Annotated in this window: 80 protein-coding genes and 1 pseudogene (1 of these 81 running past the window's edge); 55 read left to right on the forward strand and 26 right to left on the reverse strand. The window is 43.1% G+C overall.

All coding sequences use genetic code 11. The annotated features are described in order from the left end of the window. The 3 genes in view from ftsZ to PHI47_RS00645 are tightly spaced (at most 18 nt apart) and all read right to left on the reverse strand, a layout consistent with a single transcriptional unit that may run on beyond the window. Positions 1–861, reverse strand: partial view of a cell division protein FtsZ gene (gene ftsZ / locus PHI47_RS00635; protein WP_299932447.1) — the 5' portion only. It extends 270 nt beyond the left edge of the window; 861 of the gene's 1,131 nt are visible here — the first part of the coding sequence; its start codon is at positions 859–861; the stop codon falls past the left edge of the window. Between the two features lie 18 nt (positions 862–879). Further along, the gene (ftsA, locus tag PHI47_RS00640) at positions 880–2,289 is read right to left on the reverse strand and encodes a cell division protein FtsA (RefSeq protein ID WP_299932449.1); all 1,410 of its coding nucleotides are present in this window, start codon (positions 2,287–2,289) and stop codon (positions 880–882) included. Position 2,290: 1 nt separating this feature from the next. Then, on the reverse strand, positions 2,291–3,757 hold the full coding sequence (locus PHI47_RS00645; protein WP_299932451.1) for a peptidylprolyl isomerase: 1,467 nt from the start codon (positions 3,755–3,757) through the stop codon (positions 2,291–2,293). Between the two features lie 118 nt (positions 3,758–3,875). Here PHI47_RS00645 and PHI47_RS00650 point away from each other — a divergent pair, with 118 nt between their 5' ends. The 16 genes from PHI47_RS00650 to PHI47_RS00725 all read left to right on the forward strand — a co-directional run bounded on the left by PHI47_RS00650 (position 3,876) and on the right by PHI47_RS00725 (position 18,405). Next, entirely contained in the window at positions 3,876–5,186 is a 1,311-nt protein-coding gene (locus tag PHI47_RS00650; RefSeq protein ID WP_299932459.1) for an adenosylmethionine--8-amino-7-oxononanoate transaminase, read from the forward strand. A 10-nt stretch (positions 5,187–5,196) separates the two neighbouring features. Beyond that, positions 5,197–6,078 (forward strand): LysR substrate-binding domain-containing protein, encoded by an 882-nt coding sequence (locus PHI47_RS00655; protein ID WP_299932462.1) that lies wholly within the window; start codon positions 5,197–5,199, stop codon positions 6,076–6,078. Further along, positions 6,078–7,028, forward strand: coding sequence for a 16S rRNA (cytosine(1402)-N(4))-methyltransferase RsmH (gene rsmH, locus PHI47_RS00660; protein ID WP_299932465.1), 951 nt, complete (start codon positions 6,078–6,080; stop codon positions 7,026–7,028). Before PHI47_RS00655 ends, rsmH begins: the two co-directional genes overlap by 1 nt. 6 nt (positions 7,029–7,034) lie before the next feature. Beyond that, positions 7,035–7,313, forward strand: coding sequence for a hypothetical protein (locus PHI47_RS00665; RefSeq protein ID WP_299932468.1), 279 nt, complete (start codon positions 7,035–7,037; stop codon positions 7,311–7,313). Positions 7,314–7,469: 156 nt separating this feature from the next. Further along, positions 7,470–7,754 carry a DUF2018 family protein gene (locus PHI47_RS00670; RefSeq protein WP_299932471.1) on the forward strand — a complete coding sequence of 95 codons (285 nt, stop codon included), beginning with the start codon at positions 7,470–7,472 and terminating at the stop codon, positions 7,752–7,754. A gap of 7 nt (positions 7,755–7,761) precedes the next feature. Then, positions 7,762–8,172: a hypothetical protein gene (locus tag PHI47_RS00675; RefSeq protein WP_299932474.1), complete on the forward strand. Its 411-nt coding sequence runs from the start codon at positions 7,762–7,764 to the stop codon at positions 8,170–8,172. A 9-nt stretch (positions 8,173–8,181) separates the two neighbouring features. Next, entirely contained in the window at positions 8,182–9,072 is an 891-nt protein-coding gene (locus PHI47_RS00680; RefSeq protein WP_299932477.1) for a polyprenyl synthetase family protein, read from the forward strand. Then, on the forward strand, positions 9,073–10,365 hold the full coding sequence (gene hemA / locus PHI47_RS00685) for a glutamyl-tRNA reductase (RefSeq protein WP_299932479.1): 1,293 nt from the start codon (positions 9,073–9,075) through the stop codon (positions 10,363–10,365). Further along, positions 10,365–12,068, forward strand: a complete 1,704-nt coding sequence (locus tag PHI47_RS00690; protein ID WP_299932482.1) for a proline--tRNA ligase — start codon at positions 10,365–10,367, stop codon at positions 12,066–12,068. The genes hemA and PHI47_RS00690 overlap by 1 nt, the downstream gene beginning before the upstream one ends. Further along, positions 12,065–12,472 (forward strand): FxsA family protein, encoded by a 408-nt coding sequence (locus PHI47_RS00695; protein ID WP_299932485.1) that lies wholly within the window; start codon positions 12,065–12,067, stop codon positions 12,470–12,472. Before PHI47_RS00690 ends, PHI47_RS00695 begins: the two co-directional genes overlap by 4 nt. Beyond that, positions 12,435–13,262, forward strand: a complete 828-nt coding sequence (locus PHI47_RS00700; RefSeq protein ID WP_299932488.1) for a thioredoxin domain-containing protein — start codon at positions 12,435–12,437, stop codon at positions 13,260–13,262. The genes PHI47_RS00695 and PHI47_RS00700 overlap by 38 nt, the downstream gene beginning before the upstream one ends. Positions 13,263–13,265: 3 nt before the next feature. Further along, positions 13,266–14,207 (forward strand): hydroxymethylbilane synthase, encoded by a 942-nt coding sequence (gene hemC, locus PHI47_RS00705; RefSeq protein ID WP_299932491.1) that lies wholly within the window; start codon positions 13,266–13,268, stop codon positions 14,205–14,207. Positions 14,208–14,210: 3 nt separating this feature from the next. Then, complete coding sequence (locus tag PHI47_RS00710; RefSeq protein WP_299932494.1) at positions 14,211–16,031, forward strand: menaquinone biosynthesis decarboxylase; 1,821 nt, start codon at positions 14,211–14,213, stop codon at positions 16,029–16,031. Positions 16,032–16,137: 106 nt separating this feature from the next. Next, a complete protein-coding gene (locus PHI47_RS00715; protein ID WP_299932497.1) occupies positions 16,138–16,473 on the forward strand; it encodes a cytochrome C in 336 nt (111 codons plus the stop codon). A gap of 85 nt (positions 16,474–16,558) precedes the next feature. After that, entirely contained in the window at positions 16,559–17,944 is a 1,386-nt protein-coding gene (argH, locus tag PHI47_RS00720) for an argininosuccinate lyase (RefSeq protein WP_299932500.1), read from the forward strand. Further along, the gene (locus tag PHI47_RS00725) at positions 17,941–18,405 is read left to right on the forward strand and encodes an OsmC family protein (RefSeq protein WP_299932503.1); all 465 of its coding nucleotides are present in this window, start codon (positions 17,941–17,943) and stop codon (positions 18,403–18,405) included. Before argH ends, PHI47_RS00725 begins: the two co-directional genes overlap by 4 nt. A gap of 81 nt (positions 18,406–18,486) precedes the next feature. Here PHI47_RS00725 and PHI47_RS00730 read toward each other — a convergent pair whose 3' ends face one another. Further along, on the reverse strand, positions 18,487–18,843 hold the full coding sequence (locus PHI47_RS00730; protein WP_299932506.1) for a histidine triad nucleotide-binding protein: 357 nt from the start codon (positions 18,841–18,843) through the stop codon (positions 18,487–18,489). Between the two features lie 159 nt (positions 18,844–19,002). Here PHI47_RS00730 and pheS point away from each other — a divergent pair, with 159 nt between their 5' ends. The 16 genes from pheS (at position 19,003) to PHI47_RS00810 (ending at position 40,315) form a co-directional block, all read left to right on the forward strand. Beyond that, positions 19,003–19,995 carry a phenylalanine--tRNA ligase subunit alpha gene (gene pheS, locus PHI47_RS00735; protein WP_299932509.1) on the forward strand — a complete coding sequence of 331 codons (993 nt, stop codon included), beginning with the start codon at positions 19,003–19,005 and terminating at the stop codon, positions 19,993–19,995. Continuing rightward, positions 19,992–22,322 carry a phenylalanine--tRNA ligase subunit beta gene (pheT, locus tag PHI47_RS00740; RefSeq protein WP_299932512.1) on the forward strand — a complete coding sequence of 777 codons (2,331 nt, stop codon included), beginning with the start codon at positions 19,992–19,994 and terminating at the stop codon, positions 22,320–22,322. The genes pheS and pheT overlap by 4 nt, the downstream gene beginning before the upstream one ends. Continuing rightward, positions 22,319–23,596: a 3-phosphoshikimate 1-carboxyvinyltransferase gene (gene aroA, locus PHI47_RS00745; protein WP_299932514.1), complete on the forward strand. Its 1,278-nt coding sequence runs from the start codon at positions 22,319–22,321 to the stop codon at positions 23,594–23,596. The genes pheT and aroA overlap by 4 nt, the downstream gene beginning before the upstream one ends. After that, a complete protein-coding gene (locus PHI47_RS00750; protein ID WP_299932517.1) occupies positions 23,593–24,426 on the forward strand; it encodes a 4-hydroxy-3-methylbut-2-enyl diphosphate reductase in 834 nt (277 codons plus the stop codon). Before aroA ends, PHI47_RS00750 begins: the two co-directional genes overlap by 4 nt. Before the next feature lie 73 nt (positions 24,427–24,499). Continuing rightward, a complete protein-coding gene (locus PHI47_RS00755; RefSeq protein ID WP_299932520.1) occupies positions 24,500–26,155 on the forward strand; it encodes a 30S ribosomal protein S1 in 1,656 nt (551 codons plus the stop codon). A gap of 5 nt (positions 26,156–26,160) precedes the next feature. Continuing rightward, complete coding sequence (locus PHI47_RS00760; RefSeq protein ID WP_299932523.1) at positions 26,161–26,427, forward strand: hypothetical protein; 267 nt, start codon at positions 26,161–26,163, stop codon at positions 26,425–26,427. A gap of 84 nt (positions 26,428–26,511) precedes the next feature. Next, a complete protein-coding gene (serA, locus tag PHI47_RS00765; RefSeq protein ID WP_299932525.1) occupies positions 26,512–28,098 on the forward strand; it encodes a phosphoglycerate dehydrogenase in 1,587 nt (528 codons plus the stop codon). A gap of 227 nt (positions 28,099–28,325) precedes the next feature. Further along, on the forward strand, positions 28,326–30,023 hold the full coding sequence (gene kdpA, locus PHI47_RS00770) for a potassium-transporting ATPase subunit KdpA (RefSeq protein ID WP_299932528.1): 1,698 nt from the start codon (positions 28,326–28,328) through the stop codon (positions 30,021–30,023). A 9-nt stretch (positions 30,024–30,032) separates the two neighbouring features. Beyond that, positions 30,033–32,054 (forward strand): potassium-transporting ATPase subunit KdpB, encoded by a 2,022-nt coding sequence (gene kdpB, locus PHI47_RS00775; protein ID WP_299932531.1) that lies wholly within the window; start codon positions 30,033–30,035, stop codon positions 32,052–32,054. 10 nt (positions 32,055–32,064) lie between these two features. Next, positions 32,065–32,655 carry a potassium-transporting ATPase subunit KdpC gene (gene kdpC, locus PHI47_RS00780; protein WP_299932534.1) on the forward strand — a complete coding sequence of 197 codons (591 nt, stop codon included), beginning with the start codon at positions 32,065–32,067 and terminating at the stop codon, positions 32,653–32,655. Further along, complete coding sequence (locus tag PHI47_RS00785; RefSeq protein ID WP_299932537.1) at positions 32,636–35,317, forward strand: sensor histidine kinase KdpD; 2,682 nt, start codon at positions 32,636–32,638, stop codon at positions 35,315–35,317. Before kdpC ends, PHI47_RS00785 begins: the two co-directional genes overlap by 20 nt. 2 nt (positions 35,318–35,319) lie before the next feature. Further along, positions 35,320–36,012, forward strand: coding sequence for a response regulator transcription factor (locus tag PHI47_RS00790; protein WP_299932540.1), 693 nt, complete (start codon positions 35,320–35,322; stop codon positions 36,010–36,012). Positions 36,013–36,070: 58 nt separating this feature from the next. After that, positions 36,071–36,496: a hypothetical protein gene (locus tag PHI47_RS00795; RefSeq protein WP_299932543.1), complete on the forward strand. Its 426-nt coding sequence runs from the start codon at positions 36,071–36,073 to the stop codon at positions 36,494–36,496. Positions 36,497–36,585: 89 nt separating this feature from the next. After that, entirely contained in the window at positions 36,586–39,516 is a 2,931-nt protein-coding gene (locus PHI47_RS00800; RefSeq protein ID WP_299932546.1) for an HNH endonuclease, read from the forward strand. 32 nt (positions 39,517–39,548) lie between these two features. Further along, positions 39,549–40,025, forward strand: coding sequence for a hypothetical protein (locus PHI47_RS00805; RefSeq protein ID WP_299932549.1), 477 nt, complete (start codon positions 39,549–39,551; stop codon positions 40,023–40,025). Further along, complete coding sequence (locus tag PHI47_RS00810) at positions 40,022–40,315, forward strand: nucleotidyltransferase domain-containing protein (protein WP_299932552.1); 294 nt, start codon at positions 40,022–40,024, stop codon at positions 40,313–40,315. Before PHI47_RS00805 ends, PHI47_RS00810 begins: the two co-directional genes overlap by 4 nt. 10 nt (positions 40,316–40,325) lie before the next feature. Here the strand turns inward: PHI47_RS00810 and PHI47_RS00815 are convergent, their stop codons facing one another. From PHI47_RS00815 to PHI47_RS00840, 7 genes are all read right to left on the reverse strand, one after another. Further along, on the reverse strand, positions 40,326–42,905 hold the full coding sequence (locus PHI47_RS00815) for a chemotaxis protein CheW (protein WP_299932554.1): 2,580 nt from the start codon (positions 42,903–42,905) through the stop codon (positions 40,326–40,328). A 174-nt stretch (positions 42,906–43,079) separates the two neighbouring features. Further along, positions 43,080–44,516, reverse strand: coding sequence for a protein adenylyltransferase SelO (locus PHI47_RS00820; protein WP_299932556.1), 1,437 nt, complete (start codon positions 44,514–44,516; stop codon positions 43,080–43,082). Between the two features lie 61 nt (positions 44,517–44,577). After that, positions 44,578–46,383, reverse strand: a complete 1,806-nt coding sequence (locus PHI47_RS00825) for a flagellar assembly protein A (protein WP_299932558.1) — start codon at positions 46,381–46,383, stop codon at positions 44,578–44,580. A 6-nt stretch (positions 46,384–46,389) separates the two neighbouring features. Then, the gene (locus PHI47_RS14550; protein ID WP_366882344.1) at positions 46,390–48,099 is read right to left on the reverse strand and encodes an efflux RND transporter permease subunit; all 1,710 of its coding nucleotides are present in this window, start codon (positions 48,097–48,099) and stop codon (positions 46,390–46,392) included. Next, complete coding sequence (locus tag PHI47_RS14555) at positions 48,099–49,688, reverse strand: efflux RND transporter permease subunit (RefSeq protein WP_366882414.1); 1,590 nt, start codon at positions 49,686–49,688, stop codon at positions 48,099–48,101. Before PHI47_RS14555 ends, PHI47_RS14550 begins: the two co-directional genes overlap by 1 nt. 8 nt (positions 49,689–49,696) lie before the next feature. Then, the gene (locus PHI47_RS00835; RefSeq protein WP_299932560.1) at positions 49,697–50,482 is read right to left on the reverse strand and encodes an efflux RND transporter periplasmic adaptor subunit; all 786 of its coding nucleotides are present in this window, start codon (positions 50,480–50,482) and stop codon (positions 49,697–49,699) included. Further along, positions 50,482–51,837 (reverse strand): TolC family protein, encoded by a 1,356-nt coding sequence (locus PHI47_RS00840; protein ID WP_299932561.1) that lies wholly within the window; start codon positions 51,835–51,837, stop codon positions 50,482–50,484. The genes PHI47_RS00835 and PHI47_RS00840 overlap by 1 nt, the downstream gene beginning before the upstream one ends. Positions 51,838–52,039: 202 nt before the next feature. On the opposite strand from PHI47_RS00840, the gene efp reads away from it, so the two are divergent. The 3 genes from efp (at position 52,040) to PHI47_RS00855 (ending at position 54,032) form a co-directional block, all read left to right on the forward strand. Next, positions 52,040–52,606, forward strand: a complete 567-nt coding sequence (efp, locus tag PHI47_RS00845; RefSeq protein WP_294871369.1) for an elongation factor P — start codon at positions 52,040–52,042, stop codon at positions 52,604–52,606. Positions 52,607–52,735: 129 nt separating this feature from the next. Continuing rightward, a complete protein-coding gene (locus PHI47_RS00850) occupies positions 52,736–53,299 on the forward strand; it encodes a DJ-1 family glyoxalase III (RefSeq protein ID WP_299932564.1) in 564 nt (187 codons plus the stop codon). Next, the gene (locus tag PHI47_RS00855; protein WP_299932566.1) at positions 53,286–54,032 is read left to right on the forward strand and encodes a DUF1566 domain-containing protein; all 747 of its coding nucleotides are present in this window, start codon (positions 53,286–53,288) and stop codon (positions 54,030–54,032) included. Before PHI47_RS00850 ends, PHI47_RS00855 begins: the two co-directional genes overlap by 14 nt. A 12-nt stretch (positions 54,033–54,044) precedes the next feature. Here PHI47_RS00855 and PHI47_RS00860 read toward each other — a convergent pair whose 3' ends face one another. The 3 genes and pseudogenes from PHI47_RS00860 to PHI47_RS00870 form a co-directional block, all read right to left on the reverse strand. Then, positions 54,045–54,698 carry a methyl-accepting chemotaxis protein gene (locus PHI47_RS00860; RefSeq protein ID WP_366882416.1) on the reverse strand — a complete coding sequence of 218 codons (654 nt, stop codon included), beginning with the start codon at positions 54,696–54,698 and terminating at the stop codon, positions 54,045–54,047. Positions 54,699–54,860: 162 nt separating this feature from the next. Further along, a pseudogene (locus PHI47_RS00865) lies at positions 54,861–56,048 on the reverse strand (FIST N-terminal domain-containing protein); the annotation flags it as partial. Between the two features lie 22 nt (positions 56,049–56,070). Continuing rightward, on the reverse strand, positions 56,071–57,699 hold the full coding sequence (locus PHI47_RS00870; protein ID WP_299932568.1) for a methyl-accepting chemotaxis protein: 1,629 nt from the start codon (positions 57,697–57,699) through the stop codon (positions 56,071–56,073). A gap of 169 nt (positions 57,700–57,868) precedes the next feature. On the opposite strand from PHI47_RS00870, the gene PHI47_RS00875 reads away from it, so the two are divergent. The 9 genes from PHI47_RS00875 to PHI47_RS00915 all read left to right on the forward strand — a co-directional run bounded on the left by PHI47_RS00875 (position 57,869) and on the right by PHI47_RS00915 (position 68,601). Next, positions 57,869–59,134, forward strand: coding sequence for a malic enzyme-like NAD(P)-binding protein (locus PHI47_RS00875; RefSeq protein WP_299932570.1), 1,266 nt, complete (start codon positions 57,869–57,871; stop codon positions 59,132–59,134). A gap of 11 nt (positions 59,135–59,145) precedes the next feature. Beyond that, positions 59,146–59,787 carry a DUF2238 domain-containing protein gene (locus PHI47_RS00880; RefSeq protein ID WP_299932572.1) on the forward strand — a complete coding sequence of 214 codons (642 nt, stop codon included), beginning with the start codon at positions 59,146–59,148 and terminating at the stop codon, positions 59,785–59,787. Further along, the gene (locus tag PHI47_RS00885; RefSeq protein WP_299932574.1) at positions 59,771–60,217 is read left to right on the forward strand and encodes a DUF188 domain-containing protein; all 447 of its coding nucleotides are present in this window, start codon (positions 59,771–59,773) and stop codon (positions 60,215–60,217) included. Before PHI47_RS00880 ends, PHI47_RS00885 begins: the two co-directional genes overlap by 17 nt. A gap of 60 nt (positions 60,218–60,277) precedes the next feature. Further along, positions 60,278–63,817, forward strand: a complete 3,540-nt coding sequence (gene dnaE / locus PHI47_RS00890; protein WP_299932576.1) for a DNA polymerase III subunit alpha — start codon at positions 60,278–60,280, stop codon at positions 63,815–63,817. 51 nt (positions 63,818–63,868) lie between these two features. Continuing rightward, positions 63,869–64,402 carry a hypothetical protein gene (locus PHI47_RS00895; protein WP_299932578.1) on the forward strand — a complete coding sequence of 178 codons (534 nt, stop codon included), beginning with the start codon at positions 63,869–63,871 and terminating at the stop codon, positions 64,400–64,402. Continuing rightward, complete coding sequence (locus PHI47_RS00900) at positions 64,399–65,397, forward strand: virulence RhuM family protein (RefSeq protein ID WP_299932580.1); 999 nt, start codon at positions 64,399–64,401, stop codon at positions 65,395–65,397. The genes PHI47_RS00895 and PHI47_RS00900 overlap by 4 nt, the downstream gene beginning before the upstream one ends. Before the next feature lie 125 nt (positions 65,398–65,522). Further along, positions 65,523–66,377 carry a DNA damage-inducible protein D gene (gene dinD, locus PHI47_RS00905; RefSeq protein ID WP_299932583.1) on the forward strand — a complete coding sequence of 285 codons (855 nt, stop codon included), beginning with the start codon at positions 65,523–65,525 and terminating at the stop codon, positions 66,375–66,377. Further along, complete coding sequence (locus tag PHI47_RS00910) at positions 66,377–67,615, forward strand: M18 family aminopeptidase (RefSeq protein WP_299932586.1); 1,239 nt, start codon at positions 66,377–66,379, stop codon at positions 67,613–67,615. The genes dinD and PHI47_RS00910 overlap by 1 nt, the downstream gene beginning before the upstream one ends. Beyond that, positions 67,615–68,601 (forward strand): HAMP domain-containing sensor histidine kinase, encoded by a 987-nt coding sequence (locus PHI47_RS00915; protein WP_299932589.1) that lies wholly within the window; start codon positions 67,615–67,617, stop codon positions 68,599–68,601. The genes PHI47_RS00910 and PHI47_RS00915 overlap by 1 nt, the downstream gene beginning before the upstream one ends. On the opposite strand, the gene PHI47_RS00920 is transcribed toward PHI47_RS00915, so the two are convergent. The 12 genes from PHI47_RS00920 to murJ form a co-directional block, all read right to left on the reverse strand. Continuing rightward, on the reverse strand, positions 68,593–70,809 hold the full coding sequence (locus PHI47_RS00920; protein WP_299932591.1) for an EAL domain-containing protein: 2,217 nt from the start codon (positions 70,807–70,809) through the stop codon (positions 68,593–68,595). The two genes, PHI47_RS00915 and PHI47_RS00920, sit on opposite strands and share 9 nt — an antisense overlap. 90 nt (positions 70,810–70,899) lie before the next feature. Continuing rightward, positions 70,900–71,577 (reverse strand): YggS family pyridoxal phosphate-dependent enzyme, encoded by a 678-nt coding sequence (locus PHI47_RS00925; RefSeq protein ID WP_299932593.1) that lies wholly within the window; start codon positions 71,575–71,577, stop codon positions 70,900–70,902. Then, positions 71,574–72,626, reverse strand: a complete 1,053-nt coding sequence (gene rseP / locus PHI47_RS00930) for an RIP metalloprotease RseP (protein WP_299932595.1) — start codon at positions 72,624–72,626, stop codon at positions 71,574–71,576. The genes PHI47_RS00925 and rseP overlap by 4 nt, the downstream gene beginning before the upstream one ends. A 1-nt stretch (position 72,627) precedes the next feature. Further along, a complete protein-coding gene (gene pgsA / locus PHI47_RS00935) occupies positions 72,628–73,176 on the reverse strand; it encodes a CDP-diacylglycerol--glycerol-3-phosphate 3-phosphatidyltransferase (protein WP_299932597.1) in 549 nt (182 codons plus the stop codon). Between the two features lie 117 nt (positions 73,177–73,293). Further along, positions 73,294–74,070, reverse strand: a complete 777-nt coding sequence (locus tag PHI47_RS00940) for an enoyl-ACP reductase (protein ID WP_299932600.1) — start codon at positions 74,068–74,070, stop codon at positions 73,294–73,296. A 3-nt stretch (positions 74,071–74,073) separates the two neighbouring features. Next, a complete protein-coding gene (dapA, locus tag PHI47_RS00945; RefSeq protein WP_299932603.1) occupies positions 74,074–74,967 on the reverse strand; it encodes a 4-hydroxy-tetrahydrodipicolinate synthase in 894 nt (297 codons plus the stop codon). Next, a complete protein-coding gene (locus PHI47_RS00950; RefSeq protein ID WP_299932605.1) occupies positions 74,964–76,223 on the reverse strand; it encodes a pitrilysin family protein in 1,260 nt (419 codons plus the stop codon). Before PHI47_RS00950 ends, dapA begins: the two co-directional genes overlap by 4 nt. A 38-nt stretch (positions 76,224–76,261) precedes the next feature. Beyond that, positions 76,262–77,320, reverse strand: coding sequence for a quinone-dependent dihydroorotate dehydrogenase (locus PHI47_RS00955; RefSeq protein ID WP_299932609.1), 1,059 nt, complete (start codon positions 77,318–77,320; stop codon positions 76,262–76,264). A 62-nt stretch (positions 77,321–77,382) separates the two neighbouring features. Beyond that, positions 77,383–78,486 (reverse strand): glycosyltransferase family 9 protein, encoded by a 1,104-nt coding sequence (locus PHI47_RS00960; protein ID WP_299932611.1) that lies wholly within the window; start codon positions 78,484–78,486, stop codon positions 77,383–77,385. Positions 78,487–78,497: 11 nt separating this feature from the next. Then, entirely contained in the window at positions 78,498–80,210 is a 1,713-nt protein-coding gene (locus PHI47_RS00965) for an ABC transporter transmembrane domain-containing protein (RefSeq protein WP_299932613.1), read from the reverse strand. Beyond that, positions 80,207–81,604, reverse strand: a complete 1,398-nt coding sequence (cysS, locus tag PHI47_RS00970; RefSeq protein ID WP_299932615.1) for a cysteine--tRNA ligase — start codon at positions 81,602–81,604, stop codon at positions 80,207–80,209. The genes PHI47_RS00965 and cysS overlap by 4 nt, the downstream gene beginning before the upstream one ends. Positions 81,605–81,617: 13 nt before the next feature. Next, positions 81,618–83,021: a murein biosynthesis integral membrane protein MurJ gene (gene murJ / locus PHI47_RS00975; protein ID WP_299932618.1), complete on the reverse strand. Its 1,404-nt coding sequence runs from the start codon at positions 83,019–83,021 to the stop codon at positions 81,618–81,620. An 85-nt stretch (positions 83,022–83,106) separates the two neighbouring features. Here murJ and PHI47_RS00980 point away from each other — a divergent pair, with 85 nt between their 5' ends. The 11 genes from PHI47_RS00980 to PHI47_RS01030 all read left to right on the forward strand — a co-directional run. Continuing rightward, positions 83,107–85,005 (forward strand): flagellar assembly protein A, encoded by a 1,899-nt coding sequence (locus PHI47_RS00980; protein WP_299932621.1) that lies wholly within the window; start codon positions 83,107–83,109, stop codon positions 85,003–85,005. After that, on the forward strand, positions 85,005–85,568 hold the full coding sequence (ruvA, locus tag PHI47_RS00985; RefSeq protein ID WP_299932624.1) for a Holliday junction branch migration protein RuvA: 564 nt from the start codon (positions 85,005–85,007) through the stop codon (positions 85,566–85,568). Before PHI47_RS00980 ends, ruvA begins: the two co-directional genes overlap by 1 nt. A gap of 14 nt (positions 85,569–85,582) precedes the next feature. Beyond that, positions 85,583–86,623, forward strand: coding sequence for a D-alanine--D-alanine ligase (locus PHI47_RS00990; RefSeq protein WP_299932627.1), 1,041 nt, complete (start codon positions 85,583–85,585; stop codon positions 86,621–86,623). Between the two features lie 2 nt (positions 86,624–86,625). Further along, positions 86,626–87,360 carry an alpha/beta hydrolase gene (locus PHI47_RS00995; RefSeq protein ID WP_299932630.1) on the forward strand — a complete coding sequence of 245 codons (735 nt, stop codon included), beginning with the start codon at positions 86,626–86,628 and terminating at the stop codon, positions 87,358–87,360. 9 nt (positions 87,361–87,369) lie between these two features. Further along, a complete protein-coding gene (gene murF / locus PHI47_RS01000; protein WP_299932633.1) occupies positions 87,370–88,812 on the forward strand; it encodes a UDP-N-acetylmuramoyl-tripeptide--D-alanyl-D-alanine ligase in 1,443 nt (480 codons plus the stop codon). Then, positions 88,812–89,306, forward strand: a complete 495-nt coding sequence (locus PHI47_RS01005; protein WP_299932636.1) for an HIT domain-containing protein — start codon at positions 88,812–88,814, stop codon at positions 89,304–89,306. Before murF ends, PHI47_RS01005 begins: the two co-directional genes overlap by 1 nt. Positions 89,307–89,503: 197 nt before the next feature. Next, positions 89,504–90,922, forward strand: coding sequence for a TolC family outer membrane protein (locus tag PHI47_RS01010; RefSeq protein ID WP_299932639.1), 1,419 nt, complete (start codon positions 89,504–89,506; stop codon positions 90,920–90,922). 60 nt (positions 90,923–90,982) lie between these two features. Further along, positions 90,983–93,163, forward strand: a complete 2,181-nt coding sequence (locus tag PHI47_RS01015) for a type I secretion system permease/ATPase (RefSeq protein ID WP_299932642.1) — start codon at positions 90,983–90,985, stop codon at positions 93,161–93,163. Continuing rightward, complete coding sequence (locus PHI47_RS01020; RefSeq protein WP_299932645.1) at positions 93,160–94,497, forward strand: HlyD family type I secretion periplasmic adaptor subunit; 1,338 nt, start codon at positions 93,160–93,162, stop codon at positions 94,495–94,497. Before PHI47_RS01015 ends, PHI47_RS01020 begins: the two co-directional genes overlap by 4 nt. Next, a complete protein-coding gene (locus PHI47_RS01025) occupies positions 94,498–95,088 on the forward strand; it encodes a LuxR C-terminal-related transcriptional regulator (protein ID WP_299932648.1) in 591 nt (196 codons plus the stop codon). Between the two features lie 83 nt (positions 95,089–95,171). Beyond that, the coding region (locus tag PHI47_RS01030) for an Ig-like domain-containing protein (RefSeq protein ID WP_299932651.1) at positions 95,172–97,252 on the forward strand (2,081 nt) is incomplete at its 3' end.

The raw sequence follows: 97,252 nt of genomic DNA on the forward strand, positions 1-97,252 counted from the left end.
GACATTCATCGCTTCACTAAGCTCCATAAACGGGAACTCAGGGTGCATACTGAAGTGTACCAATACACCGAGAGCGCCGTTAACTGACATATTGTCAAGCAACGGAGATTCGATAGCATTTTTGATCGCTTCGTATGCGGCATTGTCCCCTTGGTATTCACCCACACCCATGAGTGCCAATCCACGGTGGCTCATAACGGTTTTGAGGTCGGCAAAGTCAAGGTTGATGTCATTGTCACCGCTTGCAAGGATAACACCTGACGTACCGCTAACGGCACGTGCAAGAACGCTGTCAACGATTTTAAAGCTCTCTTTGATTCCGAGTTTCGGATCGATGATAGAGAGAAGTTTGTCATTTGGGATAACAACAATACAATCGGATTCATTTTTAAGCTCTTGAAGACCTTCTTCAGCAAGCTTAAGACGCTTTTTACCTTCGAATGAGAACGGTTTGGTTACCACTGCAATTGTCAAAGCACCGATTTCTTTAGCGATTTTAGCAATGATCGGAGCAGCACCCGTACCGGTACCGCCACCAAGACCGGCTGCAACGAATACGATATCCGCACCTGATAATGCATGTGCCAAATCTTCGTAGCTCTCTAACGCCGATTCTTTACCCACTTCGGGTTTCATCCCCGCACCCAATCCTTTGGTGAGTTTAGCACCCAATTGGATTTTAGTTGCCGCACTGCCTTGTTCCAAAACCTGAGCATCAGTATTCGCGATAATCAGTTCAATACCCGGAATAGCCTCTTTCAGCATATAGCCGATCATATTTCCACCGCCGCCGCCGACACCGACTGCTACGATACGTGCTCCTGTGAGAGTTGTTGATTCTTCAATTGAAAATGGTTCCATGCTTGCTCCTTGACGTGATTAAAATAGTTGAGTTGCCCAATTCCAAAACTTGGAAATTGGGTTTGGTTGATCGGTTTGAGCAGGTTTATTAGACCCGATATTAACCATTTTTTGAGCTTCCGCTTTTTTCTCTTCCTTCAACGGTGGCGGTGTTGCCGCTGCCGCTGGTGGAATAGAAGAAGTAGAAGGCTCGAATCGTGGCGCCTCTTCGTGGATTGGATACTGAACATGAGCTGCTGTAGGCTCTTCGCCGGCATGGCGCATACGTCGATTGACGTCTATCTCATATGGCGTATAATTTCCGGCCATATATTTAACCAGGCCGACCGCTCCTGAATAGGCAGGGTCTCTAAGGGTATCAAAAAGTCCTCCGACATCGGTCGGTTTTGCAAGACGAACCGGCATGTTGTCTAAAATAGCGACGGCAAGTTCACGGAGCCCTTCGATTTTGGTAAATCCACCGGTGAGAACAACTCCGGCTCCCATATGATCTTTGAGACCGCTTTTTTCAATTGATTGAGCGATAATCATCAGTGTTTCTTCAACCCGTGCGTAGATAACGTTATGTACTACTTCAAGAGAGACTTCATGGGTTGACGTTTCATCACCGATAACCGGGAGTTCAATCAAATCATTACTAGGCGCATACAGTGAGCCGTAGCTGATTTTTACGTTGTCTGCCGTATGAAGAGGGGTGTGCAGTGCCATTGACAAGTCGTTTGTAATATGGTTCGAACCAACACCCAAAAAGTCGTTATAACGGATTGCATGACCGGCATGGATAACGATGTTGCTCGTATTACCGCCCATATCGACAACGGCGGCACCGAGTTCTTTTTCATCGTTGTTGAGAACAGCGATAGCAGATGCATAACCGCTAAGCACAACACTCTCGACATCGACGCCGGCAGCCTTGACCGCTTTACGCAGATTGTTAAGATTGGATTTTTGAGTGGTAATGATATGCGTTTCAACTTCAAGACGCGCGGCATTCATCCCAAGAGGATCTTCGATGAAATCTTGATCATCGACTTTGAAGTTATACGGGAGGGCGTGTAACACTTCAAATTCATTAGGGATGTTTGCATTATAAAGAGATGTGTGCATAACACGTTGAATCTCGTTGAGTGTGATCTCTTTGTTCGGGATATTGACGATACCGCTGGAATTGAGACTTTTTGTGTAAGCACCGGAAATGGTTACAACGGCGCTTCGAAGCTCGGTTCCTGCAACTCGTTTCGCATCATTCAACGCGCTCTTGATCGATTTGGATGCAAGCTCGATGTTTGTAATGCTCCCTTTACGAAGACCTTGTGCTTTTGCAATACCGGCTCCGATGATTTGTGCAACATTATCATCATCGATTTCCGCAATGAGCGCACAAACTTTTGTTGAGCCGATATCAATGGCTAAAACGGTTCGTTTCAAATCAAATCCCCTCTACATAGATTTCAACTGGGTACTTGCTCTCAAGTGCTTTGATCAGCCCTTGATCCAACAAATTTCCCTTGAGCTTGAGCACGGTATTTTCATCCGCTATTGTTTTGTCTTGTAGCAACTTTTGTTCCAAAACGTTATAGATAACAACATTTCCACTCTCCAAAGTAACAAAACCTTGTTTTTGTTTGGAAGTAAAGAGTTTTGTGAGGAATTCTGACCCCTCCGTCGCACTCAATCCCGCTAATTTAGAGCCATCAGCATGGGTGATGAAATCGCTTGTTGTCCCTGTAAATGTTTTATAAGTGTTTTGAGCTAACTCTTGCAGTTTGGTTTTTTTAGCTTCAGCGGTATAGAGTGCACTAACGTCTGTTTTTGCTTCATCAAATGTTTTAATGCGTGACGGATTCATTTTTTCCAGTTTCACAACGATGTATTCATTGCCGTTTTTGCGTGGTTTCAAAAATGGTTTTTGATCGTTTAGATCCATTATCTCTTTTGTTAACTCAGGACTAAAAGGTGATAATGAAGCGTTAATGGCTACTTTCTGAGCTGTGATCCCGGGTTGAAGAGCACCTTTTTTATAATCGATATACAGACGAAGTGCTTCTTTCTCGGTTGCTTTATTATTTAATGCAGATAAAATGGTGCTTCTTGCATCGGCAAGCGAGAGAATCTTTCCACTGCTGTCTTTGAGAAGCTGGCGGTTCATTTCATAATAATCACTGATCTCTTTTTCAGAAGGGGATAGTGAATGTCGGATTTGGGTTACGAAGGCAATATCGTAGCTAGGCTCGGTTTTAAACTCTTTTTGGTGTTTTTCCCAGAATACTTTGAGCTCGCCATCACTTGCAGTGAGAGAAATCATAGCGGGGGTAAGCAATTTATAATTGATTTTATCTGAAACACTTAACGCGCTGTCAAGAGATTTTTGTTCGATCGGCTTGTTGCCCGATGCGAGAAGGTAGAGTGTTTTTTGGATCAATAGCTCTTTTCTTGTTGACGCTTCATATTCTTTAATGGTTAAGTGGTTTTGTTTTAGAGTCTCTTCGTAAGCTGTTTTGCTAAACGTGCCGTCTTTCGCAAAAAGCGGTTGAGATTTGATAATGTTCCAAAGCTCTGTGTCGGTGACAATGAGACCGTAGCTTTCAGCCAGGTTTAGTACAAGGGCTTGATTAACAAGTTGGTGAAGCGCTTGTTTCTGAAGTCCAAACTGCTTTGCCTGTTTTTCATCAAACTTTCCTTGGAAAAGTTGATTGTATTGGTTAAAAAGATTGGAATAGCTTTTTTGCAATTCTGCGGAAGTGATAGATATGTTTCCTACTTTTGCGACAGCACCGGATTTATTTCCGTAACTGTATTCTCCCCATCCGACGAATCCGGCTCCGATAAAGGCAATCGTAGAGATCCAGATCGTAATGACCAAGTATTTTCGATGGCGTTGCATCCAAGTAATCATATTAAACGATCCTATTGTAAAATTCAGATATTCTATTCAGTTTACCATTAAACCTGGATGAAAATAGAGAACAACTAACACATGTTATCACATAATAACTCAAACTTAAAGGTTTCGGATGAATAATTTAGAGATGTCAAAGCGGGATTTGGACGTTTTGTGGCATCCGTGTACCCAAATGAAAGATCATGAAACGATTCCTCTCGTACCTATTGCAAAAGGGGAAGGAATTTATCTTCACGATTTTGACGGTAACCGATATATCGATGCTATAAGCAGCTGGTGGGTAAATCTTTTCGGTCATTGCAATCCTTATATTAACGGGAAAATTATCGAGCAGCTCTCACGACTCGAACATGTTATTTTGGCCGGATTTACCCATGAAAGTGTAATACGGCTTTCTGAACGTCTTGTGGCATTATCTCCTGATGGACTAACACGTTGTTTTTATGCGGACAACGGTTCGAGTGCGATTGAAGTGGCGTTGAAAATGAGCTACCATGCTCATAAAAATCGAGGAACAGAGCGTAGCTTGTTTGTGTCTCTCACTGATAGCTATCATGGAGAGACCCTCGGTGCGTTGTCGGTCGGGGATGTTGCGTTGTATAAAGAGACATATGAACCGCTGTTGATTCGAGCGGTTCAAACCCCATCTCCGTCAAATCAGACTCCCGAAGCTGCCCTCGAAGCGGCGGATGCATTTCGAATATTGTTGCAAGAGCGAGGAGAAGAAATCGCGGCATTGATCGTTGAACCGTTGGTTCAGGGAGCCGGTGGGATGAAAATGTATCATCCTCTATTTCTTTCAGAAGCCAAAAAAATCTGTCAGGAATTTGGGGTACATTTTATCGCCGATGAAATATTGGTCGGATTTGGTCGGACCGGAAGTATGTTTGCGTGTGAACAAGCCTCCATTACTCCTGATTTTTTGATTCTCTCCAAAGGGCTTACGGGAGGATATCTTCCGCTGTCGGTCGTTATAACAACTGAGGATATTTACGGAGCGTTTTATTGTGATTATGATCCTGCACGCTCATTTTTGCACTCACACAGTTATACCGGAAATGCGCTTGCCTGTTCCGCTGCCAACGCGACATTAGACCTTTTTGAAACCAATGATGTGATAACAAAAAATCAAGAAACAATTACGTTTATGGGTGAGCAGTTGAAGCGGTTTGAAATGTTTGGGTGTGTTAAAGAGAGTCGTCAATGTGGGATGATAGGCGCGGTTGAATTACAGGGATTTGACTCTCGTGAGCGAATCGGGCTGAAAATACATCGGCATTGCTTAGAAAAAGGGGTATTGGTGCGGCCTTTGGGGAGTGTAATTTATGTTATGCCCCCCTATGTGATCTCTCTTGAAGAGTTAAAATATGTTTTTGATGCGATAGAAAGTGCATTGAGAACGATTTGTGCTAACGAAAACTAAGGAGTCGTCCATGTTTACGTTACGTCAGTTGGAAATCTTTGTCGCAATGGTTCAATCGTCTCGGGTGATTGATGTCGCTGAACAATTAGCTATGAGCCCATCGGCCGTTTCCATGGCGGTGCGTGAGCTTGAAAAAGAGTTGGGGGATGTGTTGTTTGAACGTATCGGGAAACGATTGATTCTCAATGAACGGGGACGCTATTTTTTTGATCATTCTGCAAGCATATTAGAACATTCTCAACAGCTGTATGATCATTTTCGAGACGATTTAAGTGCCGGGCATTTGTATATTGCCGCGAGTGTCACAATCAGTAACTATCTTCTCCCTAAATGGATCGGAAATTTTCGATCTGACCATACACAGGTCAAAGTCTCACTGAAAACTACTAACAGCACCGATGTGATCAATATGGTACGGGAAGGAATCTGTGATTTAGGATTTATCGAAGGGCGCTTTAGCGAGGGAGACCTCGCGTCAGAGTCGTTGATGACTGATGAACTTGTGGTGGTCGGAAGCGATCCGAGACTGAACGATCGGGAGTACTACATTGATGAATTGGCACAGAAACGGTGGATTTTACGCGAACGCGGTTCCGGTACCCGAGAGATATTCCTTTCTCAGATTGCACCGATTGACAAAGAACTGAATATCGATATGGAATTTGAACATAATGAAGCAATCAAGGGATATTTGCTTAATGATACAGAAGCTCTCTCCTGTTTGCCGCGAATCAGTATCATAGAAGAACTGAAAGAGGGGAAAATGTTTGAAGCTCGTATTAAAGGGCACCGATTTGAGAGAGAATTTCGTCTTGTATGGCGTCAAGAGAAGACTATGAGCCGTACGATCAGCGATTTTAAACGTTATGTTAGTGAGCATAAGCTATCATAATGGCCAATAAAACCAAAGGTAGCTCAGTGCAGGAAACGCCTCATATCCCCGTCCTTTACCGCGAAGTGGTTGATGCGTTTGCCCCCTGTGAAAAAGGTATTATCATAGATTGTACGATGGGATACGGTGGGCATTCCTCGTTGTTACTCGATAACAAACCCTCGCTTTCTTTGATCGGCATCGATCAAGACCCTACGGCTATCGCATTTTCATCGCAGCGGCTTGCTCCGTACGGGGCGCGTGTCGAGATACGTCAAGGACGTTTTTCAGAGGTTGCCGCAGAAGCTATGACAGAGAAAGGTGATAATATTTGCGGTATCTTGGCAGATATCGGCGTCTCTTCGCTTCAGCTCGATCAACGTGAACGGGGGTTCTCATACGAGAGCGATACCCTCGATATGCGGATGAACCCTAATGCGCAGCTCAGTGCCTCCGAGGTAGTAAATGAATACTCGCAGGGGGCATTAGAAACAATTTTGCGAGAATACGGTGAAGTAACTAATGCCCGAAAAGTGGCAGAAACGATCGTACAGCGTCGACCGTTCGCTTCGGCTAAAGAACTTTCCCAAGCGATTTTTCATCTCATGCCCAAAGGGAAAAAAATCCATCCTTCAACTCTCGTTATGCAGGCGATTCGGATCGAAGTCAACGATGAACTTGGGGAATTGACCCGACTCTTAGACGCGATTGAAGCATCCGTGATTAAAAAGTTACGTGTTGCAATTATCACCTTTCATTCGTTGGAAGATCGGATTGTTAAAAATCGGTTCAACAAATGGTCTAAGAACTGTATTTGTCCCGATGATGCGATGCGGTGTACCTGTGGGAACAACCATTCTATCGGAAAAGTGATTACGAAAAAACCGCTAACGGCGCAAGAGGATGAACTTCGCGCCAACTCACGAAGCCGCAGTGCAAAACTAAGAATATTTGAAATACGAAGAGATTGAGTATCCATGAGTGAAAAACACGATATTTTAGATGAAACCCAGCATATTATCTCGCCCGATGATTCGATGGATTTCCGATTCTTGGTAAGAGTTGGTTTAGGCATTGCGTTTGTGTTGATGCTTGTATTTCCAAAAATTTTTATTAACACTCAAATCTATTTTAAAAGTCGTGAAATCTCTACTCTAACTCATGAACACGATGCGTTGTTGGAAGAAAACCGTCTGATCAAATCCAAAGTAGAATCCATGAAATACAAAAGCCAGATTTCAGATACACTTTTTTAAATTTTTGTATGTTATTCCCAGTTTAATCGGGAATCCAGTTTAATAATCCAGTAAATTTATCTCATTCTTTTATTTTTTCTCCTCACTTCTTTTTTTTACGCACCTAAGAATTCAGATGGTATAATCGCCCTCTTAAATTGATACTTTGGAGATACGATGTATAATTTGTTTGAAGACGAAGACGATATTTTCCAAGGTTCACCGAAAAGTAAGTTTTTGGATATCGTTTTTAACGCAAATCGAGATTTGGTTCATAATGAACTGGAGCGATTGATGACACGTATGGCGGCGATGGAACTTATGTTGCAAGAAGCACATGGTGAAGATAAAATCGACCGTGTACTTCAGACGATGCAGTTTGAACGTGCCGATGAAATTGATATGATGGCCAAAAATCTTTATATCATTTCAGTTGGAAACGTGTTAACGCAAAACGAGTAAGATCGTAGTGAAACGATTTTTCGTCTTTTTGTTACTCGGCAGTGTGTTGTGTTTACACGCCGCTGCGTGGAGAGAACAAAAAAGTTTTATCCTCAAAAAAGATCAGGTTGTTAAAATTTTGGTCAAAAGTGAGGGATTAGAACGTATCTTGAGCTTTCGCTGGACCCTTTACACGGATAAGGTGCTGGTTGTTCATGAGAGTTTTGATCGGTTTGTCGGACAGCATATGCTCTCTGCCACGTACGGTAATCAAAGTTTTCAAAAGCGACTTCTGCCTCCTAAGCGAAGCGAACTGGATATTCCCTATACCGTCGTCGTTTTTAAAAAATTTGACGAAGGAAACAATACGGCGCAAATGGATCTTCTTTTGATCGATAAAGAGAAGCGGATCGTGTTGGATTATTTAACGGAGAAGTGATTACAGGTAATGTTGGAAAAAGTAGAAACACTTATCGCAAAACTCATCAGTGAAGTCGATTACCCGAAAGCGAGTGCACTTTTTGCCGAACTCTCCGGAGGGAAACGGCTTCGTGCACGGCTTATTTTGACGATTGCCCCTGCGGCGCCTGCCGCACCTTTGCTCGGTGCAATCGTTGAGTTGATTCATGCTGCGAGTCTACTGCATGACGATGTTATTGATGATGCGATGCTGCGTCGCGGAGTACCGTCGGTGAATGCAACACAGGGGAGCAAAACAGCAATTATGCTCGGTGATATTCTCTATTCCAAAGCGTTTAGTGAGTTGACTTCCTTTGATCCTTCTATCGCTCGTGCGGTTGCGGAATCGGTTACACGGCTTTCAGTGGGTGAGATGATGGATGTCGAAATGGCGGAGACATTTAATAGTGATCGTGATCTCTATCTCAAAATGCTATATCTAAAAACGGCAACACTTATCGAAGCATGCGCTTACAGTGCCGCGATATTGGCAGGAAAAGATGAACAAGCCCATGCGACCTATGGTAAAAATTTAGGCTTGGCATTTCAAATTGTCGATGATATTCTCGATATTACGGCAGATGAAGTGACGCTTGGTAAACCTTCTTTGAATGATTTTTCAGAAGGAAAAGTGACATTGCCGTACATTGATCTTTATGATGAGTTAAATGATGATGAAAAAATTCGTCTTGTAAGCAGTCATTCCAAAGTTCTAAATGAGAACGAAAAAATGTGGATTCGTTCCAAAATGGATGACTTCAAAATTATTGAACGCTCATACGCCCATGCGAGAATGTTATGCGATGAAGCGATCAGCGCTATTGGAGAGGATGTGGCTTTACGTGCTATCATCGAAACCGTCATCCAAAGAAGTCATTAAATGCACTATTTGATTATCAGTTTTTCTCACAAAAACTCTACCATCGCTATTCGTGAGAAGCTTGCCTTTGTGGATGAGATGCAACAGCTTCAATCGATGGATAGACTCAACACTACTGCGGCTATCAGCGAGTCTATGATTCTATCTACCTGTAATCGCGTCGAGATTTTTTGCAGTTGTAATGATACCGATGCGGCCAGTGAATCTGTATTTGAGCTTTTAAGCAGCCGTTCAGGGATGTCTCGTGACGAATTGCATGGGCGTGCCGATATTTTCGACGATGAGGGGTGTATTCATCACCTTTTCAGTGTCGCGAGTTCACTTGATTCGATGGTAGTAGGTGAGACCCAAATCGCAGGACAGCTCAAAGATGCCTTTAAACTTTCCCAAGAAAACGGTTTTTCGGCGCAAAAACTTTCGCGTGCAATGAGTTACGGATTTAAGTGTGCCGCCGAAGTACGCAATGCGACCAATATCTCTTCCAAGCCGGTTTCAGTGGCAAGTGTCGCCGTAGCAAAGGTTAAAGAGAGCGTAGGTGAATTGAACGGGAAAAAAGCATTAGTCATAGGTTCAGGTGAAATGTCGGTTATCACCTGCAAACACTTGATCGCGCAAGGAGTGGATGTCACCATTATGAACCGGACGTTCGAGAAAGCCGAAGCTATTGCCAGAGAGTGCAATGCAAGAGCACAATCGTTTGAAGAGATTGCGTATGCAATCAACGAAAATGAGCTTTTATTTACGGCAACCGGATCGATTCACCCTATTATTACCGAAGAGATGATCAAACCCTGTTCGTATGATCGGTATTGGTTTGATATGGCTGTTCCAAGAGATATCGAATGCGATGCGGAAATTTGGGGGATTCATCTCTTTAGCGTTGATGATCTCAAAGAGATTGTTAATGAGAACATTGCTCTGCGTGAGGATGAAGCAAAACTCTCCTATGTGATTATTCGACGTCATGTAGTCGGATTTTTCGAGTGGTTAAAAACCCTGTCGATTGAGCCGCTTATCAAAAATATGTATCTTAAAGCCTATCGTGCCGCAGCTCGTGAGACGGAGCGTGTTATCGAGAACGGATATATCCCCCAAGAACATGCCGAAGCAGTGCAAAAAGCGACGGAACAAGCACTGAAACGATTTTTACACCCGTTCGCACAGCGGATGCGTGACGGTTCGGATGCAATGCGGGTGGATGCCCTGATTGAATCGATGAGCTTTTTGATGGATCAAGATGAAGGCGAAGAGATGAGCCAAACCAGCTGTAAATATTACCCTAAAGGAAAATAATGCGTTTTTCAAGAGCCTATATCCCTACGACAAAAGAGTCACCTAAAGATGCTCAGCTACCCAGTCATATTTATCTCTCACGAGCAGGATTTGTAGCACAGGTGGCAAGCGGTCTGTATAATTTTTTGCCGTTGGGAAAACGGGTACTTCGTAAAATTGAGAATATCATCAATGAAGAGATGGCTGTATGCGGTGCATTAGAAGTTGATTTGAGTTTTGTTACTCCGGCAGAGTTGTGGCAGGAGAGTGGACGAATCGAAAAATTTGGAAAAGAACTTCTCCGTTTCCGTGACCGTAAAGATAATCTTTTTGTCCTCGGACCAACTCACGAAGAGATGATGGTGAGCATTGTCCGTAACCGTGTGACGAGTTACAAACAGCTTCCTTTGAATGTCTATCAAGTGAAAACCAAATTTCGTGACGAAGCACGTCCGAGATTCGGTCTTATGCGTGCACGTGAATTCGTCATGAAAGACGGTTACAGCTTTCACTCTTCCACCGAAGATTTGGATCGCGAATTTGATGCGATGGAAGCAGCATACAAACGTATTCTAGAGCGTCTTGGTCTTGAATTCCGTATCGTTGAAGCGGACAGTGGAGCAATCGGAGGTACAGGGTCAAAAGAGTTGATGGTATTGGCGGACAGCGGTGAAGATACGTTGGCAGTGTGTGATACATGCGAATACGGCGCTAATGTCGAAGCAGCACGCCGTGCACCTCGCACTGTAATTCCTGAAGCTCCGCAAGCTGATTTCGCCCGTTTTAAAACGCCGAATATTAAATCAATCGAGGATTTGAGCAACTTTTTCCATGTCGATCCGTATTACACCCTTAAGGCCGTTGTGATGCGTGCCGTCTATACAGAGGGAAGTGAACCGGTATGTTTCTTTATCCGCGGATGCGATGAGCTTCAAGAGGTAAAAGCACGAAACAGTGTCGGTGCCAATGATTTGGTCGATATCAGCGAAGCAGAGCTTATGGAAATCGGGTTGGTTCCCGGTTTTATAGGGCCGTTGGATCAGAATAAAATCCGTTTTGTGATGGATAACGATACCCGCGATGCTACGACGATGATTTGCGGTGCGAACGAAGCGGACTACCATTTCGTCGGTGTTGATTTGAATGTTATGAAAGACGTGGTATTCGCCGATTTGGTAACGGTACAAGCAGGTGACGGATGTCCTCATTGCGGTGGTAAGATGGAACATACCAAAGGGATTGAAGTAGGGCATATCTTTAAACTCGGTACCGTTTATTCCGCTCCTCTCAAAGCGGAGTATCTGGATGAAAACGGCCGTTCACAACCGTTCATTATGGGAACGTACGGGATGGGTGTGAGCCGCCTTGTCGCTGCTGTAATCGAGCAGCACCATGATGAGAAAGGGTGTATCTGGACACATGCTACGGCTCCGTATCTCGTGAATGTTATGGTTTCGAATATCAAGGAAGAGACACACATGGCGTATGCTGAAGAACTCTATACCACCCTTCAATCCCGCGGTATCGAAGTGATTTTGGATGATCGCAAAGAGCGATTCGGATTCAAGATGTCGGATGCGGAATTGATCGGATTCCCTTTTACTGTGATCGTCGGTAAAGAGCTTGAAAATGGATTAGTTCAAATCATGGTTCGCTCTTCGGGTGAGATGATTACCGTCGATGCAGCAAATGTTCTGGATAAAATTGAGGAATTGCGCAGATGATCTATTTTGTGATCTACCTTTTTTTAGAGGTGATCGTGACGGTGGATATTGCCGGACGTATTGGCGGACTCGCAACGTTTTTAGAAATTGTGGCGAGTGCATTTCTAGGGATTATGATTCTGATGAATTTTCGCCATACGCTGGGTGAAAATCTATATGCGCTTCAAACGCGTCAAATCACAATGGAGAGCTTCACCAAACGGAATATGACGGCCCTTTTAGGGGCTGTTTTGCTTATTCTTCCCGGTTTTTTGGGTGATATGATCGGTGTTTTGATGCAATTTTCCCTGTTAAGTTCGTTTATTGTTAACCGTTTTTCGAGAAAATACCAACCACCAACTCAACCAAAGGATGATAATGTTATTGATGCCGAAATTATCGACGATTTTCCTTCTCTGCGCTAGTCTAATGGCGGCTACCGATGCTGAGGTAGTCTCATTTTTGAAAAAAGGGATCGGAGGTAATCCGAATGTTTCCAATCTTCAGATTGATGTGAACGGTAAACAAAATCTTGCCGCCATGAGCGGATGGCAAGCTTATTTTGTGACGATTGAGGCAGATGTAAAGCAAGGTAGCGATACGCGCCATATTAATCAAAACGGCACCTATTTTGTAAATGGAAATGTTATCGCACCTGAATTGGTCAACCTCAAAACGGGTGAACGGTACAATGACACCATAGCTCCTACGTTTAACGGCGCATTTTATACGAAAGTAAATCGTATCAGCGGTGATGCCAATGCTCCCCATAAAGTAGCGATCTTTTCTGATCCGCTTTGTCCGTTTTGCCGTAAGTATGTACCGGATGCTTTAGCATACATGGCAAAATATCCTAAAACATTTGCTGTCTATTATTACCATTTCCCTTTAGCCTCATTGCACCCTGCATCCGTAACATTGACCAAAGCGGCTATTGTTGTGGATCAAAGCGGAACGGATAATGCGGTTTTAAGCCTCTATAAAGTGGATATAAGTCCTAATGAAAAAGACGATCAAAAAATTTTGGATGCCTTTAACAAAACATTCGCAACCAAAGTGTCCGTTGCGGATATCAAACGTCCTTCGGTAATCAAGCAGTTTGAATTTGACCAGAAGGTAGCTCAATCAGTGATGGTGGCCGGAACACCGACGGTTTTCTTTGACGGTCAAAAAGATGCTTCGAAAAACAAATACAAAGAGATTAAGGTTAAGTAATACATGAAAAAACTCACCATTGCAACGCGCGGAAGTAAACTGGCTCTTTGGCAGTCCCACCATATCAAATCGGTTATCGAATCACACTTTAGTGATGTCGAAGTAGAACTTAAAATTATTATCACATCAGGGGATAAGATTTTGGATGCGCCGTTGGCAAAAATCGGTGGTAAAGGGCTGTTTCTCAAAGAGATTGAGGAGTCTATGTTACGAGGCGAAGCGCAGATGGCCGTACATTCATTGAAAGATGTTCCGACAGTAATGCCTGAGGGGCTACTCCTCTCGGCAATCACGACACGTGAAGATGTTCGTGACGCAATGTTGAGTGAGAAATATCCTAATATTGTATCCCTTCCGCAAGGTGCTGTTGTCGGTACCTCTTCATTACGCCGTCGTATGCAGTTGATGAAACAGCGCCCCGATTTGGTGATTAAAGATTTACGCGGCAATGTCGATACCCGTATCCGTAAACTCAAAGAGGGTGAATTCGATGCGATTATCCTCGCGGCAGCCGGAATCAACCGTCTCGGTTTTTCGACGCTTGTGGAGCATTTTTATCCGATTTCTCTTGAAGAGATGATTCCGTCTATGGGGCAGGGCGCTTTAGGCATCGAGACGGTCAATGAACCGTGGGTTTTAGAGATCGCTTCATTCTTAGAAGATCATGACAGCCGTATTGAAACAAGTATTGAGAGAGGTTTTGTTGATACCTTGCAAGGCGGTTGCCAAGTTCCTATCGGTGTCAGTGCACGAGTACAGAGTGATGGAAGTGTCGTGGTTCGTTCACTTCTCGGACTCCCGGATGCTTCTGAAGTGATGGGCGAGATGGTAACGTTGTCTCAGGGTGAAACGATTCGAGCAGGTGAAGCGATGGCTGAGCGTTTGATCGAACAGGGAGCGATGGAACTGCTTCACCGTGCCGAAGTTATGGCAAACGAGGTTTAATCCGTGACATTACAAAAAACGATTGATCTGCTAAAATCCAAAGATGAATTACGCATTATCGATACCCCTCTTGATATTTATCTTGAAATTCCCCATTTGGCGTATGCTGAAGTAAAAAAGGTTGATGGCGGTAAAGCTCTTCTCTTTACCCATCCGGTCGATAAAGCAAGCGGAAAAAAATTTGACATTCCTGTCGTGATGAATCTGTTCGGTTCCTATCGACGTACCGAATTGCTTTTCGGTCGTGAAGTGGAGGGGGTCGCAAGCGAGATCGAAAAACTGCTCCACATGAAGCCGCCGCAAGGATTCAAAGAAAAAATCGGGATGTTGGGTGACTTGTTTGCCATGAAAGACATCTTTCCTAAAAAACTCAAAACACGCGGAAGCGCTCAAGAAGTTGTAAAACAGGGGACGGAAGTTAATCTATATGATTTACCAATCCTTACCACTTGGGAAGAGGACGGCGGTCCGTTTATTACGATGGGACAAGTTTATACACAGAGTTTGGACGGTGGATTGGTCAATCTGGGAATGTATCGACTCCAAGTGTATGATAAAAATCATTTGGGAATGCACTGGCAGATTCACAAAGACTCATCCCACTTTTTCGATCAGTATCAACGTGCCGGTAAAAAAATGCCGGTATCGATTGCGATCGGAGGAGATCCGCTTTACACTTGGTGTGCGACAGCTCCGTTGCCTTATGGGGTCAATGAACTGCTTTTATACGGTCTTGTCAAAAAAGAGTCTCCTAAACTTGTTGAGTCACTTACGACACCACTGTATATTCCTGAAGACGTTGATTTTGTCATCGAGGGGTGGGTTGATACGGAAAAACTTCAACTCGAAGGGCCGTTTGGGGATCATACAGGATATTACACTTTGGCAGAACACTATCCGGTTATGGAAGTCAGTGCGATAACACACCGTAAAAATCCTTATTATCTTGCTACGGTTGTTGGGAAACCGCCGTTGGAAGATAAGTACATGGGATGGGCGACCGAACGGGTATTCTTGCCGTTACTCAAAACCAATGCGGCTGATCTGATCGATTACCATATGCCGGAGAATGGGGTATTCCATAATCTGATTTTGGCGAAAATGAAACCGCTTTACAAAGGGCATGCGAAGCAGTTTATGCACATTTTTTGGGGATCGGGACAAATGAGCTTCGTCAAACATGCTCTCTTCTTCGGAGAAGACGCACCGAAACTTACCAACTACGAAGCGTTGATAACATATGCGCTGAACCGTTTTATCCCTAAATATCTCTTTATTTCTGAAGGGATCACCGATGCTCTTGATCATTCAAGTCCTGAGTCATTGGTGGGAGGCAAATTGGGAATTGACTTTACGGCATCACATTCCCCTATCGCTCCCGAATCCATTGATAGCTCGGTATTAATGGAACAGGTTCAAAATCTTATTCCCGAAGTTACGGCAGTTACTCAATACATGCGCCATACCGCTAATCCGATCACAGTAGTGAGTGTCCGCAAAACACGTTCACTACAAGAGTGCTTCGGAGCGATCGAAAAACTCTCTCCCTTTATCCGAATCGTTGTATTTGTAGATGAGGATAAAAATGATATCCATAACCCGTATATGCTGATATGGAGGGTAACGAATAACATGGATGCGGCACGCGATGTCTACCGCGGAGAGTCTATCGTAGCGATTGACGGGACAACGAAAACTGCACTGGATGGATTTGAACGGGAATGGCCGGGAGATGTCGAATGTACCCCTTCTGTAGTTGAACGTCTGAAAGCGCTTTCGCTCTGGGATTTAGATTCGAAATTAGAGAAGAAATATCAGCTTTGACGCTTTATTTTCCCTTTAATAGGGGAGTTAGCTTAAGCAATTTATTAGATTTAGTAATGTAATATAGTCGATTTAGATATTAACCAAATAGGGAAAAATAATTCCGATGCGCAAGTTTTATGCTACAGTAGCGATTACACTTTTAGCCAGTTCTACGTTTCTCAATGCCGCCACGTATAAAGGGCAAAAAATTTACATTGAGTCATGTAAAGAGTGCCATGGTGGCGGTCAAGCATTAGCGGCATCAAAGAAACAGCGTGTATGGGAAACTATCATGGCAAATAAAGGGGAAAAATTGGCCCAAATCCATCTTTCTTCGAAAAAAGCGGAAGCTTCTTGGGCTTACTTTAATGATCGGGGATATTTCAAAGATGCTCGACATCTCGAAGACTTCTTGACCGAATACGCAAAAGACAGTGGTAATGTCCCTGCCTGTAATTGAATTAACCTTCCATCCCTGAGGGGATGATTTTCTTCTAAACCAAACTTCGCTAAAATACGCAACTTTTACACACCTCGGAGATACCATGGAAAAGATGTGGTCCGGACGTTTCGCGCAAGATGCGTCAACCCTTTTAGAAAAATTTAATGCTTCAATCATGTTTGATCAAAAACTTTATCGGGAAGATATTGAAGGCTCTGTCGCACATGCGCAAATGCTTACCCATCAGGGGATTTTAACCCAGGAAGAGCTGAGTTCAATCGAATCGGGGATGGCACAAGTCTTGAGTGAAATCGAGTCCGGTGCTTTCGAATGGAAAATCGGAGATGAAGATCTGCATATGGCGATTGAAAAACGCCTTACCGCCATTATTGGTGAAGCCGGTAAAAAACTTCATACCGCGCGTAGTCGTAATGATCAGGTAGCACTCGATTTTCGCCGTTTTGTACTTCGTAAAAACCATGAAATTGTGGGGCAGATCAAATCGTTGATGGAAGCGATTATTGATATTGCTCGAGAGCATACTACGACGTTGTTGCCGGGAATGACCCATTTACAGCATGCTCAGCCGATTAATTTCGCGTTTCATCTGCTCGCATATGTATCGATGTTTAAACGTGATTGTGAACGTTTTGAGAGCAGTGCGGCGCGTAATAATATTTCCCCGATCGGATGTGCCGCTTTGGCAGGGACTCCGCATAATATCAACCGTGAAATGACCGCAAAAGCACTCGGCTTTGAAAGTGTCAGTGTCAACTGTCTCGATACGGTCAGTGATCGTGACTTTGCGCTGGAAATTTTGTTCAATATTTCGACATTGATGATGCATATTTCTCGCCTTGCCGAAGAGATTATCCTTTGGTCGAGTTATGAATTCCGTTTTGTGGAACTTTCCGACGCTTATTCGACGGGCTCTTCGATTATGCCGCAAAAGAAAAACCCCGATGTCCCGGAACTTCTCCGAGGAAAAACAGGTCGAGTATTTGGAAATCTGATGGGATTATTGACCGTTATGAAAGGGTTGCCTCTCGCATACAACAAAGATACTCAAGAAGATAAAGAAGGAGTGTTTGACAGTGTAGAAACCGCTGAAATCTCTCTTGAGATTTTGCGTGAAGCCCTTAAAACGATGACGATTAAGCCTCAAAATATGGCACGTGCTTGCAAACTCGGTCATCTTAGTGCCACTGATTTGGCCGATTATTTGGTTGAACACTGCGATGTCCCGTTTCGAGAAGCACATCATATTACCGGACGTGCCGTTGCTCGTGCAGAAGCTTTGGGAATCGATTTGAGCGATATTGAATATGCAGAACTGCATGCGATTGATAATCGAATCAAAAAAGATGTTATTGCTTACTTAGCGATTGAGCATTCGATGAATGCCCGTACGTCACAGGGCGGAACTGCCGAAGTTCGTACGCTAGAACAAATTATTTATTTTGACCATTATCTTAAGGATGTGAAATGAAGATCACGGTTAGCCACCAAAGTGAAATGAAATTTGAGGCCAAAACGGAAAAAAGCAGTTTTATTATCGACTGTCCGCAAATCTCCCCAATCGAGTATTTTTTAAGTGGGATTATTACGTGCAGTGCAACCGATGTGGTGTTGCTTCCAAAGCAACAAGGGTATGAAGTAACAAACCTTGAAGTCAGTGGTGAAGTAGTGCGTAATGAGTCTGCACCGCGTAAATTTAATGCCCTGCATCTCGAATACCATTTTGATTCCAATGCGGACGATACATTGGCCGCACGTTGGGTTATGGCGAGCTTGGAGACGTACTGCTCAACGATTAATACGATTCGTGATACCACGGCGATCAGCTATACAATTATTCATAATGGTAATGTCATTCGGGAAAACGAAAAGATGATCAGTGGCGGAGGAAGTGCCGTAGATTTCGGCTCCCTCCAAGGGTGCAATGCGTAATAAACTCCGTTCGCCCTGAGCCCTGTCGAAGGGTGAGTTCATGGTTCGACAAGCTCACCACGAACGGGCTTGTGTTTTAAATCAAAAAAAATCCTTCGGATCAGCATCCGCAAAATGTCCCCAATGGAGTTTTGCCCCTCCGACGATATGAAAATGAAGATGCCCCACCTCTTGACCGCCGTTTTCACCAATATTGCTGATGATACGGTATCCGCTTTCCTTAATTCCCAATGTTTGTGCCACCTCTTGCATAAACGTTGACATTCTTCCCATAACATCCCCAGGAATATCATTAAAACTTTGATAATGTGCTTTGGGGATCGCTAAAACATGGACGGGAGCTTTTGGATTGATGTCATGAAACGCGTAAAATTCATCGTTTTCAGCGACTGTATTTGAGGGGATTTCTTTACTCGCTATTTTACAGAAAAGACACATAATAAACCTCTTTTTTTCTGCTATTGTAGCACATGGTTCGTCCCTTGAAGCTATTTATAAAAGAGATTTGACTACAATATCTTCTAAATTGAAAGCTGTTTCAGAAATAATGATTACGTATTTAAAAGCTTTCAGAAAACCATCAATGGAGACTCTATTTTGCAAGAGTGGTATGACGCTATAAAATCGGCTGACTCGATTGATAAAATCGAAGAGATCCGAATCGCTATTTTCGGAAAAAAAGGGATAATGAACGCAGAGTTCGCCCGTATGAAAGATATTCCTGATGCAGAAAAAGGGACATTTGCTAAAGAATTGAACATCCATAAAGAGGGATTGAACGCTTTGTTGCTCGATCGCAAACTCTTTTTGGCGATGGAACATTTGCAAGCATCTATGAAAGCGGAAGCGATTGATGTAAGCCTTTATTCTCCGATCAGTGAGCGTGGATCTTTGCACCCTGTAATGGAAACGATGGATCGAATTGTCGAATATTTCGTTGCTATGAATTTCTCGGTACAAACGGGACCGATGGTAGAAGATGATTTTCACAATTTTGAGGCGTTAAATCTTCCTAAATACCATCCTGCGCGTGATATGCAGGATACTTTTTATTTTAAAGACTCGATGCTGTTGCGTACCCATACCTCTCCGGTACAAATTCGTACAATGCTAAGTACCAAACCTCCGATTCGGATGATTGCTCCGGGTGCCGTTTTCCGTCGTGATTACGATATTACCCATACTCCGATGTTCCACCAGGTAGAGGGATTGGTCGTTGAAGAAGCAGGAAAAGTGTCGTTTGCTAATCTTAAATTTATCCTTGAAGATTTCCTAAAAACAATGTTTGGAGAAGTTGAAGTTCGTTTTCGTCCTAGCTTTTTCCCGTTTACGGAGCCTTCCGCCGAAGTTGATATCAGTTGTATTTTCTGCGGTGGAGAAGGGTGCCGAGTATGCTCTAAAACCGGATGGCTTGAAGTCCTCGGATGCGGTATTGTCGATCCGAATGTCTTTAAAGCGGTCGGGTATGAGAATGTTAGCGGATATGCGTTTGGTTTAGGGGTTGAGCGGTTTGCAATGCTGATTCACCGAATCGGCGATTTACGCTCTTTATTTGAGGGAGATACGAGATTATTGGAGCAGTTTAGATGATCGTTACAAAAAATTGGTTAAACGAATGGATCGATCTCTCAGGAATCAGCACAGAAACATTGCTGAAAACGTTCAATTCTATCGGTCTTGAAGTTGATCGACATGAAATAATTATGGTGCCAAACGGTGTCGTTATCGGTTATGTAGAACAATGTGAAAAACATCCTGATGCGGACAAGTTAAATGTATGTCAAGTCAATGTAGGCAATGAAATACGACAAATTGTTTGCGGGGCATCGAATGTCCGTCAAGGAATTCATATTGCATTGGCTACAGTAGGTGCAGAGCTTCCCGGCGGTCTTAAGATCAAGGAAGCAAAACTTCGCGGTGTTGAATCGCTTGGAATGATCTGCTCGGCGAAAGAGATTGGATTGCCTTCTTTGGGCGAGGGGATTATGATCCTTGATACGAGCATAGGAGAGATGGTCCTCGGAAAAAATTTGAATGAATATCCTTCATTCAATGATGATTTGATCGAGATCGAACTTACAGCAAATCGCGGTGACTGTTTGAGTATTCACGGTATCGCACGTGACTTGTGTGCAGCATTTTCCCGACCACTTAGAGAAGTGAATCAGAAAGAAAAACAAGATGGTCGATTGGGTATCGGACGTATTTTGCAGCTTCATCATAATGAAACGTTTAATACGGATCTTTTATTTGGGGCAGTCGATGTAAAAGAGCTGCAAGTTCCTTTTGCGATTGCTTTGCGTTTGGCACTTATCGAAGGGGTATACAATACCGCCGTCGATGCATTACTCCTGTATTCGACACAAAGTACGGGTGTCATTTTACGAGCGTATCCGTTTGAAAAATTTGGTGATTCGGAAACAAAAGGGATTATTACCCTCGACAATGACGATAACGGTTTTGCTGCATTGTACGGGAAAGAGAAAGTTTCCGTGATCGGTGTATCGCAAGAAAAAGAAGCTCATTTCAGTGCTGAGGGCGGATTAGCGATTATCGAAGCGAGTTATATCGCGCCGGATATTATTGCCAAAAAAATGGGTGAGAAAAAGGTTCCAAGCTGTCCCCATTATTATCGATCTTCACGCGGTAGTGAGCCAAAAATCGAGATGGGTATCCGATATGTGGCTGAATTATTTGAAAAATATTCACCTTCACAGGTATACGGCGGGAATATAGAGCTTCTTTCTTCGTATGAACCTCGTATTATTAGCATGGGTGAAGAAGAGTTTGAAGCGTTTATCGGTTTAAAGATCGATAAGACAACGATTACCCAGATTTTCAAAAATTTAGGGATGGATATCGGTAAACCGAAGGGATCGACTTTTGCGATTTCCGTTCCAAAGTTTCGTCATGATATTGTAAATAAACAAGACATAATCGAAGAGATCGTCCGTATTATCGGTATTGATAATATTCCGTCCAAGCCTCTTGTATTTGCAGAAGCAAATCAAATGGGTAATGATTTGACTGAGTATAAAAAAACACGCATGTATCGCCATCGTTCTGCTCAAAGCGGATTTTACGAGTCTGTTCATTTTGTCTTTAATGAACGCCTTCAGGTAGAAAAATTCGGTTTTGTATGTACTGAGCCGTCCAAAGAGCTTTTAAACCCTATTACTGCAACGTTTGATACCCTTCGTCCTACGTTATTGGTAGGTCTTTTGAATTCAGCTGCGGCTAATGTTAAAGTGAACCAAAAAAAGATTGCTCTGTTTGAGACAGGTATGGTATTTGATGCAGAACGTCATGAATCCAAGCGTCTATCGTTTATTGTTTCAGGAGCGATGGAAAATGAAAAAATCTCCAATGCGGGGAAACCTTCCATTATCGATTTTGCTGCATTTACCAAACTGATTTCGGACGTATGCGGATCATTTGAATTGATTTCACATACTCCGAGCCACTCTTTGGCTCATCCGTATGTATGTGCAAAAGTGATAATCAATGGTCAGGAAGCCGGTGAACTTTTCCGTCTCCATCCACAAGTAGAAGAGGAATTTGACCTTGCACAAACGTTTATGTGCGAACTCAAAACTGATTGTCTTCCCTACGGATTGATCGAAGCACAACCGTATTCAAAATATCAGGCATCTTTTAGAGATTTAAGTATTCTTATTCCCAAAGATGTAACGTACCAAACCATCAAAGCGGTTATTGAAAAAAATATTTCCGTACAAGTTCGACGCTTTTACCCTGTTGATCGCTATGTTTCGGAAAGTTTGGGAGATCACATGAGTTTGACGTTGCGCTTTGTATTGCAATCAGATGAAAAAACGTTGGAAGAAGAAGATATTACTGCCGCTGTAGAAGGGATATTGAATGCTCTACGCGAAGAGCTTGGAGTAAATTTGCGATGATGCGTGCTAAAGTTTCTCCGGCATCCCCTTTTACTTTTAAAAGTGATGCGATTGCTCCGGATAAATCGATCTCACATCGCTGTGCAATGTTTGCCGTTTTGGCAGAAGGTGAAAGCCGGATTGAAAACTTTCTCCGTGCCGAAGACACCCTAAATACCCTTAAAATAGTCGGTCATCTGGGGGCTGAGATTATCGATGACGGCTCTGTTATCACGATACGCTCACACGGTATTAAAGAAACCTCTGAAATCTTAGATTGCGGTAATTCAGGGACAGGAATGCGTCTTTTTTGCGGACTACTCAGTTCAGCAGAGGGACATTTTATCCTCACGGGAGACGAATATCTTAAACGCCGTCCGATGAAACGGGTAACTCAGCCGTTGCGCACTATCGGTGCGAAACTCGATGGACGTAATAATGGCGATCTTGCACCGCTATCCATTCGTGGTGCATCACTTAAAGCATTCGATTATGTCTCTCCGATTGCTTCGGCGCAGGTAAAAAGTGCGATGATGCTTGCTGCTCTTCGTTCCGACGGGGTCTGTACATTCAAAGAACCGGAACTCAGTCGTGATCATACAGAGCGGATGCTTCGCGGAATGGGTGCTCGTGTTGAAATTAACGGCTTAGAAACAAAGATTTGGCCTTTGAACGCCCCGTTAAAGCCTCTTGATATTCGTGTGCCTGCCGACCCCTCAAGTGCTTTTTTCTTTGCGGTAGCAGCGGCCATTACTCCCAATTCTTCAACTATTATTGAAGGGGTTACTCTCAATCCAACTCGAATCGAAGCGTTTAAAGTCCTGGAACGCATGGGTGCCAAGATCAGCTATACTTTGACGGATGAGCGGTATGAGCCGATTGGGACGATCCGAGTAGAAAATGCACCTCTTCATGCGGTCACTGTCGAAGAAAATATTGCATGGCTCATTGATGAACTTCCGGCGCTTTCTATTGCGATGGCATGTGCAGAGGGTAAAAGTGTTATCAAAAATGCTGAAGAGTTACGGGTAAAAGAGTCTGATCGCATTAAAACGGTTGTGGATAATCTTAACCTTTGCGGAATAGAGACGGAAGAATATCCAGATGGTTATGCCGTAGTCGGCGGAGAACTTCGCTCAGCACGTGTGAACAGTTTTGGAGATCACCGTATTGCAATGAGTTTTTTGATTGCAGGACTACGATGCGGTATGGAAGTGGAAGATATTGAGTGCATTAATACCTCGTTTCCTAACTTTTTTGAATTATTGGGCAGTTGCACAAAGGTAGAGCGATGAAAATTGAACTTGCGGAGAGCTACGGATTTTGTTTTGGTGTAAAACGGGCCATTAAAATTGCTGAAGAAAACCGAAATTCTGCGACATACGGCCCACTGATTCATAATGCCAATGAGATAGATCGATTAAAAAATGATTTTAATGTTGCATTGAGCGAAAATTTAGATAGCTTCAAATTTGGTGAAACGGCGGTTATTCGTACCCATGGTATACCGAAACAAGAACTCTCTTTGTTACATGAACGACATGTAAATGTTGTTGATGCAACCTGTCCGTACGTGACAAAACCGCAGCAGATTTGTGAAGAGATGTCGGCTCAAGGGTATGATATCGTGATATTTGGAGATGAAACACATCCGGAGATCAAAGGGGTTAAAAGTTATGCTAATGACCATGTTTACGTTGTTAACAGCCCTGATGAAATCGATGCTCTCCGTTTACGAGAAAAAGTTGCTACGGTAGCCCAAACTACTCGAAAAATTGAAGACTATCAACAAATCGTCGGAAAACTGATGTCTTCGCACAAAGAGGTACGTGTTTTCAATACGATTTGTAACGCTACTTTTGATAACCAAGATGCCGTTCGTAAGCTTTCTCAGGAAGCTGATGTAATGATTATTATCGGTGGAAAAAACTCTTCGAATACCAAGCAGCTTCATTCGATTGCAAAAGATTATTGCAGTGACAGTTATCACATTGAAAGTCAGGATGATTTACAAATGAACTGGTTCTCAGGTAAAAATTTCTGTGGTATCAGTGCCGGAGCATCAACTCCTGACTGGATAATTGACGATGTTGTTACCAAAATAAAGACCTTGACAAACTCCTAAATTCTGCATCCTAAACTGAAAACAAGCATTTTTTCGCTATAATCAGCCAATTTTTAGTTACAAGGGAATAGGCATGGCTTTCGATAACGAAGCATTTGAAGAAGAAAATTTTGCTGAAATGCTGGAGGCATCGTTCAAAGAGCAAGAATCCACACGCATTACAGAAGGTGAAGTAGTAGAGATCCAAGAGAGTGACAACCGCGCGTTGGTAGGCGTCGGTGAAAAACTCGAAGGAATTCTTTCATTGGATGAAATTCGTGATGCAGAAGGAAATCTTCTTTTTAACGTTGGCGATAAAATTATGGTAATGGTGATGGGACACTACAATGAGCGTCCAAAAATCTCCTATAAAAAAGTGCTTGAGCAAGAGAAAACACTTGCCTTTATCAATGCGCATAAAGAAGACTTTGAGTCTATCGTTATTGAAGCGTTGGTGACCAAGAAAAATAAAGGTGGATACCTATTGGAAGCGGATGATGTCCATTTCTTCCTTCCTCGTTCACTTGCTGCGTTTAAAGAGACCGATCAAGTAGTCGGTAAAACGATCAAAGCACAAGTGGTTAAAGTTGATCCGGCTGAAGCTTCAATCGTTGTTTCTCGCCGCAAACTTTTCAATGATGAGCGTAAACGCAAGAAAGAAGTGATTGACGCGTTGATGGAAGAGGATAAAGTTATCCAAGGAACCGTCAAAAAAATCACCAGTTATGGAATGTTTGTTGACGTCGGCGGGATCGACGGGTTGGTTCATTACAATGAAATCAGCTACAAAGGGCCTGTTAACCCATCGAAACTTTACAAAGAGGGCGATATCGTCAACGTAAAAGCGATTGCGTACGATAAAGACAAGCGTCATCTTTCACTTTCAATCAAAGCGGTTCAATCTGATCCATGGCAAGAAGTTGAAGAGGCGTTGGAAGAGGGTGATACCATCACGGTTACCGTCAGCAATATCGAGCCGTACGGTATTTTCGTTGACCTTGGTAACGATATCGAAGGATTCCTTCATATCTCTGAAATTACATGGGATAAAAATATCAAACATCCGAAAGATTACCTCACAGTAGGTCAAGAGATCGATGTTGAAGTTATTGAAATCAACTCTAAAACCCACAAATTGCGTGTATCGTATAAACGTCTTCAACCAAAACCGTTTGAAGAGTTCACCAAAAAATTCAAAGAAGGTGATACCGTTACCGGTACTGTTACCTCTTTGACCGATTTTGGTGCATTTGTTAAAGTTGGTGGCGTAGAGGGATTGTTGCACAATCAAGATCTTTCATGGGACAAAAATGTCAAATGTAAAGAGACTCTCAAAGTCGGTGACGAAATCGAAGTAAAAATTGCAAAAATCAATGTGGATGATGAAAAAATTTCGTTGAACCGTAAATCACTCGAAGAGAGCCCGATTGACCAATTTGCAACAAGTCATAAAATGAATGAAGTGGTTCAAGCTACCGTTCGTGATGTAAAAGATTTCGGTGTATTCGTTTCATTGGAAGGGGGCGTTGACGCTCTTATCCGTAACGAAGACCTTTACCCTCTTATCCCTGAAGAACTTGAAATCGGACAAACCATTGAAGCTGCTATTTTAGTTATCGATGCTAAACGTGACCGTATCCGTCTTTCCGTTAAAAAGTTGGAACGTATTAAAGACCAAAAAATGTTGGATGAAATCAATGATAACGATTCACACAGTCTTGGTGATTTGATTAAAGATCAATTGAAATAATAGTAATGCGACGTGCTGCTTATTGGCTGTTTCCCCTTATAGCCTTAACCGTAGCAGTTTTTATCGTCGTTTTTATGATCCAGATTAATCCTGCAGCACCTGTTTTAAATGAGAGACCGGGTGAAGCAGAGACAGAAGTCGCATCGCATTTTAATCCGGAAATCGGAAACTGGATTGAGCGTTTCTCCACTACTGAGGAGAAAGGGTATTTTTATCCGGTAAATGAGCTCACTCTAGAGTTGGATGCGAATGATACTCATGGCCAATTCTAATCATAGTGAATCTGTATCCCTTGTAACAAAACTAAAAACCTACCAAATCACGGCGACTTTTTCGCCGTTCACAGAGGAAAAGTAATGGAAAAATATAAAATTGTCGTATGTGATCATATCCATGAAGAAGGGCTGAATCTTCTCCGACGTGACGATCAAGTCGAGATGATTTTTGCCGCAGACATGGATAAAACTGCACTTTTAGATGTAATCAAAGACGCCGATGTCGCAATTACTCGTAGTTCAACGGATGTGGATGATAAATTTATCCAAGCGGGACGCGGACTCAAAGCAATCGTTCGCGCCGGTGTAGGTGTTGATAATGTCGATATCCCGGGATGTTCTAAAGAAGGGATTATCGTGATGAATGTCCCTACTGCGAATACCATCGCTGCGGTTGAACTCACCATGACCCATATGCTCTCATGTATGCGTATGTTCCCATATTCTCACGATCATTTGAAAAATCAGCGAGTATGGAAACGTGAAAAATGGTATGGATACGAATTAAAAGGGAAAAAACTGGGTGTGATTGGTTTCGGTAACATCGGAAGTCGTGTCGGTATTCGGTCGAAAGCATTTGAGATGGATGTAATCGCGTATGACCCATATATCCATTCATCTAAAGCAAGTGACGTTGGTGTTAAATATACCACCAATTTTGAGGATATTTTAGCCTGCGACATCATTACTATTCACACTCCGAAAAATAAAGAGACTGTTGGTATGATCGGGGCGGATGAAATTGCTAAAATGAAAGACGGTGTGGTTTTAATCAACTGCGCACGCGGCGGTTTGTATGATGAAGATGCTCTGTATGATGGTCTTAAATCAGGAAAAATCCGATTTGCCGGTATTGATGTATTTAACAAAGAACCTGCCATCGATAATAAACTCCTTGATTTGGACAATATTTGTGTCTCTCCGCATTTGGGTGCCAATACGTTTGAATCTCAATTGGGTATTGCTCTTGAAGCGGCACAACAAGCGATCGAAGCGGCTAAAGGAATTGCGTATCCACATGCCTTGAACTTACCGATCGATGAGACAAAAATTCCATCATTTGTAAAGCCGTTCTTGGAAATGAGTCAAAAAATCGGTTTCTTAGCTTCACAAATGAATAAAGCACCGATTGTTTCTATCAAAGTAAGCGGTCGCGGCGATATCGCCGAATACGTTAATTCTTTAGCAACTTTTGTGACCGTAGGGGCTTTGGCAGATATTTCAGGGGATACGATTAACTACGTTAATGCTGATTTCATAGCCAAAGAACGAGGTATAAAAATCGAGACGGAAGAACTTCCGGCAAGCACTGTTTATAAGAATCTTGTAACCGTAAAACTTACTACTGATAAAAATGTTATCGAGATCAGTACAACTATGTTTAATGACGATGTACAACGTATCGTTGATATCAACGGTTTCGGTGTCGATGTGGAGCCGAAAGGGAATATGATTCTCTTCAAAAATACTGATGTTCCAGGTGTTATCGGTCAAGTAGGGACATTACTTGCTGCGCATGAAGTTAACATCGCCGATTTCCGTCTCGGACGCAACAAAAGCGGTGAAGCGCTGGCCGTTATCATCGTTGATTCAGCCGTCAATGACAAAACCATTAAAGAACTTTCAGCACTCAAAGCTTGCATTAGCGTTTCTTACGCTCGTATTTAATCTTTTTTCCCTTCGGGGAACCTTCCTTCTTCTTTTCTTGATATTTTCTTTACTATTTCCTCCTTTTATTTGAGACTTTTTTGACCGACTTTAGGGATATCATTATAGATGAAATTTATTCTGTAATGGAGTCAGAGATGATGATTGATATGATTGTAGGCGCTACGCTTGCGGTTTCTTTACTACTGTACTTCGTTTATACCCTTGTAAAGATTGAGGAGCTGTAAATGGAAGGTTTGGATATAGGTTTGTTCGCGTTATTCGCGTTCGCGGTAGTTGTTTTCGGATTTTTTCTCGGAAACTATGTGTATAAGATTTTTGATGAAAAGAAAACGTTTCTCGATCCCGTGATGAACCCGATCGAAAATCTCCTCTTTCGTATCAGCGGCATCCATGCTGAAAAATCTCAGAGTTTTAAAGAATATACCATTTCGTTGATGGTTTTTAACCTATTCGGTATTTTTATCCTCTTTTTTATCCTCTTTTTTCAAAGTGGTATGGGACTTAATCCCCAAAATTTTTCGAATTTGAGCTGGCATTTGGCGCTGAATACAGCGGTTAGTTTCGTGACCAATACGAACTGGCAAAGTTACAGTGGTGAGAGTACGATGAGCTATTTTTCACAGATGGTTGGATTAAGTGTCCAAAACTTCCTCTCTGCCGCAACGGGTGCGGCTGTGGCTGTTGCTTTGATGCGAGGACTAACCGGAAGAGGAATCGGAAATTTTTACGTCGATATGACGAAAACGACGTTGCGTCTTCTTTTACCGATTGTAGTCGTGTATGCGGTATTTTTAGTGTCGCAAGGGGTGATCCAAAATCTTTCAGCGTATGTGGATGTAACCACCATTGAAGGGGGAAAACAAACCCTTGCAATGGGACCGGTAGCGAGTCAGGAAGCGATCAAAATGTTAGGAACCAACGGAGGGGGATTTTTCAATGTCAACAGCGCACATCCGTTTGAGAACCCGAATGAATTGACCAACTTTATCCAAATTTTCTCGATCTTTTTGATCCCCATCGCATTGTTGTTTGCGTATGGTAAGTTTGCCGGAAACCGCAGAGAAGGGATTGCGATCTTTGGTGCTATGGCGCTATTGTTTGCGCTGACACTCTCGGCTACCTATTATGCCGAATCACAAGGAAACGCGATGCTGACACAGCTTGGTGTCGAAGCAGGCCCTAGTATGGAGGGTAAAGAGGTACGGTTTGCACTGGGAGCATCGAGTTTGTTTGCGACCGTAACGACGGCGGCATCGTGCGGTGCGGTTAATTCAATGCATGATAGTTTCTCACCGCTCTCAGGTGGGGTTTTGATGCTACAGATGATGGTTGGAGAGGTGATCTTCGGCGGTGTCGGTGCAGGATTTTACGGGATGATGATTTATGCGTTGCTCTCCATGTTTATGATCGGTTTGATGGTCGGAAAAACCCCGATGTATTTGGGCAAAAAGATCGAAGCGTATGAGATCAAAGCGGTTATCATCGCGTTGCTTCTCCCCTCGGCAGCGATTTTGGGCTTTTCAGCTATAGCGGCAAATTGCGCTGACGGATTGGCGGGTCTAAACAACGCAGGGCCGCATGGGTTGGGAGAGATACTCTATGCCTATACCTCGGCAGCGGCGAATAACGGAAGTGCGTTTGCTGGACTTACGGCCAATACACCGTTTTACAACGTGACATTGGCTATCGCGATGTTTATCGGACGATTTGGGGTCATTATCCCGATGATCGCGATTGCTGCGAGTATGTCAAACAAAAAAACATATGCCCTCTCATCGGGTTCGGTAAAAAGTGACAATATGACCTTTACGATCTTTTTGGCATTCACCGTTCTTATTTTGGGTGCATTAACCTTTTTACCGGCGTTGACGTTTACAGCGATTGCGGAGCATGTTCTCATGTTGTCCGGCAAGCTGTTCTAAGGAAATAGAATGAAAAAAGCAATTGAAATTAATAACAATGAAATATTTAAAGAAGCATTGAAAGAGTCGTTTATTCGTCTCAATCCGAAACACCAGATTAAAAATCCGGTGATCTTTGCCGTGACGCTGAGTTCAGCATTTTGTACGGTTTTATTTTTAAGCGGAAGTTTTGACCCTGCGGACTTTTGGTTTAATCTACAGCTTCTTTTTTGGCTGTGGTTTACTGTCTTGTTTGCCAACTTCGCCGAAGCATTGGCAGAGGGGCGCGGGAAAGCACAAGCATCGAGTTTACGTCAAACTCAAAGCAATCTAAAAGCCAATCGTTTGGTAGGTGATAAAACAGAATACATCGATGCATCATTGCTCTTAAAGGGTGATGTGGTTATCGTCAAAGCGGGTGAGTTAATCCCGATTGATGGTGAAGTGATCGAAGGTGTTGCCAGTGTCAATGAGAGTGCGATTACCGGAGAATCCGCTCCCGTCATCCGTGAGAGCGGTGGGGATCGCAGTTCTGTGACCGGAGGAACGACGGTACTATCGGATTGGATCAAAGTGCGTGTTACGGCGGCGAAGGGGGAGAGCTTCTTAGATAAGATGATTATGCTCGTAGAGGGGGCAAAACGTCAAAAAACGCCTAATGAGATTGCGCTAAGTCTGATTCTCATCGGATTTAGTTTGATCTTCTTGCTTGCGGTAGCGACACTTCAGCCGATAGTAGGTTATTTTCACAGCTCGTTTTCACTCCTCGTACTGGTGGCACTGTTTGTCTGTCTGATTCCTACCACGATTGGCGGATTACTCAGTGCAATCGGTATTGCGGGAATGGATCGACTGCTTCGTAAAAACGTCATTGCCACCAGCGGTAAAGCGGTTGAGACAGCAGGGGATATTTCCGTATTGCTTCTCGATAAAACAGGGACGATTACCTTCGGAAACCGTATGGCTAGCGAATTTTTCACCCTAAAGGGTGTCAGTAAAAGCGAACTCCTCTCGTATGCAATACTCTCATCTCAAGCGGATGAAACTCCTGAGGGGCGTAGTATCGTTGCGCTTGCGGAGAGCATGGATGCCAAGAGTGTATCGTTAATCGGAGAAAAGACATGGATCTCTTTTAGTGCCGATACCAGATTGAGCGGTGTGAATGTAGAGGATATTCATATCCGAAAAGGGGCGATGGATTCGGTCGCTAAATTTGTCGAACTATATGGTGGAATGCTCGATGAGGAGTGTCGAGGAATTTGTGAAAAAATCGCCAAAGAGGGGGCTACTCCTCTCGTCATAGCGGTTAATGGCGGAGTTCTTGGTGTTGTGATGCTCAAAGATATCGTTAAACCCGGTATCAAAGATAAATTTGCCGAGTTGCGATTGATGGGGATTAAAACAGTCATGATTACTGGAGACAACCCTCTCACGGCTGCGGCGATTGCGGCAGAAGCGGGTGTGGATGATTTCGTCGCCGAAGCGACACCGGAGACCAAAATCCGCCTTATTCAAAAATATCAACAAGAGGGGTATCTCGTCGCTATGACAGGGGATGGTACCAACGACGCTCCCGCATTGGCGCAAGCTGATGTTGGGCTGGCAATGAACAGCGGGACGCAGTCGGCAAAAGAGGCGGCGAATATGATCGACCTCGACAGCTCTCCGACGAAACTGCTCGAAATCGTCGAAGTGGGTAAACAGCTCCTATCGACACGCGGAGCGTTAACGACGTTTAGTATCGCCAATGACGTCGCGAAATATTTTGCCGTCATTCCGGCAATGGCGGTCATTATTTTTCCATCCCTTGCGGTGCTCAATATTATGGATTTGGCGAGTCCGAAAAGTGCGATCCTCTCGGCGGTTATTTTTAATGCCTTGATTATTGTGGCGTTGATTCCGGTTGCGTTGCGCGGAGCGGCGTTTAAAGCTCAAAGCGAAGAGGCTGCATTGCGCCGTAATCTCGCTATTTACGGATTAGGGGGGATTATTACCCCATTTATCGGGATTAAACTCATCGATATGGTGATTAGCGCCCTTGGTTTGGCATAAGGAGAAAAAGATGTTTAAAGAGATAGAAAAATCGGTACTGTTATTTAGCGGTTTAACCTTGATCTGCGCCCTTGCTTATCCATTTGCGATAAATGCAATCGGAGCGGGTGCATTTGCAGACAAAGCGGATGGTTCTTTGGTGTATAAGGGGAAAACCCCTATAGCTTCGACCTTAATCGCCCAAAATTTTACCCAACCGTATTACTTTCACCCGCGCCCATCAGCGGCGGGGGCAGACGGATATGACGGTACATCATCAAGCGGATCGAATCTGGGCTATACCAGTCAAAAATTGCATGATGCCATCAAAGGGCGAGTTGAAACGTATCGCACCGAAAATAATCTAAGTGCCACACAAAAAGTCCCTATGGATGCGGTAACGACGAGCGCTAGCGGACTTGATCCCCATATCACCGTGGCTAATGCACTAATACAAGCAAAACGAGTCGCTATAGCACGTGGTATTGATGAGACTCAAGTGATCAATATCCTTCACAAAAACATTCAACAGCCATATTGGGGTATCATAGGAAAAGAGAAAGTGAATGTACTCAATCTCAATTTAATATTAGATAGAAAATTTGGAAAAGTTAAAATCTAAGGCCGAGAGGCTCCTCGAAGAGGTACAACAAGCCGAAGAGGGAAATTTTATCCTCTATCTCGGCGCGGCGGCCGGAGTCGGTAAAACCTATGCTATGCTCTTAAAAGGGCGTCAGCTCCAACAAAGCGGTATTGATGTGGTCGTTGGGTATCTCGAAGCGCACGGACGTGTAGAAACCGAATCCTTGGTCGAAGGGCTGGAAATCATTCCCACCAAAAAGATCCGTTACGGCGGAGCAGAATTTGGTGAAGTGGATATCGATGCCATCCTCAAACGCGACCCAGAAGTGGTGCTGATCGATGAACTCGCCCACACCAATACGCAAGGCTCCAGTTACGAAAAGCGCTATCAGGATGTCCTCGAAATTCTCTCTCACGGTATTGATGTTATTGCCACGATGAACATTCAGCACATCGAGAGTCTCAACGACATTGTTTATTCGCTGACAAATGTTCGAGTGATCGAAACAGTGCCCGATAGCATATTGGAGCGGGTCGATAGTTTTCGGCTCATCGATACACCGCCGGATGAGCTGATCGAGCGGCTTAAAAACGGAAAAATCTATCCCCAAAACCGTGTCGAATCAGCTCTCAATAATTTTTTTACCGAACAAAATCTCAGCAAACTGCGTGAACTTACCTTACGTAAAGCGGCTCTCAAAGTAAGCGATGAACTCAACGAATATTCAGTTGCCAAACGTGACGGTAGACGTTCTCAAACCAACACGGTAATGGTCTGTATCGATCATCATGAAGAGTCGATGGATGCGGTGCGCTATGCCAAACGGCTTAGTGATTCACTCAAAGCGCCATTGATAGCATTGCAAATTACTTCTGATGCTCCCGGAAATTCCCAAAAAAGTATTCAGATACGTAAACACATCAAACTGGCTGAGAGGCTTGGCGCAACCATCGTTTCAAAAATTTCGGGAGATAAAACCGATGCAGTAATCGAATCAATCGAAGAGTACGGCATCACAGAGTTGGTGATGACCCGTCCGAAAAGCCGCTTTTTCGGGTTATTGTTTCCAAATTTGACGAAAAGTGTGATGGATCGGAAACCACAATGCATTATCGATGTTGTCCCATTTGAGAAAAAACATCCCAACTTTTTTGAGCAGATCAAACCCTTTGAGCAAACACCAACGAATCTTAAATATTATTTGGCCTGTTTGGCACTCTTAGCCGGTATTACCGGATTCGCCTTTGTCGCAAAAGAGGCACTGGGTATCGTTAATATCACATTGATCTATTTGCTCGTAACACTGTTTTCAGCTGTCCGGTATGGAGTAACCTACTCCTTTTTTACGGCATTGGTCGGGGTATTGCTCTTCGACTTTTTATTTATCGAACCCTACTACACGTTTAGCGTACATGACCTTCGCTATACCCTCTCCTTTATTATCTTTTTGATTGTCGGCTATACGGCGGGTAAACTCTCCGATGGGATCAAAGCGAAAAACAAAGCAATCAAAAGCGAAGAGACACGCTTTAGACGACTGTATGAACTCAGTTCTGGGTTAGGGGATTTTGAAAATGAGCAAGATGCTTCGGCGTTTGCGGTTGGAAAATTGTATTCCATTTTTAATTCGAAAACGGTTGTCTTTATCCCTGATGAATCTGATAAACTTAAAGTTGTTTCAGCAATTATAAACGGCGATATGCTAAGCAATCGTGAATGCGAGGTGTATCGTATCCATCCTAACGATCAAGCGTGTGCGCAGTGGGTTTACCGTAATGGCGAGAGTGCCGGAAAGTTCACCAATACGCTTCCTAATGTCGAAATGACTTATTTCCCATCCAAAGCGTTTGATAAAACAGTCGCAGTGGTTGCAGTAGAGCTTCCCGTATTGGATGGTCCGACGTATGAATTACTCTCTGCATTTATGAATACATTCGCGGTTTCGCTATGGCGGATCGGTCTTTCACGCCAAAATAATCATATCAAACTGATCGAAGCGTCGGAGAAATTGACCTCGGTGCTATTTAACTCGGTTTATCATGAGCTAAAAACCCCTTTGGCAGCTATTTTAGGCTCCGTGAGCACGATCAACAGCCCCGATGTGACTGTTTCTGAATCATCCGAAAAACAGTTATTGGAGAACATTGAGGAGAGCGCATTGGGGATGGAGCGTATTCTTAAAAATCTTTTGGATTTTGCACGAATTGAGAACGGATTGATACATCTCAAAAAAGATTGGTGCGATATTGGAGATATCCTCAGCAACGCCTATCAAAAAGCGTTAAAACAACATCCACGTGAGGATATAACGTTTAATTTTGAGGTCGATGCACCTCCTATCAAAGTGGATTTCTCACTGTTAGAGCAGGCGATGCTCAATGTGTTTGATAATGCGTTAAAATACTCAAAACCCGGAGAAATAAAAGTCAGCGTTGCGAAACGGGGTCCTAATCTTTTTATTATCGTTTCCAATCCGAGTGATATCGACTCCTCAGAACTGGATAATATTTTTGAGAAATTTTATCGGGCGGAAATTTCGGCCAAAATTAAAGGCTCAGGTTTAGGGCTGTCTATTATTAAAGGGATTGTTCACGCACACAAAGGGAATATCAATGCGACAAAACGACACGGTGAATTAGTGTTGACGATCATCCTACCCATCGAGTCAAATGATGGGCAAATGAATTCGGAAGAGGGATAACGATGGCAAATATTTTATTGGTCGAGGATGACAGCGGTATCCAAAAAATGTTGTCTATTTCGCTCGGGGCGGCTGGATATGAATTGGTAAAGGCAGACTCTATCAAATCAGGTCTTGTAGCACTTACTCAAAACCCTGTCTCCTTGGTGCTTCTTGATCTCGGTCTCCCCGATGGCGACGGCAAAAAATTTATCCAAGAGGCGAAGATGTTCAGTGATGTACCGATCATTGTCGTCAGTGCACGTGATATTGAGTCTGAAAAAATCGAAGCGTTGGAGATGGGGGCGGACGACTATCTCACCAAACCTTTCAGTATCGGCGAATTGATCGCACGGATCAAAGCATTATCACGTCGTGTCAGAGAAAAAGATGAATCCATCCATAATGAGATTAGCATCGGAAAACTCACGATTAATCTCGTGAATAAGACGGTTACACTTGATTCCAAGCCGGTGAAGTTGACGAAAAAAGAGTTCGAACTCTTAGCACTGTTTGCAAAAAACAGGGGGAAAGTATTGACCCATACCTTTGTCCTTGAAAACGTGTGGGGAAGAGGCTATGGAAAAGAGACCCATTATTTGCGAGTATTTATGGGGCAACTTCGGAAAAAAATTGAAGAGAATCCCTCGATGCCGCAATACATTGTTACCGAATCTGGGATGGGGTATCGGATGAATGAACCAACGATAGAGTAATCATTTCACCCCTCTTGGATACATCGTTAAGGTTTAAATTTTTTAACATAGGAAAATTATGGAAAATGTAAAATTGTTTTTTCAAAATAGATTGAATTTAGAGGTTTTTTTAGCCGCTGTACTACTTCTGATAGCTTCTATTTTTGGCTTTATTATGGAAGTTGTTATTTATGCGCTCTATTTTATGATATTTTTAGAAATTGTAAGGGTTTTGAGAGGTTTTATATATGAAAACAGAGTAAAACTAAGAATTTTAATAGATATTTTTATTATTTTGGCTCTTAGAGAATTTATCGTAAATGTAGTGAAAATAAACAAAGAAGAGTTCAACAGTATTTTTGATGTATTTGCAAGTAGTACCAATTATCATATACTTATTTTTAGTGGTGTTTTGGTATTTTTGTTTGTCCTTAGATTTTTGGCAAAAGTTACATCTCCAGATGAATACTACAATAAAAATTGCGAAAAAACCAATGAAGTATAAGCTCACTTCTATGTTAATATTTGAATGATATAGCCTCCTTTTAGCACCCCTAAGTTATAATCAATTACTTTATTTTGTGTGGAGTTTGAATGAGTACAGAAGAGATCGGGGCACTGCTAAGCGACAAATCAAAGCTCCTTTCCGAAATCTATTTCGAACTTCAATCGGTATGTGAAGCCAAATACGGTCCTGATACTCTTGTTATTATCGAAGTAGGCTCGTTTTTCGAGGTTTATGAGGTCAACAACGAAGCAATGAAAATCGGTAAGGCCAAAGAAGTTGCCGAATTTCTCAATATCCAGCTCACCCGTAAAAATAAAACAATACTTGAAAACTCCATCCAAAACCCTCTCCTCGCCGGTGTTCCTACCGTTTCCATCGAGCGGTATCTCAGCCGTTTGGTGCAGTCGAAAAAATACACGATCGTCCTTGTCCGTCAGCAGGGTGAAGTTCCCCATATCCGCCGCTACATCTCCAACATTATCTCTCCGGGGACGAATTTCGACTATATTGCCGAAGCGAGCGAGAACTATATTGCCTCGCTGTTGATCGATCAAAATAACGGTGTCTATTCCGTAGGGTATTCGGCGATTGATGTGGGAACAGGGAAAACGCTCATCAACGAGATCCACGGAACTCGCGAAGACAAAACCTATGCTCTGGATGAAGTGTTTACGCTACTCCAAAGCTACCAAACCTCCGAAGTGGTGGTGACGTTTTGTGCCGGAGATATCGATCGGGATGAAGTAACCCGTTATCTGGAGATCAAAAATCACCATCGAACGTCGATGAATGAGAAGCGTCTGCGGATTGATTACCAAAACGAACTGTTCGAGCGGATTTATCAGATACGCTCACTCCTTAGCCCCATCGAGTACCTCGATCTGGAGCGTTATCCCTACGCTTCGGAATCGCTTTGTATCCTTATCAACGTCATTATCGATCACGATGCGGGGATTATTGAAAAGATGAACCGTCCTACCTTTTTGGGGACGAATCGCTATATGTATCTGGGAAATAATGCGGCAGAGCAGTTGGGGATCATTTCACGCGATCATGATGAAATGACACTCCTCAAACTCATCGATAAAACCTCCACGGCAATGGGAAAACGGCTACTGCGTGAGCGGCTTCTCAATCCTATCTGTGATGTTAAACTCCTCGAAGAGCGGTACGATTTAATCGATAAGATGAGTGATCACATTGCACCGTTTGAGACGAAACTCAAAGAAGTGTATGATCTGGAACGGATTTTACGCCGTCTGAAACTCGGAAAGCTCCACCCGTTTGAGCTTGCCTATTTTTACGCATCGCTTAGTGCGGCGGAGAGTTTATTTGAGGATGCCGCACGTTTGGGTGTTGCTTACGATAAAGCGAGTGCGCAGGAGTGTGCTCATTGTGCCTCTGAGCTTCGGCGAGTATTTAATATCGAAGCGTGCGCTAAATTTCGGCGTGACCAGATTGATGAGAACCTATTCAAGGAGGGGATCGATCCCTCTATCGATGCTTTGGAACAACTTCAAAGCAACAACCTTTCGAAATTGAATACGATTATCGGACATATTGATACGTTTTTTGAATCCGGGGGATCGTATGCCTCTATCGGATGGTTAGAGAGTGAGGGGTACCATCTTTTAATGACCCGTAACCGTTATGTGAGTGTCGAAGAGGCACTCCATAACAGCTTCTTTACGCTGGACAATCAGCATTACTTTTTTCGCGATTTTCAGGTTCGTAAACTTAAAACAGCGGTGAAACTCTCTTCGACCCTTTTGGATGAACTCTCTATCGAAAATGCGGGAGCCAAGTCACGTATGATCGCTCAGGTAAAAGAGCGCTACCGTGAACATCTCGAAGAGATTGAACGACGCTTTTCCCATGCGATCGAACATCTGATCTCGTTTCTCGCTGTCGTGGATGTGAGTTTAAGCGGCGCGAAGTGTGCAAAGCAATACCGCTATATCCGTCCGTCCATCGTCCCCTCCCCAAAAGCGTTTATCGAGACGGTGGGATTGCGCCATCCCCTCATCGAATCGCGAGAAGAGAACGGGATATTTATCCCCAATGATCTTTTTTTAGGTTCACTCGATCAGCACACCTATGAAGAACACCCGACGATTGAAAACGGCGAGGATGTCAAAGGGGTGCTTTTGTACGGCATCAACTCCAGCGGGAAATCTTCCTTGATGAAGAGTATCGGACTCTCGGTCGTGATGGCGCAGGGGGGATTTTTCGTTCCGTGCGCCATGATGCGCTTCTCTCCCGTCGATAAGCTCCTTACCCGTATCGTTTCCAAAGACAACCTTTACAAAGGGCTTTCGACGTTTGCCGTAGAGATGCTTGAGCTGCGCAATATCTTTAACCGTGCAACCGAAAATACCCTTATTCTAGGTGATGAGATCAGCCACGGGACGGAGACCGAATCGGCTCTCGCCATCGTCGCGAGTGCGATTCTCAAGCTTCGAGAGATCGGGAGTATGTTTATCTTTGCTACCCATCTGCATCAGCTCTCATCCCTCGAAGAGATTAAAAAAGCGCGTGAGATCGTGCTGCTTCATTTGGGTGTTTATTACGATGAGGCGAGCGATAAGCTGGTGTATGACCGTAAGCTCAAAAGCGGAAGCGGCTCAACACTGTACGGATTGGAATTTGCCAAATCGCTCCACATGGATGAGACTTTTCTGAAAAAGGCGTATGAGATCCGAGGACGGATCACCGATAAAACCCATGAAGCTTCGATGCTGAAGCGGGAGAAAAAGAGCCGTTATAACAACAAGCTCTTTTTGACCAAATGTGCATTGTGTGATGAAGCGGTTGATGAGGTGCACCACATCGTCCCTCAGGCGAACGCGGATGATGGCGGTTCTATCGGGCACTATGGGATGAATCACCGCTACAATCTTATTCCTTTGTGTGCTAAGCACCATCGCCTTGTCCATGAGGGAAAAATTTCCATCCATGGCTTTGTAATGGGTGAGGACGGTTTACGGCTCAGTTATACTGAGAGTAGTGAAAAATAAAAGTGGTATAATCACTAAAAAGAGGAGATGGCATGACAAACGTTCAATCTGTTTTACACAAACGGTTTGAGAAGGCAGAAAAGCATTACGAAGCATTCCGTGATTATTGTCATTTGATCGAAAAACTCTCCTCCGTGAAAAATATTTTTACTATCGATGTTTTTATTCAGATGCCCCCAGAAGAAAAAGCGATTCTCGACGCCTATCTCAAACGATTTGCGTCATTGCAGGATTTTTTAGGGGCGAAAATATTTCCTCTTTTGATCGAAATTAGCGGTATGGGAACGGTCAAAATGTCCGAAGTCCTGTTTATGATGGAAAAAGAGGGAATTATCGACAGTTTTGATAATTGGATGGAGTTGCGCGAAATCCGAAACGAACTCGAACATGATTATCCTGATGAGCTCCAAGAGGCACTGGATGATCTGAAATTTTGCGTCGATCATTTCGGGCGGTTGGAGAGCTATTATCTAAATTCCAAAGCGTTTGCGGAGAGGTTTACTTCATGAGACTCCCTGAAACACTCAAATCTTCTATACTCAAAGCGATAGAGGAGTCTTTCGGGAATGTCGAAATCTATCTTTTTGGCAGTCGTACCGATGATACGAAGCGTGGCGGTGATATCGATATCGCAATTCGAACGGATATGACCCGTGAACACTTCCGCAAACACAAGATAGCGTTTGTATCGTTGCTGATGCGGATGGGGTTTGATCTGAAAATTGATTTGGTTCAGTACCACGATTCGATGGATGCACTGCTCAAAAGCGAGATTTGCTCCAATGGAATCAAACTCTAATTCCTCTCTATTAGGCCATTACTTTATGCATCGGGTGTGAATAGGGCTGGATAAGCTGCAAATAAATTTTTGGAATGTCGAGGATTGAAATCATCTCATTTCCGAAATCCTCGGCACGATCAGGAATAATGACCGCTTTGGTCAGTGAATTCTCATTTTTCAAAATATTGCTGTAGTGACTGATAGAGCGGATCGGAATTTCAGGGCTGCTGTAGATGGCATCCACAGCCAATCCCAGATAAACGACTTGTCTTTCTATTACGGCTTTTACCAGAATGATGGTATCACGCTCTTTGTCGTACTTTTTCTCCATCCCAAGCAATTTAGCGAGCGATATAACACTCACCATCCGTTTCTCATAGCTGATGACGCCCAGATTGTATTCGCTGGCATGGAGTATTGAGGTAAGCTCTTGATGAACCAGAGAACAGACAACATTTTTTGATTCGATTGCAAAGAGCGATCCTCCCACAAAAAAGGTTGATATTTCGGAAGTCTCTTCGGTTCCGTTGGCTTTAGGATACGTATAGACACGTTGCGTAGGAGCTTCACTTTCAATGGCTTGAATCTCACCGATAGGCCGGTAGAGGAGTGCGATAATGTCATTATCGTATCCGTCGCTTTGTTTGTATTCTCGGTATCCGTTTGAGCAGGTTGCGCCGAGTGTGTAATAGGTTCCGTTATAAGGAAGGATCTGTGCATCGCTTTGTCCCGGGGTGAGTTCTAAGATCGATACCGGAAGATGGAGTATCTCTCCTACTTTGATGGTTGCGGTTGTGGTAGAAATGACACGGCCGCTTCGATCGATAAAGAGGGCAAACATCCCCTCAGGAATTACATGATTGTCATCTTTGGGGAGGGTATCGTGCAACATCGCTTCGAACTGAGATTCGGCATCAAAGACGATGCCTATTCCGCCAACATTTTCCTCATTAAAATTGCGGATACAGGCATTATAGATATAAGTTGAACGATTGGAATAATAGGGACTCGATTCGAATGCTGATACGACATATTCTTGGGTGGTTTTAAGTTCTAGCGTTTCCAGTGCCCATGAATATCCTACTTTTTTCCCGATTACAGCATTGTCGCCCGGATTGGAGACAGCTATAATTGTCCCTTCACGATCGTAAATGAACATTGCGCTGTAGACGGTATAGAGACCATTGATATAACCTAAAATGGTATTCATTTTTTCACGATTTTCTTCACTTACATTGATATTCGATAAACATTCGCGGAAGGTTGTTGTCAGCGCCCACCATCGGCAATCATTGGCTCTCTCATACAGGTTCCGATCCATGATATCAATCGCGAGGGAGGATTGGAACTTTAAATCTTCAAGATACTGGATCAGCATCGCCGTGTTGAGATTGGCGACAGTATGATCAAAAACTCGTTTCGTCTCTTCACCTGTTTTCGATATTTCTGAGAGGAGCGCTTTGGTAAAGGGGCTTTCATGACCGACTGAGTTGGCTATTTGGACATTTCCGTTCCATACGGTAATATCGAGTTCGCTTTGAATTTTTTTTGCTTTATCCAAGATATCTTGAAGCTCTTGCGGATAGTAGGTTTTTGCATTGGCAACCCTATCAAACAAATCATTTTTTAGAAATGAGGATCGTGAAGAGGAACGAAATGCTAAGTGAAGGGGAACCATCGCATGCCCGATCCATCCTGAACCGTTGTATCCTTGATATCCGGTTGTTTTTACCGCTTTGTAGAGGTATTCGAAACCGGTATAATAGGTTTGATGATCCTCATTATTACGCGGTGGAAGATTTGAGCCGATCGGAACATGATGGGCAGAGGATGAGGCAATAACCTCTCCGTATGGACTGAGAAGTTCGAGAGCGATATAGGGATTATCGCGGGTAAGTTTGTGAAAAATACTTTTTAGCTCATTTTCAAATCGGAAAATCAGACACAATACTCCCAACGGTTCATCATTCTTAGGATTACAGACACGGTAGGAATAAATAAGTGAGGGTTTATGGTGGGTGAGATCACTTGCACGATAGGTTTCGACATAGCCTTGATAGGTTCGCAGTGATTCTTGCAGTAGTGGATCTTTTGAAACGGTGATCGGATTGCTATGATCGAGCTGTACGAGCACTTTGCCTTTTGTATCGAGGAGAATGATATTTTCATAGACACTGTATTTTGAGACGTATTCGGCAAAGCGTTCCGTTAGGGCTTCTTTTTTCTTTATTTTAATTTCGCGTTTTTCGTCTGAAGCAGACATATCGGTTGAGTGTAAAAAGAGAAGGTAATCGCGGATGTCATCATCGGTAGCGAGAAATCCGATATCGGCAGTACGTTCAAAAAGGTTTCGGATCAGAATATCTATCGCTGTTTGAGCTTTGGACTCGAGTTCATTGAGACTTTTATTGAATGTCTCTTCTATCAGACGTTTAAGTGGTTCGTCGAGTAAGTCCTCGAACGCTTTACGCGTTTCACTTGTGTCCATTCCGATATTGGACATAGAACCAAGGAGCGTGAGTAAATCCCATTTTCCTGAGAGATTATTCATATTTTTTTCAAAATTTTGAACATCGGACATATAACTGATGAGATGACTGCGTTGCATAAGTGCTCCTGTACAAAAATGATATGGATTGATTTGTGATGACAGTATAAAGAGCAATGAAAAAAAAATAGAAGGATGATTGATCAAAAAATAATCACTTTTTAGTGAGTTACATTTTGATTACAATCTATATGATTAAGAAACAAGCTTTTTGGAATAGAGCAAAGTTGTTCGCTAGGAGGAACAACTCAGTTTTAGATTCGTGTGCTGTTGCGGGGTAACTCCGGCATAACGCTCAAACTTATTATGCTCATCATACGGATTTTGTGCCAACATAAGCAGATCGTTAACGAGGGTAAAATCATCTTTTTCCGCCGCATCAATCGCTTCTTGAAGAATATAATTTTTGAGAACATATTTTGGATTCGTGCGAAGCATGTGTTTATGCCGTTCCTCTACCGATGAGGTATTCAAATTCAATCTCTCATCATATCGATCACACCATTCGTTGAGCTGATTCGGTGCAAGAGTCATAGAAAGCAGCGTTTCTCGATTTCCATCGTATCGGCTCAATATACGGAAAAATGGGGTCATATCGATGCGCCCGTTTTCCATGACCGTAAATAAAGATCGCAGCAGATCGCTGTCATTTTCATTCGGTATATCAAGACCAAGTTTATCACGTAAAAGTTCCATAAGACGGGTCGTGAAATAATCGCCGTATTTGTCCAGTTCTAACTGGAGCTTCTCTGTAGGGATGAGAGGTGAGAGGGCATGGGCAAGACGCTCTAGGTTCCAGTATCCGATTCGGGGCTGATTGTCATAGCTGTATCTGCCTTGCGCATCGGTATGGTTACAGATATAACCGCTCTCGAAGGTATCCATAAAGGCGAAGGGACCGTAATCGATGGTGATACCTATCGCAGACATGTTATCGGTGTTCATGACGCCGTGGTTAAAGCCGACCGATTGCCACTGTGCTATCATTTGTGCTGTTCGTTGCACGATTTCTGCGTACATTTTGAGATAGGCGTTTTCACTTCCTACAAACTGCGGGAACGATTCTTGGAGTAAAAAATCGGCTAAACGTTCGAGTTCTTTGTGTTTATTGGTATGGAAAAAATACTCAAAACTTCCAAATCGTATCCATGAGGGTGAGAGACGTAGAACGATTGCTCCGCGCTCCCACTTCTCACGCGCTACGCTCTCATCGGAACTAATGATCGCCAATGCACGACTGGTTGGAATTCCCAGACCATGCATCGCTTCACTTATCAAATATTCACGGATGGAAGAACGCAGTACCGCACGACCATCGCCTTGACGGGAGTAGAGGGTTTGTCCGGAACCTTTGAGTTGGAGATTCCATCCGTTAGCACAGCCTAAATTGATAGCGCGACCGTCTCCGAGGCGTTGTACATAATACCCAAACTGATGACCGGCATAACACATAGCATAGGGGCGTGAACCTTTTAACAAGAGTGTCCCGTTGAGAAGTTTTTCGAGCTCTGCATCGGTGAGATGAGAAGGGTCAATTCCCAAAAGTTTGGCTGCTTCAGGGTTGAGACTGACAAGTTTCGGATTTTTGAGAGGTGTGGGTGCGACTTCATGGTAGAAGATCGGATCGAGTGACAAATAGGGAGTGCTAAGGGTTAGGTTGGATAATTTCATATCAGAGTTTTACCGTAAGAAGTTAAAACCCAACGAGGGGAATAAAAGGAGTTTTATTTTTTTAGGATTCTAAGAGAAGTTTTTTCTCATCACCCTCTTGTCGCAGTCGAATATGGGTTACTTTTCCCTTGGGTGAGATAGCATATTCTTGATGGGTTTTAGGATCGATAAATAGAACCCGATTATGTCCGTTATAAATATTGTTGTGGGTTACTACTGCATGTATATCAGCTGCATAGAGTTTTTCGAGTTCTTCACACAAGGTATGAAGAGAAAGTTCATCTTCTTTTAGTTTTCCAGAAAAATCTTTGAGCGCATTTACTTCTGCTTTGTATTGTATCAAACGGACAATATCTCCTTTTGCCGGCTCGGTACCATTTTTTTGTGCTTCCAAGACACGTTTCTGAAATTGTTTGATGCGGCTGTTTTTTTCTTTGAATGAGAGTTGTTTTGCACTGAATTCTTTGCTTTGCTCTTGTAAACGCGATGTTTTATCCCGTATATCGATCTCTAATGACGCGATTTTTTCGTGATAGCTCTCAATAGCGTCAGGATTAATGATGAGGTTATTTCCCTCACCTTCGATGTTCTGGATTTCAATAAGTTCCAACGCTGTGATTTTAGCATTGGAATGAAGCGTATCGATATAGACTTTGTTGGCAATAATTTCTCCTCCTGCCATCGTTTTGATACGAACGATTTCCGCTTCGATTTTCCCTGCTTCCAATATATCGATATTGGCTTCTTTGGCTTTTAGATTACCGCGATGGAGGTGGATATTGGCAACTTCAGTGACATTGATTTGCGATTTTTTATGGGTTTGAGCCCCGATATTCAGTTTACATGCTTGAATTTTGGCATTCCCACCGACAGTACCGCTGACATCAAGCTTTTGTACATCGATATTGACCCCTGAACCGATAGAGTCCTCATTGGAAATTTTCTTTTTGATTTTAAGTGAAATTTCTTTATCAATTCCGGCTTCAATGGAACCGGTTTTTTTGAAGCTGGCAGATTCGATTTGGAGTTCTTGAGAAATAGTAAAAATCCCTTTATGTCGTTGCACGTAGCCGGATACGCCAGCGTAAAAACGGATACTGCCGGAATCTTCATCACTGGTAATCGTTTTTTCATCAATGAGAATATATTTAGCATATTTGACGGAAGGTTCGGGAACCTGAATATGATTTCCGTCACAAGCACGTCCGTCACGTCCGTGTTTAGGAAAAATATATTCTAAAATCAGATCACCAGGCTGAACTCCCTGAATAAGGCTATTCGTGTTACTGAGTTCTTTATAGTGGAGCAAAACCTTATCATTGATCGGTTGAACCGGAGGGAAACATTCGGCAATAGGAAGACGATAGGGCTCTTTCAGCGGCCCTTCTTTTTGGATTTTAAGGAGTAGACGATTGATCTCTAGATCTAAATTAACATCAAATATTCCAATCATTAATCCATGTCGAAGTTCTCTTTTTACGATAGCTTCTTTGATCCACTCTTGAACCCCTTTTTTGAGAGGGATAGTTGATTTCGGATCGATGATAGCGACCGCTTTGCTCTTGTATTTATCGGTGGCAATAGAGAAGTATAGATTGAGATAAGGATGTGGTTTGAATTCTCGTATACGGATTTGATACTCTTGACGAAGTGAAAAAAGATTGGAACGTATTTCGATTTCGGTGGTGTTTTCTAAAAGATTATTTCCTCTGAGATACTGCCACTCTTCATCTACCGTCCCTTTGAAATAGGTTTCGTATGAGAGCAGATCGAAATCAAATCCATCAGCAGATATCCCTTGCTTATTTGCCGCATTCAGCAAATCACTCATAATATTGGTTGATAGCTGAATGATCGGGGTTATCACGGCGGGTTATGGCTCCATTATCGATACCGCTTTGCGTTCATGGAAGTTGAAATGACGTTCCAAATCAGAATTGTCGATTAGAACAGGCACAACCAAGAGCGACGCGATGACGGCTGCTATTGTACCAAAAATCAGTGATACTCCAAGCCCTCCGAATACGGCGTCACTTGCCAAAAGAGTGGAGGCGAGGATAATTGCCGCAGCGGTGAGAAAAATCGGTTTTGCACGGGTAGCGGTCGCATAGGCAATTGCCTCTTTTTTGTGCATCCCTTTGTCCAGCATCAACGATTTGGTAAAGTCGATTAGTAGAAGTGAGTTGCGCGAACTGATTCCTATCAAGGCGATAAATCCGATCAATGATGTTGCGGTCAGGAAGAACGTATCGGCAGTAAAGATATTCATAATGAAATGGCCGAAAATAACCCCGATGATGGAAAGGAAACTTCCCAACAATACAATACCGCTGATGACAAAACTTTTGTAGTAAATAACCATGAGTAAGAAAATAAGGATCAGTGCCGCGATAAAGGCACCTCCGAGATCGACGAAGGTGTCGAGTGTCACTTTCATCTCGCCGTCCCATTTGAGATCATAAATTTCTTTGGTCTTTTTATCAACGAGTTGCAGGTTGAACAATCCCGTTTTGGTAATTTCGTATTCATCGTTGAAGGTATCGAGAATAACGTTGCGTGCCGCCATTAATGGATAAACCTGTGAAACCATATCGGTTTCGGCTACAACATTGCTCATTTGATGAAGATCTTTAGTCATAATCATCGGATTGGATTTGACCGCTATGATATCGACGATCTCAGTGATGGGAACCATCATCCCCATTTGGTTGAGTAGTTTGAGGGAAGAGAGTTTCATCTCAATCGCGGTTTTATCTTTGGAAGCGAACTTTTTCCCTTCAGGGGTCAATGTTAAGAAAATTGGGATTTGATCAGTTGCGCTTTGGGAGTTTTTAACGGCAATCCCCATCCCCTCAAACGCAAGGTACAAAATATCGTTGACGTGTTTAACATCAAGACCTGATCTTGAAATTTTATCGGTGTTAACACGAACTTCGAATTTATCATAAATCTCATCTTGCATGATATCGATATCGACAAGACCGTCTGTTTTACGGAAAACTCCCTCGACACGTTCGCTCAAATGACGAATCCCTTCGGCTTTATTTCCGTAGACTTCGGCAACAATCGCCGCCATGGTAGGAGGACCGGCAGGGGGTTCAATAAATTTGATATTGGTTTGCGCGTATAAGCTCTCACATTGTTTGAGGATAACAGGACGAAGACGTTGCACCATCATATAAGACGGTTCGTCACGGTTATGCTTTTTGGTCAGATTAATGACCACTTCGGCGACGTTTTCGTTGTTTTTAAAATGGCTTCCTTTGATCAGCCCGGCAAAATCAAGGGGTGAACCGCTCCCTAAAAAGACCTCAGTATCCAATGCCTCTTTTTCATGCTGTAAAATTCCGACGACACATTCGCTCACTTGACGGGTTTGTTCGATGGAACTTCCATTCGCAAGATCAATGTAGACGCTGTAGGTATCGTTGTTTTTTCCCGGAAGCATTTTAGCCAAAACGAGTTTGGTCGGAATGAGGGCTACCGATAAAATAAAGGCAATCAGTGTTCCCCATAACACCATTCTTTTTTTGGAGGGTGTGTTGAGAATCAGGAGTAAATAGTTTTCAAATTTTTTGTACATCAGTGAGAATCTCCGTGGTGTTCGGGTTTTTTAAGCAACCGTATCGCCAAATACGGGGTGAAGATATAAGCGACAAACAGGGATGCCACAAGTGCAACGGGGACGTTGGCAGGGATCGGTTTCATAAACTGTCCCATCATTTGACCGACAAATGCCATCGGAACCATCGTGAGAATAATGGCCAAGGTCGCGATATTGGTCGGTGCGCCGATCTCATCGGTTGCTTCGATCATTAGCTCATCGGCATCTCGATCGGCTGCCCCGGGTGCGTGGAAGTGACGGTGAATATTTTCGATAACGATAATCGCCGCATCCACTAGCAGTCCCAGACTGAGAAGGAAGGCAAAAAGGGTGATACGATTAATGGTTTGCCCCGTTAGATAAGCGATAAAGAGGGTGATTGCCAAAATCGCCGGAACGGTGAAGGTAACGATCAGCGATTCGCGCCAGCCCAAAACAAAAACAAGCAAGATAGCGATGATAACGATAGAGAGGAGCAAGTGGAATACCAGCTCATTGACCGCTTCGTTTGCCCGTTCTCCGTCATTACGAGTGATAACGTAGCTGATTCCCTCGCTTTTCATCTGTTCTTTGTACTTTTCAAGTTCTGTTTTTACCGCTTCGGCAATGATAACGGCATTCGTCCCTTGGAGTTTGGATACCGTAAGGGTGATTTGATCTTTCAGCGGTGAGAATTTTCCATCTTCACCCTTGACACTCACAAGCGCTGATTTGAAGTTTTGGATATCTTGTCCTGCGCTGATAGTTGCAACGTCACGAAGGTAGATCGCTGATCCGCCGTATTGGGCGACGATGATGTTTCCGACGTCTTCGACACTGTCGATGGCATTACGAACCCCGATCATCACGATTTGGTTATCTTGTGTTTTTCCTTTAATCTCAGGAACGTTATAGGCCAATGATTGGGTAGCCATCACGATTTGTCCAAGAGAGAGGTTGTATCCCGCTAGGCGGTTTATATCCACAAGGACATTATATTGATGTTTTTTAGCACCCTTGATATCGGTAACAGCGACGTTAGGAAGGCCGTTGATATGATGTTGAATCTCTTTGACATGGTCGTAGAGCAGGGTAGGATCCATTTTCGGATTATTGGAATAAAACGCGACCGAAACGATCGGGATATCGACATCGATATCGAGGGGTTTGATAATCGGCTGCATAGCACCTTTGGGGAGGATACTCATGTTTTGCATGATTTTGTCGTATATTTTGAGGTTGGAATCCTCTTTGGCCTCACCGATAAAAAAGGCGGCATTGATGACGGCAACATTGTCCATCGCCATGCCGTGGATATGTTCAATCCCTTTGACCTCTTTTAGTTTTCGCTCCAAGGGTTTGACGATAACGTTTTCAACTTCGTTAGCGGTTGCTCCGGGGAGGGCAATAATGACGGTAGAGCCGCTGACAACCATTTGAGGATTCTCTTCACGGGGCATAAGCATAAGTGCCATGTAACCGATGAGAAGGAGAAAAATTCCCAAGATTGGAGTGAGGGGATTGCGTAAAAACCCTTTTGCAAGTTTTCCGGCAGAATCTTTAGGCTGATAGGCTTGTGGTGTATGCATCATAACTCCTACTCGATATCAACAGTAGCATACATGCCGGGATAAACGGTTTGTTTAGCGTTAAATGAGACTTTGATTCTAAAGCTATGGGTCATAGGATTGGAACTAGGGATAATAGCACTTACCCGTCCGCTACCGTTAAATCCGACCGATGGGATAGATATTTTGACCGCTTTTCCGACCGGTACGAGGCGTAAATTATTTTCAGCTACTTCCACTTCGATTTTGAGAGCGTTCAAATCGGAGAGAACGATTGCCGGCATCCCCGGCATTGCCATTTCACCTACTTTGATATTTTTTGCAACAACAACACCGCTATTTGGTGCCGTGATACGGAGGTAGTTGTACTGGTTGTTAACCTCTTTGAGACGTGCTTTGGCTTGGCTGACTTGTCGTTCACCGATTGAGATCATATTCTGGAGGTTCTTTTTTGAAAGTTCGAGATTTTCAACTTCGAATTTAGAGACCATGTCTTGAGCCAAGAGACGTTTATTACGCTCTAGATTGAGTTCAAGGTTCGCATATTGATTTTGATACATTTGGAGTGAGAGTTCGGCTTGAGCGATTCCTAATTCCACTTGGGTTTTAGCTGAGTCGATCTCTTTAGAATCGATCGTATATAAAAGCTGCCCTTTGCTGACACGGGAACCCTCGGAAACATTGACACTGGTGACAAATCCCATATTGCGGCTGGTGATCATTTTTTGGTTATCGCTGATAACACTTCCTGAGAGGCTGAGTCCTGCGGCACTGAGCGTTGATGCAAGGGCGAGTGAGGTGATCCAAAATTTCATTATTTGACTCCGTTACTAAGTTTTTCAAGAGCGAAAATACGCTCGTTTCGTTGATTTTTAACCATTTGAAGGTTGAGGACTTTTTCGATTTGTTGTGATTGCTTGATAATAACATCGCTCATCGATGCGAGGTGCTCATGATAACGCCCCTCATAGTTTTTATAGATTTGATCCGCTAAATCCCGCTCTTTTTCCAAGCTGTTAACCTGAGAATTCAAGCTATCGATTTCAGTGCGGATTTTATCAAACTGCAATGCAATCCCTTTTTTGGCCAATTCTACCTGAGTCGTTGTTTTGAGCTTTTCGATACGGGCTTTTTCAAGGCTGTTTTTATCGACTCCTCCGTTAAAGAGGTTCCAGCTGAGTTTTGCACCGATGGTAAACGCTTTATGATCGTTAAAATCTCCTAAAAAGCTATTGTCTGCACTCGAAGCTTCGGCGAATGCACCAATTTGAGGAAGAAAAGGAGCATAGGCTAAATCGACCATTTTTTCGCGAATTTCCAGTCCAGTGGAAGCTTTTTGCAGATCGGTATTGCTCGCTAACACTTCAGTCTCTGATAGTGCAGAAGCGGGATAGTCTTTTTTAGGGAGTTCAATTTCAGTAACGTTTTCGTTTAGAAGAAAACTGAGGTAATGGTAGAGGAGCTTTTTATTGGCTTCCATCTCAGTGATACTGCGTTGCACGTTTGCCTTTCGAGCTTCAACTTCGAGAAGATCGACTTTTTTGGCATACCCTTCTTGAATCATCATTTGGGTGGTATGTTCAAGTGTCACAATATTTTTATGGATGGTTTTCATTTGATCGATACTGCTTTGAAGAAGCGCCATATCGTAATAGCTTTTACGCAGTTCGTAGCGCTTTTCGGTTTTCATGTGATCGGCGTCGAGTTTTTTGATTTTTTCCATCTTCTCACTGATATTTCCATAAGCGCTTAATTTGCCGCCGGTATAAAGGGGAACCATATAGGTCAGTTTACTTTGGAAATAGTTTTGGTAGCCGGGATAGTTTAGGTCTTTGGGTTGCACAGAGAGAATATTGGGGTTGGTATTATCAAATTGTGCAAATCCAAAATCTCCAAATGTCGCTTCTCGTGAGCTGAGTTTAAATCCGAATACATTTCCCGCATCATTTGAACGGCTTGCTGTTTCGGTAAAATCGAGTGAGCCGTACTTGTAGCCCTTTGCAATTTCGGTATCGCTCTGCGCACTTTGAAGATCGAGATTAGCGGAACGGATTTCAAGGTTGTTGTTTTCTAAAATTTCCAATGCTGCGGGCAGTGAAAGGCCCGATGCCATGAGCTGAGCGGAACCGATCAGGAGCGTTGCACCGAAGATACGTGAAAGGGTATTCATCTAATGAATCCTTGTAATGTATTTGTGATTATAATCAATCGTATAAGGAATATTATACACGTTAACGAATTTAATAGAGCTAAAAACACTCAAAACAAGGAAGTGTTAATAGGTAAGATAATACCATAAGTTACATCGGGTTTGAAATTCGGCGCAGTTTCGGGTAAAATTCGGACAAATAAAGATACAAAAAGGTTTCCTGATGGCAACAATCGGTATGGGTGATATCAAAAAAGGTGTACGTTTGGAGATTACGGGTGTTCCGTATAAAGTAGTCGAATTCCAACACGTTAAACCGGGTAAAGGGGCGGCATTCGTCCGTTGTAAAGTAAAGAGTTTCTTGAACGGTAAAGTGATCGAAAAAACGATCCATGCGGGAGACAAATTCGAAGTACCTAATTTGGTTCATACCACGATGCAATTTTTGTATGACGATGGCGAAATGCTTCAGTTTATGGATAACGAAAGCTACGAGCAACTCGGTCTTACGTACGATCAATGTGAAGATGCGATGAAATGGATCAAAGACGGCACCAGCGTTCAAATGATCTTCCATAACGGAAATGCAATCAGCGTTGAAGCACCGGAAATCATGGAACTCAAAATTGTTGAAACTCCGCCAAACTTCAAAGGGGACACGTCAAGCGGTTCTAAAAAACCGGCTACACTTGAAACCGGTGCGGTTGTACAAGTACCTTACCATGTTCTTGAAGGCGATATTATCCGTGTTAACACCGTTGAGGGTGAATACATGGAGAAAGTTAAATAATCTCTTCTCCTCCCGATTTTTCGGGAGTACACTTCACTTTTTTTCTCTTTTCTAAATCAAATCATTAATTCTTATTTTTATATTTGAGAGTACAATAATGACATTAATCCTTATGATCCGGAGTTACCTATGCCTAAAGTTTTAGTTCCTATCGCAACAGGTTTTGAAGAAATCGAAGCCGTTTGTATCATCGATGTTTTGCGTCGTGGGGGGATCGAAGTTATTATAGGATCACTCGATGAATCGCTGATGATCAAAGGGGCTCACGGCATTACGCTTCAAGCTGACCGTCCGATCGATGGATTGAGTTCCGATGAACTAGACATGATCATTCTACCCGGAGGGTGGGGAAATACCAAAATACTGGCCACTAATTTGGCTGTTCAGTCCCTTTTAAAACTAATGGATTCAAAAGGGAAAGCTATCGGTGCAATTTGTGCCGCTCCGTATGCTCTTTATACCGCAGGTGTTCTCAAAGAGGGGTACACCTGTTATCCGAGCATCGAAGAGAAAATTGACGTGGCCGGATTTCACGGTGAAGCTTCGGTTGTCGAAACGGATAATATTATGACATCACGCGGTCCCGGGACGGCAATTTGCTTTGGTTTGGCTATTGTCAAAAAACTTGTGGGCAAGGATGTTTATGAGGATCTTCGAACTGATTTGTTAGCCGAATATTGTGCGGCTTTATAACTTCCTTTTTCTCTTTTTAATCTCTCCCTCCGTATGGGGAGAGGTTCATTTAGCTTCAAGTGAAAGTTACTCACAAGAAAATGCCGCCGAGTATTGCCGTACTTTGGGCAATGGATGGCGTCTAATGAGTATTTCTGAAATCTATCTTCTCCCTAAAACCACCCCTTTTAATCTAACCTATAGTTATTGGTCATCGGATCAAACCGCTGCTGATAACACTGAAATCGGTACGGGGAGTCAGGGGGATGGCGGTATTATTCCGATGCTTGGATACAGCTTTTTCCCAAAAGAACGCAATATTACTCTCTCTCCGGGGTGGAAACGGATATCTGCCGCTTGTAGTAATGAGGTAAAGAATAAACGAGTACAGGAGTATAGTCTCATTCCAGAAGGGACTAGAGATCCGTTCTCCGGAATTATCTGGCTTTCACTGGATGCCATCGATAAACGGCTTAAATACACGCATGATGATGCCAAAGAGATGTGCGAAAACCTCACCCTTTATGGCCGTTCTTGGCGTTTGCCGACGGTGGAAGAACTGTATGGGATTGTCGATTATGCGTTTACCCGCCCGAGCGTAGATATGAAGTTTTTCGGGGTAATGATGCAGCGATATTATTGGACAAGTGATTCTTTAAACGATAAAGAGGCGTATGTCGTCGGATTTAAACTCGGAGGGATTGCGACCGCTCCGAAAAGTGAAGCGGTATATGCACGGTGCGTGAGTGAATAATTATTCTGAATGCTAGTGATTCAGAATATCCAGTGTTTTTTCATAGGTTTGTAATTTTGATAACTCATCATTGAGATTTTCGGTTAGCAACGACTGAGAACGCAATTCTTGTGAAACAACTTGGCTCTCATGGGATAAACTTTCCATTTCATGAGATAGTTTTGAACTTTTAGAGGCCATATCGATAAGTCCGCTGCTGACACCACCCATGGTATCACTGATACTTTCTACTGCTTGGATAATAGTGCTGACGGATGCGTTCGTTTCAGAGAGACTTTTCTGGGTTCGTTCAGCCAGTTTTCGTACTTCATCGGCAACAACGGCAAATCCGCGGCCGTGTTCACCTGCACGTGCTGCTTCTATTGCGGCGTTGAGGGCGAGGAGATTGGTTTGATCGGCAATATCAGAGATAACACTAAGAACGGTACGTATTTCACGTACGTTACCGGTTAAACTTTCTACTTCTGAGGAGAGATTACTGTTATCTGCACTGCTTTTTTCCATATTGTTTGCGAAAATGGTGAATTGATCTTTGACATTTGTGAGTTGTGTCCCGATCGTATCAATCGAATCAACGGCATTGCGGATGGAGTTACCGATGGTTTGTATCACGGGCATACTCTCTTTCATTTGAGTGAGCATTGCTTTATTGATATTATCGATCATGTTTTGTCGATTGATTTTACGTAGAAGGAAATAGCTTTTAAATCCGGCATATTTTTGGACAAAACTATCAATATACTCATCATTAAACGATCTATTCTCAACATGGTAAAAGAAAATTGCCGTTAGCGTTTGGTTGATATTAACCCCCAAAAGTTCACCAAATGTTGAGAATCCGGCTACGGGGATATCGTTAAAAGCACGGAGATTATTGAGCTCTTTGGTATTGAATAAACGTCGTAAAATACAATCGTTGAAGATGGCTCCGATTGCTTTGGGCTTGTTGCGGCTAAAATCAGAATAATTCTCAGATGTTGTTTGGACAAAATCCGTTTTTTCAAGGAGAATCAGTTCTTCTCCGGCCTCAATATCACAATAAAAATGGATGGCATTGGAAGCTATGTCTATCGAAGCAATGGAACGAACATATATCTCACCGTCGATTTCGATACCGAAGGTGAAGTTTGCCAGTTTGACATCCAATTGTTCTGGTGAACACTTAAAATGCGCTGTCAGTGCATCAACGGCACTGATTTGCGTATTGGTTTTTAAATCCAAAAATGCATTGACAATTCGTTTGATAGGATTGGCATCCAATACCGTAAATTTTGTCATTGATTTTCGGAAGTTTTGACTTTTGAAAATTCCGAATCGATAGGCAGGATTAAATTTGATAAAAGTAATGAGTGCATGGTGACGTAATGCACGTGTTCCATCAAATAAGTAGGTGTTTTGAAAATCGAGTTTTCCTCCTGCACTCCCTCCTACGAGAAGACAGGGAAAGCTGCCGACATTGTAGACCGCTTCCATAAAGAAACTCTCGCTGGCAGATAGACCGTCGATGAGTGTATATCCGAGCGTATCTTCATGATTCATTTTAAACGGGACACGAACACGTCGTAGCTCATCAGAGATTGCCGCAACTCTGTCTGCTGCATTTTTTGAGCTGCTTCCGATGTCTTCACTTTTGAGAGGGATCGATGCTACATAAACATTACTAATCATCTCTTTTGCAAACAGCATCAAAACGATATTGTCACCGGTTCCGGCATCGGTTTGAGAATAGAGGTGAGAGAGGGGTGTTGATTTGTCAAAACTGCATAACTCACCGGCGCTAGTGGAAAGGATGAGGGTTGTATCACTGGGTAGTGTTTGTTTGAGTCGTGAAGATACGGTGGTAAAATCGAGGGAAGGAGAGACAAATCCGATAACCACTTTAGGGATAAGAGGGAGGCGTTCAAGTTTACCGCTGCTAATTTCCGATTCTCGTAATGTTATAGACATCATAGCATTGTCAATCTGATTCACAATTTTTTCTTGCGTATCAGCAGTTTTAAAAAGACCAAACATCATATTTCCTTTATATTAATTTTAGTTAAGCATGAAATCGGCTGAGTTGGTTGTTTAGACCTTCTACAACATGGGATAAATGTTCCGCAGTACTGGCAATTTCTTCGATACTTCGAGCATTGGTACGCGTTAACTCATTAATATTGGCTAGACCGGATGCCATGGTTTCGACTTCAGACATATTTTTATCGGCATCTATAACCAGTTTTTTGATAGCTTCGGTCGTTTGTTGTACAACAGTGACAGCCTGAGCAATGCTATCACCAACAAAGTGGGATTTCTTTTCGATTTGTTGAATCTGTTTAACATTTTGTCCCATTTGCACAGTTGCTTCTTCGATAGAGCCGACAATCAGTGAAATGGTGGCGTTGGTCTGTGTCAAGCTCCCCTGTGTCCGTTCCGCAAGCTTTCTGACTTCATCGGCAACAACGGCAAATCCGCGTCCGTGTTCACCCGCCCGCGCTGCTTCGATGGCCGCATTGAGTGCGAGTAGATTGGTTTGATTGGCTATATCACCAATAACGGAGAGTACTTCACTGATTTGGTGTGCAGTAGTGGTCAATTCATGCAGTTTGTCGGCAAAAATTGTTTCGACTTCTGCACTGCTGCGAATCATCAAAATCATATCATCAAGTTCACGTTGGGAAAGGATGAGCGTCTCATTGGCGGATATGATTTCGTTGCGGGTTTGTTCATTATCCTGTTTACTACGATTGAGTTGGGTAATGAGATGTTCGGTATTAAAATGGATATGTTGAACCAATTGGGCTTCATCTTCCATTCGGTGTCCGATATTAAGCGATGTCTGTGACAGCTCTATGGAGACGGAAGCATTTTCCTCGGATGAGCGTTTAGCACTTTGTACCATGTGTTGTGTCGCTTCAATAAACGCGTTAATGGAAGCTGCAGTTTTCCCGGGTTCATCGTCTCCGGGGATATTTAACCGCTTGGTAAGATCACCATTACCGGTGGCAAGTTCTTGAGCCATGGTTTGCATCATGAAAAGTTTGGTCGTGATTGAACGGCGAAGACCTATAATGGAAAAGAGCAAGATTACGATAAGGAGAAATGAAATTCCAATCATGCGAGTAGCAATCACCGTAAATTCATTTTCAACATCGTCAACATAGACTCCGGTGCCGATAATCCATCCCCATTGATTAAAAAGACGGACATAAGAGAGTTTTGGCAGAGGGGTATCATTACCCGGTTTGGCCCACATGTAATCAACATATCCTTCGCTATGCTCCTTTGCAACTTTTCCGAATTCAACAAAAAGGTTTTTTCCGTTTGGATCTTTTATATTTGATAAATCTGTATTGTCCAGCTTGGGTTTGATCGGATGCATGATTCCGCGGATATCGGTATCAAGGATGAAAAAATACTCTTCTCCACTGTAGCGGAGATTTTTGATGGCGTTTTTAGCAGCCTCTTGAGCTGCTGCCTGTGTCATTTTTCCCTCAGAAATCTCTTTATCATAGTAGGACATTAATGTGCATGCCGTATCGATTTGCGTTTTCAACATGTTTTTTTTGGAATCCAATAACTCATTTTTAACGGTCGAGAGTGAAAAGGCGACTAAAATGATCAAAATTACGGGAATTACTACCGCTAAAACGGTTAGTTTCGTCTTGATTGTTATATTATCCGTCATGTTGTATCCTTTAAGGATGAAATTTCTTTCCCCTATTGTATACAAAATATTTCAAATTAGACGAATAAAATAATTATAAGTCAGTCATCTTATATTAAATACTACAGGAGAATGAACCTCTTAGAGAGAGTGTGGTGTATAATCACAAATATTTTTCATAGAGGTACTTATGAGCCACGATTCTTCCCTAAATCAGCAGGCCCTGCGCTATCATGAACAGCCGTTTCCCGGTAAAATAGCGACTCTTATTACAAAATCTTTTACGACGCAGAGCGATTTGAGTTTGGCCTATTCTCCCGGGGTAGCCGCTCCGTGTCTGGAGATCCAAAAAAATCCCGATGATGCGTATCGCTATACCGCAAAAGGGAATTTGGTTGCGGTTATCTCAAACGGGACGGCAGTACTAGGATTGGGAAATTTAGGGGCACTGGCTTCCAAGCCGGTAATGGAAGGCAAAGTGATCCTCTTTAAAAAATTTAGTGATTTGGATGCGTATGATATCGAGGTGGATGAAACCGATATCGAGCGCTTTTGCGATACCGTGGCGGCGATTTCTCCGACGTTCGGAGGGATTAACCTCGAAGATATCAAGGCCCCTGAGTGTTTTGAGATTGAACGTCGTCTTATCGAGCGTCTCGATATTCCGGTCATGCATGACGATCAGCACGGTACGGCGGTAATCTCCTCGGCAGGGATCATCAATGCGGCACATATCACCGGACGCTCTTTGGAAACGATGAAAATTGTTATCGTCGGAGCGGGAGCGGCCGCGATTAGCTGCGGGCGAATTTACCGCTTTATGGGAGTGCGTGAAATCTATATGTCCGATTCCAAAGGGCTGATTCATGCAGGGCGAAGTGATCTAAACGCGCAAAAACTCGAATTTGTGGCAGCTGAGGGGATGAACCTTTCGCAGGCATTTGAGAATGCGGATGTTGTTGTCGGGCTATCGGCTCCGGGAAGTTTTACGGTTGCGGATGTAAAACGTATGGCTCCAAATCCTATCATTTTTACCCTCGCGAATCCGACTCCTGAACTTTTTCCTGAAGAGGTTCGCGCCGTACGTTCTGATGCGATTATCGCGACCGGACGGAGCGATTATCCTAATCAGGTGAATAACGTCCTCGGTTTCCCATTTATCTTTCGCGGAGCGATGGATGTGCTAGCCAAAACGATTAACATGGAGATGAAAGTGGCGGCGTCTCATGCTTTGGCATCCCTGACACGTCAAGAGATTCCGGAATATTTGAATGATCTGTATGGAACACAATTGGAATTTGGTGCTGAGTACATTATCCCCAAACCGTTCGATAAGAGGCTTATCGTCGAAGTTTCTGCCAGCGTTGCGGAAGCGGCGGTCAAAAGCGGTGTGGCACGGGTAAAAGAGTTTGATCTTGAAACGTATCGAATCCAACTGGCTAAGCGGTTGGACTAAAGTGAACAAAGATGTCTAAAGGGGGGCATATACGTCTGAATCTCATCAGTTTAGGCGGTTTTTTTCTGCTTGCTTTATTGGGTTATACGGGTTTTCATGCGTATGATACTTTGACATGGTTTATGGAAGTTCTTCCCGTATTGATTGCGTTGCCTGTTATGTTGTTCACGTATCGCCGTTTTCCTCTAACATCACTCCTTTATGCCGTGATTTTATTCCATTCCATTGTTCTTATATTCGGAGGAATGTATACGTATGCCCGTGTCCCATTCGGATTTGAGATCGCACAATGGTTCGATCTTACTCGAAATCCGTACGATAAAATCGGCCATTTTATGCAGGGTTTCGCTCCGGCTTTGATTGCACGTGAAATCTTGATTCGCGGAAACTATGTCAACGGACGCCGTATGTTGAACTTCATTGTGATATGTATTGTACTTGCGATCAGTGCGTCGTATGAGCTGATCGAGTGGGGTGCGGCACTTTGGATGGGGCAGGGCGCGGATGAGTTTTTAGGGACACAAGGTGATATTTGGGATACGCAATCGGATATGTTTTTTGCTTTGATAGGAAGCAGTGTTGCTATCAGTTTTTTCTCTCGTTTTCACGATAAATTGATTACAAAAGTGGGTGATAATGAAAATTCTTGTTGATGCGGATGCCTTTCCAAATGCACTCAAAGAAATTTTGCTTCGAGCTGTACTAAAGCGCAAGATTACGACGATTTTTATTGCCAATAAGCAAATCGGAATTCCGAATGTTCCTTTTGTCTCGATGGAAGTAGTGGCGCAAGGCCCCGATGAAGCGGATCATCGTATCGCCGAGCTGTGTGAAGCGTGTGATTTAGTAATAACGGCGGACATTCCTTTGGCTGATCGGATCGTGACAATCGGAGCAGTCGGTCTCGATCCGCGAGGGACGATATACGATGAGAACAACATCAAACACCTCCTCGCAATGCGTAATCTGATGGAGGAGCTGCGCAATAATGGAGAAATCACGGGTGGCCCCAGTGCTATCGGAGAAAAAACGGTGAGAATGTTTGCGGACGGGTTGAATAAACTGCTTTCGAAACGATTGTAAAAGCTCCCCTTTACCCACGAAACACTATAATCGTTTTACTTTTTTTCAAGGCATTTTTTCATGAGCACAATCCCTCCGTTTACCCACCTTCATCTCCATACCGAATATTCTCTTCTCGATGGCGCGAACAAGATTTCAGCTTTAGCGGCGCGAGTCAAAGAACTGGGGATGACTTCGGTCGCGATGAGCGATCACGGGAATATGTTCGGGGCGATTGATTTTTATCAACAGATGAGAGGGGCAGGACTCAAACCGATCATCGGGATGGAAGCCTACATCCATAACGGTGAAGATTTGGGAGACAAGACGATCAAACAACGTTTTCACGTTTGTTTGTTTGCCAAAAACGAAGCGGGTTATAAAAACCTCATGTACCTCTCGTCTCAAGCCTATATCAACGGCTTTTACTACTTTCCCCGCATTAACAAACAGCTCCTTCGTGAGAACTGTGAGGGGATTATCTGCACCTCGGCGTGTTTGCAGGGAGAAGTGAACTGGCATCTCAATACCAACAGCGAACGTAACGTTAAAAACGGGGCGTTAGGGTACGATGAGGCGAAGCGGATCGCGTTAGAGTACAAAGAGATTTTCGGGGATGATTTTTACATGGAGATCATGCGCCACGGGATAGCCGATCAGCTCTTTATCGACGAGCAGGTGATCCGTATCTCTCAAGAGACCAATATCAAACTGATCGCCACCAATGACACCCACTACACCTATGCGGGTGATGCTCAGTATCACGAAGCATTTATGTGTATCGGGATGAATAAACTCTACGACGACCCGAAGCGGATGCGCCACTCCGTTCATGAGTTTTACATCAAATCCCCCGAGCAGATGGCACGATTGTTTGCCGACATCCCCGAAGCGCTCTATAACACCCAAGAGATCGTGGATAAGTGCCAGCTCGAACTCAAACTCGGAAACCCGACACCGCCGAATTTCAAATTTACAACCGAATATGCCCTCGAAGAGGGGCTAACTATCGAGGAAGATTCGGAGTACTTTATCCACCGTTGCCGAATCGGTTTGGATATACGCCTCGAACATGTCCCCGCTGAACGCCATCAGGAGTATCGTGAGCGGCTAGAGTTTGAGATGCAGGTGATCAACCAGATGAAATTCCCCGGCTATATGCTGATCGTTTGGGATTTCGTCCGTGAAGCCAAACGGATGGGGATTGCCGTAGGACCGGGGCGGGGATCGGCGGCGGGGAGCCTCGTAGCCTATAGTCTTGAGATTACCGATATTGACCCGATGAAATATGATTTGCTTTTTGAGCGTTTTCTTAATCCTGAACGGGTATCGATGCCCGATATCGATATGGACTTCATGCAAGCGCGTCGCGGCGAGATTATTGACTACGTGGTGCGTAAATACGGGCGAGAGCAGGTGGCGCAGATCATCACGTTTGGTTCACTGTTAGCCAAAGGGGTTATCCGCGACGTTGCGCGTGTTTTAGAGATGCCTCTCTCCCAAGCCGACATGATGGCGAAACTGATCCCCGATGAACTGGGGATTACCCTCAACGGTAAAACCAAAGGGGGAGAGTTTAAACCCGGAGCATTCCAAAAAGAGCCGAAAATTTCCGAACTGATCGATAGCGATCCTCAGATAGCGCGTGTGTGGGAGTTTTCGAAAAAGCTTGAAGGGCTTAAACGCAATGCGGGGATGCACGCGGCGGGAGTCGTTATTTCCAACGAACCGCTTTGGAAGAAAACCCCGATCTACAAACCCTCAGGCGAGGAGACGTTTGTTACTCAGTATTCGCTCAACTATCTCGAAGACATCGACCTGATCAAATTCGACTTCTTGGGACTTAAAACGCTTGATGTTATCGATAACGCGATCAAACTGATCAAAAAACGGTACGACGTCGAGGTAAACTGGCACACGATCGATGAGAACGATCCGAAAGTGTACGAAGTTATCCAAAGCGGTGACACCATCGGGATGTTCCAGATCGAGAGTTCGGGGATGCAGGATTTGAACAAACGGCTCAAGCCCAGCGTGTTCGAGGACTTGATTGCGGTACTCGCCCTTTACCGTCCGGGACCGATGGAATCGGGGATGTTGGATGACTTTATCGAGCGTAAACACGGTCGTCAGGCGATCACGTACGTATTCGCCGCACTGGAGCCGATCCTAAAACCGACCTATGGGGTTATCGTTTACCAAGAGCAGGTTATGCAGATCGTTCAAACCATCGGGGGGATGAGTCTCGGCGGTGCGGACATCGTTCGTCGTGCGATGGGGAAAAAGAAACTCGAAGAGATGCAAAAATACAACCGTGAGTTTAGTGAAGGGGCGCAACAGCAGGGGCTAGACTACCAAAAAGCCTCCGAGCTCTTCGACTTGATCGAAAAATTCGCCGGATACGGATTCAACAAATCCCACTCAGCGGCGTACGCGATGGTTACGTTCCAAACGGCGTGGCTTAAAACCTACTACCCGCAAGAGTTTATGGCGGCACTCCTCACCTCTGAAAAAGACAACACCGACAAAGTCGTCAAATACATCGACGAAGCCAAACGGATGAAAATCTTTCTCGGTGCTCCCGATATCAACCACTCACAGCTTGAATTCTCCGCGATTACCAAAGACGGTCAGGATCAAATCCTCTTCGGTTTGGGAGCGATCAAAGGGGTCGGGGAAGCGGCGGTCGAGTCGATCCTCGAAGCCAGAGCTGAGGGGGAGTTCAAAGATATTCAAGACTTCACCAACCGTATCGAACCGCAAAAAGTGAACAAGCGAGTGATCGAGTGTATTATCAAAGCGGGGGGCTTGGATCATTTTGGATACTCTCGCCGTGCACTCTTGGAGCAGGTCGAAACCCTCGTCGAGACGGCAAAAAAAGGTTCGTCTTTGAAAAAAGATGCCCAATTTAGCCTTTTCGGGGATGATGAAGAGGTGACGGCAGTCGAGTTGAGCCTCAAAAATATGGACGAGTTCGACCTCAAAACGCTGCTGGATTTCGAGAAAGACACCCTCGGATTCTACGTCTCCGGTCATCCGCTCGATAACTTCCGCGAACAGATCGACGCGATCAACTATACCCTCTCTAGTGAGGTTGAGAATATCGAGGACGGTTCCACTGCCATCTTTATCGGAAAAGTCGAAACGATCACGAAAAAGATGTCGAAAAAAGGGTCTATGTTCGGACTGGTGAGCCTCATGGACTTCCACGGCAATATCGAAGTGATGCTCTTCAGCGACAGAGTTGATCAGCTCGAAGCGATGGATCTCGATGAGCCGATTGCATTCAAGGTCAAAGTAACCCACACTGAGATGTTCACCCGCATCAGCGTCACGAAGATTATGACCCTTAATGAAGCGAAAAAAGAGGCGAAAAAGGTAGAGACGAAGATCGTCGAAAACCTCCCGCCACAGGAGCCGTTGCTGTTGCGTATCCGCCTCAGTGACAACTTAGAGACATTAGAGAAACTCTATACCCTTATTCGTCGTCATCCGGGACGCCGTGAGATCAAACTGACCATCGTTTCGAAACTTGCCGATGTCGTCATCGATTCGGCGATACGGGTGGATAATAAGGTGATCGAAGAGTTAAGTGTTTTAGAAGATGTGGATGTAATATAAAAATATCAAAAGAGCTTTTCGTTTATAATCTAGTATTCTTAAGAGGTGGATATGAGTACTTATCAAATAGCAATTAATGAGTATAACCCAGAAGATGATGATGGTAAACATAAGCTAATCTATGCTTATTTTGGGCTTGCAGTTTATATTGGTCAATGCTTGGAAGAAACTTTTTCTATGATGCTGTTCACTGATAGAATAATTAAAAATAAAGTCAAAACAAATAAAGAAGTTAACGAAATTATTGATTTAATAGATAGTTCAAAAAAAACAATGGGTGCCTTTATCAATGAAGTGAAACAAAGCTATTTATTATCTGATGAACTTAGAGATAAATTGGCTGAAATACTTGAACGTAGAAATTATTTGGTACATAAGTATTTTAAGTCTGAAATACAGAAATTTGCTTCAGAATTGGGTCAAAAAGAAATGTTAAATTATTTTAGTAATTTTATAGATGATTCAAAGAATATTGATAATGAATTGAAGCCGTACTATTCGGAACATCTTAAATATCTTGGAATAACCGAGGAAATGGTTAACAAGATGATAGATGAAATAAAAAGTGGTAAAGGCGAAGTATGAGTCAAGTTATTTTTTATACTACCGAGGACGGAGCTACTAAGATTGATTTGCGCTTGGAAAATGGTACGATTTGGCTCTCTCAATTAGAAATAGCCGAACTTTTTCAAACCACCAAACAAAATATCAGCAAGCATATTCAAGCTATTTATGATGAAAATGAGTTAGAAGAAAAAGCAACTGTCAACCATCAGTTGACAGTTCAAAATGAAGGAAATCGAGAAGTTTCACGCAATATCGCACTCTATAATCTTGATGTAATTTTGGCAGTTGGCTATCGTGTACGTTCGGTTCGTGGGGTGCAGTTTAGGCGATATGCTTCCACTGTGTTGAAAGAGTATCTTCAAAAAGGATTCGTACTTAATGACGAGCGATTAAAAAACCTCGGTGGCGGTAACTACTGGAAAGAGTTACTTGATCGTATTCGAGACATTCGTTCCAGTGAAAAAGTGATGTACCGTCAAGTGTTGGAGTTGTACGCTACAGCAACAGACTATGACCCTAAAAGTGAGAATAGTCTCACTTTTTTTAAAATCGTACAAAATAAACTGCACTACGCCGCCCACGGACATACCGCCAGTGAGGTGATTTATCTGCGTGTGGACAGTGACAAACCCTTTGCAGGTGTGACAAACTTCAAAGGGAGCCAACCGACACAAGCCGAAGCGATGGTTGCCAAAAACTACCTTAGTGAGCAAGAACTCCGCGTACTCAATAACCTCGTTTCGGCGTATTTTGACTTGGCGGAACTAAACGCTATCGAAGAGCGGGAAATGCGGATGGAAGATTATGTACGGGAACTGGATAATATCCTCTCATCTACGGGGCGAAAATTACTCACCAATGCGGGAACCATAGGGCACACCCAAGCCCAAATCAAAGCCAAAGTGGAGTTTAAAAAATACAAAGCCAAAACGCTGGAACAGGTCGAAGAAGAGTACCTAGAAACTATCAACACCCTAGAGAAAACAGCCAAAGCAGAGAGCCGTAAAGCATGAGTCGCATAATGGAATTGCTTCAAGTCAGCGGAGCCATTATGGGGAATAATAACAATCTGTCATATTTTGGAGTGAATTCTCGTCCAAAGCTATAATATTTATAGATTTGCGCGAAGGAAAATGCAATGGAAAAACAATTGATAACCTCTCTCCATAAAAGCTTCGAAGATGCGGTGCATGAACAAGAGGGTGTAGAATTTTGGTATGCTAGAGAATTGATGCGGCTTTTGGAATATACCAAATGGGACAACTTTAAACAAGTTATCGAAAAAGCGAAAACGGCATGTCAAAATTCAGGACAATCGGTAGTAGACCATTTTCCCGACGTCGGGAAAATGGTAGAGATCGGAAGTGGTGCACAAAAAACGGTTGATGATTATATGCTCACCCGCTACGCTTGCTATCTCATCGCTCAAAACGGTGATCCGCGAAAAGAGCGTATTGCGTTTGCCCAAAGCTATTTTGCCCTCCAAACCCGCAAACAAGAACTTCTCGAAGAGCGTATTTCCCTCTCCGAACGGCTCGAAGCCCGTCAAAAACTTACCGCTACCGAAACGGAACTCTCTAAAAACATATATGAACGGGGAGTTGATAATCAAGGGTTCGGACGTATCTGCAGTAAAGGGGATAATGCACTATTCGATGGATATAATACGCAAGAGATGAAAGCAAAGATGGGGATACCCGAAAATCGTCCTATCGCTGATTTTCTCCCGACGATTACGATCAAGGCAAAAGACCTCGCAACTGAGATTACCAACTATAATGTCAAAGCGCGTGATTTGTATGGTGAACAACCGATTACGAGCGAGCATATTAAAAATAATAGTGAAGTTCGGGAACTGTTGGGCAAAAGCGGGATTAAACCCGAAGAGCTATCCCCCGAAGAGGATATTAAAAAGCTCGAACGCAGAGTGAAAATGAATGACAAAAAACTAGCACAAAACACTCAAAAAATAGAGAGTAAGGATAAAGGGTAATGCGCGAATTTAACGAAGAACTGATCCAATTTATCGATGCTTCCCCGACACCGTTTCATGCGGTAGCATGGTTGGCGAAGATGTTGGAATGTCATGGGTTTATCCGTCTTGAGGAAGATCAAGTCTGGAACCTCGAAGAAGATAAGGATTATTATGTAACCCGAAATGATTCTTCGATTATCGCGTTTACCTATCCGCCGTGTAATGAAAAAGGGTATACCATTGTCGGTGCCCATACCGACTCGCCTCATTTGCGTCTCAAACCTAATCCTCTGACGACGGTAGCAGGTGTCAAACGGCTCGGTGTCGAGCCGTATGGCGGAGTATTGCTCAATCCGTGGTTTGATCGTGATCTGGCGCTTGCTGGTCGTGTTGTTTATTTGGAAGGCGATGTGCGCCGTGAAGCGCTCATAAATATCCTTTCTCCCATCGCCGTTATCCCCTCATTAGCGATCCATCTCGATCGTGAGGCTAACTCTTCCCGATCGATCAACGCACAAACTGATATTGTTCCGATCATAGCAACCGGTGATGTTGATTTTGATAAATTTATCCTCTCCCAAATCCAAGAAGATATAAGCGGATTGACTCTGCTGGCACATGAACTTAGTTTCTATGATGTTCAAAAAGGCTCTTTTATCGGAATAAACCAAGAATTTATAACATCGGCACGTTTGGACAATCTCCTCAGCTGTTACATTGGGATGAGTGCTCTGATGGAAACCTCTTATCCGATGATGGTCGCCTGTTTGGATCATGAAGAGGTGGGAAGTGATTCTCATGTCGGAGCAGGGGGGACGTTTGTGGAAGAGATACTCCGCCGTATTTCCGGAGATAAATTCACAACGTTGATGCGCCGTTCGCTGATGGTATCGTGTGATAATGCTCATGCCCAACATCCGAATTTCCCGAGTAAACATGATTCTGAACATGCTCCGCTTTTGAATCAAGGGGTTGCCGTGAAGATTAATTCGAACCAACGTTATGCGACTTCTGCCCGGACACAGGGACGGTTCGTTCAATGTGCCAGATCGCTGCATATCCCTATTCAAACCTTTGTGACGCGCAGCGATATGGGATGCGGTTCGACGATCGGACCGATCAGTGCAACCCGTCTGGGGATAGAGACAATCGATGTCGGCGTTCCGACACTCGCCATGCATTCGATTCGTGAGCTTTCCGGTGTCAGTGACGCCTACGGACTTTATCGTATCTTAGTGCATCTGGGTGATTTCTAATGTCTGATGCCATTTCCCCCTCCGAACTTAAGGCCCTTATCGATCAAACGTACAAAGTTGAAGAAGAGTACGTGGCATTGCGCCAGTCGTACGAATATCTTCAAAGTACCATCGAGCAGGTGATTGAGTTTCTTCCCAATGCGATTTGGATTGTTGAACAAGACGGTTCAATTTTTTTGCAAAACTCTCAAGCCAAAGAGCTTGATTCTTTATTGGAGACACTTCGTTTCGGGGAAGAAGATTACGAAGTGAATTTCAAAGAGAGGTCGTATCTGATCAAATCAGCGCACCACAACGAAAAGCATTTACTCAGTGCAACCGATATCACCGAACAAAAGCGCAAAGAAAATCTCGCCACTATGGGTCAAATGGCGGCTCATCTCTCCCATGAGATCCGAAATCCGATCGGTTCTATTGCACTGCTGGCATCAACATTGATCAAACGGGTTATCCCTGAAAACCGACCTATCGTAGAAGAGATCCAAAAATCGCTCTATCGGATCGAGCGGATTATTAAAGCGACATTGATGTTCTCCAAGGGGGTAAGCGCTCAAAAAAACCGACTTCGATGGTCTCAGTTACGTGAAGCGCTCACGAGTGCTATCGGCTATTACAGCTATGGAAAACCGATCGAGTTTATTTTTCCGGAGGAGGATTTTGAACTTATAGGTGATTTGGATCTCCTCTCGATGCTCTTTAGTAATTTTGTCTTTAATGCGATCGATGCGATTGAATTGGATGATGAAGAGGAAGGGCAAATAGAGATTACTTATCGAAAAGAGAATGATATGCATACCTTCGAGATTTATGATACCGGAATTGCTATCGAGAATAAAAAGTGGCTTTTCGAGGCGTTTAAAAGTACGAAAGAGCGTGGTAACGGTTTGGGGCTGGTATTGGCAAAAAATATTGCCGAATCTCACGGTGGAGAGATTGCGCTATGCGAAGGGGAACGTAAGGGGTTCCGTATTACTCTCTTATCCTAGAGGCTTCGGCTCGCTGATGTAATATCCCTGTAAATAGTCGACTCCTAATTCTGTACACTTCTCATAAACCGCTTTTGAATGGACAAACTCCGCTACGGTTTTAAGTCCCAAACGTTTTGAAAATTCGGTGACGGCCGAAAGTACGGTTTGGGCGTTAGTGTCGCTATCAATATTTCGGATTAATGAGCCATCGATTTTTAAGATATCTACATCAAGACGTAAAATATGGGCGAAATTCGAATAACCCGTACCGAAATCATCGATAGCGATACGGCAACCGAACTGTTTGACCTCGGCAATAAATGAAGAAACTTCTTGATAATTCTCAATCCCTTCACTCTCTAAGAGCTCAAAAATAATCCGGTTACTGTGGAGTGACGTTTGGATTTTATGCATTAAAAATTCTTTGGTAGGTTTATCGAAAATATCATCAACTGAAAGATTAATTGAATAACGGTGAGGTGTAGTCTCCACCATTTTAAATACTTCATCAATTACGAATTGCGAAATCATCGGATACAAACGTGATTGTTTCGCAGCAGGGAGAAAATAGCTCGGAGCAATGATCGATCCGTTGGCATCGATCATTCGGATCAGGGCTTCATACTCGACTATTTCTCCATTTATCGGATCGATAATCGGCTGATAATGGAGGCAAAAACGTTTTTCTTCAATCGCTTCTTTGACTTTTTTACTCCATAAAATATTATTTTGATATTCCTGTTTGATTTGCATAGTCTCATCGTAAAGCATATAGCTGAGATGTCTTTTTTTAGCGGCTTTAAGTGCCATATCGGCATTGGACAGAAGGCTGATAATGTTTGTTCCCCGAATGCGCAGGGCAATATCCATTCCCATGGTTAGGGTAACGTAGATACTGGCACCGTGCACGTCATAATATTTAGACTGCAGGTGATGAACGATTGAAAGACGCGATGCTTCGAGCTGCGATGAACTCATCGGTTCTGTGACCGCGATAGCGTATTCATCAGAAGGCATTTTATACAGCTTCATCGGCAGTGTTTGAATCGCTTCTTTTATGGATCGACTCAATGCCAAGAGTGTGTCATCGCCGATTGCATGCCCGTAAAAGTCATTGATCTCTTTAAAATTATCGATATTTAAAAGAATAAGAGCATAAAAACGGCTGGCATGAATATCTCGAATAAGGGCATTTCGATTAGGCAGGGAGGTGAGATGGTCGCTGTGGAGCTGGTGCTCAAGTTTTTGATTTAGTTCCCGGGTGATTCTGGCATCACGATCGATGCGGCGAATCAAAATCCTAAATCCGTAATGGAGTACTACAGCTACGATTGTGAGGAGTAAAAAGCTGATGATTAGAAGATTGCGTATTTCTTTGTGATATTCATTGACATCATTGGTGACATCGAATGCGCAGATCATCATCGCAATGGTCTCATTTTGGTAATTGGTCAGTGGCCGTGATGCAATGACATAATTCAGATGATCGATTTCATAGCGATTGCTTTGTTTAAAAGTAAAAGTAGCCGGAAGTTTCTCGAAAAGAGGATTATTAGAGGATACGAGCGAATAGCCGTGGTAACTTATTTTTTCATCATTTGGCAATACCATTTTAAGTTTTTTGGTATCGAATGCAATGGCACTTTTGATTCCCGAATGGGCATTAAGCCGTTTTTGAACACGATCGATTCTTGCAACTGTTTGGATAATTCCAATGAATGTATTGTCTTTAAAAATAGGGATGATTGTCACCAGTGCAACATCGTAGAGAGTGACGTCCAAAGAGCTAATCTGCTTTTTATTTTTAATTGCATACGCTAATAATGGGCGTTTATTGAGGATATTATCCCCATATTTATGAGGGTCTTGTAGACGTAAAAAATGGATGCCATCTGCACCGACAAATCCACTTACATCTACTTCTCCACGTCTTTTTGCCTCTAGAAAATAAGGGAGAGTGAGTTGATAGAGCTTATTGCGGTCATGTGCTGCAAACGCATCAACAATATCACGATTCGAAGAAATTTTACAGGCTAATTCGCTAAGTCCCTTTTGGGTATCAAACAGTGATAAATCAAAAGAATTACGAAGCAAAGAGCGGTGGGCGGCAGTTTTTTCATCCAAGACTTTTTTTTTGTCTTGAACAATGGTGCTTATAAAAATTACAACGAGAAGGACAACCAGCGTCATAGCATAGAATATCGCCCGTTGTTTGATCTTCTTCACCCTCACCCTTTATCACCTATGTGTCATGAAAGATTATAACATAGGTGAGTGGCGATTGTGATGAAAAAGTGTCTAAAAAGAGCAAGTTATCTAGAATTTTGGGAAGAGAATAGAACCTAAACGAATCATGTTGGAACCGCATTCGATCGCAAGCTCAAAATCACCGCTCATCCCCATGGAACAGATGGTTGCAGTCGGTAGAGTATCAAAAATACGTCGGGTTGTTTCAAAACTTTTACGTACAGTTGTTGGATCATCGACGTGTGCTCCGATACTCATAATCCCTTGTAAATGGAGTCTTGGGCACTCCTCGCTGATGCGTGCATAGTGATCTGTAAACTCTTCCGGAGTAAAACCGCTTTTAGTCTCTTCGTAGGCAGAATTTACTTGCACCAATGCACGAAGGATCTGATTCTCCCTTTCTAAACGTTCATTCAATGCGTATGCAAGATCCAAAGAGTCGATAGAATGGAGCAGATGAGGACGAACACTTAAAAGATGGTTGATTTTATTTTTTTGTAACGTACCGATGAAATGCCATTCGATAGGGAGCTCATCCAAGGCTTCACTTTTAGTTACGAGGTCTTGAACTTTGTTTTCTCCGAATGCCCGTTGCCCGATTTCATAAAGCGATTTAATTGCATCCGCATCGACGTATTTACTGGCGGCAACAATTTTGACGATGTGATGATCGTTTACGCGTAAACGGGCTTTTTCAACCCGCTCGATGATGTGGTCAAAATGAAGTTTTTGTTCCAGTGTTGTCATTGCATTAACCTCGTAATGTCGTTATAGAGCCCCAGACTCATAAGCCCGAGCAACAGTACCCATCCACCGATAGTAAGCTGCGTAATGACTGCTTCACTAGGAGCTTTACGACGGATCATTTCATAGAGATTAAACATAATATGTCCTCCATCGAGTGCCGGAATCGGAAGGAGATTGAGAACTCCCAGATTTACCGAAATAAGTGCAGAGAAAAACAACAGACTCATCCATCCATATTCTGCCGCATCGGCAGTGATTTTAGCGATGCTGACAACTCCGCCGACCTCTTTGGCAGGTACGATGCCGGTGAGGAGTTTTTGGACACTTTGAAAGATCATAAGCGAAGAGTTATACGTTTCTCTACTGGCATAGGATACTGCGCTAATAGGGGTGAGTTCTAACGTATGAAAATCACCGGATGGGGCGATCCCAACCATTGGCTGATAAATCGTCTCTTTGAAAATATTATGAGTTTGGGTTACTCTGGGGGTTACTATGACACTTAAAAGCGTATGGTTTCGTTCGATTTCAAACGTAACGGAGTGTATGGAGGATTTGATTGTATCGGAGAGTTCATTCCACTCTTGAATACTCTCTCCGTTGACTTTTCGGACGATGTCCCCTTTTTGGAGTCCGGCTATGTGTGCGGGGGAATTTTTGACTACTTGTCCGATGATAGGCGAGAGAGTTTTTGGCCCCCCTAACGCTATTGCGTATAAAAAGAACCATGCAAGGACGAAATTAGCCAGAGGTCCTGCGAGGAGGATGATGATACGCTGCCACGGCTTTTTACTGTTATAGCTGTCGTTGTCATTGCTGATGGCGCTCGGATCGAGATCATCCTGCCCTTTCATTTTGACGTAACCGCCCAAGGGTATCGCAGAAATTTGCCATTGGGTATTTAGCCAACGAAAAGAGGCCAGTTTTTTACCGAAGCCGATACTAAATACTTCGACGTAAACACCGAAAAATTTTGCGGCAGAATAGTGTCCGAACTCATGGAAAAAAATCAAAACAGAGAGGACGAGAAGGGCTAAAATCCAAGACATATTATATTTTTCCTTTATAGGCTTTACTAAAACCGACAAGATATTCTGCACCTGAATAGACCGTTAGGGCAACGGCGATCCAGAGCAGCATATTACCAAACGGCCAATGCATCAGCAAAAATCCGATGGCGATCATCTGTGCGACGGTTTTGACTTTACCCGCCATAGATGCACTGACATCGATCCCCTCAGACATGGAGAGGGTTCGTAGTCCTGTGATAAAAAGCTCACGAACGATGATAATATAGATTGCCCATGCCGATGCTGCACCGCTCATCATAAGGCCTAAAAATGCGGCGAGTGTGAGCATTTTATCAGCGAGGGGATCGAGGATTTGCCCGACGATGGTGATTTGATCGAGTTCACGAGCAACGTATCCGTCAAAAAAGTCAGTTGTGCTGGCGATAACGAATAGCAATGTCGCGATGTAATAGTTCCAGCTAATATGCCATCCCATATCGGTGAAAAGTTGAGGGTTGAGGATAATCCAAAACATCACCGGAGCAATGAGAAGGCGGATAAATGCTAAAATATTTGGGATATTGAACACCAAGATTACCTTTAAGGCAGGTTATTATAAAGCGCAGTTGACTGCGCGTGGGCTTTGCGCCGAGCAAAAGTCAGCGTTAGCCTAGACAAAGGGGCTTTGCCACTTTAGCATGTAAAATTAACGGAAGGTGGTTCCGCCGTCAACGATAATCGTTTGACCCGTGATCCAGCCTGCTTCTTCGGTACAGAGAAAATAAACTGCTCCCGCGATATCATCCGGGCTTCCCATACGATTTAGCGCCGAGCGTTTGATGGTTTCGGCTTTGACCTCTTCGTAGTTGGTGAATGCTTTGAGTGCATCAGTATCGATTGGTCCGCCTGATACGGCATTGACACGGATATTCATCTCACCGAGTTCGACTGCCGCGTAGCGTGCCATCGCTTCGACGGCTGCTTTGTTGGTTCCATGACCTGCGTAGTTTTCGATGTAGATGAGATTTCCGGTGCTTGACATGGTGACAACGGCACCGCCGCCTACTTTTTCCATCCGTTTTGCCGCTTCTTGGGTTCCTACGACAAATGCATTGACGGTTGCAGTGTAGATGTTATTCAAACCGCGTGGTTTTAGACGCATAAACTTACCGTATCCGCCGACAACCGGACGACCGTAAATCATAGCGTTGCTGACGAAAAAATCGACACGGTCAAAATCGGCATCGATGGCTTCAAAGAGAGGTTTAAATTCATCTGGCTCTAAAATATTCAGAGGATAAGCACGGGCTTTTACACCATATTTACTTTCCCACTCTTGGGCTAAAATAGCAGCTGTTTCACCATTAGAGTTGTAGGTAAAAGCGATGTTAACACCCTGTTGAGCAAATTTTTCGGCGATGGCTTGTCCGATCCCTTTGGTAGCTCCGGTGATTACGAGTGTTTTACCCTTCATATTTGACATTCTTTATGCTCCTGCGATGTTATAATTTTTTAGAACTTCTTCGAGTTTTTTCATATTTTCAGTGCTCGGTACGACGAGGGGGAGCCGATACTCTAGCGTATCAAGTAACCCCGTGATGTACATGGCGGCTTTAATCATCACTGGATTAGACTCTAAAAAGAGTGCTTTGTTAATAGGAAACAAAGTATCGTTCAGCGCTTTTGCTCCGCTCATATCACCGCCAAGTGCTTTGGCAACCAGTTGGCTTTTTAGATCGGGGAGGAGGTTAGAGGTAACCGAGGTAATTCCTGCTCCTCCGCACGCTAGAATAGCGTAATCGATAGCGTCATCTCCGCATAATACTTTGAGCTCCGGTCGACGTGAAAGCAGTTCTATGGTGCGTTCGATGCTACCCGTCGCCTCTTTGATTCCGTAAATGTTTTTTACATCATCGAAAAGACGGATAACGGTATCGGCACTGATATCAACCATCGTTCGCCCCGGAACGTTATAGAGCATAAACGGCATTTCGCTAACTGACTCTGCGATTGCTTTGTAGTGCTGATAGAGGCCCTCTTGGGAAGGTTTGTTGTAGTATGGTGCAACGGAGAAAATAGCATCGACACCGCACTCTTGTGCTGTGCGAGCTGCTTCGATCGCTTCAGCGGTGGAATTGCTTCCCGCCCCGGCAAGGACTTTGGTGGAGGTTCCTTTGCAAACTGCAACGGCAATTTCTATACAGATACGATCTTCATCATACGTCAAGGTTGCGCTTTCCCCTGTCGTTCCAACGGGACAAACGGCATCAATACCGTTTTTGATTTGTCTTTTGATCAAATCAGCGTATTTTTGCTCATCAAGTTTCCCATTTTTAAAAGGGGTTATCAATGCTGTTGTTGAACCGGTTACTAGATTCATTTTTGACCTTTTCGTAGGATTATCGTAGTTGATTTTTCAGGAATCAAATAATGTTTGGCGACCGTTTGTATATCTTCGGGTTTGAGTGCTTCGATGGAGGATTCATAGTTCATCAGTGGAGTGATATCCCCGCGTGCAAGGTAGCTTCCGAACAGATCGGCAACCGATGTCGAACTCTCCAGTGAGTAGATGAAGTCGGATTTGGTGTTGATTTTGATCTTGTCGAGTTCAGCTTTTTTTACAGGTTTATTTTGGAGACCTTGGATGATTTTCCATATCTCTTTTTCTACGGCTTCGGCTTTAATACCATTGTTACAGATGGCTACAAAGAGAAACACTCCTGAGTCGGCATTTTCCATGTTATAGGCATAGATTTGATTGACGAGCCGTTTTTCATCGACCAAGGTGCGATACAAACGTGAGCTTTTTCCGGAACTGAGCATTTCGCTCATCGCAGAGAGTTTGACCTGATCGGTATGCTGAAAATTGGGGATCGGGAAGCTGATAGCGAGCATCTCAACTTCGCTCTCTTTGTGAACCATGACGCGGCGTGCACCGTCTTGTTCAGGTTCGATCGTTTTGACTGCAGGGATATCAAGGGTATTGGGAACATTGCCGAATTGTTTTTGGGCTTCTTCAAAAACGGTTGGGGCTGAAATATCACCGGTCACGACGAGAATGGCATTTTTCGGCTGATAATAAGTTGCGTGAAAATGTTGGATATCTTCCAGCGTCCATGTTTGAATATCGTTCATAAACCCGATCGGCATCCAATGGTACGGGTGATAGACGTAAGCGCTGTTAAAGAGGCGGAAATACATATATCCCATAGGATTGTTATCGGTTCTCCATCGGCGCTCTTCCGCAACAACGTTACGTTCCGGTTGGAACTCGTCGTCTTTGAGATTCAGATTTTGCATCAATTCGGAAAACAACGAAAGTGATTTCGGGAGATTTTCGGTGCTTGATTTAATGTAATAATGGGTGAAGTCAAATCCGGTGGAAGCATTGTTCATTCCCCCGATACTTTTGACCTCTTCGTCAAACTCGCCCGCTTTGAGGTTTTTTGTCGATTTGAAGTTCATGTGTTCCAGCATATGCGCTATGCCGGTTTTACCCATCACTTCGTTACGGCTTCCCACTTTATAAAAAATGTCGGTGGAGATGACTGACGAGCCGTTATCCATAGGGATGGCAACAACTTGCAATCCATTGGACAAGGTTTTAGTTTCATAGTGGGGAAGGGATGATGCCATAAGGGTTCCTAAACTCAAAATTATTGCGACGAAAATTTTCATCGTCGATCGGCGCCGATTGCTTCGGTAATAGAGCTGTAGCCGTCTTGGGCGATTAGATCGATCAAACCGCTATTGATCTCTTCGACTACTTCAGGGCCTTTGAAAATCAGCGAAGTATAGAGTTGTACAAGTGATGCTCCTGCGCGAATACGGCGGTAGGCTTCTTCAGGGGTACTGATGCCGCCGACACTGATAAGGGTAGTTTTTCCAAACAGTTCGCGTGCGATAGCATCGAAAATATAGAAGCTTCGTTCACGGAGTACTTCACCGCTGAGTCCGCCCATCTCTTCGGGTTCACTGACTAGTGAGTAGTCGATGGTGGTGTTGGTAGCAATAATTCCGTCTGCGCCGCTCTCAACCGCATGGACACATAATGCTACCGCTTGATCTTCAGACATATCCGGAGCAATTTTAAGCAATATCGGTTTGGAAGTGATCGCTTTGGCTTCACTAAAAAGTTGAGCGATAAACGCTTCGTTTTGAAGATCGCGCAACCCCGGGGTATTGGGAGAAGAGATGTTAATAACCATATAATCGGCATATTCATGGAGTGCTTTGATCAAGGTTGTATAGTCTTTGATCGCATTGGCTTCGGACGTGATTTTATTTTTTCCGATATTGACACCGATAGGTGTGCTAAAGGGGTAAATATTTTTTAGGCGGTGAGAGATACGGAATAATCCGTCATTGTTAAATCCCATCGCGTTTTGAAGGGTATCCTCTTCGATATGGCGCCATAGACGGGGGCGCGGATTTCCCTCTTGCGGTTTCGGGGTAAGGGTTCCGATTTCGGTAAAACCGAATCCGAGTGACATCACGCCGTGAAACATGGTTGCATTTTTATCAAATCCGGCTGCAAGTCCTACGGGATTGAGGAATGTTCGCCCAAATAGCTCTTGAGAGATAGAAGGGTGGGTGATGAAATGTTTGGCCATCCATCCGTTGAATAGAGGAGGACAAAAGCTTGCGCTTCGGAGTACTGTCTCAGCGAGGGTATGGGCACTTTCAGGTTGAAGTTTAAAAAGCCAGGGTTTTAAAGATTCGTAATCAAACATACCGTTCGCCTCATCATGGTTAAAGTTGTCGCGATTATACTCAAAAAAGGTTGAATGGTTTGTTAATCAAGCGAGTCATGCGCCTTTGCAGGAAGAGAAGCAAGATGATCACTAATCTGCGAAGCAATCATCTCCGGCGTGAAACCGCTTAAAGTGAGGGAACGGTCGTTAGTTCCCAATGTTCCGTAAAGGGTCGGTGCACTGGCTTTAAACAGAGCGATTGTCGGAACTCCTGAAGCGCTGGCTAAATGCATCGGGCCTGTATCACCGCATACAAAAGCGTCCATTTGAGATAAAACGGCTCCCAGTTGTCGTAGATTGGACTCTTTAAGTGCATAAAGTTCTTCACTCAATTTTTCGGGGACATCAGGGGAAAGAATATCGATAAATAGAGTATTTGGATTGAGTTGTTTCATGTGCTTGTACCACTCTTTCCACCAACTATTTTCAATTTTCTTTTCGAAACGGGCATCGCGAAACATACCGATAATTTGTCCGTTTCCTTCTCCTTTATATCCTTGTTCCAAAAGTCTTTTGTTTAGATATTCAAGTCCTTTTGTTTTTTCTTCTTTACTTAAGGCAATATCCATTTTCTGTGGAAAATCATGTGCGGAATTTCCGAAAGCTTCCATCAAATACAGAGGCTTGAGTGCTTCATGAATTAAACCTGAGGGAGAATTAACAACATGGGTTGAGGGGGACCAGTTTCCAGGAGAATTAAATCCGAGTTTGTAGGTGCCGCGAGCTAAAAAAGTTGCCCCGCGATCACTGGCCGAACCGCTGTTGAGGTTGATGACTAGATCGTAGTGTGTGGAACGAAGTTGTTGGATATATCGGTACAAATGAAACGGATTTTTGAGGAGACGACGGGGAAAATCAAATACATTTTGGACATTTTCTGACCCTTTTAAAAGAGAAGAGGGGTATTTTGCCCCGATAAGAATATCGATTTTTACATCAGGAAAACGTTGTTCAAGAGCACGGAGTAAAGGGGTGGTAAAAAGGATATTTCCGATGCGGTAGTTGATCCGGATAACTAAAATACGGTGGATTTCTTCGGTTGGAATAGTCTCATGTTTGGCATGCGTTGGAAAAAGAAGTGCTAAAATAGCATTTAATCCGTTTTTGAATTTTTGCCGAATGCGTGAATGAAGCGGTAAACCCATGCTAATGTCCTTTAACTTTCACTCAGTGTTTGGCTGAGGCGCTGATACTCTTCAGAAGAGTTCAAAAGATGTAGATGGGTCCCTTCTGCAACGATTTTTCCTGCTTTAAACACAAGAATCCGATCGGCGTCTTGAACGGTGCTGAGACGGTGGGCGATGAGGATGGTAATCTTGTCTTTGGTGTATTCTTGGAGGGTATTTTGAATTTTACGTTCAGTTTCATTGTCGAGTGCGCTGGTCGCTTCGTCCAAAATGAGAAGCGACGCATGTTTATAGATGGCTCTGGCAATCGCAATTCGCTGTCTCTGCCCACCTGAGAGATTAGATCCGAACTCCTGCATTACGGTATAAATCCCATCGGGGAGTGATTGGGCAAATTCGAGTGCGTCTGCCATTTCAAGTGCTTCTTTGACACGTGCTTCATCGACAGTATCGCCGTATGCGACATTTGCTGCCAGAGTGTCTTGAAAAATATAGACCCGCTGGGAAACAAAAGCGATTTGGGAACGGAGTGAATGCTGCGTATACTCTTTAAGATTATGCCCGTTGATAGAAATCGCTCCGGAAATCGGATCATAAAAACGAAGAAGAAGGTTAACAAAGGAACTTTTTCCCCCACCGCTTTGCCCGACTAAGGCAATCGTCTCTCCGGCTTGAATATTGATGTTAATATTGTCTAATGCCGTTTTCTCTTCAAATTTAAGGGTTACTTGATCAAATTGAATGTGTTTTACCGCATTATTTAGGGCTAATTGCCCATCCGTAATTTGGTTTTGTAGATCAAAAATATGAAATACCCGCTCGCTTGCCGCTTGGGCGTCTTGCACTCTCCCAAGGATATTACTAACCCCTTTAAGCGGTTGAAACACAAGGCCAAGAGCTGTTAAAAAGGCGGTGAATTCGCCAACGGTCATTGCTCCGCTATAAACTTGTTTCCCTCCAATATAAATAACGGCGGCGAGTCCGAATGCGGCGATAATCTCCATCATCGGAGAAATTAATTCACTGGTATAAGACGATTTCATATTGAGTTTGAAAAAATGGACGTTTTCATTTTGAAAACGGTTCAATTCGTATTGCTCGGTTGCATTGGATTTGATGATTTCGGAGTTGTTAAACACTTCGGTCAAACGTGTAACCATATCGGCGTTTTTCTCTTGAGAGCGGTGCGCAAGTCGTTTGAGCCGTTTAGTGATTTGAAGCAAAGGAATCACGACAGTCGGCATAACGATCAACGCCCAAAATGCAAGGGTGGGATTGAGATAAATAATATAGCCGACGAGGGAGACAACGGTAAGGCTTTCCCGTATAAGTTCAGGCATCATCGAAGAAACGAAGTATTGAATTCTGTTGATATCGTTGGTGATACGTGATATAAGCTCGCCGCTTCGGTTGGTATAGAGAAACTGCATATCCATATGGACCATTTTGGCCAGCAGTTCTTCTCGGATCTTTGAAATAATATGCAGTCCGATGTAGGTATTGAAAACCGATTGCATGTATCGTCCGGCTGCTTTTAGGACATAAATTCCGACCAAAAGCATAGGAATGATGTAGAGCATTCGGGCTTCTTTTTTAATAAACATATTGTCCATTAACGGTTTCATAATATGTGCGGTGGCTGCTGTTGCACTGACGGTTAAAATGATCCCGATCAAGACCATTAAAAATTGGAATTTATATTCTCGGATATAGGGCCAGAATCGTTTATAACTCTCTTTCAATCTCGTATCTCCCAAAAAGTTCCCACAGGGGTATCCATAATTGAAACGCCAAGCGCCGTGAGCTCATCACGTAATGCATCCGAAGCGGCAAAATCTTTGATTTTTTTGGCTTCGCTGCGTTGTTTGATGAGGTTGTTGATCTTTGATTTTGTATTTTCATCCAAACCGAATTGAAAATACTCAAAAGGATTTTGTCCTCCAAAGCCTAATATTTCCTCAATCGCAGCGAATGATGAGAGTACACTTTGACGATAGCTTTTGTCTTTTGGATTTAGATCCAGTGCTTCATTTGCCTGGGCCATCAGTTCATCGATTTGGGCATAAGCACGTGAGACGTTCAAATCGTCTCGCAGAGCTTCGAGCAGATTTTTTTTGAAAGAGGTTTCGATCAACTCGGCATTGAGCCCGAAAAGACGTTTTTTGAGTCGATATAGCCGATCAAGTCGCCGTTTTGAGGCAATCAAATCTTCTTCATTGAAGTTAAAATCACCGCGATAATGGGTGCTGAGAAGGTAAAAACGGAGTACTTCGCCGTCATAGGCTTTGAGGGCATCTTTCAGGAAAAAACTATTCCCTAGACTTTTTGACATTTTTTCACCGTCGATGGTGACAAAACCGTTGTGCATCCAGTAGTGTGCGAGTTCATGATCGCTGGCACAGCGGGTTTGTGCTGCTTCGTTTTCATGGTGAGGGAAAAGTAGATCCGCTCCGCCGCCATGGATATCGATCGCGTATTTTCCTTCGCCTTGACGGACATAGCGCTCAATCATCGCCGAACATTCCAAATGCCATCCCGGACGACCGCGCCCATAGGGAGAATCGAAGGCTACACCCTCATCACGTACGGCTTTCCAGAGGGCAAAGTCGGCGTCATTTCTTTTTTCACCCACTTTTTCAACACGGCTGACATTTTCTAAACTTTGGCGGTTTGATAGGCTGAGATACCCTTTATCACTTTGGGTGTCGAAATAGATATCACCATTGCTGATCGTATAAGCGTGTTTTTTATCGAGCAGTTTTTGAATCATCTCGACCATCGCATCAATCGATTCGGTTGCTTTGGGCTCCAGTGTCGGTTTTTGGACGCCGATAGCTTCCATATCACGATGATAGGCAGCGGTATAGCACGTTGAAAGTTCGGTGGTGCTGATCCCTAATTCTCGTGCTTTATTGATGATTTTATCGTCGATATCGGTGATATTTCGGGCAAAAAACACGTCATATCCCTCTGCCTTCAAAACACGTTGCAGAAGATCAAAAACGAGGGCGCTTTTGGCATGTCCGAGGTGAGCATCGTCATACACCGTCGGTCCACAGACATAGAGTGATACTTTCCCTTCTATGAGCGGTTCAAACTTTAGTTTGGTTTTTTGTACACTGTCATAAATAAACATTATGCCCTCGTCCTTATCGTATCAGGTTGATAATAAATTGGTTTAAAATGTAAAATAGCACGCCGAATAGTACCATTGCGATGGTGAAGTAAAGGGTGTTTTTTGTTTTTAATATTTCGAATAATACATTCCAGCCTACTTCACGCATCGTGAGGATCATCTGTACTGCACCGCCGATACTTCCTGCCAAAGCGAGGCCGGCGGCTCCCAGAGGTTTCATAAGAATAAGAGAAAAGATGATGTTAATGACGAGCGATGCGGCGGCAATTTTAGCCGCTTTGATGTGTTTGTGCATCGCATAGAGGTACAATGAAAATAGTTTGGCCAAACCAAACGGTACCAATCCTATCATATACATCATTAACACATCCGCTGTTTTGTGGGTGTCTTGGATCGTAAATGCTCCCCGTTCAAACAACAGCCAAACAATAGGTTCCGCTAATAGCATCCCCCCTAAAACCGATAGTCCTAGCAACACACTTAGAAGCCAAAACGATTTATGGAAATTTTTATAGGCGAGTGTATGGTTCTCATTTTTTATCGCCTTGGCAATACTGGGAAATAATGCTGTGGTGATGGCTAATGCGATGATCGCGAAGGGGAGCTGAAAAATACGGTTGGCGTAAAACAAATACGATACTGATCCCGCCGCTAAAAAGGAAGCGAGAGAGGTATCGATAAAGGAAGCAATTTGAGCGGTCGAATTGCCTAAAACCGAAGGGAAAAAGAGGGAACTGAATTTGGATTCTTCCGCTTTGACATCTTTGGAATGACGGTATTTCCATCCTCCGACGAGGAGCTTCATAAGGCCTTGCTGCCGGATCGCATAAAGATGGGTGATAACTTGCAACGCTCCTCCTGCTAGAATCGAAAAGCTGAGTGCATAAACGATCGTTTTAGGGTCACTGTGGGTAAATAGCATAAGGGTAATAATCATAGCGATATTGAGCCAAACCGTCGAAAAAGCGGTTGTAAAAAAATGTTCTTTGTGCTGAAGAAGCGTACCTAAAAAAGTGACAATAAAAATAAGATCCAAATACCAAAAATTGATCGTGGTAAGGGGGGCGGTTTTGGAGATGAGATCCGCATTCCAATCCCATGCCAGCATCTTGGTAAAAAAGGCAGGAAACAGGGTTATAATGAATGAAAATCCAATGATTACAATCATAAAGCGGATAAATATTGCAACCGCAAAAACACTTTTTTGACGTGATGCAATGTAGGAAGGCATAAAGCTTTGGGTGAATGAGCCTTCGGCAAAAATCCGTCTAAAAAGATTCGGAAATTTAAAGGCCATAAAAAAAACATCACTCCATACACTGGCACCCAATACGGATGTCATTAAAATGTCTCGGATAAGTCCGGTGATACGAGAAATGAGAATGCCAAAAGAGTTGGAGAATATTGATTTAAACATACGTAGTTAAATGCCTAAAATAAAGTTTTACGCAATTTTAACCGATAAGTGATTAAAATAGGGTCACTGATGTAAAGGATAAACTATGGGGCTGTTTACCAAAGAGGGCGAACACGAAGAAACAATAGTGCATATAAAGCCTATTGTTGTCCGTACTTCTAATGTTGCCAAAGAGCTTTTACAAGCCGCTCTTAATTTTAAAGTCTCTGTGCATACTCTCGACTTTAATCTCCTCGAAACTCAAACCTTTAGTAAAAAAGTGGTAGAAGGACCGGCAGAAGATTGGGTCGAGCTTTCATACGATGAAATAAAAGAGTTGAAAGAAGATTTTTTTTTAAATCCGAAAGTTGAGCTCAAACAAGTGTATGAAATCGAAATATTTTCGATCAGCGAGCCGACATTGCTGGATACGATCGATATGTCGATCGGGGGAAACCCGAGCCTGTGTAAAATCTATTTGACGATTAAACCGGGGAGTATTGCAACCTATTACGAGCAGTTCCAAGAAGATTTTCTTCGATTGGTCAACAAGAAAAAACTTCGGGCAAATATGATGATCGGGTTGTTTGATTCGATGATGTCTAAAAATCTCGAAGAGCTTTTGGCTAAAATCAGAGTTCAAGGGGAATTCCATTTTGAGACACAAGAGCGTTTTCTTATCGGACAAAGTTATGAGCCGATTGAAACGATTAATGACAAGCTGATCCTCCATTACGAAGCTAAACGAAAAAATCAGGATGAACACGGACGTATCGATTATGCGAAACGGGGATACGTAATCAGTGCCGTTGAAAACGAACTCTTGATTGAATATATTAAACCAAAAATGGGAGAGAATGGGCGCAATTGCCGTGGAGAATTTATTGCTCCCAAGGCTCCGGTTGTCAAGAACGAGCCGACCTTTAAAACGGGGGAGAAAATTGCGGTAATTGATACGCCCTCAAACATTGAATATCGAGCCAAATCAGGAGGGTATGTCACCTTTGAGGGTGGGGTGTACGATATCAAAACCGAAGTGGACGTTAAAGAGATCAGTTTTAAAACGACCGGCTCAATCGATACTCAGCTGGATGCGGATGTATTTATTAATGTTACTCAAAAAGATGCCCTCCAAGATGCGATTGGAATGGGGATGGATGTAACGGTCAATGTGATCAATATTGACGGAAATATCGGATCAAATGCCAAAGTTACGGCTAAAAAAGCGACAGTAGAGGGACAGGTTCATCAAAGTGCGACCATTACCGCTGATGAGTTGAAAATTAATATCCATAAAGGGGCCGCCTTCGGTAAAGTCGTCAATATCAACCGATTGGAACATGGTACTGTAGATGCCGAAAAAGTATTTATTACCCAGGCTACGGGTGGAAAGATTCGGGCGAAAGAGATTACGATTGAAATATTGGGCTCTAACGTTAAAATGACTGCATCCCATAAGATTGAGATCAAAAATCTTCAGGGGGGAGAAAACCTGTTTGTCATTGATCCGCTGCTTAACGAATCCATTGATAACCTGTCCGATCAGACGAAAAAAATGGAGCAAACCAAACAAGCGTTGAAAGAGATTCAAAAAGAGCTTGCCGGGTATGAACGCACATGGCATGAAAATACACCGGTGATGGAAGATCTTAAGCGAAAACTGATCCACTACAAAAAAAATGGGATAAAAATGCCCGTTGCCTTTGTCGAAAAATATCAGCAGCATCAACAGTTTAAAGAGAAACTTGAAGCGCTTCGCAGTGAACTGAAAACGAAAGAAGATCAGTATGCATGGCTCAGTGAAAAACATACCGCTCTTCAAAGTGAGATATTTGAAGCACGCATCATTAATCACGATCGTTGGAGAAATCACAATGAAATTATATTTAAACTGATTGACCCGCCGATTGAAGTTTTATACGTTCCGGTTCATAATTCAGAAGAGAATATATTGGGATTGGTCGAGGATGGTAACGGGGATTTTTCTATAAAGGTAGTGGCATAATGATTGTTGGACTCGAAGGAATTATTGAATACAAAGAACCGTCGTTGGTTCATTTGAATGTTAATAGTGTTATTTATGAGGTTTTCATCTCTTTGCATACGTACAGTGCGATCGGTTCTGAAAAAGTGCGTTTGCATATTCATCATGTTATCCGAGAAGATGCACAGCAACTTTACGGATTCACTCAAAAAAGTGAAAAAATCTTATTTGAAGGGATGCTAAAAATCAACGGAATTGGGCCTAAAGCGGCACTTGCCATTTGCTCGACCTTTACGCCGGAGCAGTTTGCAGGTATTATTTCATCTAAAGATATCAACGCACTCAAAAAAGTCCCCGGAATCGGACCTAAAAGTGCAGGGCGCATCATGGTCGAACTAGCCGGATTTGATGCGGTACTTTTAGGATCAGGTATGACTGCTACAACGGCAACAACCGAAGCGTCTATGGCTCTCGAATCTCTCGGTTTCAAAAAAGAACAGATTGCGAAGGCTCTTAGTGCGTCTAGTGCGATCGATACGGCGACGTTGGTCAAAGATGCATTAAAACAACTCCAAAAACTCTAAAGCAAGGAAAACAATTGAAATTAGCTATTTTATTCGGCGGAGCCAGTTATGAACACGAAATCAGCATTGTTAGTGCGATTACCGTGAAAGGAAAACTTGAATCAAAATTTGAACTCAGCTTTATTTTTTGCGATCAGGATCATAAATTTTATTTGATCGACGGTGCCAAAATGAAAGCGATCACCTTTTCACGAGGGGAACACCGAAAAATGCCTCAGATTTTCCTTACCAACGGCGGGTTTGAACAGCGTGGAATGTTTGGATCGAAAAAGCATGAAATGCCGATTCTTAATTTGATTCATGGCGGAGATGGCGAAGACGGTTCCATCGCATCTCTCATGGATTTTTTCCATATTCCGTTTATCGGTCCTCGTAAAGAAGCGTCCATGATTAGTTTCGACAAATATTACACTAAATGGCTTGCAGCATCGTTAGGGGTTAAAACGCTTCCGTATGAAGTTCTCCATAAGGAGGATACGCGTGCCGTAACGACTGCGTATCCGTTTATCGTTAAGCCTGCCCGTTTGGGAAGTTCGATCGGGGTCAGTATTGTTCGTGAGCCTAGCGAACTCGATTATGCGTTGGATGTTGCATTTGAATTTGATAATGTTCTTTTGATCGAGCCGTTTATTTCGGGAGTCAAAGAGTATAATCTTGCCGGCTTTAGTGCACGCGGTGAAATTACCTACTCAATTGTTGAAGAGCCTCAAAAAGCGGAGTTCCTTGATTTCGAGAAAAAATATCTCGATTTTTCCCGTTCAGGGAGTGTTGAGCATGCTGCGGTGAGTGATACGTTGGTGGCTCAATTGCGAGAATCATTTGCGAAAATCTATTTACCTTTATTTGAAGGGGCTCTTATCCGCTGCGATTTTTTTGAGATCGAGGGAGAAGTCTATCTTAATGAAGTTAATCCGATTCCCGGATCAATGGCAAACTATTTGTTTGAAGACTTTAGCGGAGGAATTCAAAAACTTCTCGGTGCATTGCCCGATAAAAAAGCGATTCGGGTCAATTACGACTACATCCACTCGATCTCTCAAGCCAAAGGGAAATAAGCGTGGCGGTTAAAACGGTTCAATACAAACAGCATACTTTCTCGATCAGTTACGAGATTCTTAATCCGGGTGCCCATTACGATATTATTTTTCTCCACGGATGGGGATCGCATAAAAATTTGATGAAACATGCTTTCGGAGCTCATTTAAAGCAGTTTCGTCATATCTATATCGATATGCCGGGATTTGGTAACAGTACGTGCAATATGAAACTCACGACTGAAGATTACGCGACGGTTTTGGAATCATTTATCTCGATGATTGAAGCGGATAAGACGATTATTTTAGGACATTCATTCGGCGGGAAAGTAGCAACTTTGCTTGCTCCCGATTTGTTGGTATTGGTTGGATCGGCAGGTATCTTGGTTCCTAAGCCGTTTAAAATACGAGCCAAAATAGCCTTGTTTAAACTACTCAAATTCACCGGACTCACTTCACTTCGCCGCTTTTTTGTCGCGCCTGATGCGCAAGGGTTAAGCCAGCCGATGTATGAGACGTTTAAACATGTCGTAAATGAAGATTTTACCGATAAATTTGCTGCATTTAAAGGGAAAGCATTGTTATGTTTTGGTCGTCAAGATACGGCAACGCCTTTATGGACAGCTTATAGCATCGCTGAACTGATAAATGATTCTTATGTCGTTGAATTTGACGGCGATCATTATTTCTTTTTGGAACAGGGTGCTACGGTAGCCAAAGAGATTGAAAAAGCAGTTTTAAAAAACTTGGAGCATTAAGGAAAAATAATGGATTACACGCAAATTTTTGCATTTATTACTAATATTTTATTTGTGATGACATTGGGATGGTATTTGATTACCAATCTTCAGTGGTATGATTATCGGATTGAGCGGGTCGTATTACGTCATCATAAAACGTGGTGGCATATTGTCTATTTTATCGTTCCGTTTATTGTCTATTATACGATTCAAGAATATTTTTGGATCTATTTTTACGCAGCATTTTTCCCTGCAATTATCCTTTGGCATCGTAAACTCGATAAAAAAGTGGTTTTGACATGGCGGGTAAAACGTTTTTTAATCCTTCTTTTCTCGATTACCCTTTTCTTGGATATGCTCTTAACGTTCAAGGGATTAGCCGATACCTACAGTGTATTCTTCCCGTTACTCCTTACCTATATTGCTTCTTGGGCTACTGAAAAGTTTTTATTTATGGCCTATAAGCGAGAAGCATCGCGCAAAGTTGCGTCCATGAGCGAGTTGACGATTATTTGTGTAACCGGAAGCTATGGCAAGACATCGATGAAAAATTTCATTGCACAGGTATTAGGTCAAAAATTCAACGTGTATGCAACACCCCGCAGTGTTAATACTCTCGGCGGTATTATCCGCGATGTAAATGAGTCACTTCCTGCGAATACTCAGGTGTATATCTGTGAAGCCGGCGCGAGAGAAGTGGGCGATATTTATGCCATCACACAACTGCTTCAACCACAAATTGTTGTCGTCGGCAAAGTAGGACCGCAACATTTGGAGTATTTCAAAACATTAGAACGGATACAGCGCACCAAACTCGAAATTATCCAATCCAACCGTCTCAAACGGGCATTCATCCATACGTCTGTGACCGATGAAGCACATGAAAAAGTGACTTTTTTCGGAGATGAGATTCATAATCTGAATGCAACATTGGAAGGGATCGATTTTGATATGGCCATTAACGGTGCTATAGAGCATTTCCATACATCGGTCCTCGGTGGTTTCCAAAGCATCAACATTAATGCAGCGATTTTAATCGCATCCGAGATGGGAATGGCGAGTGATGAGATTGTCTCAGCGGTAAAAAAACTCAAAAGCGTCGAACATCGACTTGAGCGGATCGATGCAGGGGGTAAAATCATCCTTGATGATGGCTACAACGGAAACATCGACGGGATGCTCGAAGGGGTACGGCTATGCTCTCTTCACAGTGGTCGCAAAGTGATCGTGACGCCGGGATTGGTTGAGAGTACCTATGACCTTAACAGTGAGCTTATCAATGCTATTAATGGGGTTTTTGATATTGCTATTATCACAGGGGCGCTTAACGCCGCACAGTTTGATAAAGAGTTACGAGTGCCTCAGAAGATTATGCTTGCTGATAAATCACAAATGGTTAAAACACTGGGCGAAGTGACACGTGCCGGTGACATTATCCTTTTTGCGAACGACGCACCGAATTTTATCTGATGGACAATATTCTTTATGCCCCATGGCGAAATGATTATATAATGGGTGAAAAGATTGAGGGATGTGTTTTTTGTCATATCAGTACACATCCGGAGGATGAGGAACTTCATGTTCTCTATCGCGATGAACACTGCTTTATCGTGATGAACCGCTACCCTTATACTCCTGGGCATTTCATGATTATTCCCCACTATCATACGGATTCCCTCGAAGCCCTTGATCCGAAAGTATGGCTCCATATTACTGCATTAGCTCAGCGCGGTGTACAAATGCTCAAAGAGTCATTCGGTGCTCACGGTGTTAATTTAGGGATGAATTTAGGAAAAGCGGGTGGCGCAGGGATTGCAGAACATATTCATCTGCATTTAGTTCCACGTTGGGAACGTGATACCAACTTTATTACGTCTATTGCACAGACACGAGTTTATTCTACTGATTTTGATACGATATATTTGCGTCTTAGAGAAGAGTCTAAACGCTATTTTTGCTATTAAAAATAGTAAAAATTAGTAACAAATAAGTAACAAGTTTATTGAATTAAATTGTTTTTTTATCTTTTTCTGATATAACATAGACAAAATTTATACAATGAAATTTGAGCAAAGTGTTATTTGGTGACATTTCAAGGACATTTGAGTATTATAATTAGATGAAATATTCAGTAGATGTCGAATTTACGAGGAGTTCAAAAATGTTGAATCGAAAAGTTTCATTATCAAAAGTTGCCGTTATGATGTCTTTGTGTGCTTTTTCGGCATTGCACGCATTGACATTGCAAGAAGGTGTTGATGAAGTACTGTCAACTCATCCGGTAGTTCAAGAGCGATTACATAACTATCGTGCAACATTGGAAGATTTACGTATGACGGAATCGCAGTATCTTCCGACACTTGATTATTCTGCAACCATGGCCCGTGAGAAGACCAAATCTCCAAGTACTTTAAATCAGAGCCGTTCATTAACGTCGTATGAGCATTCATTGCAAGTGACCCAAAATCTTTTTAACGGATTTGGGACTACCTATGAAGCCGATTACAATAAAGCCCGTATCCTGGCGGCTGCAAACCACTATATCGAAAATGCAAACGATGTGGCATATAATTTTACGAACAGTTATATCAATGTTTTGAAAGCGCGTGATTTACTCAATATCGCAAAAGCAAACGTTCAATTCAATGAAGACATTTATACGAAGGTCAACAAACTTTACGGAGCGGGAATGACAACCCGTTCAGAAGCTGAAAAAGCGGATACGTCTCTTTCGTTAGGCAAATCCAACTATGTTGTTGCCAAAAATAATCTTGATGATGCTCTCTTTAATCTTGAACGTATATTGGGTCGTCATGTAAATGCTGATGAACTGAAAGAAAATAATTTCAGCGGTACGATTCCGGCTTCGATTGAAGATATGAAAACTTTCGCAAGAACCCATAACCCCTCAGTATTGGTAAGCGAATATAATATTAAAGCTGCGAAAGCGGAGCGTGAACGTTCATATCAAAATTATTATCCTAAAATCGATGCATTCGCCCGTCAAAGCTGGGCAAATGACATCGGCGGATTGGATGGACACGATGATCGAACCTCATTAGGGCTAACCCTAACGTATAATCTTTATCGCGGTGGTGCTGATGAATCTCAAATTCAGAAAAATTTGAGCAAAATCTATCAAGAAAATGAAAATAAGCGTGAAACGGTTCGTAAACTGGATGAACAGGGTGAACTTTCATGGTCGGCTAAAAACTATCTCGCAGAGCAGCTTGTGCACCTTAAAAGATATGAAACAACCAGTGCCAAAACGCTTGAATTGTACCAAAAAGAGTATGATTTAGGCTGCCGAACGTTGTTGGATCTTTTGGTCGCTCAAAATGATCATGTAGCGGCACAATCGCAGATTGTTCGCGCCGAAAATGATTTGTTGTTTGCCAATTATCGTATTTTGGATGCAATGGGTTCTATGGTACAAAACGTGTTAGGTTCTAAAGCTGATCCGTATACTCAAAAAGTGGGTTTAACGGTACTGGACAGTCGTCTGGATAATGATGATGCAGTTGAAAATCTTATTTATGCGGATCGAAAGATTGACAAATACAAACGAGATAGTGAATAATACTTCCTTTATTCTGTCATAACGATAGGATGCGGTATTTCAAGAGTAAGGCTAATGTGAATGAGTGAGGAATTAGAGGAGCGGATTGCTGATCCGGAGGGAGCGGCATTCGGTGTCGATCCGTTGTTACAATGTCTGGTATTATTTACTCAACTGTATCATAAGCCTTATACTGCCGAAGCGCTAATGGCAGGGTTGCCAACTTCACCGTGGGGTGGGGCGCTTCATCTTTACAGTCTAAAATCATCCAAAGGTCTTTTCGCCCGAGCCGCAAGTCGTGCAGGTCTCAAAAGTACCCTTGTGAGCAGAAAACTTTCGGATATTTCTCCCTTACAATTACCGATGATTTTATTGCTAAAAAATTCTCATGCATGTATTTTTGACTCTATTTCAGCCGATCGCAAAACATGTAAAATTATTCTTCCTGCTGAAGAAGCGATTGAAGAGAGTGTTCCGTTTGAGACATTGGAACAAGAGTATACCGGGTTTTCATTTTTAGTAAAAAAACCATTTGTCTACAATGAAAATGATGCATTGACTTTAAATGTCAAATACAAACACTGGTTTTGGGACACTATTAAACTCTCTAAAAATATTTATCGTGATGTTATTTATGCTACGGTACTAATTAATCTCTTTGTTTTAGCCACTCCACTTTTTACAATGAGTGTATATGACCGTGTTATCCCGAATAATGCAACTGAAACGTTATGGGTATTTGCCATCGGCGTATTAGTCATTTATGTTTTGGATACCTTTCTCAAATTTACACGTGCAATGCTCTTGGAGAGTGCGGGTAAAAAAAGCGATATTATCATGTCATCGATCATTTTTGAAAAAGTACTTGATCTAAAAATGGCATCACATCCAAAATCAGTGGGATCGTTTGCTAGCAATTTAAAAGATTTTGATTCTATCCGTTCATTTTTGACCAATGCGACATTGACAGCGTTGGTTGATTTTCCATTTGCGATTCTTTTTTTATTGGTAATCGGATACATCGGCGGATGGATGGTTGTCGTTCCTCTCATTATGATTGTATTAATCATTGCGTATGCCCTTTTTATTCGCGTCCCATTACGAGAAAGCATTGAAGAAAGTCATAAAGCATCAGCCGCTAAAAACTCTATTCTTATCGAAGCATTACAAAATATTGAGACGCTTAAAACATTAGGTGCTACAGGACAAGTACAGTGGTCATGGGAAGAGGCTACGGGGGAAATTGCCCAAAAAAGTTTGAAATCCCGACTCATGTCTACGTCGATTTCAACGGTCACCGGATTCTTAACACAACTCACTACCGTTTTACTGGTTATACTCGGCGTATATTTGATCGGTGAACACGAGCTTACTATGGGTGGATTGATCGGTATTATTATTATTGCCGGACGAGCTGTGGCTCCGATGGGGCAGGTTGCTGCATTGATTGCAAATTATTCCGATGCTAAATCAGCGTATGATGTCCTTGAAGAGATTATTTCACAGCCATCGGAACGTCCACATGGAAAAAAATTTATTAATCGTCCGACCCTTATGGGAGAGATTGAATTTAAGAATGTGAACTTCGCCTACGATGAATCTGATCATAAGGCGTTGGATAGTGTATCCTTTACCATCAAGCCGGGTGAAAAAGTGGCTATTATCGGACGTATCGGTTCCGGCAAAAGTACGATATCCAAACTGTTGTTGAACCTTTATGAACCTACGGGCGGATCGATCTTACTTGATGGTATCGATATCAAACAAATTGATCCGGCTGATTTACGTAAGAATATCTCCTATGTGGCTCAGGATATCATGCTTTTTAAAGGAAATGCAAAAGATAACATTGCGTATCGTTCTACCCGTGTAAGTGATGAACAGATGATTCGAGCATCCGTTATCTCAGGTGCCGATGAATTTATTCGTAAACATCCTAAAGGGTATGAAATGCCTATAGGTGAGCGAGGGATGGGGCTTTCAGGCGGTCAACGCCAAAGTATCGGTATCGCACGTGCTTTGTTGTTTGAAGCGCCTATAGTTATTATGGATGAACCCACCAATGCAATGGATCAGTTAAGTGAAAATCGTCTGATGGGTAATCTAAAAACGTATTTACAAGATAAAACAGTCATTATGATTACGCAAAAAAATACGATTCTTCCGTTGGTAGATCGTATAATTGTGATGAATGAAGGGAAGATTTACCTGGATGGTCCGAGAGATCATGTACTAGCAAAACTTTCAGGGGGTACAGCATGAGGGTAAAGAAACGCTTTTCTTTTAATGCCAATGATTATCAATTCATGCGCAGTCTTTCAGCCGCTGTGTTGGAAGACACCCCATCACGTCTTCGTTCCGTCCTCCTTTTTTGGATCGTTGCAGTAGTATTTTTTCTTTTATGGGCCGGGCTATCGCCAATTGATGAGATTGTTAGAGGAGATGGAAAGGTTATTCCCGGTGGGGAAAATCAAATGATTCAGCATCTTGAGGGTGGAATGCTTAGCGCCATATTGGTTAAAGAAGGACAGAGAGTCAAAGCAGATGATATCCTTTTACGCGTTGATAATCTAAAGTCTTCTTCAACGTATGAGAGCTCTCAATACAAATCAGCAGAGCTAAGAGCAAGGCTTGTTCGCCTTCGAGCAGAAGCACACGGAGGTGCTTTTTCACCTACGGCAGATGATATGGCAAAAATTCCGATGCAGATTATGCAAGAGCGAAGCTTGTACATCTCTAACCTGGAACGGCTTAAATCTCAAATATCAGGGCTTAATGATCAGTTCGCTCAAAAACAAAATGAAAAACTTGAAGCTCAGGGGCGTATAGCAGAACAAAAACATGCTCTCTCCTTTATTAAGGAAGAGGTAGCAATCTCTGAGCCGATGGTAGCTCAAGGGATTAAGCCTCGTGTTGAATTTTTAAAACTGCAGCGAGAACTTAGCGACGTAAGTGAAAAATACAACGCATTGGTCGCTTCCATCCCACGACTCAATGCGGCAATGAATGAAATCAGCAGTAAAATCAGAGAAACGCGGTCTGAATATACTACGAAAGCACAATTGGATCTTAATGAAGCTGAAACCGAGTACAAACGTGTCGGTGCGGAGAGCTCAGAATTAGCTGATCAGGTAACCCGTACGGTCATCAAATCACCGATTAACGGTATTGTCCAAAAACTTTATGTTAATACGGTCGGCGGGGTTATTAAACCGGGAGACAATTTGATCGAAATCGTTCCAACCGAGGGAGGATTGTTAGCAGAAGCCAAAGTCAAGCCGGCCGATATCGCCTTTATTTACCCAGGTCAGGATGCGATTGTCAAAGTAACGGCATACGACTTTTCCCTTTATGGATCATTGCATGGAAAAGTCGTTACGATCAGTCCCGATACGGTGACGGATAAAAATGACAATGTCTATTATGTCGTAAAAATCCAAACCGATAAAAAATACCTTGGAACAAAAGAAAAACCGCTAAAAATTATTCCGGGAATGATGATCAATGTTGATATTATCACGGGGCAAAAGACCATTTTACAGTACATTTTAAAACCGATTTTAAAAGCTAGACAGTATACCTTTACGGAGCGATAAATGAAATTGTATTTAGTATCGAACGACATTACTTTAAGAGCGAGATGGATGGGAATTCTGAGTGGTTTGCATCCTACCACTTTTTCTGAATGTTCGTTCGATATTAAACCTCCTTCTATCGTGATGATATTGGACAGTGTCTTAGCCAATATTTCGGAAGAATATCTTAAGAATTTGTTTGAAAATCGGGTAATGATTCTTTCTGTGACTCCCAATTTTGCAGAGGCGCAGAAATTTTTGGCTTTGGGGGCAATGGGTTATGGGAATGCTATGATGCATGAATCACATTTGTATTCAGTGTACCAAGCTTTGGAAGAGGGAAAAATTTGGCTTCATCCTGATTTTATTACTTTGATGATCACGCAGATCCACGATCATAATCAGCATAAAGAAAAATCATTGGAAATACTGGATTCTCTGAGCAAGCGAGAACGTGAAGTAGCTTTATTACTCGGTGAAGGTGCAACGCATCAGGAGATATCTGATGCATTGGATATTACCGTACGAACAGTCAAAGCTCATGCAACCGCAATTTATCAAAAACTCGATGTTAAAGATCGTCTAGCCCTTTCTCTTCTTCTGCACGCATAAATTAGTACCTTAGTACAATAGCATTGTTTTTCCTCCTGCGCTACAATTGAAAATATAAAAATTTCTCATCAGAGGTAATCATTATGGCACGCGTAATTGGATATGTAAAATCGTTTGAGCACGGTACTTTTTTCGTAAAAGATGCAAAAGGGCATAGTCATCAGTTAAAAAGCGGTGAAGCTATTCATGAAGGCGAACTTGTTTACGGTGCAAAAAGTAATCCAAACAATGCAAAAATCATTATCGATGTAACGCTTCAGGGTGCAGGCGATTTAGTAATTGCCGGTACTGGTGCCCTTAATTTTGATACCTCGTTGCTAAAAGGTATTTTTGTCCACGATGATGCCGTAGTGTATATCAACTCGATTAAGGATGCATTGGCATTAAATGGAAATACAGCTCCTGATAGTGAAACAGATAAAAAGCATATCGATGTTACACCGGGGGAAGAAGATAGTAAAGAGGATGAAACGGCAGCCGGTAATGTTGTAACGGATACCGAGCATACGACTGATACGTTTGCTGTTCGTGACGGTTCGACACAAGATGTCAGTACATCAGTCAGCGGTACTGGTACAGGAAGCACGGGTTCTACTAGTTCCATCCAATCGACTGTGGTCACTTTCGTACCGCTTATTACCGTCATGGTACCACTAAGTACAAATGATAAGACCCCTACGATTATTGGTGCATCTAATCTAATTGGGGCAATTGTAACGTTGGTAGTTACTGATAGTGAAGGAAATGAACAAATCCTTTATACGGTTGTTCAACCAAACGGCACTTATAGTATCGATGTTCCTCAAGATTTAGCAGTAGGTGAATATTCCGTTAACGCCAGTGTTAGTGATGCGGCAGGCAATAGTGTACATGACAGTGATCAGGGTACTATTAACCTCTTTGCACCTAGTATTTCACTTGATAATTTACCGGACGTAACAAATGACAACACGCCAACTATCTCAGGAACAAGTGATCAGATTGGTGGGACAGTAACGCTGATTGTGACTTCTCCTGGCGGTGGGCTACAAGTTTTACATGCGCTCGTTCAGAATGATGGCACCTTTAGTACCGAGGTTCCGTCTTCATTACTGGATGGTACTTTTACCGTTGAAGCCCGAGTATACAGTTCGGATGGAATCTTAGGGGAAGATATTGAAAATGCTCAAATCGATACATACGTTGATGTGCAGGTTTGGGCACCTGATAACAGCAATGACAATCAACCGACGATTTATGGAACCAGTGATGAAATTGGTGCAACCGTATTCCTTAAAGTAACCGATTCAAATGGACATGTGCAAGAAGTGACAGCTGTAGTTAATGAAAATAAAACATACAGTGTTGAAGTTACAGAAGCGTTGGCAGATGGAGCATATACTGTTGAAGCCAGAGTACAAGATGCTGTTGGAAATGTAGCGAATGCCACTGATAATGGTAGTATAGATACCGTTGTCCCTACTCTCACTGTAGACGTAGCAGAGAATACTACGGACACTACGCCGACAATCACGGGAACAAGTGATGAAATCGGAGCCACAGTAACTTTGGTCGTTACTGATAGTGCAGGAAATGAACAAATTTTATATACGGAAATCCAGGCAGACGGCACTTATAGCATCGATGTCCCTGAAGCATTGGCAGAAGGTTCTTTTATAGTCAATGCGAGTATCTCAGATCCTTCTAATAATGAAGTTACTGCAAATGATATTGGAACTGTAAATATTGATTACGCACCGACGGTCGTCGTAACCATCAACGCTACCCCGGTAGAAAACACCGCGGCAGCGGGCGACGTGATCGCGACCAGCGCAGGATCGGATGCGGACGGAGATACCCTCGTTTACAGCCTCACCACCAATGTGGGTAACGTCTATGCGATCGATCCGGCAACCGGAGCGGTGAGCTTGACCCAAGCGGGAGCCGACCTGATCAACGGCGGCGGTAACTTGCCAAGCGTCAACGTGACGGTCACCGATCCTTCCAATGCGACCGGAACCGACAGTGAAGCCGTACCGGCAACCACCCAAGCAAACGACGCACCGACGGTCGTCGTAACCATCAACGCTACCCCGGTAGAAAACACCGCGGCAGCGGGCGACGTGATCGCGACCAGCGCAGGATCGGATGCGGACGGAGATACCCTCGTTTACAGCCTCACCAC

The organism is Sulfuricurvum sp. (assembly GCF_028713855.1).
Lineage (GTDB): Bacteria > Campylobacterota > Campylobacteria > Campylobacterales > Sulfurimonadaceae > Sulfuricurvum.

Coding starts and splice junctions, on each gene's coding strand:
- kdpA (WP_299932528.1), top strand. CDS start 28,326: ATGGAAGGTTTGGATATAGGTTTGTTCGCGTTATTCGCGTTCGCGGTA.
- PHI47_RS00870 (WP_299932568.1), bottom strand. CDS start 57,699: ATGACGGATAATATAACAATCAAGACGAAACTAACCGTTTTAGCGGTA.
- PHI47_RS00835 (WP_299932560.1), bottom strand. CDS start 50,482: ATGAAATTTTGGATCACCTCACTCGCCCTTGCATCAACGCTCAGTGCC.
- PHI47_RS00755 (WP_299932520.1), top strand. CDS start 24,500: ATGGCTTTCGATAACGAAGCATTTGAAGAAGAAAATTTTGCTGAAATG.
- PHI47_RS00950 (WP_299932605.1), bottom strand. CDS start 76,223: ATGGCATCATCCCTTCCCCACTATGAAACTAAAACCTTGTCCAATGGA.
- PHI47_RS00690 (WP_299932482.1), top strand. CDS start 10,365: ATGCGTTTTTCAAGAGCCTATATCCCTACGACAAAAGAGTCACCTAAA.
- PHI47_RS00820 (WP_299932556.1), bottom strand. CDS start 44,516: ATGAAATTATCCAACCTAACCCTTAGCACTCCCTATTTGTCACTCGAT.
- PHI47_RS01025 (WP_299932648.1), top strand. CDS start 94,498: ATGAAATTGTATTTAGTATCGAACGACATTACTTTAAGAGCGAGATGG.
- PHI47_RS00955 (WP_299932609.1), bottom strand. CDS start 77,320: ATGTTTGATTACGAATCTTTAAAACCCTGGCTTTTTAAACTTCAACCT.
- serA (WP_299932525.1), top strand. CDS start 26,512: ATGGAAAAATATAAAATTGTCGTATGTGATCATATCCATGAAGAAGGG.
- PHI47_RS00805 (WP_299932549.1), top strand. CDS start 39,549: ATGACAAACGTTCAATCTGTTTTACACAAACGGTTTGAGAAGGCAGAA.
- PHI47_RS00670 (WP_299932471.1), top strand. CDS start 7,470: ATGTATAATTTGTTTGAAGACGAAGACGATATTTTCCAAGGTTCACCG.
- efp (WP_294871369.1), top strand. CDS start 52,040: ATGGCAACAATCGGTATGGGTGATATCAAAAAAGGTGTACGTTTGGAG.
- rseP (WP_299932595.1), bottom strand. CDS start 72,626: ATGTCTTGGATTTTAGCCCTTCTCGTCCTCTCTGTTTTGATTTTTTTC.
- dnaE (WP_299932576.1), top strand. CDS start 60,278: ATGAGCACAATCCCTCCGTTTACCCACCTTCATCTCCATACCGAATAT.
- PHI47_RS00915 (WP_299932589.1), top strand. CDS start 67,615: ATGTCTGATGCCATTTCCCCCTCCGAACTTAAGGCCCTTATCGATCAA.
- PHI47_RS00790 (WP_299932540.1), top strand. CDS start 35,320: ATGGCAAATATTTTATTGGTCGAGGATGACAGCGGTATCCAAAAAATG.
- PHI47_RS00940 (WP_299932600.1), bottom strand. CDS start 74,070: ATGTCAAATATGAAGGGTAAAACACTCGTAATCACCGGAGCTACCAAA.
- PHI47_RS01020 (WP_299932645.1), top strand. CDS start 93,160: ATGAGGGTAAAGAAACGCTTTTCTTTTAATGCCAATGATTATCAATTC.
- murF (WP_299932633.1), top strand. CDS start 87,370: ATGGATTACACGCAAATTTTTGCATTTATTACTAATATTTTATTTGTG.
- cysS (WP_299932615.1), bottom strand. CDS start 81,604: ATGTTTATTTATGACAGTGTACAAAAAACCAAACTAAAGTTTGAACCG.
- PHI47_RS00715 (WP_299932497.1), top strand. CDS start 16,138: ATGCGCAAGTTTTATGCTACAGTAGCGATTACACTTTTAGCCAGTTCT.
- PHI47_RS00910 (WP_299932586.1), top strand. CDS start 66,377: ATGCGCGAATTTAACGAAGAACTGATCCAATTTATCGATGCTTCCCCG.
- PHI47_RS00725 (WP_299932503.1), top strand. CDS start 17,941: ATGAAGATCACGGTTAGCCACCAAAGTGAAATGAAATTTGAGGCCAAA.
- kdpB (WP_299932531.1), top strand. CDS start 30,033: ATGAAAAAAGCAATTGAAATTAATAACAATGAAATATTTAAAGAAGCA.
- hemC (WP_299932491.1), top strand. CDS start 13,266: ATGAAAAAACTCACCATTGCAACGCGCGGAAGTAAACTGGCTCTTTGG.
- PHI47_RS14550 (WP_366882344.1), bottom strand. CDS start 48,099: ATGTACAAAAAATTTGAAAACTATTTACTCCTGATTCTCAACACACCC.
- PHI47_RS00925 (WP_299932593.1), bottom strand. CDS start 71,577: ATGACAACACTGGAACAAAAACTTCATTTTGACCACATCATCGAGCGG.
- PHI47_RS00680 (WP_299932477.1), top strand. CDS start 8,182: ATGTTGGAAAAAGTAGAAACACTTATCGCAAAACTCATCAGTGAAGTC.
- dinD (WP_299932583.1), top strand. CDS start 65,523: ATGGAAAAACAATTGATAACCTCTCTCCATAAAAGCTTCGAAGATGCG.
- rsmH (WP_299932465.1), top strand. CDS start 6,078: ATGGCCAATAAAACCAAAGGTAGCTCAGTGCAGGAAACGCCTCATATC.
- PHI47_RS14555 (WP_366882414.1), bottom strand. CDS start 49,688: ATGCATACACCACAAGCCTATCAGCCTAAAGATTCTGCCGGAAAACTT.
- dapA (WP_299932603.1), bottom strand. CDS start 74,967: ATGAATCTAGTAACCGGTTCAACAACAGCATTGATAACCCCTTTTAAA.
- hemA (WP_299932479.1), top strand. CDS start 9,073: ATGCACTATTTGATTATCAGTTTTTCTCACAAAAACTCTACCATCGCT.
- pheT (WP_299932512.1), top strand. CDS start 19,992: ATGATCGTTACAAAAAATTGGTTAAACGAATGGATCGATCTCTCAGGA.
- PHI47_RS00840 (WP_299932561.1), bottom strand. CDS start 51,837: ATGAATACCCTTTCACGTATCTTCGGTGCAACGCTCCTGATCGGTTCC.
- PHI47_RS00655 (WP_299932462.1), top strand. CDS start 5,197: ATGTTTACGTTACGTCAGTTGGAAATCTTTGTCGCAATGGTTCAATCG.
- PHI47_RS00815 (WP_299932554.1), bottom strand. CDS start 42,905: ATGCAACGCAGTCATCTCATCAGTTATATGTCCGATGTTCAAAATTTT.
- PHI47_RS00885 (WP_299932574.1), top strand. CDS start 59,771: ATGAAAATTCTTGTTGATGCGGATGCCTTTCCAAATGCACTCAAAGAA.
- PHI47_RS01015 (WP_299932642.1), top strand. CDS start 90,983: ATGAGTGAGGAATTAGAGGAGCGGATTGCTGATCCGGAGGGAGCGGCA.
- murJ (WP_299932618.1), bottom strand. CDS start 83,021: ATGTTTAAATCAATATTCTCCAACTCTTTTGGCATTCTCATTTCTCGT.
- PHI47_RS00850 (WP_299932564.1), top strand. CDS start 52,736: ATGCCTAAAGTTTTAGTTCCTATCGCAACAGGTTTTGAAGAAATCGAA.
- PHI47_RS00895 (WP_299932578.1), top strand. CDS start 63,869: ATGAGTACTTATCAAATAGCAATTAATGAGTATAACCCAGAAGATGAT.
- PHI47_RS00795 (WP_299932543.1), top strand. CDS start 36,071: ATGGAAAATGTAAAATTGTTTTTTCAAAATAGATTGAATTTAGAGGTT.
- PHI47_RS00750 (WP_299932517.1), top strand. CDS start 23,593: ATGAAAATTGAACTTGCGGAGAGCTACGGATTTTGTTTTGGTGTAAAA.
- PHI47_RS00860 (WP_366882416.1), bottom strand. CDS start 54,698: ATGATCGATAATATCAATAAAGCAATGCTCACTCAAATGAAAGAGAGT.
- PHI47_RS00960 (WP_299932611.1), bottom strand. CDS start 78,486: ATGGGTTTACCGCTTCATTCACGCATTCGGCAAAAATTCAAAAACGGA.
- kdpC (WP_299932534.1), top strand. CDS start 32,065: ATGTTTAAAGAGATAGAAAAATCGGTACTGTTATTTAGCGGTTTAACC.
- aroA (WP_299932514.1), top strand. CDS start 22,319: ATGATGCGTGCTAAAGTTTCTCCGGCATCCCCTTTTACTTTTAAAAGT.
- PHI47_RS00980 (WP_299932621.1), top strand. CDS start 83,107: ATGGGGCTGTTTACCAAAGAGGGCGAACACGAAGAAACAATAGTGCAT.
- PHI47_RS00880 (WP_299932572.1), top strand. CDS start 59,146: ATGTCTAAAGGGGGGCATATACGTCTGAATCTCATCAGTTTAGGCGGT.
- argH (WP_299932500.1), top strand. CDS start 16,559: ATGGAAAAGATGTGGTCCGGACGTTTCGCGCAAGATGCGTCAACCCTT.
- PHI47_RS00650 (WP_299932459.1), top strand. CDS start 3,876: ATGAATAATTTAGAGATGTCAAAGCGGGATTTGGACGTTTTGTGGCAT.
- PHI47_RS00695 (WP_299932485.1), top strand. CDS start 12,065: ATGATCTATTTTGTGATCTACCTTTTTTTAGAGGTGATCGTGACGGTG.
- PHI47_RS00800 (WP_299932546.1), top strand. CDS start 36,586: ATGAGTACAGAAGAGATCGGGGCACTGCTAAGCGACAAATCAAAGCTC.
- PHI47_RS00730 (WP_299932506.1), bottom strand. CDS start 18,843: ATGTGTCTTTTCTGTAAAATAGCGAGTAAAGAAATCCCCTCAAATACA.
- PHI47_RS01005 (WP_299932636.1), top strand. CDS start 88,812: ATGGACAATATTCTTTATGCCCCATGGCGAAATGATTATATAATGGGT.
- PHI47_RS00875 (WP_299932570.1), top strand. CDS start 57,869: ATGAGCCACGATTCTTCCCTAAATCAGCAGGCCCTGCGCTATCATGAA.
- PHI47_RS00760 (WP_299932523.1), top strand. CDS start 26,161: ATGCGACGTGCTGCTTATTGGCTGTTTCCCCTTATAGCCTTAACCGTA.
- ruvA (WP_299932624.1), top strand. CDS start 85,005: ATGATTGTTGGACTCGAAGGAATTATTGAATACAAAGAACCGTCGTTG.
- PHI47_RS00810 (WP_299932552.1), top strand. CDS start 40,022: ATGAGACTCCCTGAAACACTCAAATCTTCTATACTCAAAGCGATAGAG.
- PHI47_RS01010 (WP_299932639.1), top strand. CDS start 89,504: ATGTTGAATCGAAAAGTTTCATTATCAAAAGTTGCCGTTATGATGTCT.
- PHI47_RS00645 (WP_299932451.1), bottom strand. CDS start 3,757: ATGATTACTTGGATGCAACGCCATCGAAAATACTTGGTCATTACGATC.
- PHI47_RS00700 (WP_299932488.1), top strand. CDS start 12,435: ATGCCGAAATTATCGACGATTTTCCTTCTCTGCGCTAGTCTAATGGCG.
- PHI47_RS00900 (WP_299932580.1), top strand. CDS start 64,399: ATGAGTCAAGTTATTTTTTATACTACCGAGGACGGAGCTACTAAGATT.
- PHI47_RS00665 (WP_299932468.1), top strand. CDS start 7,035: ATGAGTGAAAAACACGATATTTTAGATGAAACCCAGCATATTATCTCG.